The sequence below is a fragment of the Syntrophaceae bacterium genome (genome assembly GCA_013177825.1).
GTDB lineage: Bacteria > Desulfobacterota > Syntrophia > Syntrophales > PHBD01 > PHBD01.
Window position 1 is genome coordinate 344,878 of record JABLXX010000001.1, and the last position, 115,343, is coordinate 460,220.

The window sequence follows — 115,343 nt, forward strand, 5'->3', positions numbered from 1 at the left end:
CTGCCAGAGTTTGCGGTACATGCCGGCCGCCCGGATCTCCTCGAGGAAGATCACGTCACACTTGCGCAGGACGGACAGGCGGCGCTCCGTCACCTCGCCGATGATGCGGATGGCCAGGCCCGGGCCCGGGAATGGCTGCCGCCAGATCATCTCCTCCGGGAGGCCCAGTTCCTTCCCCAGGAGACGCACCTCGTCCTTGAAGAGGTGCTTCAGGGGCTCCACGAGCCGGAGCTTCATCCGCTTCGGGAGCCCGCCCACGTTGTGGTGGGATTTGATGACCGCGCTGGGGCCGCCGAAGACCGATCGCGATTCGATCAGGTCCGGGTAGAGAGTACCTTGGGCGAGGAACTCGGCGCCCTTGATCTTGACCGCTTCCCGGTTGAAGACGTCGATGAAGGTGCGGCCGATGATTTTCCTTTTCCGCTCCGGGTCTTCTACCCCTTTGAGCTTCTTCAGGAATTCCCTTCCCGCCCGGACGAAGCGGAGTTTCACGCGGTAGTGGCTCCGGAAGACTTCCTGGACCCTTTCTGCCTCCCCGTGCCGGAGAACGCCGTTGTCCACGAAGACGCAGGTGAGCTGTTCGCCGATGGCCTGGTGCAGGAGGATCGCGGCCACCGACGAGTCCACGCCGCCGCTCAGTCCCAGGATGACCTTCCGGTCTCCGACCTCCTCCCGGATCTCCGCGATGGTGTCCCGGGCGAAGTTTTTCATGGTCCAGGAGCGCTTGCAGCGGCAGACTTCGAAGAGGAAATTGCCCAGCATCCGCTTGCCTTCCGGGGTGTGGACGACCTCGGGGTGGAACTGGAGGCCGTAGAGGCGCCGTTTCGGGTCCTCCGCCGCGGCCACCCGGGTGCTGGGTGTTGTGGCGGTGATGCGGAAGCCCTTCGGGAGCCGGCCGATGGAATCGCCGTGGCTCATCCAGCAGCGGGAATCCTGATGAACGCCCGCGAAGATTCCTTCCGGTTTCAGGATGCGAAGCTCGGCAAATCCGTACTCCCGCTTGTTCGCCGGGATGACCTCGCCTCCGAGAGCGTCCGCCATGAAGTGAAGGCCGTAGCAGATGCCCAGGACGGGAATTCCCAACTTGAAAATCCCCGGGTCCGCCTTGGGGCTGCCTGACTCGTAGATGCTGGCGGGGCCCCCCGAAAGGATGATCCCCTCGGGATTCAGGGCCCGGATCTTTTCCAGCGGAAGGTCCGGCGGCTCGATCTGGCAGTAGACATGGTGTTCCCGGACGCGCCGGGCGATGAGCTGGTTATACTGGGATCCGAAATCGACGATGAGGATCATGGGGCCTTTCTCCTGGCGGTCATGGTTTCCAAAAACCGGTCAAACAGGTAGGCCGCGTCGTGGGGCCCGGGCGCGGCCTCCGGATGGTACTGGACGCTGAAGGCCTGCCGGTTTTCATAGAAGATGCCTTCCGAGGTCGTGTCGTTAAGGTTGTCGTGGGTCGCCTCCCGGGCTCCCGTCAGGGAGTCGGGAACCACGATGAAGCCGTGATTCTGCGACGTGATTTCGATCCGTCCCGTACGGTGGTTCTTGACGGGCTGGTTGATGCCGTGGTGCCCGAACTTCAGCTTGGCCGTCCTTCCCCCTGCCGCCTGCCCGAGGATCTGGTGGCCCAGGCAGATGCCGAAGACGGGCACCCGTCCGAGGACAAGCCGGGCGGCGTCGACGATATAGGGAAGAGCCGCCGGGTCGCCGGGGCCGTTGGAGAAGAGGATGCCGTCAGGGTTCCAGGCGAGGATCTCCTCGCCCGTCGACGCGGCCGGAACGACGAGGACCTGGCAGCCTCTCGCCTCCAGGTGCCGGAGAATGTTGTATTTCACGCCGCAGTCCACGACAACGACCCGGAAGCGCTGCGGGTCCGCCGGCAGGTCCGGAGGAAGTCCCTGCGGGCGTCCGTCCAGCCACAGGTAGGCCTCGCTGCAGCTCACTTCCCGCACCAGGTCCCGTCCCACGAGGCCGGGGTGGGCTTTCACGCGCTCCAGAAGCAGGGCTGTGTCGGAGGTCTCCGTCGTGAGGATGCCCTTCATGGAGCCGTCCAGGCGGAGGCGCCGAGTCAGTGCCCGGGTGTCGATCCCCTCCACGCCGAGCTTGCCGCTCGCCTCGAGAAACGTCTTGAGGGACCGGTCGGCCCGCCAGTTGCTGGGCCGCTCCTGGTACTCCCGGACGATGAAGCCTTCCAGGTGGATCCCCGCGGATTCCATGTCCTCCGGGTTGATGCCGGTGTTACCTACGAGGGGATAGGTCATGGAGACGATCTGCCCCTTGTAGGAGGGGTCTGTGAGGACCTCCTGGTAGCCTGTCATGCCCGTGTTGAAGACGACCTCACCCATGACCTCGCCCCTGCCGGCAAAGGCATGGCCTGGGAAGACGCTTCCGTCTTCAAGGACGAGAATGGCTGATGTCCGCTGCCGCATGAGCGACATAAAAACACCTCAACTTCTGAAAGAATCGCCTCCGGGGGCAGATTTGAAATCTGTCACCCGCACTGCTGACTGCCGGCCGTGAGAAACCAGGAAGGCGGGAAGGCGAAAGCACAAACGGTGCCCTTCGCATTTCCCGCCCCTCATACGGGATCCGGGGTGAATGGTCCACCTTCCGGATTCCGTAGGCGTCCTTATCTCATCTTGCCTGCCAGTGCAACGCGCAACTGGGGACAGGTTTACGGAACAGGGGGACGGGTTGAAACCTGTCCCCCTGTTCGATCAGCTGATGAAGAGCATCTCCCAGAATTTCGGCAGCGGCCACAGCTCGTCGTCCACCAGCATCTCCAGTTCGTCGACATACCCGCGCAACTCGTTCATTTTGGTTTTGACCCTGTCGCAGAGCATTTCCGCCTTTTTCTGCTCGTCGTGAACGGCCGAGGCCTTTTCGACCCCGGTCTGGATGGCCTGGTTGGTAGCGTAGACCTGGTTCACCAGCACCGCCAACTTTTTCAGCAGGTCCAGCTGGGCGCTGAGATCCGCGGACTTGCCCAGGGCCTCCCGCGTGCCCAGGATCGCCTCCGAGAGCCGATTCTGGTAGCTTGTTGCGGCGGGGAGGATCTGGCTCAGGCAGATGTTCTGCAGGCACTTTGCCTCGATGCTCAGGTCCTTGATGTATCTCTCGATATGGATCAGGTAGCGCGACTTGAGCTCCACGTGGGAGAGAACCTTATATTTTTCAAATAGATCCAAAGCCTTGGGAGTGATCAGGGCCTTCAGGGCCACCGGCGTGGTCTTGTGGTTCGGCAGGCCCCGTTTCGCCGCTTCCTTTTCCCATTCCCGGCTGTAGTTGTCGCCGTTGAAGAGCACCGGCTTGATGTCCTTCAGCTCTTCCCGGATCACGGCCAGGACGCACTGGTTGACATTCCCGCTCTTGTCGCACCGTCCCTTGATTTTCTCGGCCAGGTAATCGAGGCTTTCCGCAACGATCGTGTTAAGGACCGTCGCCGGGAAAGAGATCGACTGGGCGGAGCCGACAGCCCGGAACTCGAACTTGTTGCCCGTGAAGGCGAAGGGCGATGTCCGGTTCCGGTCGGTGCTGTCCTTGCTCACGATGGGCAGCGAGGAGATGCCGAGGTTGATGATCTCCTTGTCGGAGGCCTTCGACACCTTGCCGGCCTCAATGTCCCCGAGAATCCGGGTGAGCTGGTCACCGAGGAAGACGGAGATGATCGCCGGCGGCGCTTCGTTTGCCCCCAGGCGATGATCGTTGGCGTAGGACCCCACGGAGGCCCTGATGATGTCTGCGTGCTTGTAGACGGCGCGGATGACGGCGATCAGGAAGACCAGGAAGTGGATATTGTCCTCCGGCGTCTGCCCGGGATTCAGGAGGTTGTTCCCCTTGTTGTCGGAAAGCGACCAGTTCAGGTGCTTGCCCGAGCCGTTGATCCCCGCGAAGGGCTTCTCGTGGAGCAGGCAGGCCAGGCGATGCTTCTTCGCCACCTGCTGCATCGTGTCCATGACGATCTGGTTGTGGTCGACCGCCAGGTTGGCCTCCTCGAAGACCGGCGCCAGCTCGAACTGGCTGGGTGCCACCTCGTTGTGCCGGGTCTTGGCGGGAACGCCCAGCTTGAAGAGCTCTTCCTCCATGTCGTGCATGTATGAGGAAACGCGCTCCTTGATGCTGCCGAAATACTGGTCCTCCAGTTCCTGTCCCTTGGGCGGCGGGGCACCGACGATGGCCCGCCCTCCCATGACGAGATCGGGGCGCTTGTAGTAGTAGTCCGCGTCGATCAGGAAGTACTCCTGCTCCGGTCCCAGGGTCGCGAAAACGCCCCTCACGTCTTTGCTTCCGAGGAGCTTCAGGATGTTCAGGGCACTCTTGCTGACCGCCCGGTTCGACCGCAGGAGGGGGGTTTTCTTGTCGAGGGCCTGGCCGGTGAAGGAGATGAAGGCTGTCGGGATGCACAGGGTCGTCGAGATGCCGTTTCGCCGGATGAAGGCGGGGGAGGACATGTCCCAGGCCGTGTAGCCCCGGGCCTCGAAGGTCGCCCGGATGCCGCCGCTGGGGAAGCTCGAGGCGTCCGGCTCCCCCTGGACCAGCTGCTTGCCGGAGAAGCGCTCGATAACCGAGCTGGGCCCGGTTACATCGATGAACGCATCGTGCTTTTCCGCCGTGATCCCCGTCATGGGCTGGAACCAGTGGGCGAAATGCGTCGCACCCTTCTCGATGGCCCACTTCGCCATGGCGTGGGCCACCGTGTTGGCGGTCTCGAGATCGAGAATGGTGTTTTCGTGGATGGCGTCGATGATCTTGTTGTAGGTGTCCCCGGGCAGCTTGTTCTTCATGACCCGGATGTTGAAGGTGTCCTCGCCGTAGTATTCCGATACGGGGCCGGACTTCTCCTTCGCCACCGGGTAACTCCTTTCGGCTGCGGTGATCGGGCATGTCTTTTTCATAATTCCTCCATATCTCTCTTGATTATGGTTATTATTCGATAGGGGCGTTCTCTGCAAGCTCCCAGATGCCGCAGGGACAGGCGTCGGCGCAGAACCCGCAGCCGATACAGCGGTCCCCGTCCACAACATATTCGTAGGAGTCTCCCTCGAGGCTACGCCTTGAAATCGCCTGGCCCGGACAGAGGGTTTCACAGAGGCCGCAGTCCCGGCAGGCGCCGCAGGAAGCACACGCGGTGGAACAGCTGCCCAGGTCTCCCGCCGTCGGGATCAGCGGGTCGTAGTACTCCAGGTGCACCCGCGAGGTTGAAATGGCGGGTAAACGGTCATAGGTGTCCTGCCGGCCCTGGAGCAGGTCGTCGATGGCCCGGGCGGCGATCCTGCCGGCCCCGATGGCCTCCGTCAGGAGGCCGGGCCGCACCGCGTCTCCGATGGCGAAGACCTGGGGATCGGAGCTCTGGTACCGCTCGTTGACGGCCACGAAACCCTTCTCCAGGACGATGTCCTCGGGAAGGAACCCGAGGTCCGGCGCGTCGCCGACGGCCATAATGACGGTGTCCGCCGGTAAGACTTCGCCGTCGGCCAGCTCCACACCCTTCTCCGTGACGGCCTTCGTCATTCGCGGCCAGAGAAAGCGCGCCCCCGCGGCCTCGGCCTCCCGGCGTTCGGGCCCGAAGGATGCCGGCTCCTGAATGTCCACCAGGGTGATTTCCCGGGCTCCGAGCCGGCTGGCCTCCGCCGCGGCGTCACACCCCACGTTGCCGGCGCCGATGATCACCACGCGCTCGCCCACGGAGGCTTGCCCTTCCTTGCTGTCTTTGAGAAAATCCAGTGCCGCCAGGGCCCGTTCCTTGCCCGGCACGGGGATTTTCCTGGCTTTCTGGGCCCCAGGCGCGATGACCACGATGTCGTGCTTGCCCTTGAGGGTCCGGAACGCCTCCTTTGTGAGAGGCTTTTTCAGGTGGGTCGTTGGGATCTGTTCCTGGACCCGCTGGAGTTCGTGGATCACTACATCGTCGGGGATTCTCGTCCGGGGGATGGTGGCGGTGATCTTCCCTCCCAGCCGCTTCTCCCTCTCGTAGATGACCGGCGAATGTCCCATCATCCAGAGCTGCCAGGCCGCGGATAGCCCCGCCGGCCCGCCGCCGATGACGGCGACGGTCTTTCCGGTCGAAGGGGCGGGAGACGGCGTCTTTGCCTCCAGGGAAGCCTTCCCCAGCAGAGCCACGTCCAGTGCCGGAAGGCGGGCCGCTTGCCGGGTGCATCCCTGGATGCACAGGTTGGGGCAGAGGTGACCGCAGACGGTGGCAGGGAAGGGTGTGTAGGTCAGCGCCAGGTCCACGGCCTCCGCCATCCGGCCCTTTCGGATCAGGGCCCACCGCTTCTGTACGGGGATTCCCGTCGGGCAGGAGGCCTGGCACGGGGGGAGATGTTTTTCGTTTTCCCAGTGGGGCACGTAGCGGCGCAGGTCGCCGGTGGCGATGACGTCGATCATCGAACGGGGGATGTCCGTCAGGTCGCCGATCAGGCCGCCTTTTCCAAGTTCCCCGTCCCAGCTTTCCCGGACGAACCGTGTCATCGTCCGAGCCGTGCTTCCCGTCTTTTCAAAAGGCTTGCGGGCCACAAGGAGGTGCCATTCCGAGCGGTCCGATATCAGGACCGGATAGAGCTCCGTGCGGCCGATGTTCTTCAGAAAGGTGAGAAGGTTGTCGAGAAGCCACTGCCAATCCTCGTCGTCGGGTTCGGTAAGCCGGGCATCCTGCTCGCTGAATCCCCGATGGGGCCCACGGAAAAAGATCCGGCCGCTCACCATTCCGACGCAGGGGCGGTAGCCGAGGGTGTTCTCGATCCTCGTCGTGCCGTGACCGCAGACCACGGCGGTTCCCCCGGCCATGAACTCCGCGAAGGAGTCTCCCGCGCTGCCCAGGACCCACAACTCGGGGGGGGCAAAGCGGGGGTTGTGCTTCGTCATGGTCATGCCCCGGGCGCCGATGTCGCCGGCGACGTAAATCCTGCCCTGGGCCATGGCGTTGCCCGCCCCGTTGGTGGCATGGCCCCGGACGAGGATGGTCGCGCCCGCGTTCAGCCAGCCGACATCGTCGGAAACGGGGCCGAAGACATCGATCGTGGTGTTGGGAAAGCCCATGGACCCCACCCGCTGGCCGGACGAGCCGAGGATGCGGATCATGATCTCGTCTCCGCCGCCCTTCCAGAGGCGACCGCCGATGCCGTGCTGGCCGTATGCGTGGACCTCGATGCAGCGGTGTCCGTTCTGGACGGCCTTTTGCAGGTTCGCCTCCAGATCCCTGGAATCCACCCGGACGCCCTGGATCACGCCGGGGAGGACGATCGTCGGTTTATACAGCATGGATGCTCCCTCTCGCTATATGACGTGGCTGATCCGGAGCCGCTCGGCCGCTGCCGCATCGGCGATGCCCAAGGCGTCGGACATGCCGATCGGCAAGGATGTCGAGCGGCCCAGGGGGGCCACAATCTTTTTCAGTTCCGTGTCGAAGCTCAGAAACGTGTCCACGACCCGCTGGGCGACCTGCTCCGGGTCCAGGCGACGGTAAAGGCGAGGATCCTGTGAGGTGATGCCCTTGGGACAGAGGCCGACGTTGCATATGTTGCAGCGGTCCGTCTCGGAGCCGAGACAACCCGCTGCGGCCTGCATGATGTATTTGCCGATCTGGACCCCGCTGGCCCCCAGCATGATGAGGGCGGCGGCGTTGGCGGCGAGGTTTCCGTTCTTGCCGATGCCACCGCCGGCGAAGAGGGGAATTTCATTCTGTTTCCCGACTTTTACCAGGTTCAGGTAGGCGTCCCGGATGTTGCTGGCGATCGGATGGCCCATCGTGTTCATGGATACGTTGTAAGCGGCCCCGGTGCCGCCGTCCTCCCCGTCCATGGCGAGGCCTGCCGCGTAGGGATTCCGGGTCAGGTTGTTCAGAACGGCCAGGGTGGTGCTCGTGGCGGAGATCTTGGGATACACGGGGACCCGGAACCCCCAGGCCATGGCCATGGACTGGGTCATCTTCGCCACGGATTCCTCGATGGAGTATTTCGTCTGGTGCGTCGGGGGGCTGGGCAGGCTCACTCCCGTGGGGACGCCCCGGATGGCGGCAATCAGCCTGTTCACCTTGTACCACATCAGGAGGCCGCCGTCGCCGGGCTTCGCCCCCTGGCCGTACTTGATCTCGATGGCACAGGGGTCTTCCTTCATCTCCGGCAGGGCATGGACGATCTCGTCCCACCCGAAGTAGCCGCTGGCGATCTGCAGGATGACGTATTTGAGGAACCGGGAGCGCAGAAGCCTTGGGGGGCAGCCCCCTTCGCCCGTGCACATGCGGACGGGCATGCCCATCTCCTCGTTCAGGTAGGCCACCCCCATCTGGAGTCCTTCCCACATATTCGGCGAGAGGGCCCCGAAGGACATGCTGCCGATGATGAGCGGGTAGATCTCCCGCACGGGGGGAATCCAGCCGTTGTTCTCGATGGTTCTGACCAGTTCCTCCGGGGGCAGGATCCGGCCCAGGAGGGTGCGTAGCTCGAAGTCGTGACGGCCGGCGTCCAGTGCCGGGTCCGTGAGCATGGAGATGCGGATGAACTTGATCTCGTCGAGCAGGCTCCGTGGATCGTTGCGCCTCCCGCCGCGCCGGCGTGGAACTCCGCCTGTGTTGTTATGGAAGCGGAGCTTGTCGGGTTCGCCGCTCCGGACGGGCCGGATGGCCCCGTTGGGGCAGACGAGGTCGCACATGCCGCAGCCGATGCAGGCGAAGGCCGGATCGGTCTTCTGACGGATGCCGTGATAGACGCCGAAGACGTTTCCCGGTTTTTCCGCAAGGCCCAGGTCGACTTTGACAACCCGCTTCCGGTGCACTCCCAGCTCGACGGCACGAACGGGGCAGACGGCCGTGCACCGGCCGCAGAGCGTGCATTTTTCCCTGCTCCAGGCAATCTGCCAGGGCAGATCGGTCCGGCTCAGGGTGGAGGGTGTCAGCGTTCCCATTGATTCCATCGAATCACCTCCTCCCGACCGGGCGGGATCATGACCGTGTCGTATTTCATGGGTTGAATGTCGATGCTCTTGTTCCGGGCAGGGATCGCTGCGTCGAGGCCGCAGACCTCCGAGGAGAAGGCGAACAGGCCCGGGCTGCCGCCCACGATGCCGGGACGAAGCTTTTTGCTGTCCTGGACCATGAAGACGGTCTTATCGGGAAGGCAGCCGATCACGCAGTTCGGGCCGTCGATGATGAGAGGACGGCAGGCCTGCTTGATCTGTTTCAATTTTGTACCATTCGGATGGTGCCCGAGTTCCCCGTCCTTCAGGGGTGTGATGATGTGCTTGTACAGGTCGAGCCCGAGCCCGAGATTCTTCTGGGTATAGTGCAGGATATGGGTGAACACCTCCGAATCGGACTGGTATCCTGTGTATCCCGCGTAATTCCGGGAGGTCAGGAACTCCCGGATGGGCACGAAGGCCGTGTTCTCGCCGTTGGTCATGGTCGCGAAGCCCTGGATGAAGAAAGGGTGGCAAGCGTAGATGTTGATGGCGTAATTGGTGTTCTGCCGTCCCTGGGCCAGGATCACCCGGGCCTGTAGCTCTTCGTGGTCGAGCCCCAGGTAATCGGCCAGCTCCATGGGATCCCCGACCTCCTTGATCATGATCACATCGGGCCAGAAGCTGAAGACCAGCATGGAACCGTCGGCCTCTCCCATCTGGCGGAGGCGGAGACGGGTCAGCATCAGGCGATGCTCCCTCTCTTCCTGCGTCAGGGTGAGCCAGTCCGGCGGGTAGTCATAGGCGCGAATTACATAATTGTCCCGTTTCGGCGTTCCGGTTGGCGGAATCTGGGCCGGCCGGATGGAGAGCTTGTACTTGACGGTGAAGTCCAGGTCCATCAGGTACCGGTCCAGGGTGCGAAGCCCTTCGTTGGAAAAGATGCCCGAGAGAATGGGAGAGCCCCGGAAACGCTCGAAGCTGCCCCCGAGGTCCGTCAGGAACAGGCCCATTCCGGAGCCGTCGTGCCCTTCCTTCATGACGTTCAGGGCATGGACGGCCGTCATGGGGGAGAGGGGCTCCCGGCTGGTTATGGCAAACAGACGGCACATAATGGATCCTTTCAATAATGATTCACCCCGCCAGGGAGCGAACGGTTCCTGGTAGATAGCGAAAATTGTGCCACCATAAGCAGCGGACGAAGACATCAGCGGGTAAGGGACTCGCTGGTGATGGACCCCTGCGGGCTTCGCGCACCATGGCACAAAAATGTTTTTTTCGAAGGCTCGAAAATACAAAATTGTTGCTCACGGCCCCTTTCCCCCTTCTTCAGACCCCGTCCCGGATGCCCTCGCCCGATCCGTCGGCTCTGCGCCCCTTCTGCCGGTATTTCCGGGGATCGATGCCCAGTTTCTGGATCTTGTACTGGATGATCCGCTTCGTCGTTCCCAGGAGCCTCGCCGCCTGGCTCTGGTTACCGCTGGTCTCCTTGAGGGCGTCGACGATCAGTGTCCGTTCCTGGGCCTCGACGACGGAACTGAGCCGTCCCGAGTCCTTCTTCTCGCCGTCCCGGGTTTTGGTCTGCAAGGAGGGAGGAAGATGCATGATTTCAATGGAATCCGCCTCCGCGAGCAGGACGGCCCGCTCAATGCAGTTTTCCAGTTCCCGGACGTTGCCCGGCCAGGGATGGGCCAGGAAGGCCTCGACGACGGCCGTGGAGATCCGTTTCACCGGTTTTCCCAGTTCCTGCGAATACTTCAGTACGAAGTGATCCGCCAGGAGGATGATGTCATTGCCCCGCTCCCGGAGTGGCGGCAGGTAGATCGGGAAGACGCTCAACCGGTAGTAGAGGTCGGACCGGAACTGGCCGCCGGCGATGCATTCCTCCAGGCGGCGGTTGGTGGCTGCGACGACCCGGGCGTTCGTGTGGATCAGCCGGGACGAGCCCAGGGGCTGGAACTGCTTTTCCTGGAGAACCCGCAGCAGTTTGGCCTGGGCGGCGGCGGAGAGTTCCGATACCTCGTCGAGGAAAATGGTGCCGTTGTTGGCCTCCTCGAAGCGGCCCCGGCGCTGGCGAAGCGCCCCCGTAAAGGCGCCCTTCTCGTGACCGAAAAGCTCGCTTTCCATGAGGGTATCGGGAATCGCGGCGCAGTTCACCTGGACCAGGGGGCCCTTGCCGTGGGGGCTGTTCATGTGGATCGCCCGGGCCACCAGCTCCTTCCCGGTTCCCGTCTCCCCCAGGATCAGGACCGTTGTGCCCGAGTCGGCCACATGGCTGACGAGCCCGAAGACCTCCTGCATCCCCTTGGAATGCCCAATGAAATCAACGGAAGGAGACCGCCCCTGGTTGATGATCCGGCGAAGCCGCCGGTTTTCTTCTTCCAGCGCCAGGATGTGCACCGCCTTGGCAATCAACTCCGCCACGGCTGTAAGCATGGCAAGTTCACGATCCAGATCGATCACGGAACCGGCGCCCTTGTCGGCAGACAGGATGCCAACGACCCGGTTGTCGTACATGATGGGGACGCACAGGAACGCCAGCTCTTCGCGGTTCAGATAACGCCGGGCCCCCGTCCGGTCGAGAAACAGGGCCTCCCTGCCCAGGTTGGGGATCGCCATGGGACGGCCCGTTTGGGCCACCTTGCCGGTGATCCCCTCCCCCACACGGTAGGTGATCTCCAGGCCGTCGAGGTTGACGCCATGGGCGACGTCCAGCCACGCCTCTCCGGTGTCACGGTCGAGGAGCGAAATCATGCCGCGTTCCATCCCCAGCCGGACATTCATCTCGTTGAGGACGCGTTCGAGCTGATCCCGCAAATCCCAAGGCTGGGCCAGGATCTTGGCGATGGCATGGAGGGCCGCCAGTTCTTCGAAACTATGGATGCTCACAAGGTTCCTCCAGGTTGTTTCGGACCCGCTGTTGCGGATTCTGATGGACAAAAATGAACAAAAAGTGTGCCAACGGTTCCCTTCTATACATTTTCGTTAAAAATGGCAATGGGAGAAAATGTTCGTTTCTGGTATGAAACTTGATATAAAAAACGTCGGTTATTCCTCAAAGGGGGTTTCTATCCATGGTAACTTTTTCCCGGGTAAGCACCGGTATCGAGGGGCTGGACAACATCCTCAACTATCTGCAGACGGGTGACAATGTCGTGCTCCAGGTGGATGACATTGAGGACTACCGTTCCTTCGTCCTTCCTTTCGTCAAAACGGCCCTGGAGAATAAAGAACGGGTCGTCTACATGCGCTTCGCCCGCCATGCGCCGCTCCTGGAGGCCACCGGCCAGGTGACCATCTACAAGCTCAACGCCGACATGGGGTTCGAGTCTTTCTCCACGCAGGTCCATAACATCATTCGCCAGGAGGGGCAGGACGTCTTCTACGTTTTCGACTGTCTTTCGGATCTCCTCCATGCCTGGGCAACCGACCTCATGATCGGGAATTTCTTCGTTATTACATGTCCTTATCTCTTCGAGCTGAATACCGTTGCTTATTTCGCCATTCTCCGGAGCCGCCATTCCTTCAAGACGATCGCCCGGATCCGGGAGACCACCCAGGTGCTTCTGGACATCTATAACTACAAGGGAAAGCTCTGCGTTCACCCCCTCAAGGCCTGGCATCGCTATTCGCCGACCATGTTCCTTCCCCATATCCAGACCAACGGCCGCTTTACGCCGATCATGAACAGCGTGGACGCCACGAACCTGTTCTCTTTTCTGGCCCACAAGGGATCCACCGGTGCCGAGCGGAACCTGGATTACTGGGACCGCATCTTTTTGCAGGCCCGGGAACTTGCCCAGGATCCCAAGGCAGGGGGCGCAAAGAGCAGCATGGTAGAGCAGTTGTCCCGGGTCCTTATCGGCCGGGAAAAGCGGATGCTGACCCTGGCAAAGGACTTCTTCAACCTGGAGGATCTGCTGGAGATCGAGGAGCGCCTCATCGGCACGGGGTTCATCGGCGGAAAATCCGTCGGCATGCTTCTGGCCCGGAACATCCTCCGCCATGACCGGTCCTTCGACTGGAACGCCAAGCTGGAGCGTCACGACTCCTTCTATATCGGTTCCGATGTCTTTTATTCCTATATCGTCCAGAACGGCTGGTGGAAGCTCCTGATGGCCCAGAAGACCAAGGAAGGCTACTTCGAGAGCGCCGGGGAACTGAGAAATGTCATGCTCCGGGGCGTTTTTCCTGATGAAGTCCGGGAGCAGTTCCAGCTAATGCTCGAGTACTTCGGACAGTCTCCCATCATCGTCCGCTCCAGCAGCCTCCTGGAGGACGCCTTCGGGAACGCCTTTGCCGGCAAGTATGAAAGCTATTTCTGCGCCAACCAGGGAACGCCGGAGCAGCGTTACGAGCACTTCGAGGAGGCGGTGCGCCGAATCTTCGCCAGCACCATGAACGTTGACGCCTTGACCTACCGGTTTCAGCGGGGCCTGGACCAGCAGGATGAGCAGATGGCCCTCCTGGTTCAGCGGGTGTCCGGATCATACAGGAAACACTATTTTTTCCCGGAACTGGCCGGTGTCGGGCTTTCCCACAACACCTTCGTCTGGAAACAGGGCCTGGATCCCAAGGCGGGGATGCTCCGGCTGGTCCTGGGGCTGGGAACCCGGGCGGTCAACCGGGTGGAAAACGATTATCCGCGTATCGTGGCCCTGGACGATCCCCTGCTGAAAGCCCATTCGGGCTCTGGTGACGCCCGGCGATTCTCCCAGCATGATGTGGATGCCCTCAACCTGGAGGAGAACCGCTTCCAGTCGCTGCCGCTGGAACAGGTGGTCCGGGAGGATCTCGACGCACGGCTGGATCTGGTGGGCACCCGGGACATGGAGGCCGCGGACCGTCTGCGGGCCCTGGGAAGGCCGGAAACGGACAGCTGGATCCTGACCTTCGACGAACTCCTCTCGACGACGGACTTTTCCGATACCATGTCACGGATGCTCAAGACCCTGGAGCAAGTCTACGCGTATCCGGTGGACATCGAGTTCACGGCCAACTTCAGCGCCCAGGGAAACCTGCAGGTCAACCTGCTTCAGTGCCGTCCGTTTCAGACGCGGGGCCAAACGGTCCAGGTGGACATCCCGGCGCGGATCCGGAAGGACCGGGTGCTCCTCCGCCAGGAAGGCAACTTCATGGGAGGAAGCGTCTCACAGCCCATTTCCCGTGTAATTTACATCGATCCCCAAGGGTATACAAAATTGTCCCTCTCGGAAAAGTACGACGTGGCCCGCCTCATCGGCCGTCTCAACAAGCTGGTGGAGAACCGCGAGGAAACGCCCACGGCCCTCCTGGGACCGGGTCGCTGGGGAACGACGACGCCGGCCATGGGGGTTCCCGTGACCTTCTCGGAGATCAACAACATCACCGTCATTGCCGAGATCGCCTACCGGGACGGGAGCCTGATTCCCGACCTCTCCTTTGGAACACATTTCTTCCAGGATCTCGTGGAGATGGAGATCTTCTACATGGCTATCTATCCTGAAAAGGAGAAAGTCTTCTTCAACACGGCCTGGATGGAGACCTTTCCGAACCGCCTGAAGGACCTGTCCCCCCGGGACGGTGCCTACGAAGAGGTGGTCCGGGTGTATGAAGTGCAGGAGCGCCATCTGAGGCTCATGTCGAATGTCGTGACACAGCAGTTGATCGTTTACGCCCGGGAATGAGTCGGGTCGGCGATCGCGGTGAGCAGACCGGCGGGATGAGATAAAATAAGGACAGCCGCAAAAATCTGCGGCTGTCCTTTTCAATTCGGGAATCTGTGATATTTTTACACAACGCCGAAGGCCAGCATGGCCCGGGCTACTTTGGTGAATCCCGCGATGTTGGCGCCCGTCACATAATCGCCCTTTCGGCCGTAGGCCTCGGCGGTCTCCACGCAGGCCTTGTGAATGCTCTTCATGATGATGAGGAGGCGGTTGTCCACCTCTTCCCGGGTCCAGGAGAGCTTCAGGCTGTTCTGGCTCATCTCCAGCCCCGACGTGGCCACGCCACCGGCGTTGGCGGCCTTGCCGGGCCCGTAGAGGATGTTGTTTTCCTGGAAGATCTTCACGGCGTCCGGTGTGGAGGGCATGTTGGCGCCCTCGGCCACGCAGATGCATCCATTCTTCACCAGGGCGGCGGCGTGGGAGGCATCCAGCTCGTTCTGGGTGGCACAGGGCAGGGCGATGTCCACCTTGATCCCCTGGTCCCGGATCACGTCCCAGACATTGGACCCCTCGACACAGCAGGTGTTGTACTTGTCGGCGTATTCCTTGATCCGGCCGCGCTTGACGTTCTTGAGCTCCATGACGAAATCGCATTTGTTCTGGTCGATTCCCGCCTCATCGATGATCGTGGCGCTGGAGTCGCAGAGGCTGATGACCTTGCCGCCCAGCTGGTTGACCTTCTCGATGGCGTACTGGGCGACGTTCCCGGCGCCGCTGATGGCGACGGTCTTGCCCTTGAAGTCCAGGCCGCGAGTGGCCAGCATTTCCGCCGCGAAGTACGTCGTTCCGTATCCGGTGGCCTCGGGACGGACCAGGCTGCCGCCGTACTCCAGGGCCTTGCCGGTGAGCACGCCGGTGTGCTCGTTCCGGATCTTCTTGTAGTATCCGAAGAGGTAGCCGATCTCCCGGCCGCCGACGCCGATGTCGCCGGCGGGGACGTCCGTCTCAGCGCCAACGTGACGGAAGAGTTCCCGCATGAAGGCCTGGCAGAATCGCATGACCTCGCCGTCCGACTTGCCCTTGGGGTCGAAGTCGGAGCCGCCCTTGCCGCCGCCCATGGGCAGCGTCGTCAGGGAGTTCTTGAAGATCTGCTCGAAACCGAGGAACTTGATGATTCCCAGGTTGACCGAGGGATGGAAGCGGAGGCCGCCCTTGAACGGGCCGATGGCGTTGTTGAACTGGACCCGGAAGCCCCGGTTCACCCTGACATTTCCCTTGTCGTCCACCCAGGGGACCCGGAACATCATCGTCCGCTCGGGCTCGACGATGCGTTCGTAGATGTTCGCCTTCACAAATTCCGGATGGCGCTTTGTCGTCGGCTCCAGGGTCTCCATGACCTCCGCTACGGCCTGGTGGAACTCGGGCTGGTCGGGGTCGAGCTGCTTTACCTTGGCAAGGACATCTGAAATAACGGACATGACTAATACCCCTTTCTCTTAATGTTCTTGATTTTGTTTTCTACCCGGCGTTCCTTCCCGGGAGCGCCGCGGTTCTGCTTTTTTTCTGTTGGTCGGCCGGCCCTGGTGACGCTTCAGGATCTGGTCGAATGGTTCCATCTCCCCATACTCCATGACCGCGGACATGGCGCGGTTATCCACGTCCAGACCCGCTTCCCCGACGCAGGCCACCGGATTGAGGCCACCGATGAGAACGATTCCGACCCGGTTCATCTCCACGGGAGTCTGGCAGACGGGCTCGCTGATATCACCCTTCACGAGGATCCCGCCGATGTCCGCCCGGGCCAGCCCGGCCAGCCGCCTCTCCATCAGGGGCAGGCAGGGTGCCGGGATCTCCCGGAAATTGGCCAGGATCATTCCTTCACCCTCGTCGACGACGCTCCGGACGGAGGTCATCTTCCCCCGGATGAAGACCTCCGAGGGGTCCAGGGACGACCCGGAGTAATGAATCAGCTCCACAAACCGGAGAGGGTGGCGGTTTTTCACCTGCAGGATGCCGCCGAATTTGGAGTCCATGGGAATGCCGTTCTTCAGGAGAACGCCGTTGACCACGATGCTGCACACCGTGGCCAGCCCTACGCGCCCCTCGGGGACAAGGAGTCCGGCGAGGCGCTGTCCCGGCCCGGCCACGGCCACGCGCCGGCTGACCGTGTAACCCGCGTTGAACACCGGTTCCATGATCCGGAGTGCGTCGGGAAATGTCTCCTCCGACAGGAGCGAGATGTTCACCGGCAGGAGCCCCCGGCCGGTTTCCGGCTCGAACGTGGTCTGGAAGGCCAGAATCTCGATGCGGGAATTGGCCAGCCCCACCTTGTCACGGACCCGGGCTCTGCCGATCTCTTCGATGCCCTTGTCCGTAATGACTCGCCCATCCCGTTTGCCGATCAGCCTTGTCAGCCCCCGCTCGTCCATGAGCTTGAAGTGATAACGGACGGCCCGCTCGCTCGAGGGGAGACCGCGATCCTGCATCCGCCGCGAGATGAGACGCGAACCCACAGGCTGACCCGCCTCGTGAAGGATGCGGAGAATCATCAGGGTCTTGCGCTCGACATCGGCAGGTGTGGTGAACGGTGAAACCATCGGCAATCGGCCATCCTTTGCCGATGCACCTACACGGGATGCGACAATCTTGTCAACACAAAATTGGACCTTTTCGTTTGGCCCTGTGTCTTCTTCATCCATGGGAACCCACCGTCCGGACGGCGCGTCCGACAGGACATCGTCCGCTCCATCCGGGGCCCGGCCGGCGAACCCGGCCGGGTCTTAAGGCCGCGCATCCCGGGTGAAGGAAGGGCAACCCGAAAACGGGATCGTCCGGATTGCGAAACCCCTTTGCTTCTGCTACGCTGGCGCGGATTTTCGAGGGTAAGATTGCCGCAGCGAGGGGCAAAAGATCTTTTATGTCTCCGGCGTCAACGGATGCCGCATAACCGGAAAACCCGGACTGCAGGGCGGGTTTTCCCCTGTAAGGAGAGAAGGAAAATGCTGACGGATGTCCAGTTGGAGCGGTATGCAGATGTCCTTCTGTGGGGGCTGGAAACCGCCCGGAAGGAGAAATTCCGGAAGGGAGACATCGTCCTGATCCAGTATGACGCACCGGCATTGCCTCTGGCGGAGCTTTTGTACGCCCGCATCCTGGAGCGGGGGATGTTCCCCGTGCAGCGGATGGGCCTGACGTTTCGCATGGAGCGGATGTTCTACGAGAAATCGTCCGGACGCCAGCTGTCCTTTATCGCTCCGGGGGAGCGGGAGCTCCTGGAGCGGGTCAACGGCCGGATTTTCCTGCGGGCTCCCGAATCGCTGACGCACCTGAAGGAGATCGATCCCCTCCGGATCGGCAAGGTCCTCGTGGCCCGCAAATCCCTGAAGGATATTTTGGACCGCCGGGAGGAGGAAGGGCATTACAGCTGGACCCTCTGCACGTATCCCACAAAGGAACTGGCGATCCAGGCGAAGACGGCGCCGAAGACCTATGAGAAGGAGATCGTCCGGGCCTGCTGGCTCGATGAGGAAGAGCCCGCCCGGAAATGGGACTGGATTCACCGGGAGATCGGCCACATCAAGACGTGGCTGGGCGGCCTGCCCGTGAAATCGTTCCGCATCGAGTCGGCAAGCATGGATCTGACCGTCACGCCGGGGGAGCAGCGGAAATGGGTGGGCATCTCGGGGCATAACATCCCAAGCTATGAGATCTTTATTTCCCCGGACTGGCATGGAACCGAGGGGACGTACTACGCCAACCTGCCATCCTACCGCAGCGGAAACTACGTGGAGGGCGTGCGTCTAACTTTCCGGAAGGGCGTTGCCGTCGGCATTCAGGCCGATTCAGGAGAGGAATTCGCCCGGAAGCAGCTGGCCATGGACCGGGGAGCGAGCCGGGTGGGCGAGTTCTCCCTGACGGATCGCCGGTTTTCCCGGATCGGCCGCTTCATGGCGGATACGCTCTTCGACGAGAACCACGGAGGGGCCTTCGGAAACTGCCATGTGGCTGTCGGTTCGTCCTATTCGGACACCTATTCGGGAAATCCGGCGGAACTGACGAAGGAGAAGAAGAAGGACCTGGGGCTGAACGACTCGGCCCTCCACTGGGACCTGGTGAACACGGAGGACAAAACCGTAACGGCGAGGCTGAAGACGGGGAAGTCTCTGGTTGTTTACGAGGGGGGGGTCTTCAAGGTCTGACGATGCTTCAAGGCCCGGCCGGAATGGGGCCTGTACGGGCCCCATTCCGGTTCCGGAAGCGAGAGGTCCTTCCGTCCGCCTGGCTGCATGCGGGGATGCCGTCTCAGTCGGAGAGCGGCATGGCTCCGTCGAAGCACTTCAGGCACAGGTCCGCCCGGGGCAATCCCAGAGCGGCGACAAAGGCGGCGGTGCTGTTGTACTTGACCGAATCGGCGCCGATCTCGTCGGCCACCCACTGTTCCAGCTCCCGCAGCTTGTCGAGCGAGTCGATGTCTCCCGACCGGAAGAAATGGCGCGCCGCCAGTTCCTCGGAGGAACGCGTGGAGATGCCGAAGTCGCAGGGGTACATCAGGGGCGGGCAGGCAATCCGCACGTGGACCTCCCTGGCCCCGGCCTCCTTCAGATCCATCACTTTATAGAGGATCTGGGTTCCCCGGACGATGGAGTCGTCGCAGATGATGATCCGCTTTCCCGCCACGGCATACCGCAGGACGGAGAGCTTGCGCTTGGCCATTTTCTTCCGCGCGTCCTGGGTGGATTGGGTGTAGCTCCGGTCGGCATAGCGGTTGTAGAGGAACACCTCCTGATAGGGGAGGCCGGATTCCTGGTGATATCCGACGGCGTGTCCGATGCCGGACATGGGAACGGGGGCGACGAGGTCCGCCTCCAGTCCGCCCTCTTCGCGGTCTCGCCGGGCGAGGCTGCGGCCGAGATTGTTCCGGGCCTCCTGGACATAAAGCCCGTCCATGACGGAATCGATGCTGGCCGTATAGGCCCATTCGAAGGCGCAGTAAGCCTTCCGGGGGGAGGGAAGCTGCTTGAGGCTCTGGACGACGCCCTGGTTGTCGATCAGAACGATCTCCCCGGGCTTCACATCCCGGATGATGTCCATCTCCAGGTTCACGACGGCCCGCGATTCGGAGCAGACGACGGTTCGTCCCTCGTCCTTGCCGAGCATGAGGGGCCGAAAGCCGTAGACGTCCCGGGTGGCATAGATCCCCTCCGCCGACAGGATGACCAGGGCGTACGCGCCCCGGATTCTCTCCGCCAGGTTGCAGAGGCCCGACAGAATATCGTCGGACTCCATGATGATCTTGGCGATCACCTCGATGTTGTAGCTTCGATAGAAGGAGTGACCCTGCCGCTTCAGCTCGCCGATGAGTTCATCGGCATTGATGACATTGCCGCTGAATGCCAGGGAGATGTCGCCCACCCGGGACTGCCAGCTCATGGGCTGCCGCTCCCAGAGGCTGACGTGGCCGATCCCCCGGTTGCCCTTCAGGTATTCCAGGTCCTGCGCGGTGAAGGAAACCCCGGCCTTGCCATGGTGGGTGACCTGGTGGATCTTCCCGTCGTGCGTGGCAATGCCGCAGTATTCCTGGCCCCGGTGCTGGATGAAATCCAGGCCGTTGAAGATATCATATACGCAGGGTCCCCGGGATACGATCCCGAACACGCCGCAATTGTCGCGAATTTCGTCTTCCATGAAGCTTTCCTCTCGCCGCCGGGGATGCCGGCACTGCAGGATGCGATCCCGCCTACTGAATATCCTTGTGATAGCTCTGCAGCGACCTGGCCCGTCCATGGCCCTTCCGGAAAGCCATGATGCCCTTGACCGCCGCTGCCGCCGCCGCCGTGGTGGTAATGTAGGGAATCTTGTACTTGATGGCGGCTTTCCGGATGTATGAATCGTCGTGAGCGCTCATTTTCCCGCTGGGTGTGTTGATGATGAGCTGAATCTCCCCGTTCTTGACAGCGTCCACTATGTTGGGCCGCCCTTCGTGCATCTTCAGGATCGGTTCCGTGGCGATCCCCTGTCGGGACAGGAACTCATGAGTTCCCTTCGTGGCGAAGATCTTGAATCCAAGCTCCTGGAACGTCCTGGCCGTCTGGAGAATGCCCCCCTTGTCCTGGGCTTCCACCGTGATCAGGACGCTGCCGGCGTTGGGAAGGACCTGCTGGGCCGCCTCCTCGGCCTTGTAGAAGGCCAGGCCGAAGGAATCCGCCAGCCCCAGAACCTCTCCGGTGGAGCGCATCTCGGGTCCAAGGACGGGATCCACCTCCTGGAACATGTTGAAGGGGAACACGGCCTCTTTGACGCCGAAATGAGGAAACCGCCGGGTCGTCAGGTTCAGGTCGGACAGCTTCTTGCCCAGCATGACCTGGGTCGCCAGGCGGGCCATCGAGACACCGCAGACTTTCGACACGAGGGGGACCGTCCGGGAGGCCCGGGGATTCGCCTCGAGGACATAGACCGTGTCCCCGGCAATGGCGTACTGGATGTTCATGAGGCCCACCACGTTGAATTCCACCGCGATTTTCCGCGTGTATTCCTCAATGGTGTCCAGGTGCCGGGCGGGGATGCTGATGGGCGGGATGACGCAGGCCGAGTCGCCGGAATGAATTCCCGCCAGCTCGATGTGTTCCATCACGGCCGGGACGTATGCATCGGTTCCGTCGGAGATGGCGTCGGCCTCGGCCTCGATGGCGTTCTCCAGGAACTTGTCGATGAGGATGGGACGCTCCGGTGTGACCCCGACTGCGGCGGAGACATATCTCCGGAGCATTTCCTCGTCGTGGACGATCTCCATGCCGCGCCCGCCCAGGACGTAGGAAGGCCGGACCATCAGGGGGTAGCCGATGCGATCCGCCACGACCAGGGCCTCCTCGATCGTGCTGGCCATGCCGGACTCGGGCATGGGAATGCCCAGTTTGACCATCATCTGGCGGAACCGGTCCCGGTCCTCCGCCAGGTCGATCGTCTCCGGCGACGTCCCGAGGATCTTCACGCCCGCCTTCGCCAGCTCGCCGGCGATGTTCAGGGGCGTCTGGCCGCCGAACTGGACGATGACCCCCTCAGGCTTCTCCTTTTCGTAGATGGACAGGACGTCCTCGACCGTCAGAGGCTCGAAGTAGAGCTTGTCGGACGTGTCGTAGTCCGTAGAGACCGTCTCGGGGTTGCAGTTCACCATGATGGATTCGAATCCTTCATCCCGGAGGGTGAAGGCGGTGTGGACGCAGCAGTAATCGAACTCGATCCCCTGGCCGATCCGGTTCGGTCCTCCTCCGAGGACCATGATCTTCCTGCGATTGCTGACAGGGACCTCATCGGAGGCGTTGTAGGTCGAGTAATAGTAGGCGGCGTTTTCTACGCCGCTCACGGGAACGGCGTGCCAGGCCTCGGCCATGCCGATTCCGATCCGCTGCCGGCGGATGTCCGCCTCGGGAACACCGAGGATCTGGGCCAGGTAGCGGTCGGCGAAGCCGTCTTTCTTGGCCTGCTTCAGGATCTCATCCGGCAGGGGCCCGCCCCTGTATTTCAGGATCTTCTCCTCCAGGTCGACCAGTTCCTTCATCTGGGACAGGAACCAGGGCTTGATGTAGGTTTTTCGGAACAGGGTTTCCACGGGGGCTCCCTTCCGCAGGGCCTCGTAGAGAATGAACTGGCGTTCGCTGGAAGGCTCCGCCAGAAGCTCCATCAGCTCGTCGAGGGATTTCCGGTTGAAGTCCTTTACGAAACCCAGCCCGTAGCGGCCTTTTTCCAGGGACCGGATGGCCTTCTGGAAGGCCTCCTTGTAATTCTTCCCGATGCTCATGACCTCTCCCACGGCCCGCATCTGGGTCCCCAGCCGGTCGACGGACCCCTTGAATTTCTCGAAGTCCCAGCGGGCGAACTTGACGACCACGTAGTCCCCCCATGGGGTGTACTTGTCCAGGGTCCCCTCCCGCCAGTAGGGGATCTCGTCGAGAGTCAGGCCTCCCGCCAGAAGCGAGGATACGAAGGCGATGGGAAAGCCTGTGGCCTTGGAGGCCAGGGCGGAGGAGCGGGACGTCCGGGGGTTGATCTCGATGACCACGACCCGCCCCGTCTCGGGGTTATGAGCGAATTGGATGTTCGTGCCGCCGATGACCTGGATGGCCTCGACGATGTCGTAGCTGTGCTTCTGGAGCCTTGCCTGGAGCTCGGGAGAGATGGTGAGCATGGGGGCCGTGCAGTAGGAGTCTCCCGTATGCACGCCCATGGCATCCACGTTTTCGATGAAGCAGACGGTGATCATCCGGTTCTTGGCGTCCCTCACCACCTCCAGTTCCAGTTCCTCCCAACCCACAACGGATTCCTCGATAAGGATCTGACCCACCAGGCTGGCGGCGATGCCGCGACCGGCCACGACGCGGAGCTCCTCCAGGTTGTAAACGAGGCCGCCGCCGGTGCCGCCCATGGTATAGGCCGGGCGGATGACGACGGGATAACCGAGTTGGGCCGCGATCTTTTCCGCTTCTTCGACGGTGTAGGCCGGTTCGCTTCTGGGCATGTCGATGCCGAGCCGGTTCATCGTTTCCTTGAAGGCGATCCGGTCCTCTCCCCGCTCGATGGCGTCCACCTGGACCCCGATTACCTTGACGCCGTATTTGTCGAGGACTCCCCGGCGGGCCAGTTCGGAAGTCAGGTTCAGCCCGGTCTGTCCGCCCAGGTTGGGCAGGATCGCGTCGGGCCGCTCGTTTTCTATGATTTCGATCATGGACTCGGGATTCAGCGGCTCGATGTACGTGACATCGGCCATTCCCGGATCGGTCATGATGGTGGCTGGGTTGGAGTTTACCAGAACGATCTCGTAGCCGAGCCCCCGGAGGGCCTTGCATGCCTGGGTGCCGGAATAGTCGAACTCGCAGGCCTGGCCGATGATGATGGGGCCGGAGCCGATGATCATTATTTTCTGGATGTCGCTTCTCTTCGGCATGTTTTCCTCTTGTCTTTCCGCCGCGCCCGGTTCCGGACGGCTTGCTGTTGGGATGGTCCGTCGACGATAACGTACAGATTTCCGGGAGGATTGCTGTGGAGATCGGTCAACCGGTTGGCGATATATAGGGGAGAGCCCATTGGTTGTCAAGGCAGAAATAAGTACTTGATAATATACATATATATTTCGCGCGACCTGCGTGTGCTTCCCGGGGGGGAGCGGCTTGCCGAGTTCCCCCGGCGGCGCACCCGGTCGGCGGTGGTTCCCGGATTTCACGCCTTGTCAGGCCTGTTGTGGCTGTGTTAGATGCCTCGATCGGGAAGCGGGCAAGCGAACCTGCCGGGAGGCCATATGGTCAGGGATGACGGTCCACAGTCGGCCAGGGAAAGAGGGGAAGGGAAGAACGACGCCACACCCGTCCCCGGCGCCATCGTCGATTTCCATGTCCACCTTTTCCCGGACCGCCTGTTCGATGCCATCTGGGAGCGCTTCGTTACCGACTACGGATGGCCCGTCCTTCACAGGATCTACTGGAGGGAGGCGGTGGATCATCTCCGCCGGCGGGGCGTCGGGCCCATCGTCTTCTCCAATTACGCACACCGGCCTGGGGTAGCCCGGGGCCTCAACGACTGGAACCGAAGCGTCCTCGATGAAGATCCTGATCTTTACTGCTTCGCGCCGTTCCATCCGGGCGACGACAACGCCCTGACCATGGCTTCGGACATCCTGAGCCACCCGAGAGTCCTTGGATTCAAGCTCCAGCTTCTCGTCCAGCGTTTCCATCCCCATGACGAACGCCTTTTCCCCCTGTATGAGCTCGTGATGGAGCGGGGGAAGCACCTGCTCCTGCACGTGGGGAACGGGCCCGTAGGCAACGAGTTCGTCGGCCTGGAAGGGTTTGTGAAGGTTCTCCGGCGGTACCCGGACCTTCCCGCTACGGTGGCCCACATGGGGGCGCTGGAATACGGCGGATTCGCCTCTCTCCTGGAGGACCATCCGGGACTGCTCATGGATACGGCCTTTGCCTTCCTCCCGCGCCTGGGCTCCATGTGCGATATCGAAAAGGAGCGCCTGGAGGGTCTGCGGAAGCGAGTCCTTTACGGATCGGATTTCCCGAACCTGCTTTTCCCGCGGGAGGACGAGATCGGGCAGCTTCGGTCGCTGGGGCTTTCGGAGGCGTTTTACGAGGGAATCTTCCGGGAGAACGGGCTGGATCTGATCCGGCGTACCTGCCCGGATGAATTGCCGGAACGCGAAGGGGACCGTTAAATTAGAGGATCCCGACCAGGCGAAGGCCTGTAAGGACGGTCAATAAGGCCGCGGCCAGGGCGAGTCGTCCGCTCCAGCGGTGAACCATCCGGAGCCGGGCGGCGTGAGCGCGGATTCGGAATGCCAGAATGCCGACGATCGGGGCGGTGAAGGAGAGAACGAGCACGGCGGCGCCCAGCCAGGTGTGCGGTTCCTGGAGATGGACCCCGGTGGATGCCTCCACGAGGAAGTACGCCGCCGCCGCACCCGGGACCAGCATCACGGCCCCGGCGATGCCCAAGGCTCGGTGTCCCTTCAGCCACCAGCGCTTCCGCTTCAGGAAACGGGACACGATGCCGGCCAAGGTCATGAGCCCGAATCCCGTTCCCATGAGCAGACCGTGGATCAGCAGAGGATTCATCGGGAGTGGATGCCTCCGACGAAGGAAAGGATCAGGTTTTTCCCCGCTGCTTCGGACAAACGGGATGCCTGGAGACGGATTCCCGGTCCTGTCCGCGCACGGCTTTTTGTCGTTCTACGTTCCACACGCATGTTCCGGGAATGCGTTCGTCCGCCGCCCTTATTTTGCTGCCGGTTTTGCCGCCGGGACGGTGAATTTCACGGCTTTCGAACCCCAGAGGTTGCAGGTCACCTTCACGTCCAGGACGTCTCCGGGAAAGGCCTGGATGCGGTAACTGTAAGAAAAGGCCGGGGCGTCCGGCTGGCTCTTGTAGTTCTGGGAGAGAAGAACCTTGTTCTCCTTCTTGATTTCCACGTTTTTGATGTAATGGGACGTCGGGAAAGGAGAGGGATGGGTAATGGTCACCTGGAGCGTCTGGGTCGCTGCCTCGTAGCTGAACTTGAGATCGCTGGGTGAATGGGCCTGGGCCACTCCGCAGGGAAGAATCCAAATCCAGGCCAGGATCAGCCAGAATACCGCCGGCGGGAGCAGGCTGCCCCCGGTTTTTTTTGCGTTCCGTTTCATGGTTGGTCTCCTTCCTGTTGAAGTGTGTCGCTGCCGCCGGCGGTGGATCGACCGGCGCTCCTTGGATGGACGGGGATGAAGGAATCTAAACCTTGATTTCCATGTTCTGGTGAAGGGCGAAGCAGTCCATCTCTTGACCCTCCCGTTTGACGAAACGCCGGCAGTCCTGCACGATGGCGTCCACCTGGTCGTCGGACCGTTCCTGATTGTGGTGGAACAGGCCGAGCCGCTGCACACCGGCCTCCAGGGCCAGCCTCAGGGCGTCCGTATAGACAGAGTGGCCCCAGGCCCGCGTGCGGAGGTAATCCGTTTCCGTGTATTCGGCATCATGGATCAGGAGGTCCGCCCCCCGGGAAAAAGCGAGATAGTCTTCAAAGTCGCACCCGCCGGGATGCTTGTACAGGAGTTCGTTGTCCGTGAGGAAGACAAAGGTTTTGCCGTCCTCCTCGAACTTGAAGCCCTCTCCCTGGTTCGGGTGGCTGATTGGAATGGTCTTGATGGTGATGGAGTCGATCCGGAACTCGTCCATGCAGGCCTCATGATAGAGGATCTCCGCCCGGATGTCTCCGAAATTGACCGGAAAATGGGGAGGCTCCATGACCCGGGAGATGATTTCCTGAAGGGAGGACTGGGCATAGGAGCACCCGTACATGGCAATGGAGGTTTTCCGGAAGTAGATCGGCTTGAAGAAAGGGAATCCCATGAGATGGTCCCAGTGGGCGTGGGTGAAGATCATGGTGAAGGAACTCACGCCTTCGGCCATGAGCTGGTTGCCCAGCCGCCGGATGCCCGAACCGGCGTCGATGATGATGACGTCGTTGTTCTTCGTCCGGATCTCGATGCACGTTGTATCACCGCCGTACTTGAGATACTCGCTTCCGGACACGGGGATCGATCCCCGTGCCCCCCAGCACCGGATGATCATTGGTTCCCTCCACCCTCCCTTTCCGGGACCGGCCCGAAAAGGCTGCCGTTCCTGCAGGGCAGTACATTAAGAAGAGTAAATAATGGTTATCAGAGGGGTTGTCAAGCTTTGATCCCGCCGGGTCCCGGATTCTCTCCTTTCCCGGCGTTCGGTGTCAGGAAGAACTGGATATCTCCGCATCTGTCTTCGTCGGCAACACCATGGCGGGCGGAGTTTGAAGATCCGGGCGGGCCGCGGGCGCAATAGGTGATTCCTGATGGATTCCAATGAGATCCAAATTCGGGGGGCTGATTTTGTACTTGTCAAAAACAGCGTTCATTGCTACAAGATGAATATTTGAAAGGAAGCGAGGTGAACAACGAATGGCAGAGGGCATTTCGGACTACACGAAATTCGTAGTGGATCTGCGACGTCATATGTGGCTTGCCGGCGTGGAAACGGAGTTGCGGAGGCTGATCTGGCAGATCGCCGTGACCGGGAAATACATCTCGGCGAAAATTCATGAATCCAACCGCAAACTGGCGGGACTCAGGAACGTATACGGAGAGGAGCAGCTCGCTCTGGACCGGAGCGCCGACGAGATTCTCAAAAACCAGCTTCACCATTCCGGGTTTGTCCGTCAGTACGCCTCGGAGGAGCAGGAGGCCATCGTCGAGATCGGTGAGGGCAATGGAAAATATTTCGTGACGGCGGATCCCCTGGACGGATCCTCCCTTGTGGACACAAATCTTTCCATCGGTACGATCATCGGCATTCACCGGGAGACGTTTCTGACGGAAGGAGCACGTTCCATGGTGGCGGCCCTCTACATCACCTACGGCCCCCTGATCACCATGGTCTATTCCGCCGGCAAGGGCACCCATGAGTTTGTCCTGAATCGGGAAGGGGAATACGTCCTTTCCCAGGAGAACATCCGGCTCAACGAGCAGGGGTCGATCTACAGCCTGGGCGGACTGCGCAAGGACTGGACGGACGGGCACCTGCGGTTCGTGGAGTTCCTGGAGGAGAGAGGGTACAAGCTTCGCTACAGCGGAGGCTTCGTTCCCGACATCAATCAGGTGCTCATCAAGAAGGGCGGCGTCTTCACGTATCCCGCCCTGAGAAAGAACCCCCACGGGAAGTTGAGGCTTCTGTTCGAACTGCAGCCCATGGCGTTCATCGCTACCCAGGCCGGCGGCATGGCGACCGACGGCCATCGGGACATCCTCTCGATTCCGGTGGAGGAACTGGACCAGTGTTCTCCCATTTATATCGGGAGCTCCTTCGAGATTCGAAAGGCGGCGGAATTCCTGGAACAGGGGTCCTGAAGCAGGCCAATCCCCACGAAAATCCGGAAGCGGCGGATCATCCCCCATATCGTGCAGCCGCTTCTCAGAAAGGAGATGTTTCATGCCCGTGATTTTTGAACAGATGGACTCGTTGCGCGCCGCCTTGAAGGGGATCCTCTCCATCGAGGATGACGTCCGGGTTCTCGATGAGCAGAACCTGAGGAACCGCCTCGTGGACGACCTGGTTTATTCCGCCGTCTTCAGCGGCGACGAGGGTGTCCGGGAGGCCTGCCGCTGGCTGATCCGTCGCGCCGGCTGGGCCCTCGGGATCCATTCCTCCTCCATCCAGCCGCTGTACGAGGCCATGGGAAGGAGAGAGGTCTCCGGTTTCACCGTGCCGGCCATCAACATCCGCACCCTCACCTTCCACACCGCCCAGGCCATCCTCCGGGCCGCCGCCAAGGGAAAGACGGGGTTCGTCATCTTCGAGATCGCCCGTTCCGAAATCGACTACACGAAACAGCGCCCCGCCGAGTACACGGCGGCCGTCGTTGCAGCGGCCATCAGGACGGGATGGAAAGGCCCCCTCTTTCTCCAGGGCGACCATTTTCAGGTGAACGCGGGCCGATATGCCAAGGATCCCGATAAGGAAGTTCGGGCCGTGAAAGATCTGATCTGGGAGGCCATCGAAGGAGGTTTCTACAACATCGATATCGACACCTCCACGCTGGTGGACCTGTCCAAGACGACCGTCCGGGAGCAGCAGTACCTCAATTACAGCCTTGCTGCGGAGCTCACGACCATGATCCGCGACCTGGAGCCGGCGGGGATCACCATCTCCGTGGGAGGCGAGATCGGCGAGGTCGGCGGTAAGAACAGCACGGTGGAGGAACTGAACGCCTACATGGAGGGTTTCCTGGAGATTCTGAAAAAACAGGGGGAGGACCTCAAGGGGATCAGCAAGATGAGCGTCCAGACGGGAACGACCCACGGCGGCGTGCCCCTTCCCGATGGAACGGTGGCCCAGGTGAAGCTGGATTTCGAGACCCTGGCGCGGCTGTCCGAAGAAGCTCGGGCCCGCTGGGGCCTTTCCGGGGCCGTGCAGCACGGCGCCTCGACCCTTCCCAACGAGGCCTTTGACCGCTTCCCTGCCACGGGAACGGCGGAGATCCACCTTGCCACGGGATTCCAGAACATCGTCTACGACAGTGCGGCCTTCCCGGTTCCGCTCAAGGAGAAGATCTACGGATACCTGAAAGCGGAAATGGCGGGGGAGCGGAAAGCCAGCGATACGGAGGAGCAGTTCCTCTACAAGACCCGCAAGAAAGGATTCGGTCCTTTCAAGCGGGAGCTGTGGGGGCTGCCGGATGAGACCCTGTCGGCGCTTGGCCGGGAGTTGGAGAACCAGTTCGCCTTTTTCTTCGGCAAGCTGAATATGCACGACACGGAGCACTTCGTGGCCCGCTACATCCGGCCCGTGGATGCCGCCATGAAGAAACCGGCCGGACTCTGAGGCTAGCCGGCCGACTGTGAACAACAGCATGAAAGGGGGAGCGGATTTCGAATCCGCTCCTCCTCCTCCTCCTTTCTTTCCCTTTCCTGCCAAGCCGGGCCCCCTTTCCCTTTGCATTCATCGCATCGGCGCGGGGGCTGCCACGGGGGCTTCCGCCGTCGCGGACGTTTTTTCCCGCGATCCGTCGTCGACGGTCCGTCAGGCTGGAGGGATGGGAAAAAAGTCCTAATTGCTCCTCTGGAAACCCCCGGTCGCGCCCCCGCGAACGTCGGTCGGGGAGGGTGGGCTTCCCGGAGCGCGAATAGCGGCTTTTTCGGGGTACCCTGCCGTCGCAGCGAAGCGCCCGCAAAGTCATCTGTCTGAGCACCGTCCGGTGCGAGTTATGACTTTGCAGCGGAGCGAGACGTTGCAGGGTCGAAAAAACGCTTCTGAGCGCGAGGGAAGCCCTTCTCCCACATGCCAGCCTCCCATCCGCGCCAGATTTCTGTAAAAAAAAGGAAAAAATAAAGGGGGAGCGGATTCGAAATCCGCTCCCCCCTCTGCTTTGTATGCCGGGGTGCCGCACATCCCCCGGGTTCAGCCCAGGACGATGTCCTCCAGGCGGCGCTTGGGGACGTGGTGAACGCGGTTTCCGTCGCGCCAGTACTTCACGTCCCCGTCCGGTCCGATGGGATCCATGACGACGGTCTCCACGGGCTTGCCCAGGGCGATGACGAGAAGGATCTCGTAGCGTTCCGGGATGGCCAGGGCCTTCCGCAGGCCGGCCCGGCTCACCGAAGCGATCATGCAGCCCCCCAGTCCCTTTTCCACGGCTCCCAGGAGGATGGTCTGGGCGGCGATGCCGTGGTCGTAGGCCACTTCCGGGGCCGTTTCCTTGTCTCCCAGCATGATGACGTAGCCCGTGGGGCGTTCCCCCGCCTCCGGTCCCGGCCAGTCCGGCAGGTAGCCCGCCCAGGCGAGATGGCTGAAGACGACGGCGTTGCGCGGCGCGTCCGAGGACAGGATGTAGCGGAGGGGCTGCTTGTTGGCCGCCGAGGCCGTCTGGCGGGCCAGGTCCACCAGTTCCAGGAGCGTATCCCTGCTGATGGCATGGGATTCGTCGAATCTCCGGTAACTCCTGTTTCTCGATACAAGATCCTTGAACATGGTCTAGCCTCCTCCTTCCAGAATTGAAAAATACCGGTCCCGGCAGGCGTTTTCGATCTCCAGGAGACGCCCGACGGGGCCGTTGAAATCCGTCTCTCCGGCGGTGAACAGGCCGTGGCCGTAAACAAGGGCGGCCCCGGAAGCCGACACGGCGGGGGGAACCGTCCGCTCCAGCCCCCATTCCCCTCCGCCGGCGTCGCCGGTCACGACAGGAACCCCTCCGATGGACCAGGGATGGGGACAGCGGCGGTGGCAGTCTCCCCGCTCCCGGCAATCGCGCCGGGGACAGTCCAGGGAGAGGATGACGGCGAACTTCGGATGGCCGTGGAGCACCGCCCGGTAGCGCGTTTCACTCACGATGCGCCGGTGGGAGGGCAGTTCCGTGGAGGCGCCGGCGTCTTCCCCCGAGGGGGTGCCGGCGGCCACCGACGCGATCTTTCCAGCCAGCTCGTCCAGGGGGGCTCCCCGGCGGCTGATGTAGAGCCGGTCGCCGAGGCGGTACGATATGTTGCCGAAGTTCGCGTCCACGAGTCCCATGCGCACCGTCGCCGCCCCCGCTTCCGCCAGGGCTTCCATGATATCCGCCTCCGTCGTGAAAGGTCCCCGGCGGAGCGGCTCCGACAAGGACGGCGGTGGTGCCAGGAGTTTCGATATTTCCCCGAGACGGCGGTGGTCGTCCCCGTCCAGGGACCCGTCCCGCATCCGGGTGAGCAGGGTGGAGAAGTACGTCACGAAGCCGGCGAAACAGGCGGCGCTGAATCCAAGAAAGGCCCCTTCCGGTGAAGACCTGGCTGTTGCCAGGACCGCCCCGCCCCGCAAAAGGATACAGCGGCGGCTCTGCAGGGCCGTTCCCAGGGATTGCACGTCGGGGTCCCGGGCGACGGGAAGGTCCGTCAGGAAGATCCGCGTCTCGAAATCTCCCGGTTTCACCACCCCCGCCTCCGTTTCGGCCAGACGGGCCAGGATCGAGCGATACGGCTCCGACGGCTCGCAGTAGAGGGCCGCCCGGCGGCCCAGTGCGTCGAGGACTTTCTCCAGCCTCGGAATCAGGGCATGGGGACCGCTCCATTGCCACTCGTCCCCCCGGAGTCCCAGGAGGGAAGCCCCCGGTTCCGCAAGGCCTGATTTTACGAACTTGCTCAAATCGTTCGAGAACATTCGGTATTCCTCGGCATGCCGGCCGGGGGCGATGCATCCCTTGGCGGAGAGGTGCCTTCAGCGATGGGGTTCGATGACGACTTTCAGGGACGGGCCGCCTTCGGCGACGAGCCGGAACCCCTCCTGGATGTCCCGGAGCGGGAGCCGGTGGGTGATCATCTCCTCGACGGGTACGCGTCCCAGGCGGATGAGGTCGATGGCGATCCGGGCGTCCAGGGGGCTGTTTCCGTAGGAGGGCAGAATCCGGATCTCGTTCCGCCAGAAGTCGTTGAGGGGCACGGGAAGCAGATAATCCGGCTCCGTGGTGGCGAAGCAGAGAACGACACCTCCCCGGTCCACGCACCGGAGCGCCTGCTCGAAGGCGGAGGGCGCGCCGGCGCAGACAATGACCGTGTCGGCCAGGCAGCCGTCGTTGAGCCGGCGGACCCAGTCCGGGAGGTCTTCCCGGGCGTCCATGACGGCCTCGGCGCCGAATCGGAGCGCCGCCTCGCACCGGTAATCGTGAACGTCCGTCGCCAGGATCCGGCCCGCCCCAAGGGCCCGGGCCAGCATGATGTGGAGGATTCCCGAGATGCCGCTGCCCAGGACCAGGACCGACTGGCCGGGCTGAAGGCCGGCGAGGCGCTGGCCCCGGATGACGCACGCCAGCGGCTCGATCATGACGCCGGCGGCGAAGCTCATCTCTTCCGGCAGGAGAAAAACGCCCCGGTCCACGTTCAGGCGGGGCACCCGGAGATACTCGGCGAAGCCGCCCGGGTCGTAGTTCGTGGTGTGGAGGGTCTCGCAGGCCGTGTGAAAGCCCCGGAGGCACAAGCGGCAGGTGTTGCAGGGGATGTGGTGGGAAACGAAGACGCGGTCGCCCCGTTTCCAGCCCGTTACGCCGGGGCCGGTTTCCTCGATGGTCCCGGCGATTTCGTGACCCAGGACGAGGGGCGCCTTGCGGAGGCGGTACCACTCCATGACATCGCTTCCACAGATGCCGCTCGCCATGACCTTGACGAGGATCTCGCCGGGTCCGACGGCCGGCACCGGCCGTTCTTCGATCCGGACGTCCCGGTTTCTGTAGTAGACGGCGACGCGCATGGCCGGGTCCCGGGAAGGTTTACGGGAGACGGGCTTCCCGCCCGTTCAGGAGGATCACTTCTTCCGCGCTTTCGTTCCGGCCGCTTTCCGGCCGCCGGAGACCAGTTCCCGGTAGAGCCCATGGGCCTCCCGGGGCGTGACGTTATCGTGGATAATGGCCCGGAGCGACCGCATCATGGCCACCGGATGGGGATGCTGCCAGACGTTCCGCCCCAGGTTGAGGCCGATGGCGCCCTTCCGGATGCCGTCATGGACGAATTCCAGCACCTCCAGCTCGGTCTCGCACTTCGGGCCGCCGGCCATGACCACCGGGACGGGGCATCCTCCCGTCACCCGGTCGAAGTCCTCGCACCAGTAGGTTTTGACCACCCGGGCGCCCAATTCGGCGGCGATGCGGGAGGCCAGGGCCAGGTAACGGGCGTCCCGTTTCTCCAGCTCCTTGCCCACGGCGGTGACGGCCATGACGGGTATCCCGTAGTCCTCGCAGAGATTGACCATTTCCGAAAGGTTCAGGAGGGACTCCCGCTCGTATTCGCTCCCCACGAAGATGGAAACGCCCACGGCGGCCACGTTCAGGCGGAGGATCTCCTCCATCGAAGTGGTGATGGACTCGTTGGCCAGGTCGGCGCCGATGACACTGGTACCCCCGGAGACCCGGAGAATGATGGGGGTCGTGATGGACGGATCCACGGCGGCCCGAAGGACTCCACGGGTGACGAACAGGGCGTCGCAGTACGGCAGGAGCGGCGCGATGGTTTCACCGGGCTTCTCCAGGCAGGACGTGGGTCCCTGGAAATAGCCGTGATCGATGGGCAGAAAGAAGCATCGTCCATCCGGCTGGATCAGTCGGGAGAGGCGGTTTTTCATGCCCCAGTCCATAGGTGTTCCTCCCTTTCGTTTCTTTGCCGGAAGAGGCCGGCGGTATCGTGAAAAGCGGCGGAGGATTTTCATCCCGCCTGCCCCGGCTACAGTTCCTTCATGTCCTTCTTGATTTTCAGCCGGCCGTCCTTCTCCATGGCCGTCTTGATTCCCTCGATCCAGGTTCGGATGATGGTTTGACGTTTCATCTGCAGGAGGGCGTTCCGGAGAGCCTCCTTCCGGGAGGCGAACTCGGTCATATCAAGGGGGCTCCTGCCCTTGAGCGCCACCAGGATGAGCCGGTCGTTCACCTGGAAGGCCTGCTCCAGGTAGGGCTTCTTGGCGGAAAGCGCCCAGAGGGCATCCGTCAGTTCCCTGGATTCTCCGATTTTCGGGATCGCCCGGGCAGGGGCGAAGAAGCCCGTCTCCTCGATCTTCAAACCCTTCTCCCGGGCTGCCTGTTCGAGGGTCGCTCCGGCCTTGAGCCGGCCTGCCAGAGTCTCCGCTTCCTTGGCAGCCTGCCGGCGGGCCTCCTCCTGGAGAAATCCGGCCCGGACTTCCTTTTCAACTTCCTTGAGCGGAGGGACGTAAGCGGGTTTGCGCTCCGCCACCTGGACGAGGAAATATCCCCGGTCGTTCGAGAGGACGGGACTAACCTCGTTGGGCTTCAGGGAGAAGACATTTTTTTCGAAATCCTTGACCCCGCGAAACTCCGCCGGCGGATCGGAGACGGAAAAGAAACCCGTCGTCTGGACGGTCAGGCCGTTCTGGGCGGCGTAACCGTCGAACTTTTCATCCTGGTAGATCGCGTCGTGGGCCTTTTTGGCCCGGTCCGAGGCGGCATACATCCCCTCGACGCGCTTCAGCTCCCCGACGATCCGGTCCCTTACCTGCGCCAGGGGCTGCTCCCGACCGTCCTTGCGAAACTCGGATTTATGCCGGTCGTAATAGTCGCGGACGTCCTCGTCGGAAGGCTTCACTGCGTCCGCATAGTCCTTCCCGGGGAAGGCCAGCACCTTCAGCCTGATCCGCTCGGCTACGCGGAAGCGGTCTCCGTGCTCCTTCAGATAACCCTCCAGGTCCTTCTCCGAGGGTGAAATGCGGCCCACGAAGTCACGGGGCGAGATCTCGACGAAGGCCAGGTTCATCTTTTCGTTCTGGAGGCGATAGAGATCCGAGACCTCGCGGTCCGAGACCTTGACCGATCCCTGGACGAGGTCTTCCATCTTGGCGATGGTCATGGCCCGCTTCTGAATGCCCTCGAACTCCTCCGCCGTGATCTTGTTGTACCGGAGGGCCTGCTTGTAGAGACGGTCGTCGAAGACGCCGTTCCGCTGGAAGGCGGGAACGGACACGATGAAGTTCCGCATCTCGTCTTCGGACACCTGGATGTTCATCTCCGCCGCCTGCTTCAGGAGAATCGTCTGGTAGACGAGGTTGTCCAGGGCCATTTCCTTCAGCCGGCCTCCCTTGAGCAGCTCCTCGGTCACCTTGTCGCCGAGCCGCTGGCGGTATGCATCCACCAGATTGTTGTATTCCCGCTGGTAGTCGGCATAGGTGAGGTTCTTGCCGTCCACCGTGGCGACGGTTTCCGTCTGCTGGAGGCCGCCGAGGGAGCCGAAGTAGAAAATGAAGACGATGATGATGATTCCCAGGAGGACCTTCATGATCCAGTTCCTGGCATGTTTTCTCATCAGTTCCAGCATGGTTGTCCTGCTCCGGTCAGGCGGATTTTCCCGTCATGGACTGAGGGTCGGGAAGGGCCGTTTTGGTAGTACAAACGCGGTGGAATTGCAAATTCTTTTTCATTACTTCCGGTTCAGGAAGAACCAGAGAAGGCTCAGGACCAGGCTGACCAGGAGGCTGGTTGCCAGGGGAAAGTAAATGTGTACGTTCCGGCCCCGCCAGGTGAAGTCTCCGGGCAGGCGCCCAACCCAGGAGAGGAATCCCTTTCCCCCCAGCACAAAGAGGAGACCGATTCCCGCGAGGATCAGGCCGAAGACGATGAGCATTTTCCCGATGCCTGAAAAAACCGCCATTCCCCGCTCCCGTTGCGATGGTTCCCGGGCTGTGCATAGCCGGCCGGCCGATTCCGGCCCTTCAGCCGCCGTCCGCCGTCCAGCGGAACGGTTCGTCCCGCCGGAAATCCGGGACGATCTCCCGCTCGTCAACGGCCTGAACATAGATTTCTTCAAAACCCAGGTCAAGGGCGTAATCCACCACGGCTTTGTATTCCTTCTCCGTCATCCGTCGGTTCAGGTCCGGATTCTCCCGGACAGGCGCCACGGGGGTGTACTGGGCCATCAGGCTGAGAGGGACGGCCGGGCCGAGACGATTCCGGATGAGATCGAGGACCGTCCTGCTGTTGCCGGGATTCCCGGGGAGGACCAGGTGCCGGACGATCAGTCCCCTCCGCGCCAGGGAGCCGTCCGTCTCCAGGGTGTCTCCGACCTGGCGGATCATCTCTCCGATAGCCCGGACGGCCGTTTCCGGGTAATCGGGAACACCGGTGTAATTCAGGCCCAGGGCGGGATCGCCGAACTTGAAGTCGGGCAGGTACACGTCCACCATCCCTTCGAGGAGCCGGAGGACCTCCGGGGCCTCGTATCCCCCGCAGTTATAAACCAGCGGAACCGACAGCCCGTCCCGGCGGGCGATCATCCAGGCCTCCAGGAGGCCCGCCGCGTGCGGCGTCGGCGTCACCGGCTCGATGTTGTGGCACCCCGCCTCCTGAAGGCGGATCATGGTTCGGGCCAGCTCCGCGGCCGTCTCCTCCCGTCCCTCCGTTCCGTGGCTGATCTGATGGTTCTGGCAGAACGCGCAGCGCAGGTTGCAGGAGGACAGGAAGATCGTCCCGGCGCCCCTCCGTCCCGAAATGGGCGGTTCCTCGCCGTGGTGGGGCAGAGATCGGGCGACGACGGGACGGTCCGCCAGTCCGCAGAACCCCCGTCCTCCACCTGTGCGGTCGACGGCGCAGTGCCGGGGGCAGAGGGTGCATCGTTTCAGGATTTCCTTCAGCTGCCGGAGTCGTTTTTCCATGGAAGGCGGACGGGATCGGGTTTGTCGGGAGTATCCGGGAAGAACGGCCGCCGTCAGGTGATCGGCTCGACCACGTGGCGGATCCGTCCGCTCTCGACGAGCTCCAGGAATTCCTCCCCGAAGTGAGCGGACTGCTTCACGGCCTGCCACCAGTTGCGGATGCGGGTCTCGGGATCGTCGATCAGGGCGGTGATGTCGTCCCGGTCGGGCACCTTGCCGTTCGGAAGCCCCTGGACGAACGTCTCGGATGGATAAACCATCAGAACGTTGTCGAGGATTTCCTCGGAAGGTTTTCGTTTCAGGCGCTTCTTGTCCATCCAGCCCGGGATGATGCGCTCCTGGTGATTGAAGAACAGGGTCACTTCGTCGTCCCGCTCGGTATAGCGGTGGGTCAGGTGGTAGTCGAAGAAGCCTCCGTCCCGGTAGACCCCCGTGGGCGCCCCGTAGATGTCCCGAACGCCGGCGACAACGACGGGGATGGCGCCGGAGGCGAGGATGGCAGCCCGGAAGTTTGTGGCGCTCAACCGGATGTAGGATCCCTTGAAATCGCTTCGCAGGCAGAAGGAGGGAGGCTTGGGTCCGTTATAAAAGATGACCCGTTCGCCGAAGGCGTGCAGGGTTGCCGGACTGGCCATGTTCATAAGGTAGCTGAACATGAAGCCGGTCTGCTGGACCCAGGGCCGCTCCGATGCGGTCAGCGGACGGCACCGCATCGTGGCGATGGCGATGCGGTATTTCTTGCTGGCCAGGGCGAAGGGGACGGCGTCCCGCTCCAGGTAGGTGTTGACGATGCCGCCCAGGGTTTTGAGGATCTGCTGCGGCGAGTCCTTCCGGCTGTAGGGTGCCGTGATGTAGGACTCCATGAGGGTGCTGTAGCTTTTCTCCGGCTCGGGCTGAAGCCAGGCCGCGAAGCGCCAGGCCCCGGCGGATGATCCCGCCAGAAGGACCGGCTTGCTGTTTCCCAGGAGTCCCGAGGAGAAAAGCGTCCGGTCAAATCCCGATACGATGAGCCAGCGCGGACCCGAGGCGGGGCCGTAGTAGGACCGGACGGCATCCAGGGAAAACCCGCCGTCCCGGATCAGGGCAATGGCGGAACGGCCGGCACGGATCTGGAGAGAACTCATGGGGATGCCTGCAGGGTGGGCATGTACGGTTCCGGTGCCTTATCGGCCGGCCGGCTCATGCCGGTTTGCCCGCTCCGGGTTCCGGACCTGTTCATAGATATTTCCTGATATAATGATATCGTTCTTGACACGGTCCGGTACGTTTTGTAAGTTGATCCTGCCGTTTGGCCCCTTCGGGCCCATCCGGCAGATATGGAGATGGTTGGGCTGGCAGTCGGTTCATACAAAATCTCCTGAGGTCTTGTCAACATTTCCCTGACCGGCATTGAGGCGGAAAGGGAACCCTTCCTGGAAATTCTCTTCGGGAGCGCGGGGTTGGATATAAGGCAAAGTATTCTCGAAACGGCGATGAAGGCGCGGGAGGCAGCTTCTGCCCTCGGACGGGTCCCGGCGGATCGCAAGGACCGCGCGCTTCTGGCCATGGCAGAGGCCTTGCGGGAGCACGAGGCGCTCCTGCTGGAGGCCAATGCCGGAGATGTTGCAAAGGCCCGGGAGCGGGGTTTGTCCAAGGCCATGATCGACCGTCTGACCCTGACCCCGGCGACCATCCGGGGGATGGCCCAAGGGCTGGAGGAAGTGGCGGCGCTGCCGGATCCGGTGGGCCGCATCACCGGCATGTGGCGGCGTCCCAACGGCCTGCTGGTCGGGCGGATGCGGATTCCCTTGGGCGTCATCGGCATCATCTACGAGGCGCGCCCCAACGTGACCGTCGATGCGGCGGCCCTGTGCCTGAAATCGGGCAACGCGGTGATCCTGCGGGGAGGGTCGGAGGCCATCGGCTCCAACCTGGCCATCGCCCGTGTCCTTCAGGAAGTGCTGGAAACGTCGGGTCTGCCGCCGGCGGCGGTTCAGGTCGTCGGCGTCACGGACCGCCAGGCGGTCTATGAGATGCTTCAGCTCGAGGAGTATATCGATCTGATCATCCCCCGGGGAGGAGAGGACCTGATCCGGGCGGTCGTTCGGGACTCGAAGATCCCCGTCATCAAGCACTACAAGGGTGTCTGCCACATCTTCGTCGACGCCGGCGCGGATATCGACGCGGCGGTCCGGATCTGCATGAACGCCAAGACCCAGAGGCCGGGAGTCTGCAATGCCATGGAAACCCTCCTGGTCCATGAGGCAATCGCCGAGGTGTTTCTTCCCGAGGCGGCGCGGGCCTTGCAGGATGCCGGCGTGTCTCTCCGCGGGTGTCCCCGCACCCGGAAGATCCTTCCCATGGTCGGAGAGGCAAGCGAAGATGACTGGCACACCGAGTACCTGGACCTGATCCTGGCCGTGCGTGTCGTGGACGGGATCGACGAGGCGATGGCCCACATCGAGCGATACGGCTCCCTGCACACGGAGGCGATCCTGACGAAGGATTACGCCAACGCCCAGCGCTTTCTCCGGGAGGTTTCCTCCTCGACGGTACTGGTGAATGCCTCGACCCGCTTCAGCGACGGGTTCGAGCTGGGTCTCGGGGCCGAGATCGGCATCAGCACGACGAAACTGCACGCCTTCGGGCCCATGGGGCTTGAGGAGCTGACGACGACGAAATTCATCATCTATGGAGACGGACAGGTGAGGACATGAAGTGGGGACTGTTGGGAGGTACCTTCGATCCGATTCACATGGGCCATCTGCGCTGCGCAGAAGAGATCCTGGAGATGTTCGATCTGAACAGGATCATTTTTGTTCCTGCTTCCCGTCCTCCGCACAAGCTGGAGGCGGAGATCACGTCCTTCTTTCACCGGGAGCAGATGGTCAAGCTCGCCATCGAGGACAATCCTTCCTTTTCCTTCTCCGACATCGAAAACAAGCGGGAAGGGAAATCCTATTCAGTAGAAACCATTGAATATTTCCTGAACCGCTACCTCAAGGACCTGGAACTTTACTTCATTCTCGGCCAGGACGCGTTTCACGCCATTCAGACGTGGCGGGAGTGGGACAAGCTCCTCCTCCTGTGCCACATGGTCGTCATGACGCGGCCCGGCTATGAAAACCGTGGCCTGGCCGGGATCCTTCCGGATGATTTCGCATCCCGGTTTGCCTATGAAGAGGCTCTGGACGGCTACCGGGGGCCGACGGGGCACTTGATCTACTTCCGGGAGGTAACCTTCCTCGATATCGCATCCAGCAATATCCGTCAGCGGGCAAAATCTTCGAAATCCGTCGCCTACCTCGTCCCCGACGGCGTGCGCCGCTACATCGTCAAGAACGAGCTGTACAAATCCAGGACACGATAACCGGGGAAGCACGAACCGGATACCCTTTTCTTTCGGGTCGTTACGTCATCAACAAATCCGTCATGCCGGCGATAGGCCGTCAATCCGGCTTCCCGGAGGGAACGTCTCGAATGGCGGTATGGGAGGAGCTATGGAAAGCGCGAAGAAGACCAGGGAAGAACTGCTGCAGGAAGTGACGGCGCTGCGGAAGAAAGTGCAGAATCTCGAGCGGGACGGCCAGGCCGTCCAGGCCTGGGAAACACGCTACCGGGAGCTGGCGGAGTGCCTGCCGCAGATCGTCTTCGAGCTGGACAAGAAGGGCCGGTTCACCTTCTTCAATCGCCATATCACCACGTTCCTCGGCTATGATCAGGAAGATTTCAGCAAGGGGCTGACCGCCTGGGATGCCGTGATCCCCGAAGACCGGGAGCGAATGAAACGGGAAATCGACCTGGTGCTCAAGGGAAAATCCAAGGCCAAGGGCACCGAGACGGCCCTCGTCAGAAAAGACGGGACCTCCTTTCCCGTTACCCTTTTTGCTTCCCCTATCGTTTCGGCCGGGGGAATCACCGGGCTCCGTGGTGTGGGCGTCGACATCTCCCACCAGAAGAAGGCGGAGATCCAGCTCCGGGAGAGCGAGGAGCGCTATCGCTCCATCGTGGAGCACACCCATGACGGGATCTGTGTCATCGACGAGAACGCCCGGATTGTTTACGGGAACGACGAACTGTCCCGCATGACGGGCTACAGCCGGGAGGAGAACCTCGGAAAGGAATTCATTGATTTTATCGTACCGGAAGACCGCGCCCTCGCCATGGAACGCTATTCCAGGCGCCGGCGCGGAGAGAACGTGGTCAACCAGTACGAGGCAAGGCTCGTCTGCAAGGACGGCCGGCAGATCATCGTGGAGGCGAAGATCTCCGTCCTGAAAGATTCGGGAGGGAAGCAGCGCTCCGTCGTCAAGCTTCTGGACATTACGGACCGGAAAAAAGTGGAGGACAACCTTCGCCAGTCGGAGAACCTGTACCGCACGATCTTTGAAAACACGGGAACCGTCATGATGATTGCCGACGAGGACCGAAACATCATCCTGCTGAATGGTGAATTCGAGAGGGTCGCGGGCATCAAGCGGGAAGATGTCGTCGGGAAGATCCGGGGCGACGACCTGATCGAGAGCGCCGACCTGGAGCGCCTGATCGATCTCCAGCGCGAGCTTCTGGCGGATCCGGCCAAAGGGCCCTTTCACACGGAATTCGCCCTGAAGGACAGGACAGGCAGGATGCGGGACGTTTTTCTCGTCATTTCCGCCATTCCCGAAACCCGGCTCGTCGTCTGCTCCATTCTGGACATTACCGAGCGAAAGCAGGCGGTCAACGCGCTCCTGGAGAGGGAGAAAGCACTGCAGGACACGACCATGCGCCTGGAAGAGGTCAACGAGGCCCTGCGGGTCCTCCTGAAGCACAAACAGGAAAGCCAGGGAGAGGTGGAATCGAAGGTGCTCGCCAACGTCCGGGAACTGGTGCTTCCCTATGTAAAGAAGCTGCAGATCACGTCCCTGGACGGGCCGCAAAAGGCGTATGTGGACATCATCGAGACGAACCTGGAAGACATCATGTCGCCCTTCCTCCGGACCCTGACCTCTCAATACCTGAATTTTACCCCGAAGGAAATCCAGGTGGCGAATTATATCCGCAGCGGAAAAACAACCAAGGAAATCGCCAGAATCATGAGTGTCTCCCGGAGCGCCATCGACCTTCATCGGAACCATATCCGGGCAAAGCTGGGCCTGAACAAGAAGAAGGCCAACCTGCGCACCCATCTCGCCAGCTTGGCGTGACGGGGAACGGTCCCGGACGGACCGGTTTCCCGCGCATCATCGGGAATGCCTGCCGCCCGGGGCCGCTTCCCGCTCTGTTCCGCAGGTGTCCGATTGGAGGAATTCCGGCCGCATGTTCAAGAAACGGATTCCGGACAAGCCCCGGAGCTATGCCATTGCCGTGGAAGGGACACCCGGGGAGGCCTGCACCCTTTTCCTGTCGGGGCGGCTCGCGCTGGAAAACCTGGAGCCGCTTCTCGCGGGTGCGGAGACGTTTCTGGAGACCCACCGGCCGTCGTCCATTCGGGTGGACCTATCCAAAGTCGGTTATATGGACAGTGCCGGAGCCCTCTTCATCGGAAGGCTCCGGACGCTCGCCGCGGCCCGCTCCGCTCCACTGGAGCTTTCCGGTTTGGGGGAGGACGCCCGGCGGATCCTGTCCCTCGTGGAGGGCAAGTCCGCCCCTGCCGTGGCGGCGAAAGTGGAAAGGCCGGAGGGGTTCTTTCCGAAGGTTGCGGAGACGGCCGAGTCCCTGCTTTTGGGTTTCGCGGCTCTCATGACGTTTGTCGGGGAGGTCGTCCTGGCCCTGATCCACTCCCTGCTCCATCCCCGCACGGTGCGCTGGAACGCCGTCCTGTTCTTCATGAGACGGGCCGGCGTGGAGGGCCTGCCCGTGGTCGGGCTCATCAGCCTGCTTCTCGGCCTGATCATGGCCTTCATGGCGTCCCTTCAGCTGCGCCAGTTCGGTGCCAACATTTACGTGGCATCCCTGGTGTCGATTGCCATCGTGCGCGAGCTGGGGCCGATCATGACGGCCATTCTCGTGGCCGGCCGCTCCGGTTCGGCCTTCGCGGCGGAAATCGGCACCATGATGGTCAACGAGGAAGTGGATGCCCTGACGACCATGGGATTCGATCCGATCAAGTTCCTGGTGATCCCGAAGGTGATCGCCGCCCTCGTGGTCGTTCCCGTTCTGACCCTCTATGCGGACCTGCTGGGGGTGCTGGGCGGGATGATCGTCGGCGTGACGGGACTCGACATCACGGTCAACGCCTACATGACCCAGACGCTCAAGAGCATCCGGATCTTCGACATGAACGCCAGCATGTTCAAAGCCATGTGTTTTGCACTCCTGATTTCGGGCATCGTCTGCTACCGGGGCTTTCAGGTCCGGGGAGGGGCGGAGGCGGTCGGAGCGGCGGCGACGTCCGCCGTCGTGTCGGCCATTTTCCTGATTATCGTGGCGGATTCGGCCTTCGCGATCATGCTTCACTACATCAATCCGTAGGGGATGTGGAGACGGTTGACATGAACGATCCATCCACGGTACCCGTGAACGGGACCGAACCCGTCATCGAGGTCGAGGACCTGAAGGCCGCCTACGGGGATCACGTCGTCCTGGAGAACATCCGTTTCCGGGTGCAGGCCGGAGAGATCTTCGTCATCGTCGGGGGGAGCGGCTGCGGGAAATCGACCCTGCTGAAATACCTCATCGGACTTTATCAACCCGCGGCCGGCCGGGTCCGGGTCAACGGCGTAGACATTGCCCGAGCCGACGAGCGTACCATGAAGGAATTCAAGCGGCAGATCGGCGTTCTCTTCCAGTCGAGCGCCCTCATCGGCTCCATGACCCTGGCGGAGAACGTCGCCCTGCCGCTCCAGGAGCATACGGAACTGCCGCCGTCACTCATCGACGAGGTCGTGCGGATGAAGCTCTCCATGGTGAATCTGTCGGGTTACGAAGACTATCTGCCGGCGGAGCTGTCGGGGGGCATGAGAAAGCGGGCGGGCCTGGCCCGGGCCATGGCGCTGGACCCGACGATCCTGTTTTTCGACGAGATGTCAGCCGGCCTGGATCCCGTCACGGCGGTGGAACTGGACATGATGGTCAAAAGCATCAACGAAGGCATGGGAACGACCATGGTGGTCGTCACCCACGAGTTGGAATCGATCTTCAACATCGCGTCCCGGGCAATCATGCTCGACAAGGCCACCCGCGGAATCATCGCGGAGGGGCGCCCCCGGGATCTGCAGAAGGATAGATCCGACCCGCGGGTTTACAATTTCTTCAATCGCCTGAGCGGTTCTTCATAGGGAGGCAATCCATTCATGGCCAGAAGCAAGACTCCCAAGTTCCTGATCGGTCTGTTCATCACCCTGGGCGTGTCCATCGGCGTCGCCACGGTCATCTGGATCGGGGCGTCCAAGATCCTCCAGAAGGGGGATCTTTACGTGACGTATTTCGACGAGTCGGTCCAGGGGCTTTCGCCGGACTCCATGGTGAAGTACCGCGGCGTCGATGTCGGGCGGATCGACGACATCAACGTGGCCCCCGACCGGCGCCTCATCGAAGTGGTCATGAAGGTGGACCTGAAGCCCGCGGACGCAAAGGACACCGTGGCCCAGCTTAAATCCGCGGGGCTTACGGGCATTGTTTTCGTGGATCTCGATCGGGTGCCCGAGGGTGAACGGGTCGATACGCCGCGGATCAACTTCACGCCTCCCTATCCCCTCATCCCTTCCCAGGCCTCGGCGCAGAAACTGATCATGTCCGGCCTGGAGATGACCATCGCCAAAGTCAAGGAGATCGACCTGGCGGGCATCTCGAACGAGCTGAAGAGAGTGGAGCGGTCCATCAGCGAATTCTTCAGCGGATCCACGACCCACCGCATTCTCGAGAACCTGGAATCCACGTCGGCGCACATGAATCACACGCTGGACAAGGTGGACCAGCTCGTTGCCGAGGGTCACCTGGAGGGGGTTCTGGATGACGCGAAAACGTTGTTTCAGGAGACCAAGGACGCCATTGTGGAGGCGCGCGGCATGATTGAAGACGTGCGGGGAGAGCTCAAGGCGATGAAACTTGCGGAAACGGCCCGGCGGACCGAGGGCATGGTGACAGACCTGGACCGCAAGACCCGGCAGATCACGACGGACCTGACCCTGGCCGGAGAAAACATCCGTCAGGCCTCGGAAAACCTCGATGCTCTGCTCCAAAGGCTGGAAGCCAATCCGTCGGAGCTGCTCTTCGGGGAGCCGCCTCCGCCCCGGCGATACCGGTGAGGGAGGGATCGGAAGATGATGAACAGGATCAAGATGAGGCCGGGTGCCGGGAAGCCGGGAAAGGTTCGCGGAAAATGGACGGTCGCCCTGGCGGTCCTGCTCGCGGCGGGGCTCGTGGCGGGCTGCACCGGAGCGAAACCGGCCCTCCTGGTGGATCACTATTCACTCGAGTACGCCCCGCCGGCCTTCGAGGGGATGGCGCCCCTGGAGGAGGTCCTCAAGCTGGACCGTTTTTCAACCACGGAGGCCCTTCGGAGTCCTCTGATGATTTCCCGGCTGGAGCCCTACGTTTATTACGCGGATCCCTACCACCGCTGGCGGGTCAATCCCGCCGACCTGGCTACGGATTTCCTGGTCCGGGACCTTCGCAACGCGGGACTTTTCAAGGCCGTCTTCACCTGGCGGGATCCCGTGGATGCGAGATTTGAGATCAGAGGCGCCGTGGAGGAGTTTTCCGAGACCGGCGGCGCCGAGGGACGCCGGTCGCTCCTGGTGCTCCGGGTCACGCTGATGGACATGAGCAGGAGCGACATCCAGAACCGGGTCGTGTACCAGAAGAAGTACGAGGCGTCCCTTCCCGTGGAAGGCAGAGGCGCCGGAAGCCTGGCGGCCTCGATGAGCCGCTCCATGGCCCTCCTGTCCCGGCAGATCATCTCGGATGCCTATGTGGCGGTCCGAAAGAGTGCCGGAACCGGGATGCCTACGGATAAAATGCCCGCTGGCGAATGATACTGTTTCTTGTCATTTACTTCCTCGTTTACGGGGGAGTCCACGTCTATATTTTCCTGAAGCTGGTGCGGGCCTTCGCGCTGCCGGCGCCGGGGCAGTGGGTGCTCGGCGCTTTCCTGGCCGCCATGGTTCTGATTCCAATCGCGGTTCACTTTCTCGAAAGGATCGGGCAGGAAAGGGCGGCATGCCTCGCGGCATGGAGCGGCTATCTCTGGATGGGGGCGCTCTTCTTTGCCTTCTGCCTGTTTCTGACCATCGATGTCTGGAACGGGGCGGTACGGATTGGAGCGGCCGCAACGGGTGCGGATGGATCGGCCTGGAGGATCGGGGCCCGCCCTGCCGCCCTGCTGGCCCTGGGAGGGGCTGTTCTGCTCTCCGGCTACAGTGCCTGGGAGGCGACCCGTTTCCGGACCGAGCGGATCACGCTCGCCAGTGCCAGGATTTCCACTCCGGTCCGGATCGTCCAGATCTCGGATGTCCACGTCGGATTCATCATCGACACGGATTGCATCGGCCGCATCGTCGCGGCCGTCGAGGCGGAGCGGCCGGATCTCGTGGTGTCCACGGGTGACCTGGTGGACGGACAGATCGACAGCCTGGCGGGTCCCATGCAGCGGCTCCGGGATCTCAAGCCCCGCCTGGGCAAGTATGCCGTCACGGGAAACCATGAATATTACGCGGGCCTCGAACAGGCCCTGGCCTTTACGGAGGGGGCCGGTTTCACGGTCCTCCGGGGGGAGGGACGGGCCGCAGGAGGGGTCCTGAATCTGGCCGGCGTGGACGATGCAACGGGAATCCAGGCCGGTCTCGCACCGGCGGTCGACGAGCGGGCAATCCTGTCCGGTCTCGACAACCGGCTTTTCACCATCCTGCTCCGGCATCGCCCGGATGTGCGGTCCGAGACGGCCGGCCTGTTCGATCTGCAGTTATCGGGGCACACTCACAAGGGGCAGATCTTCCCCTTCAGCCTGCTTGTTAGAATGGTTTTTCCCCATCTCGCAGGGGACTACCGGCTGACCGGCGGAGGCCTTCTCCATGTGAGCCGGGGAACCGGGACCTGGGGTCCTCCCATGCGCTTTCTGGCCCCTCCGGAAATCACGGTCATCGATCTCGTGCCCCAGTCCGGGCAGGGAGGAACGCAGTGAACGAGCGTCCCGACCCGGCGGCGATCCAGAGCGTTTTCGGGGACATCCCGGGCCATCGCGCCATCGCCGGAATCATCCGCAGCCACTCGACAAACAGCCGGGACGTGCGGCACTATGCGCTGGAGGGGCTCGACCTGTCGAAATGCGGCGATATCCTCGAATTGGGGTGCGCTTTCGGCCCTTTCACCGAGACCCTGCAAGGCCGTGTTTCGCCGGCCGGCGTCGTCGTGGGTGTGGACATCGTGGAGGCCTACGATGAACCGTTCCTGGATGCCTGCCGCCGGGCGGGTCTCCGTGGACGGTTTCTCGCGGAGGGGGTCCCGGTGGTACGAAGCTTCCCTGAGGCGTCCTTCGATCTGGTCCTGTGTTCCTTCGCCCTGTACTTCTTCCCCGAGGTCATCCCCGAGGTGGCCCGGATCCTGCGGCCGGGCGGCCTGTTTGTCGTGATCACCCACGACCGGAACAATATGGGAGAACTGGCGGACCTGATTCGGGAGATCCTGGCGCGGGAGGGAGATCTCCCGGAAGGGCGGCTTCCCGTGGAGGCGATCGTCGCCCGGTTTTCCGCTGAAAACGGCGAGGCCCTCCTGGCCCCCTGGTTCGGGCGGATCGATGCGCTGGACTACCGGAACACCCTGGTTTTCCCTTCGTCGGACATCCCACAGATTCTCCGGTACATCCGTTTCAAGAGTCCCTTTCTCCTGACCGGGACGTCCCGCACCGTTCCCGATCTGATCCTCCTGCTGGAGCGGGAACTTCACCAGTGGATCCGGAACGCCGGGAGCATCCGCCTGTCCAAGAACGACCGGATCTTCCGCTGCCGCCTGCCGCAGCCCCGAAAGGACGGAGCATGAACAAGCCGCGAAGGCATTACTGCCATGTCTGCGGGGGAGGAATCGTCCGCGAGAAGGACGACGAGGGAAACGACAGGGATTTCTGCCGTCCCTGCGGCCGTTTTTTCTATGAGAACCCGCTTCCCGTCGTCTCGGCCATTGTAACGATGGACCGCTGGATCCTCTTTGTCCGGAGGGGAAAGCGTCCCTACCGGGGAATGTGGTGTCTTCCCACGGGATTCGCCGAATCGGGGGAGAGCATCGAGGAAGCGGTCCTCCGGGAGCTGGAGGAAGAAGCGGGGATCAAAGGGAGAATCGCGGGGCTGATCGACGTGGATTCCTATCGGAGCCGCTTTTACGGGGATCTTCTGTTCCTGACGTTCGAGGTGGAGCAGACGGGCGGCATCCTGCGGCCCGGCAGCGATACGACGGCGGTACGCTACTATCATCCGGGCGAACTGCCGCGGATCGCCTTCCCTTCGAACCGCAAGGCCATCAGAGCCTTTGTCCGGAGCAAGGCGGACTACTGGGCCATCGTCGATTCCTTCCGCCAGTCCGTCGGGGAGGAGCCGGTGGAGGGCCGCAGGAACCTGCTTTCCGACCGGCTCGTCGAGGTCATCGAAGAGAACGCCGAGTCGATCGCCCGCATCTGGATGAAGGAGGCCCTGACCAGCCGGTCCACTGCGGGGTATCATCTCTTCGGCCGGGAACGGCTTTTCGGAGACGTTCTCAATATCCTGTCCCGGTTCAGCGCCTGGCTGGGAGGAGCCCGCGGAGACACCGATGTGAAAGATTTCTTCTCGGCCCTGGGACGGCAGAGCAGGGGGGAGGGCGTGCCGCTCAGCCACGTCCTGAGCGCCCTCAGCCTCGTAAAGAAACACCTCTGGGAATTCGCCCTGTCGCGGGGGATGTGGCAGAAGACGCTGGATATCTACATGGCCCTGGAGCTGGACAGGCGGATCGTGATCTTCTTCGACCGCGCCGTGTTTTATGCGACGCAAGGGTACGAGGCGGGAGAGGACTAGTAGTCCCCGCTCTCGTGCCGTCGCCGCTCCTCTTCCAGCTCCTTTTCCTTACGCTCCGCCATGCAGGCGGCGCACCAGCGGGTGTACCCGCACCGGCCCTTGCAGTTCCAGAAGTCGTCTTCCGGTTCCGGGGCGGCGGCGGGTTCGGGAGGAGCCACTGGTTTGTCCGGATCGGGTGTATCCATAAGATGTCGCATCCCCTTCGGGCGGTTCTCCTTGGCGCACGGGCTCGCCCCGTGACGCGGCCTTCCCGGCGGATCCTCAGCCTTCCCGGTACAGCGCCTCAATGGCGTCCATGTGCTTCTTAAGGACCACCCGGCGCTTGAGCTTCATCGTCTGGGTGAGCATCCCGTTCTCCAGCGTGAAGTTTTCCGCCAGCAGAAGGAATTTTTTCGGGATCTCGTACCCTCCGTATTTACCCTTCAGGGCGCCGGTGATTTCGGCGGCGATGAAGGCCTTTGCCTCGGCACTCTCCGTGAGGCTTTTCCCGTCCGCCGGCAGCCCTTTCTGTTCCGCCCAGCGCTGCAGGGCCGGCAATTCCGGCACCACGAGGCAAACGTTGTAGGGCCGGTTTTCGCCGTAGATGACGCAGTTGGCCACCCAGGGCACCAGGCAGATGTCCTCCTCCAGGGCCGCGGGGAAGACGAATTTTCCGTTTTCCAGTTTGTACTGCTCCTTGATGCGCCCGGTGATGTAGAGGAAGCCGTCCTTGTCCAGGCGTCCGCGGTCGCCCGTCCGCAGTCCCCCGTCGGGCATCAGCACCTCCCGGGTGGCATCGGGCTTGTTGTGGTAGCCCTTCATGATGTTGGGCCCGTAGGCGATGATCTCGCCGTCCGTGGCCCCCGGCTCTACCACAGAGGAGTCGATGACGACCTTCACTTTGTTCACGGGCTGGCCCACGCTCCCGAAGCGGAAGGCGTAGGAGGCGTTCATGGTGATCGCCGGGGAGGTCTCCGTCATGCCGTAGCAGTCGTAGACGGGGATGCCGATGTCGTAGAAGAAGAAGGCGATTTCGACGTTCATGGCGGCGCTGGCGGTCATGGAGCCCTTCAGGCGGCCGCCCATCTTCTCGCGGATCTTGGAGAAGACGATCCTGTCGGCGATGGCGAACTTCAGGTTCGTCAGGAAGTCGGACTTGCCCTGCGCCGCCAGTTCGCGCTTTTTCTTCGCCGAGGACACACCCATGTCGAAAAGGGTCTTCGCGAGGCCGCCCTCCTCCCGCATCTTCGCCGTGATGCCGTCGTAGATGCGGTTGAAAACACGGGGAACCGCAACGAGCCAGGTCGGCTTCACCGTGGCAATGTCCTGGGCGATGGTGGCCGGGCTCTCCGCCAGGCCCATGCAGGCCCCCAGGTGGATCATGGCGTAGAGTTCCCCCGTCTGGCCGTAGGAGTGGGCCCAAGGGAGGATGGCCAGCGTCACATCCTTTTCGCCCAACTCGGGATACTTGGCGATGCCCGCCAGGACGTTACTGGTGAAGTTCCCGTGGGTCAGGAGGACCCCTTTCGGGTCCCCCGTCGTTCCGGAGGTGTAGATCAGGACGGCCACGTCTTCCGGTTTGGGCCGGACGGACGGAACGGGATTCTTTTCGCCGGCCCGCTCCAGGGCCTCCATGGTCCCCTCGCCTGTGCCCTCGATGAGATAGATGCTCTGCAGGGTCGAGATCTCGTTCGGGAAATTTCTGATCTTCTCGTAGATCTCGGGCTTGGATACGAACAGGACCTTCACCTGGCTGTCGGCGATGATGTACTTCCAGATGTGAATGAGCTCCGCCTCGTACATGGGAATGAAACGCCCTTCCAGGCCGTACGTCGCAAAGGCCGCCACGAACCACTCGACCCGGTTGTTGGCGATGAGCCCGACGGCGTCCCCCTTACCGATGCCGGCTTGGGCGAGGCCTCCCCGCAGGTTTTCCACCCGGCGGGCCACTTCGGCGTAGGTTACCCACTCATAGACCCCGTTTTTGTTTTTGGTCCCGAACATGCGGTTTCCCGCATGCTTCCCGATGCTCTCCTCAAAAAGCTCCACGAGGTTGTCCGGCTTGTCGTACTGATCCATGTCCCTCTCCTTGCATCCGTTATAATTGGTGATTGCGCTTCTCCCCCCGTCGCTCCGCATCACCTGTTCGGCTGTGAAACCGGTTTTTCGGGATCCTCTCCGAGAATACCACCGCCCCGGCTTCCGCCTTTTAACCGTTTCCCGCCGTTTTGACAATAAATTGTTCGTTCGGTAAAGAGCCTGTGATTTCAATCGGATACTGTTTTTGCCGCAGACTCTCCGGCCACGTATCCCGTGGAGAAGGCGGCCTGGAGGTTGTACCCTCCCGTGTCGGCGTCCAGGTCCAGGATCTCGCCGCAGAAGAAAAGTCCCTCCACGAGCCGGGAGGCCATGGTGCGGGGGTCCACTTCCTTAAGCGAGACCCCGCCGGCGGTGACAATGGCGGAGGCCATGGGAAGGGGAGTGCGGATGTTGAAGCGGAATGATTTCAGGAGACCGAGCAGCGCTTCCCGCTCGACGGCGGAGACCTGGTTCGCCCTTTTGTCCGGCTCGATCGCCCATCGCCGGAGAAAGGCCCCGGTTGCCTTCTGCGGCAGGAGTCCTTCCAGGATGCGCGCCGCCGTCCGTTTCCCGTGGCTGTCCAGGTCGCGCTGAAGGCGGTCCCGGAGCTGCTCCCGGGTCAGGGCGGGCTTGAAGTCGATGGAAACGGAGACGGGCCCCCGTTTCAGGGCGTCCACGACGGCCAGGCTCATGAGAAGGGTAACGGGTCCGCCGATCCCGAAGTGGGTCAGCATCATCTCTCCCATGCGGCTCTCGATGACCCGCCCGGCGGGCCTTTTCCCCGGGATGCCCCGCCCGACGTCCCGGACCGGATCCCGGTCTTCCCGGATTTCTTCGGACCGGCAGGCGTAAGCGGTGAGGCGGACGTTCCGGAGACTCACCCCCTGCATAGACCGGGCGATGTCGAGTTCCTCCACGACGAGGGGTACCAGGGAGGGGCGGAGCGGGACGATGGTGTGGCCGGTGGACTCGGCCAGGGAATACCCGTCGCCGGTGGATCCCGTGGCGGGCCAGGTGGACCCGCCGGTCGCCAGGATGACGGCCCGGGCGGGGATGAATCCTTCCGCCGTTTCGACCCCGGCCATGCGGCCTTCCCGAACGTTGAGCCCAACGACGCGCGTGCGAATCCGGACCGGCGCGCCTCCCGCGATCAGGTAACGCCGGAATGCCTCCAGCACGTCGGCGGCCTGATCGGAGGCGGGAAAGATTCTTCCCCCCCGCTCCACTTTCGTTGTGAGGCCGTGGCGCTGCAGGAGCTCCAGCAGCTCTTCCCGGAAGAAGCGCCGGAAGACGCCGTGGAGAAAGGAGCCATTCGGCCCGAACATGGCGAGAAAGTCCCCCAGATCCTTCGTGTTTGACAGGTTGCAGCGGCCCTTGCCGGTGACCTGGATCTTTCTTCCCGGCCGGTCCGTCTTTTCCAGGAGCAGAACCGGGACTCCGCATTCGGCCGCCCGGCCCGCCGCCATCATGCCGGCCGCCCCGGCTCCGACAACGACGACCCGGCGGTCTTCCGGAGGGAGTTCCTGTTCCTTTTGCCTTTTCATGATCACCCGGCCTTTCTCCACGCCTACCTATCATTCCCGACAGGTCCGGTCAACGATGCCGCCGGTGAGCTATCTACTTGAAACTCTTTGCAAGAACTTTTCTTGTACTCATGATAGAAAGGTTATATACACCGCTCAACGAAAAACCGAAAGGAACCGGCCCATGCCGCAGAATCTGCGAGAAGCACTGAAAACGATTGAAGAATATAAGCAAACGAATCCCCATTACGAGGAGCTTCTGGACATCCTCGGAGACATCCTCATCCTCCGGGAAAAGCATCTCCAGCAACTGGAAGAGGGTACCTTTTCCCTGGACGAACGGCTTGTCGAATCCAAGATCGAGGGAGGATTCCCCCTGGTGGACGTGATCGGTGGCTCCTATGATCTTTCCCGGCCCAAGGAGTATTTCCTCGAGCTCCTCGAGATCGCCGAGCGGCGGGTTCCAGGAGAGACAGGAGACGTGGCCCGGAAGATCCGGGACGGCGAGATCGATTTCGAGGAGCTGATTCGCCGCTCCTTTGCTTCGGCCATGGATGAGGATGACGATGACGAAGGAAGCGAGGACGAGGCCGACCAGGAGACCTTCGACCTGATCGACCTGTTCCTGGAGGAAAGCCTCCGTCCCGCCCTGTCCCGACTGGTCGCCCGTTACGGGAGCCGGATCGCCGCCGCCGACTGGTCCGAGGGCTATTGCCCCATCTGCGGCAAGGAGCCCAAGATCGGAGAGATCCGGCAGGAGGAGGGATTTCGCTACCTTTTCTGCAGCCAGTGCGGATACGATTGGAATTACCGCCGTATCAAGTGCCCCTTCTGCGGCAACGAGGAGCATGACAGTCTTGCCTACTTCACTGTCGAGGGAGAGGAGCGGTACCGGGTCGACGTCTGCAACGTCTGCAAGCGCTACATCAAGATGGTGGATTTCCGGGAACTGAAAAGGGAAGCCAACCTGGACGTGGAGGATATTGCGACGCTGCATCTCGATATACTGGCCAACGAAGAGGGCTACGAGTAGCGACCCTGGAAAATGCACGGATGCTGCGTTGCGCATCGTCTCTCGTCAGTGCGGCGTACCAAGGGGTACGCCTCCCTCCTCGCGACTCGCGCGCCTTGCCTGCGTGCATTTTGCAGGGTCGCCCCGGGTGAGGAGTAGCGGCCTTGGAAATTGGCCGGATGCTTCGTTGTGTCGGATCCCTCGTCGGTGCAGCGTACCGAGGGGTACGCCTCCCTCCTCGCGACTCGCGCGCCTTGCCTGCGTGCATTTTGCAGGGTCGCCCCGGGTGAAGAGTAGCGGCCTTGGAAATTGGCCGGATGCTTCGTTGCACTTCATCCCTCTTGGGGGATACGCTTCTCACGCCGAAAAGAAGAAAAGGGGGCAGATTTGAAATCTGCCCCCTTTTCTGGAGATAGAGGTCTCCCGTGAACGATCGGGCCATTACGAAAATCCTCAACATTCTCGAGAAGCACCTGCCCGAATGGGACATGCCCATCGTGTCGGCCCTGGCCGACGATCGGGCCGATCCCTTCCTGCTGTTGATCTCCACCCTCCTCAGCCTCCGCACGAAGGACGAAGTGACCGCCGAGGCCTCCGAACGCCTTTTCCGCCTGGCCAATACGCCCGCGACGATGCTTGCCATTCCCGAAGAAACCATTGCCCGGACCGTCTTTCCGGTCGGGTTTTACCGGACGAAGGCCCGGACGATCCATTCCGTCTGCCGCGACCTGATCGACCGCTTCGGGGGGCGGGTCCCCGATACCATGGAGGACCTCCTCGGCCTCAAGGGCGTGGGCCGGAAGACCGCCAACCTGGTGCTGTCTCTGGGATACGGGAAAGACGGCATCTGCGTGGACACCCACGTCCACCGGATCTCGAACCGGTTCGGATATGTGCGGACGAAGACGCCGGAAGAGACGGAGCAGGCGCTCCGGGCGAAGCTCCCCGTCCGCTGGTGGATCCGCTACAACACGCTGATGGTCGCCTTCGGCAGGACCGTCTGCAAGCCCGTCTCGCCTCTCTGCAGCCAGTGTCCCGTCGGTCCCTTCTGCGATCGGATCGGCGTATCGAGAAGCCGCTGACGGCCGGAAGGCCGGTGCGGCAACAACTCCCGGAGAAAAGATGAAAGAGCGGCGGTTGGCATGAGCTTCTGGATCGGCCTGGTTTCCGGGGCCTTCGGCGGCATGGTGGGGATGGGAGGCGGCGTCCTGATGATCCCGCTGATGGGCCGCTTCCTGAAACTGCCCCAGCACGTCTGCCACGGGACCAGCCTCGTGGCGGTCGTCTTCACCGGAATCGCCGGGGCGATCACCTACGCCTTTTTCGGCCACGTGGACTGGACGGCGGCCATGCTCCTGGCGGCGGGGGCGTTCTGGCCCGTCCGCGCGGGAGCCCGGCTGTGCACGACGATGCCGGAGCGGAATCTCCGGCAGGCCTTCGGGTATTTCCTGATCTTCGCTTCTCTGCTCCTTCTTGCCAGGCCCTGGCTTTTCACCCTGACGGCGGCTACGGCGAGGGACTGGATGTGGGTCGCCGTTCTCCTTGCCGGGGGCGCCGTCACGGGTTTCCTGTCGGGGCTGATGGGCGTGGGCGGCGGGCCGATCATGATCGCCTTCATGGTTCTCCTGGCCGGCTTCGAGCAGCAGCCGGCCCAGGGCAGCTCGCTTCTCGCCATGGTTCCGGTCAGCGCCATGGGAACCTGGGCCCACTGGCGCCTCGGAAGCATCGAGAAAACCGTTCTCCCGGGACTCATACCGGGGATCCTGGCCGGGACGGTGGCAGGCGGGGTGGTGGCCGCCTTTCTGCCGGAGCACATCCTCCGAATGGTCTTTGCCACCGTCCTCATCGTGACAGGGATCCAATACTGCCGGAAATCCGCTCCCGCCTGCCCGGAAGATTGACGAATCGGCTGCAGGATATACCTGTAAAATTCACTAACTGACCGGTTACAAAAAGAGGGGGCGCGGCTGTTCCAGGACTGGCGAGGGTTTTGAAAATTTAATTGACAGGTTCTCCGGATTTGAGATACCAAATCGCCTGTTTTCAAAGGGGGGGTGGGCCGCACCCCTGACGGGATCAGCGGCGAAGGCATCCACGAGAGGATAATCCACGAGGGAGAAAGAGCACATGTTGGAAATTCGATGGCATGGAAGGGGGGGCCAGGGAGCGGTGACGTCCGTGGAGCTCCTGGCCATGGCGGCAATCGACGAAGGCAAGTTCGCCCAGGGCTTCCCGAGCTTCGGCCCCGAACGACGAGGGGCGCCGGTGGAGGCGTTCAACCGGGTGGACACAAAGCAGATCAAAATCCGATCCCGCATTTACAATCCAGATGTATCGGTGGTTCTCGACGAGAGCCAGGTCGGTCCGGCCGTTGTAGCCGGTTTGAAGCCGAGCGGGACCCTGATCGTAAATACGGCGAAAAAGGCCGGCGAGGTACGGGACCTCCTGAAGAAAAAGAATGCCGACTTTGCCGGAAAGATCGCCACGGTGGATGCCACGGGGATCGCCTGGCACGAGCTGGGAGTACCCATCACGAACACCACCATGCTGGGAGCGCTCCTGAAGGTGACGAACGTCGTCAAGCTGGATGCCCTCAAGGAACCGGTGGAGCACCGGTTCGGCCGGATCGCCCAGAAGAATCTGAAGGCCCTCCGGCGCGCCTATGATGAGGTCAAGCTCAGCTGATCCGTTGACGAAAGAAACAAAGCCCGCTTCCCCGGGAAGCGCGACGAGAGAGGTTGCTATCATGAAGAAGTGGCCGGAAACATGGAAAGAATATAACACGGGCGGCATTATCTTTGACGTGGGCAATGCCCGGTCCTTCAAGACAGGACCGTGGCGCTCCCTTCGACCCGTGTGGGACAACAGTAAGTGTATCAAATGCGGGGTCTGCTATCTCTTCTGTCCCGAAGGATGTGTCCAGGAGGGACCCGACGGCTTTTTTGCAGCCGACCTGGATTACTGCAAGGGCTGCGGCATCTGCGCCCACGAATGCTGGCCGTCCGCCATCAGCATGATCGAGGAGGGTCACGAGTCATGACGAAACCCGTTGGAATGGAAGTGGCGGTCGCCGCAGCGGAAGCGGTCGCTCTCTGCAATATCGACGTGGCCGCCTGTTATCCCATCACCCCGAACACGCACATCGCCGAGCACCTGGCCGACATCATCGCGGACGGGAGGATCGATGCGGAGTACATCACCGTCGAGTCGGAGCACTCGGCCCTGAGCGCCGTCATGGGCGCCTCCGGAACGGGAGCCCGGACCTTCACGGCCACCAGTTCCCAGGGCCTGATGTACATGCACGAGATCCTGCCCATCACCCCGGCCATGCGGCTGCCCGTCGTCATGGGCCTCGGCAACCGGGCCGTATCCGGTCCCATCAACATCTGGAACGACCACAGCGACATCATGCTCCAGCGCGATTCCGGATGGATGTCCATCTTCGCCGACAACGGCCAGGAAGCGGTGGACATGTTCATCCAGGCCTTCAAGATCGCCGAGCACCCCGATGTACTGATGCCCATCAACGTCAACATGGACGGTTTCCAGCTCACCCACGTGGTGGAGCCCATCGTCTTCCCCACCCAGGCGCAGGTCAACAAGTTCCTGCCGCCCTACAAGCCCTTCGCCTCCCTGCACCCGGACCATCCGGTGTCCATGGGGACCCTGGGACTTCCCGAGATCTACACGGAGGCCGTGAAGGCCCGGGACGTGGTCCTGGTGAACGCGAAGAAGGTCATCCTCGAGGTGTGGAAGGAGTGGGAGAAGATGTTCGGCCGGAAGTACGAGCCGGTCGCATCCTACAAGACCGCCGGTGCGGAGATCCTGCTCCTGACCATGGGCTCCATGGGCGAGACGGCGGAGATGGCCGTCGATGCCCTGCGCAAGAAGGGCGTGAAGGTCGGGCTCCTGAAGCTGAAGCTCTGGCGGCCCTTCCCCTACGACGAGATCCGCAAGGCCGTCCGGGGGGCGAAGACGCTGGTCGTAACCGACCGGGCCGTGTCCTACGGCGGTCCCGGCGGCCCCGTCTGCTCGGAGATCCGCGCCGCCCTGTACGATCAGCCGAACCGGCCTGAGATCGTCAACTACATCATCGGCCTCGGCGGAAGGGACGTCCGCGTGGAGGACTTCATGAAGATGGTCGAGGGAGCCCCCAAGGCCAAGAAGTCCGGCGATGACTACCAAATCTACGGTGTGAGGGAGTAAGATGAGCACCTTGACGGTTACACCCAATTACGCGACGGGAGTGGTTTCGAACTTCGACCTGTTCGCCGGGAAACTGGTGGACCGGGAAGAATATTTCAGCTGCGGCCACCGGGCCTGTCAGGGCTGCGGCGAGGCCCTGGCGATCCGCCTGATGTGCAAGGCCCTCGGGAAGGAAACGGTCATCGCCAACGCCACGGGCTGCATGGAGGTCATCTCAACCCTCTATCCCACCACGGCGTGGAAGCTTCCCTGGATTCACGTGGCCTTCCCCAACGCGGCGGCGGTCGGCTCCGGCGTTGAAGCCGGGCTGAAAGTCATGCGCCGGAAGGGACGGATTCCCGACCGCTACGTGAAAACGGTCGCCATCGGCGGCGACGGCGGGACCGTGGACATCGGTCTCCAGGCCCTCTCGGGCGCCATGGAGCGGGGCCACGACATGCTGTACGTCTGCTTCGACAACGAGGCCTACATGAATACGGGCATCCAGCGCTCCAGCGCGACGCCCTTCGGCGCCTCCACGACGACGGCCCCGGCGGGAGCGGCCAGCCCGGGAAACCGGACATGGAAGAAAAACGTGCCCGAGATCATGGTGGCCCACAATGTTCCCTACGTGGCCACGGCCTGCCACAGTTACCCCATCGACTTCATGAACAAGGTCAAGAAGGCCCGGGCCGTCAAAGGCCCCGCCTACATCCACTGCCTCGCCGTATGCCCCACGGGCTGGCGGGCCGAATCGAAGGACTGCATCAAGCTGGGACGCCTGGCGGTGGAAACGGGAATCTTCCCCCTCTACGAAGTGGAGAACGGGAAGTACCGCCTGACCGTGGAAAAGCCGGAAAAGCTCCGGCCCGTCACGGATTACATGAAGATGCAGGGGCGGTTCCGCCACTTGGGCAAGGAAGAGATCGGCTATTTCCAGGAGCGGGTGAACCTGGAGTTCGCCAAGCTCATGAACAAGGTGGAGTGCATCCAGTCCTGGGACGAACTGAAAGGGTAGGAATCGCAGCTTCCTGCCCCGGACGGGGCGAGGGAAGTCAATCATTTCAAAGGTGGCATACATGAAACCGGTTGCATTCAGCAGTTGGAACGGCAAGATCATTGACGGCCGCAAGGGTCAGCCCAAAGGGAAGGCCGGAGCGGCGGACATCGGTTGTCCCGTCCCGAAGGAAGGCCAGAAAATGTCGGCCCTCCTGGGATGGAACGGCCTGGTGGTACTGGACAAGGACGCGGACATTCCCTCCCTGACCCTGGCCTACCTGAAGGAAGCCCGGAAGCTGTCCTGCGGAGAGTGCTCCGTCTGCATGATCGGCATCGACCGGGTGACGGACCTCCTGAAGGACATGGCGGCCGGCAAGGCCGACAAGGGAGCCCTCGGGGAGATCGAGGAGATCGCAAAGGGCGTAGCCAAGAACGGCAAATGCAATTTCGGCCGGGCTACCGCCCTGACGCCGGTACTCGACGCGATCAAACACTATAAGAACGATTTCCTGGCCCTCGCCAAGGGCGGGAAGCTGGAAGAAAAAGCCTGCTCGGTCGCCGTAACGGCTCCCTGCATGCAGGCCTGTCCGGCCACGCTGGACATCCCCGGCTACATCGAGCTGATCCGGAACGGCCGCTTCGCCGACTCCCTCAACCTGATCCGGGAGCGGTGCATCCTGCCCGGGGTCATCGGCCGGGCCTGCACGCATCCCTGCGAGAGCGCCTGCGTCCGGAACGACATCGACGAGCCCCTGGCCATCCGGCTTCTGAAGCGGAGCGCCGCGGATGCGGATCTCCAGTCCGGCGGCTGCGGCCTCGCGGCCCCGAAAGAAGAGAAGAAGCAGAAGGTGGCCGTGGTGGGATCGGGACCCGCGGGCCTGGCGGCGGCTTACCGCCTGCGCGCCCTGGGCTACCCGGTGACGGTGTTCGAGGCCCTGCCCAAGGCCGGCGGCATGGCGGCGGTGGGCATCCCCGATTACCGCCTCCCCAAGGATATCCTCAATCACGAGATCGATCTCATCCGCCGCACCGGGGTGGACGTCCGGCTGAACAGCCCGGTCAGCCCCCTCGACTGGGCGGACCTGCAGAAGAAAGGCTACGGCGCCCTCTACCTGGCCGTCGGCGCCCACGTGGGCACGAAGGTCGGCTGCGGCGGGGAAGACGTAAAGGACGGCGGCTTCATCCAGGGCGCCGAGTTCCTCCGGAACCTGAGCCTGGGCGCAAAAGTAACGCCCCTGAAGAAGGTCGTCATCATCGGCGGCGGCAACGTCGCCCTCGACTGCGCCCGGAGCTGCATCCGCTTCGGATTCAAGGACGTGGAGATCCTCTACCGGCGCTCCCGCAAGGAGATGCCCGCCAGCGCGACGGAGATCGAGGAGGCCATGGAGGAAGGTGTGAAGTTCACCTACCTGGTCGCCCCGGCGAACATCGTCCGGCAGGGCGGCAAGGTAACGGGCGTCGAGTGCCTCAAGATGAAGCTGGGCGAGCCCGACGCGAGCGGCCGGCGGCGCCCGATCCCGGTGAAGGGGTCCGAGTTCGTCGTCAAGACGGACCTGATCATCGCCGCCACGGGCCAGAAGCCCGACACGGCGTTCCTGTCCGGGAAGAGCAAGGTCGGCCTGACCGACTGGGGCACCATCAAGGTAGACGAGGCCACGCTCCAGACGAACGTCCCGGGGGTCTTCTCCGGCGGCGACTGCGTCAGCGGCCCGGCGACCCTGATCGAGGCGCTGGACGCCGGCAACAAGGCGGCCAGGAGCATCGACGCATACCTGGCGGGAAAGGCCGTCGCCCCCGAGCTGTCGCTCAAGGGTCTCGACACGAAGGCCCAGCGGGACAGCGGCTTCACGGCGAAAGCCGGCGCCGCCAAGGCGGCCCTTCTGAACCCGAAGGAGCGCACCGCGGTCTTTGCCGAGGTGGAGGCGGGCCTGTCGGCCGCCGACGCCATGAAGGAAGCGGCGCGCTGCCTGCGCTGCTATCGGCTGATGGTGTGGGAATAACTGGTTCCTTCCCCCTTCGGGCGGGACGGACTTGCTGGAATTCACGAGAATAGAGGTTAGCAAATGGTTGCGATTACGATTGACGGGCGCAAGACAGACGCCAAGGAGAACTCGACGGTTCTTGAGAATGTCCGGAGCCAGGGAATCATCCTGCCCACCCTCTGCCACCACGAGGAAGTGAGCGCCTTCGGGTCATGCCGTCTCTGCACGGTGGAGATCAAGGCCAACGGAAAGTGGCAGCTTGCCACCGCCTGCAATACGCCGGTAGCGAAGGGCCTGGAGGTCCGGACCAACTCGGAGCAGGCCATCGAGGCGCGCGCCTTGGCGGCCCGGCTTCTTTACTCGAAATATCCGAAGACGAAGGCCGTTCGGGACATCGCCCGCCAGGTGGGTGTGGACGTTGCCGACGAAAAGGCCGACGCGAAAGACTGCGTTCTCTGCGGACTTTGTGTCCGGGCCTGCCGGGAAGTGGTGGGCGCCTGCGCGCTGACTTTCGCGGACCGCGGTCTGGGCCGCGACCTGGACGAGCCGAAGATCGACTTCACCACCGACGCCTGCATCGGCTGCGGATCCTGCGCCTTCATCTGCCCCACCGGCTATGTGCGCATGGAGACCACCGGAGACCGCCGGATGATCTGGGACAAGGTCTTCAAGATGGCCACCTGCAAAGTCTGCGGCCGCTACTTTGCACCGGAAGACCAGTTGGCCTTCATCAGCAAGCAGACCGGCGTGCCGATGAGCGCGCTCATGACCTGCGTCAGCTGCCGGTAAACCAAGCGGGAACAGGTATTTCTCCCGATACCGAATCGTCTCTTGACAAGGGACCGCTTTTTTCCTAAAAAGCGGTTCCGTTTTTTTACACCGACGCATTCCCCAGTAGCTCAGTCGGTAGAGCAGATGGCTGTTAACCATCGGGTCTGTGGTTCGAGTCCGCACTGGGGAGCCAATAAAGAAGAGGGGTTAGCCAAGGTCAGGTTAACCCCTTTTTCTCTTTCCAGTCCTTTATCCCTCGATTGTCCCACTTCTATTTGGCTATCACTGCTGCTGGTTCTGAACCCACCCCTTCACCTCTTCAAAGAATTCCTTCCGGAAATCCTCGGGACCGAGGATCGAGATATGGGGAATCCATGAGCGGAGAATGCTCCGGATCGCCTCGTAGCGGCCCACCCGGTAGGTGACGACGAGGGAGCCGTCGGGCCGTTCCTCCCGGATCTCCTGGCTGGGATACATCTTTCGCCGCCGGAAGTAATCGCTGACATCGGCATCCACCTTAACCGTCACTTCCAGGTGCGGGTCCCTGGCGAACCAGATGTTAGAGCTGCTCCGGAGCACATCGTCAATATCCGAAGGTGCCCCGGGGAAGCAGGCCTTCGTGAGCCGGAAATCGGAGATCTTGTCCAGGGCATAGCGTTTCATGACCCCCGATTCGTTGTCCTTTCCCACGAGGTACCAGAAGCCGCCGAACCAGGCCACCCGGTAGGGATCGAGGGTGACCGGGTGGGGTGACGCGGCATTGTACTGGAACCCCACCTTCTTCTTTTCCCGGATGGCCCGGACGGCCCGGTTCAGGAGACGGTTGTCCAGGACCACCGGGTCGTCGATCTTCACGAAGACCGGCATGGTGGTGACGCAGTCCCAGAGCCGGTCGAGGACTCCGTCGGCTGCCTTCTGGAAGGGGTCGCCCAGTTGCCCCACCAGGTTCTTCAGGGCCACCACCAGCGCCAGCTCCGTGTCATCGAAGACCTCCAGGTTCTTCACCAGGTCCTTGTTCATCTCGTAGAGCCCCTTCCGGACCTCGTGGAGGGGAAACCCCGATTCCTTCAGGAGCAGGACGTCCCGTTGGATCGTGCGCGGGGTGGTCTTGAGCTGCTTGCTCAGCGAACTCGTGTGGATCCGGTCGTGCTCCATGAAGAGCCGAAGAATCCGCCCCAGTCGGATCAGCCTCGTCTCGGAACCCTTCTGTGTTCCCATCGCCGCCTCCCGGAAAGAATATGCGACACACCCTCGTCGTCTGACCGTGGAATTATCAGCAGCCTGTAGGTATGGTCAAACACAAAAACGAGGGACACTTCCCCAATAAATAGAAGGGGGAGGTTGTTCTCCTATTTCTATTCAAAGGAGGCACCATGGAAACGATCATTGCGCAAAGGCTGAAAGACCTCCGCCTGGGAGAACCACAGTCGCACAGGAACGTCACGATCATTCCCGTCATGGGTCCCGAAAGCGGCCCGGACTACCTCACCCTGAAGGAGGCCATGGACACCGGGTCCCTTGTCGTCGTGGAGGTCAGCGAAGGCGGTGCCGTCCCGGAATTGAAGGTCGTCAACAAGGGTGTGAAGCCCGTTCTCCTCCTGGATGGCGAGGAGCTATCGGGGGCCAAGCAGAACCGTGTCCTCAACACGACGATCCTCATCAGAATCAACTCGGAGACCATCATCCCCGTGAGCTGCACCGAGCATGGCCGCTGGTCCTACCGGACCGCCGCCTTCGAGGACTCGGGCATCATGATGTCCTCTCACCTCCGGCGGGTGAAGAACGAGTCGGTGGCCCGCTCCCTGAAAGAGCGCCAGCACTTCCGGTCGGATCAGCATGCCGTCTGGGACGGCATCGAAGAGCAGGCCAAGCGGGCCGGCGTCCGCTCCTCCACCGGCGCCATGAAGGACATTCACGAGTCCCGCACGGAGGACCTTGACTCCTTCCTTGCCCACTTTGCCCTGGTAGAAGGCCAGCAGGGCCTCATCGTCCTGGTGAACGGACAGGTGGCGGGGATGGACCTGGTCTCTATGCCAAAGGCATACGGTGTCCTGCACACAAAGCTTCTCAAGAGCTACGTCATGGACGCCCTCCTGCACCCGACATCCAACGGGAACGGTGCAAAGGCCGCCCCCGAAACCGCCCGTGCCTTCCTGGGAGAGATCTGCCTTACCAGGGAGGAAAGGTTTGTCTCCGTCGGCTGCGGCTGGGACTACCGCTACGAGAGCCCCGGAATCGTCGGATCCGCCCTGGTCCACGAGAAGGCAGTGATCCACCTGGCCTTCTTCCGGACCGTCGGCAGTGCGAGCAAAACCGGTCCCATGGCCACGGCCTCCCACCGGAGACAGTACCGAACAATAAGACAGTGATTTGTCCGCAAGGATTGCCATATCGCTATGACTGTGCTATCGAACACACCGAAGTTGCTATTGGAACGCTACGATGTCCTGAAACGGAAGGTAGTCTCCCGACAGGAACCATTCCAACGGTTCCTGCAGTTCCTGGAGCGGGAGACCACTTGGCTTATGTCGCCGGCGAGCACCCGTTATCACTTGGCTGTGGAACGGGGTCTCCTGGCGCACAGTGTCGGCGTGGCGGACACACTGCTTCACATCTCCAGGTTCCTTGCGCCGGCTATACCGGAAGAGAGCTGCGTCATTACCGGGCTATTCCACGATGTGGGCAAGCTCGGATCGACGGGCCGGCCGCTCTACATTCCCAACGAGAACGAGTGGCAGGTCAAAAACAGGGGAATTTGCTATCGGGTCAACCCGGAGGTTACGGCCATGGGCCTCGCTGTCCGCAGCCTTTACCTGGTAGCCCGGTTCATCCCCCTTTCAGATGAGGAAGCCCAAGCCATCGCTTACCACGACGGCCAATACATCGAGGAGAACCGCGTCGTTGCGCACAAGGAGGCACCTCTTACCTTGCTCCTTCACTGGGCGGACTACTGGACCGCCCATATTTATGAGGAAGGCCGTCATCCTCTGATTTCAGAACCGGAGGTATCATAAGAATTGAAAATCATCGGGTATGGCGAGGACGGACTGACACTCTGGGCGCTCCAGTGGAAACTGGGCCATATTCTTAACCAGTTGAAAGACCAGTCTGATCTGCAAGAGTGTCAGGTTTTCTACCGACCGAGCTTTGGCAGACGAGGCGGTCCCGGCAGTTCACAGTTTGGAGAATTTGATTTTCTTCTTTTAAGCAGAGATCATCTTTATCTGGGTGAGAGCAAGTGGAAGCAATCGTCTGAGGATATAACAGAAGGAGTCATTACCCTGCGAGGAGAGCAGGCGGTCAGAAACCTGGTATTCAGAGCCTATGTGGAGGAATGGTTTGACAAAGGAGACTGGGCAGGTGTTCCGTCGAGATTGAGAATGCTATCCCCTTCGATTGATAAGAAGATTCCCTCTCCAAAAAGTCTGCTTGCCGGAAACCTGAAGTCAATTCTAACGATGATCAAAACACATTTTGGCAACAAAAAGCCAATAATCCGGGACGTGCTTCTTTATTTTTTCCATTCGAAAGAGATGCAAAAGAGGCCGATTCCAAACAAGGTCCAAGTTCTCAAAGGGAATAGAATCGACTTCACAGTTATGGCCCTCGATTATTCAGGGGCCGTAATCGAGGACACGCATTACTTTAAACTGTGAATAATATTAGATAGGTGCACGCTGTTTCAGGGGGCGCACATTCCTTATGTATATCGGTATGACGTTGACTACATGACCAAACCTTTGAATGTTCCTTTTCCAAGGTCCTACTGGGTGGCCCCCGACACATTCCTTGCCGGCTTCTACCCCGGGGACCGGAACCGCCGAGCCATGGAGCAGAGACTAAGTGCTCTCCTGGAATGCGGCATCCGGCACATTGTGAACCTGATGGAGGAGGACGAGACGGATCACGACGGAAAACCATTCAGATCTTACGAGACCCTCGTCCAAGGTATCGCGGACCAGTTCGGTTTTCAGGTAGCCTGTGAGCGGACCCCGATCCGGGATCTCGGCATTCCTGCCAGAGAAACGATGGTGAAGATTCTTGATGGGATCGACAGTGCAATTGCTGCGGATCGTCCCGTTTACGTTCACTGCTGGGGTGGCCGCGGCCGGACAGGCACCGTCGTGGGATGCTGGCTTGTCCGGCATGGCATTGCTAACGGCACTATAGCCCTCAACCATATCCACGAACTCCGGCGATTTGAAGCGACGGCTCATTCACCGTCGCCGGAAACGCAGCCGCAGAGGCAGATGGTTCTGACTTGGAAGCGGGGCGAATAGGAGCCGATCACAGTGAACAAGATAAATGCTTTTGTGGTTATCTGGCAGGGCGCTCTATCGGTGTGGACCTGTGGAAAGCCTTTCGTTCAAGGGACAGGCATTATACGGCTTATCATGAATGGTAGTTGCGATCCCTTCGGCCTGAAACGGGGCGAATGGATTGATAAATTGAGATAACAATCAGGAGTGAAACAGGTGAAAATTTCGACCATTCTCGATCACATCGACGGCGGTCATATGGCATTGCCTGAATTTCAGCGAGGCTACGTCTGGAACCGCGACCAAGTTCGCGGATTTTTTGATTCGCTTTACCGTCGTCATCCCGTGGGGGGGCTCCTGGTGTGGGCCACCGAGTCCAATTCGGCTACCCATCGCGGTGACGGCCGGCTGGCAGCGGGTATCGTAAAACTTCTTCTCGACGGGCAACAGCGTATCACTTCGCTTTATGGAGTTGTCAGAGGAAGACCGCCAGAGTTTTTCGATGGGAATGCGCAGGCTTTTACAGGCCTTCGGTTTCATCTTGAGACTGAGACGTTCGAATTTTACCAACCGCTGAAAATGCAGGATGACCCACTCTGGATTGATGTCACAGAACTTTTGATGAAAGGCACAGCCGGGCTTGGCGAATTTGTTGGTCGCCTGACTTCTCAATCGGCCCTCTCTGACAAAGTCGGCGAATATGTCGGACGCCTTAGTCGCTTGCTCGGAATCATAGATATCGTTCTACATGTGGAAGAAGTTACAGGAACCGACAAGTCGCTGGATGTTGTCGTGGAGATCTTCAACCGGGTTAACAGCGGAGGCACGAAACTCTCGAAGGGTGATCTGGCCCTGGCCAAGATTTGTGCGGATTGGCCTGAGGCCCGTGACACCATGAAGAGTCATCTCAAGGGTTGGGCTAGCGCGGATTACCGTTTCAACCTCGACTGGCTGCTTCGCTCCGTGAACACGGTGTTAACCGGAGAGGCGAAGTTCCAGTTCCTGCATGACAAGAACGCGACGGAGATTCAGGACGGTTTGAAACGGGCCGTCAAGCACATCGACACCTGCCTGAACCTGATCAGCGGAAGACTGGGCCTTGACCATGATCAGGTCTTCTTCGGTCGTTTCGGAGTGCCGGTGATGGTTCGCTATCTCGACCAACGAAGCGGCCTGTTGGACGAGAAGGAACGAGACAGGCTGATGTTCTGGTTCGTTCAAGCAGGCATGTGGGGGCGATTCTCCGGATCGACGGAATCCTACATTGACCAGGACTTGGCAGTGCTGGAAGGAAACAAAGATGGCTTGGATAAGCTGTTAAAACAGTTGCGTCTCTGGCATGGCGGCCTGCAGGTTGAACCAGGACATTTTACTGGCTGGAGCCTGGGTGCCCGTTTCTATCCCGTTCTTTACATGCTGACAAGGATGGGACAGGCACGGGATTGGGGGACAGGACTCCCTCTGAAGGCCAGTTTGCTCGGGAAAATGAGTCATCTTGAAGTGCATCATATCTTCCCGAAAGCGAGGCTATACAAGCACAGCTACAAACGCCCGGAAGTCAATGCCGTGGCCAATTTCTGCTTCCTTACCAAAGACACAAATCTCAGCATCAGCGACCGGCTGCCGGAGGACTATTTCCCAGAAATTGAGAAAGCGCATCCCGGCGCCTTGGCATCCCAGTGGATTCCGACGGATCCTGAGTTGTGGAAGATAGCGAACTTCCGTGATTTTTTAGAAGCTCGAAAAATACTCCTGGCGCAGGAAGTAAACAAGCAAATGGAAGAATTGCTGCACGGTGACACACGCTGGCTTGTAGGTCCTGTAACTGCCGTTCCTGCAGCCCCAGTAATCGTTGGAGGAATTACAAGCGAAGAAGAGGAAGAACAGCTCGAAGCCTTGAACCATTGGATGGAAGATCAGCAGCTTCCTCGTGGAATACTCGCTTATGATTTTTCCGATTCGGACACAGGTCAACAGAGGGCCGTATTCGATCTGGCATGGCCGAATGGCATCCAGGCAGAACTCAGTCAGCCGGTTGCTGTGCTTTTAAATGAAGGAACGGAAGTACTTGCTATAGCGAGCCAAGCCGGATTTCGTTTTTTTACGAATGTGTCTGACTTTCAAAACTACGTAAAGACGGAGATTTTGGGGCTGGATCAACAGCTTGGGGTAGCGTAGGCCGAAACCTCTCTATTCAGAAATTAACAGGCGGCATCATCCGCCTGTCCTGATATCGTGGTTGCATCATCGTCGGAAGGCGAGTACATTCAACACGTTCTTAATCTTCACCCTGTCATTTTTCCAATCATTGAAATGATGATATCCGGCTTTCCGGAATCATAACAAGCCATTACCTCAAGGAAAGCAGAGAAAATCGTGTCACAACTCGAACATATTGAAGCGATTGAAAAAAGGCTCTGGACCGCAGCGGATACCCTGCGGGCTAATTCCAATTACGCCAGCAACGAATACTTCCTGCCTGTCATGGGGCTCGTCTTTCTGCGCCACGCCTACAGCCGCTATCTGGCCGTGAAAGACACCATCGAAGCGAACCTTCCCACACGCGGCGGCAAGACAAGGCCGGTCACCAAAGCAGACTTCTCGCAAAAGAGCGCCATCTTTCTCCAACCCAAGGCCCAGTTCGATCATCTGGTCGCGCTGACCGACAGCGACGACCGGGCCACGGCCATCATCGATGCAATGAAGTCCATCGAGGAGGACTATCAAAACCTAAAGGACATACTACCGAAGGGTGAATATAAGGAGCTCGACAACGCTGTCCTCGGCCAGCTCTTGCGCACCCTCAATCCGGAAGAACTCAAACAGGTCTCGGGCGACGTGTTCGGCCGCATCTATGAATACTTTCTCACCCAGTTCGCCGACCAGAAGGCTCATGACGGCGGCGAGTTCTTCACCCCCGTCTCGCTGGTATCGCTCATCGCCAACGTACTTGCGCCGGAGGGTGGCATCGTGCTGGATCCGGCCTGCGGCTCGGGCGGCATGTTCGTCCAGAGCGCCCGCTTCGTCGAGCGCCGCCACGAAAACCCGGTGGACAGGCTCACCTTCTTCGGCCTGGAGAAGAACGCCACCACCATCCGCCTGGCCAAGATGAACCTCGCGGTCCACGGCCTGGAAGGCAACATCCAGAAGGCCATCACCTACTACGAAGACCCCCACGAGTTGCTGGGCAAGGCCGATTTCGTCATGGCCAATCCGCCCTTCAACGTGGACGAGATCGACGCCGACAAAGTCAAGAGCGACCCGCGCCTGCCCTTCGGCCTGCCCGGCGTCAACAAGAAGGGCAAGGTCCAAAACGGCAACTATATCTGGATAAGCTACTTCTACAGCTACCTCAACGACCATGGCCGGGCGGGATTTGTCATGTCCAGCCAGGCCTCCAGCGCCGGGCGGGATGAAGCCAAGGTCCGCCAGCAACTGGTCGAGACCGGCGACTTGGATATCATGATCGCCATCCGTTCCAACTTCTTCTACACCCGCACTGTTCCCTGCGAGCTCTGGTTCCTCAACCGCGCCAAGCCCGAAACGCACCGCGACAAGGTGCTGATGATGGACGCCCGCAACATCTACCGCAAGGTCACCCGCAAGATCTACGACTTCAGCCCGGAGCAGGAGCAGAATATCCTGGCCATCGTCTGGCTCTATCGGGGCCAGACCGAGCGCTATCTCGACCTCGTGGCGCGCTATTGCTGGCGCATGCTGATCGAGGGCGCAGCTTGCTTCACCGCCCAAGATGATGACGGCGGTTCAATCGAACTACTGCCGGATTTTATTGCATCGCTGGCAAAACTGCGCAGTGCCATCGAGCCGTTCCTCAAGAACCTGGACAAGGACGCGCCCCATGTCGAGGCGCTCAAGGAACTGGACGACGCCATCCCGATGTTCAAGGCGGACATGGAGGTGTTTCGGAAGGCCCTTACCGAACAGCAGGCGGCATGGGCGAAGCAAAAGACGACCAATGGTGAATTAAAGAAAGCCGTGGATCGTCTGGCGCCGCTCGCCGAAAGCAGTCGCGATCTGGTCAAGCAAACGGACATGATCTACAAGCTTGCCTGCCGCCTGATTGATACTTGCGAGAACGAATGCGCCGCCAAGGGCAGCGAAGACTGGGCCAATCGTGAGATCAACCGCGCCCGCAAGGCCGCCGATGAGGCCCGCGCCCTGGCGGTGGAACAACTCAAGCAGGTCCGCTACTTCTGGCGTCAGGCCCACTGGCTCACCGAACGCTTCCCCGAGGCCGAGCTTCGCGATGTCGAAGGGCTGGTCAAATTGGTGGATCGGGCCGAGATCGAGGCCAAAGACTGGAGTCTCACCCCGGGCCGCTATGTCGGCGTCGCTCCTGAAGAAGAGGACGAGAATTTCGACTTTGAGGAGACATTGCGCGATATCCATGTTGAACTGGAGGATCTGAACGCCGAGGCGGTACAACTGGCTGCGACGATTAAGAAGAATTTCGAGGAGCTGGGGGTATGAAAGGCGCCTCAAAAAAAACTTTAGACGACGTATGTGAATTCATTATTGACTGCTTACATGCTACGGCACCTGTGCAAGACGAGGGCTATCCTCTCATACGTACGCCAAATATTGGACGCGGACGTCTCCAGCTTGACGGCGTCTATCGTGTTTCGGAAGATACCTACACAAAGTGGACACGTCGTGCTACGCCGATGGCAAATGACCTGATCCTTGCCCGTGAAGCACCAGCAGGTAACGTGGCCATCGTCAAAAATGGGCAAACTGTCTGCTTGGGGCAAAGAACTGTTCACCTTAGGCCAGATCCTCAGATGGTTGATCCTGACTTCCTCTGCTACTTTCTGCTTGCGCCGCCACAACAGGGACTTCTTCTCGCTGGCGAGACAGGAGCGACTGCCAAGCACGTCAACATGAAGGATATTCGCCAGTTATCATTGAGACATATGCCTAGATTGGAAGAGCAGCGGCGCTCTGGGCGAATATTGGCCGCCTATGATGACCTGATCGAGAACAACCGACGGAGGATTCAATTGCTGGAGCAGGCAGCGCGGCTGCTCTACAAGGAATGGTTCGTCCACCTCCGCTTCCCCGGCCATGAACACACCAAAATCACTGACGGTGTGCCGGAGGGGTGGGAGAAGATCACTATTGGAGAATCGGCCTCTTTTTTAAGTCGAGGTATAACTCCAAAATATGACGACAATGCACCAGGGCTTGTTATCAACCAGAAGTGTATAAGGAATCGAATGGTAAGCCTTGATCTAGCCCGTCGACATTCTAATCAAGTGCCTTCAACAAAGATTGTTCAATTCGGAGATATGTTGATCAATTCTACAGGTGCGGGAACACTTGGTCGGGTTGCTCAGTTCTTGTATGAAGCTGATGGATACACAGTTGACTCACATATCACGATTGTCCGTCCCCGAGAGGACATCCCAGTCCACTACTTCGGTTTGTGCTTAGCGAGTTTAGAATCTTACATTGCGACATTAGGCCGTGGTGCGACTAACCAGACAGAACTTTCAAAAGACGATATTGCCGCGCTTGAGATAATCCGCCCATCATCCGGCCATGCACAAATGTTCGAAAAAAAAGTGGCACTATTTTTTCGTCAAATTTATATTTTATTGGGACAGGTTAAAAAGCTAAGCCAAGCCCGCGATCTACTTCTCCCGCGCCTCATGAACGGCGACTATGCGGTATGATACCTAAAATATTTGAAAGGAGGCAATCATGGCGACTGCTGAACAGATAAAATCCCTGATTCGCTCCTATCTCGGAGATGACCCCGAGCGTTTCTACTCGATCGCTTTGCAGATGGCTGCTCACGAGGCCAAACAGGGCCATATAGCCTTGGCTCATGATATACGCGACATCGTGGACAAGGCCAGGAAGGCCAAAGGGGCAGTAATCCTGCAGTTTCCAAAGGACATGTTGGGTCTGGTGCTCTCCGAGAGGCCAGATATTGCCAAGTCTGCCCTAGTGATTCCCACAGCCCTCGAAGAACGCATTGCACGGATCATTAACGAATATAGGCAACAGAACAAACTCAAGGCCTATGGTTTGACACATCGCCGGAAAGTGCTGCTGATCGGCCCGCCTGGCACGGGCAAAACCATGACTGCTAGGGTGTTGGCGCATGAACTGCACTTGCCGTTGTACACAATCCAGGTAGACCGTCTAGTCACCAAGTTCATGGGAGAAACTGGCGCCAAGCTGCGCCAGATATTTGACCTCATTAAGAGTGAAGAAGGTGTGTATCTTTTTGATGAATTTGATGCCATTGGTGGAGAGCGATCCTTTGAAAACGACGTGGGCGAGATGCGCCGCGTCCTGAATTCCTTTTTACAATTTATCGAACAGGATTCGTCCGACAGTCTAGTAGTAGCCGCAACCAACAGCCCAAGACTTCTGGACCGAGCACTTTTCAGGCGATTTGATGACGTACTGTACTACGAACAGCCGACCGATAAAGAACGTAAGCGTTTGATAGAAAATATTTTAGGAACCTATTTGGCCTCTCGCTTTACTTGGAAGCAGGTGATTGATGACAGCAGCAATCTGAGCCATGCTGAGATCGACCAAGCATGCCGCGATGCCATTAAGAATGCCATTTTGATGGAACGAAAAAAGGTGAATGCGTCCGAATTGCTCGACAGACTAAATGAGCGCAGGGACGCACGCAAAGGGCTGCGGGAGTAATATTTAATGGCGGGGAATCGGCTTTCACACATTGTTCTTCGGGATAGGCCTGAAAACACTGACTTTATCAGCGCCCGATCCAGTGGTGGGGGAAGGAGCATCCCGTCGCGTCAGCGCGACTCACATAGCGCCTATTTAAAAAGTAGATTGGAACAGGCGTGGCGATCAGTTGAAGACGAACGCGCGGTTGCTCACATCGAACGTGATGGCGTGTACATTGAATTCAAAAGCGATCCTGGTGCTGATCTGGTGACCAAAAGCCTCGAGGATATGAAGTCCAAGAAGGTACGTTTGCTTAATATCAGGACCGAGAAGGAGACAATTACTGACGATAAAACAAATCAACCGAAAGAAGTGGTCACTACTTACGCGACGGTTTTTATTGCCAATGAAAAGAAAGAGCACTTCTTAAAAAAGATAGAGGAATATGCTGAACAGGACACTCCGAAGGGCCATTGGAAGAACGCCGATCTAATTAACAGTATTGCGGATATTAGAAAAGCACTGGCGATTGATTCATTCTGGCAGGACGATAAATCATTGATCCCTGGTGACACGCCCAACTGGTGCGAGATTTGGTTGAGTAACGATACGGAGGAAGTCATATCCCGTTTCAATAATCTTTTAAACCGGTTGGAGATCCCATCAAAGAATGGCATTATCCGGTTTCCAGAACGGGCTGTTAAGGTTGTGTTGACTAATCGAGCGCAGTTGGAGCAGCTTTCGGCGTTGTCCGATGACATCGCTGAATATCGTCTGGGCAAAAGTACAGCCGAATTCTGGACTGGGTTGCGAAACAAGGACCAGGCCGAATGGGTACAAAATCTGCTGAAAAGAACAAGATATGAGCAGTCACCGGGTGTTTCCGTGTGTCTCCTTGATACCGGTGTGAACCATGGTCATCCACTCATTTCGCCGGTATTAAGCGATGGCGACTGCCAGGCTGTAGATTCGGCTTGGGGATCCCACGATCACGATAAACACGGTACCCTTATGGCAGGGGTTGCCGCCTACGGCGATTTGGTCAAAGCCCTGTCGGGCAGTGGACCTATCTATCTCAGGCACTGCCTTGAATCGGTCAAGATCCTTCCTCCGGTCGGTTCGAATCCAACCGAATTATGGGGATACGTCACATCGCAAGGTGTCAGCCTGTCTGAAATCGAGGCGCCTGATCGAAAGCGTGTCCATTGTATGGCTGTGGCTGCCGATGACACCCGTGACCGAGGTCGTCCAAGTTCCTGGTCCGGGCAACTGGATCAGATCATAGCTGGTACAGATGATGATATAAGAAGACTAATGATCGTGAGCGCTGGCAATACAGACCCGTCCGGCTGGGCACAATATCCAGCTGCCCAACTAACCGACTCAATTCACGATCCGGGCCAATCGTGGAATGCATTGACGGTTGGCGCCTACACGAAGATGGATACGATTCTGGACCCATCGCTTCAAGGCTATAGCCCAGTCGCTCCCCAAAGTGGGCTTTCTCCCTTTTCAACAACATCTTTCTGCTGGGAAGACAATAAGTGGCCGATCAAACCGGAAATCGTTTTGGAAGGTGGTAATGCGGCGCGCGATACGAGCGGCTTCACAACAGAGTGCGATGATCTATCACTGCTCTCCACATATTACAATCCTCTGACAAGCCATTTTCATCCATTTAATATGACAAGCGCTGCCACTGCTCAGGCCGCCTGGATGGCTGCTCAGATTCAGATACAGTACCCGGATCTCTGGCCGGAAACGATTCGTGCCCTTGTCGTGCACTCAGCCAATTGGCCGGACGGCCTTTGGAATCAGTTTTCTGGTGATGGATCCAAGACCGCTATAAAGAAACTGCTTAGCACTTGCGGCTATGGTGTACCGAACCTGGAGCGAGCACTGTTCAGTGCTTCGAATTTTCTGACCTTGATTGCACAGGCTGAGCTTAATCCGTTTGACAAGAAAAGAGATGATACAGGTAATGCGAAATCTGGTTACCGAACCAAGGACATGCACCTATATGAGTTGCCTTGGCCCAAGGAAGTGTTGCGCAGCATGCCAGATCATATAGAAGTGGAGATGAGGGTCACGCTCTCTTATTTTATTGAGCCTGGTCCGGGCGAAATCGGCTGGCAGGACCGTTATCGCTATGCATCCCACGCATTGCGTTTTGATTTGAAATCTCCCACTGAAACCAAAGAACAGTTTGTCAAGCGCATCAATAAAGCAGCCAGGGAAGAAGAAGAGGGACATCCTGGTACACAGAGCGCTTCTGACCACTGGAAAATTGGCCAAGCGCGAAACAGGGGTTCCATTCATTCAGATATTTGGCAAGGGACAGCATCCGAATTGGCGGAATCCAATATTATCGCCATTGCCCCTCGCATTGGCTGGTGGCGCGAGCGCGCTCATCTGGGGCGATGGAACCGCAGGGCAAGGTATTCCCTGGTGGTTTCAATCATGACACCGGAAGAACGCATCGATGTGTACACACCCGTTGCCAATCAAGTCGGAATCAGCGTGCCGATTGAAGTCACCACGTGAATGGGCGAAGATATTGAGCAACTTTACAGAAGATACCCTTGTTCAACAAACCACGGCAGAATACCTGGAGCAGAAGCTCGGTTGGCAGTCCGTCTATGCATACAACAACGAGGACTTCGGGCCTGATAGCCTTCTAGGGCGGGCATCGGACCGTGAGGTGGTGCTCACGCGGTCGTTACGCAAGAAGCTGACGGAACTCAACCCCGGCATGCCCGACGAGGCTTATGACGATGCCGTGCGGCAGATCGTGGCGATGACGGCGATGCAATCGCTCATTGCCACAAACCGCGATAAATACAACCTCATCCGCGACGGCGTGCAGGTAGCCTTCCGGAACGGCAAGGGCGAACTGGTGAAAGAACGCCTGCGAGTGTTGGATTTCAAATATCCGCTCAACAACGACTTTCTATGCGTTCGGGAACTGTGGGTGCGGGGCGATCTTTACCGCCGTCGGGCCGACATCGTGGGGTTTGTTAATGGGCTTCCACTCTTGTTCATGGAGCTCAAGACGGTTGGCAAGGATGTCCGTGTCGCCTATGAGAAGAATTTCAAGGATTACAAGGATACCGTGCCGCACCTTTTCCACCACAACGCGATTGTGGCACTGGCTAACGGTGTGGAAGCAAAAATCGGCTCGGTGACCAGCCGGTTTGAGCACTTCCATGAATGGAAGCGCCTGGCTGAGGATGAACCGGGCGTGGTGGACATGGAAACGCTGCTCAAGGGTGTTTGCAGCAAAGCAAATCTCATTGATATCGTAGAGAATTTTATCCTCTTTGACGACTCGACAGGTGAAACCAAGAAGATCCTGGCCCGCAATCACCAGTTCCTCGGCGTGAACCGGGCCATCGAAGCGGTGCGCGACAGGACAAATCGCAACGGAAAACTGGGCGTTTTCTGGCACACCCAAGGGGCGGGCAAGAGCTACTCGATGGTTCTGTTTACTCGAAAGGTACACCGCAAACTGGGTGGCAATTTCACCTTCCTGGTGCTGACCGATCGTGATGATCTGGACACACAGATTTACAAGACCTTTGCCGGCTGCGGAGTCGTGGATAACGACCGCGAGCCCTGCCGGGCATCCAGCGGGGAGCACTTAGCCCGTCTTCTTTCAGAGCACAAGACGCATATCTTTTCCCTGATCCAGAAGTTCAACCGGGACGTAGAACCAAACCAGCCTTATTCTCCGCGAGACGATATTATCGTCATTACAGACGAGGCGCACCGCACCCAGTATGGGACGCTGGCCCTGAACATGCGCAACGCCCTGCCGAACGCCTCCTGCATTGGCTTCACCGGCACGCCGCTTTTCAGTGACGACGAAATCACCAAGAGGGTCTTTGGCGATTACGTTTCGACCTATGACTTCCAGCGGGCGGTGGAGGACAAGGCCACCGTGCCGCTCTACTACGATGCCCGCGGCGACAAGCTTGGCGTCTCGGTGGGCGACCTCAACGAACGCATCGCCGCCAAACTGGAGGAACTGGAAACCGCCGACATCGACGTGGCTCAGCGGCTCGAAAAGGAGCTTAAGCGCGATTACCACGTCATCACCGCTGACAAACGGCTGGATCAGGTGGCCCGCGATTTCGTGGATAACTACTCCAAAGCCTGGGAAACCGGCAAGGCCATGCTGGTATGCATCGACAAGATTACCTGCGTGAAGATGTATAACCGCATTGCCCGATATTGGGAGGAACGGATCGCTGAACTCACGGCTGAACTGGCAGCGATCAAAGACGAGCAGGAAGAGCAGTATCGCAAGCGGCAGATTGCCTGGATGCGCGAGACCAGAATGGCGGTGGTGGTCAGCGAAGAGCAGGGCGAGGTGGAGAAGTTCCGCAAGTGGGATCTGGACATTACACCGCATCGCCGCCTGCTCAAAGACGGAATGGAGCTGCCTGAGGCGATGCGTCAGAAGCCGCAGTTCCGGTCCATGCAGCGGATGGATGTGGATGAGGCCTTCAAGGAAGAAGAGCATCCGTTTCGCATTGCCATAGTCTGCGCCATGTGGTTGACGGGTTTCGACGTGCCGTCGCTTTCGACGCTGTATCTGGACAAACCGCTCAAGGCGCACACGCTGATGCAGGCCATCGCCCGCGCCAACCGTGTGAACGAAGGCAAGAACAACGGCATGATTGTGGATTATTGCGGCATCCTCAAGAACCTGCGAAAGGCATTAGCCACCTTTGGCGGGACAGGCGACACAGGACGCCCAGGCGAAGGCGGAGAGAACGAACCGGCCAAACCGGATGATGAACTGCTGGCCGACCTGGCAGAGGCCATCGCATTTGTCAGAGCGTTTCTGACTGAGCGGAGCGCGTCACTGGACGACATCATTCTTAAGAAGGGCTTTGAACGCAACGCTGCCATTATCGCCGCAAAGGAAGCGGCCAATGAAAACGACGAGACACGGAAACGATTCGAAGTAATGTGCCGAGCAGTCTTCTCGAAATTCAGGGCCTGCCTCACGGTGGCGGGCGTCAACGACTACCGCCGGGATTACGAGGCGATCAATGTCGTTTACAGAAGCCTGCAGGAGGACCGCGAAAAAGCGAATATAAGCGATATCATTCAACAACTCCATAAGGTGGTGGACGAGGCGATCGAGACCAAGGGGTATGTTGTTAGCGCAGAAGAACGCGCCCCCTATGACATCAGCAAGATCGATTTTGACAAGCTGCGAACGGAATTCGAACGGAGCCGGACCAAGCGCACAACGGTTCAGAACCTCAAGACGGCCATCGAATCGCGACTCCAGCGGCTGCTTGAGCAGAACCCTTTGCGAACGGACTTTCAGCACCACTATGAACAGATCGTGGCCGAGTATAACCGCGAGAAAGATAGGGTAACCATCGAGAAGACCTTTGAGGCACTTCTGGTGTTCATAGACGGTATGAGCGAGGAAGAGCGTCGTGCCGTTCGCGAAGGACTTGATGAGGAATCCCTTGCGGTCTTTGACCTTCTGAAAAAAACGGACCTCTCGGCGGACGAGATTAAGCGCATCAAGACGGTTGCGGTCGATTTGCTCAATACGCTCAAGGCCGAGAAACTGCGCGTCACTCGCTGGCAGGACAAAGAAGCCACCCGAGATGGCGTCCGACAGGCCATTTTGGATTTCCTGTGGAACGAATCAACCGGCCTGCCAGTGGACAACTACACGGAAGACGATGTGAAAGACAGGGCCGACGACGTCTATCGTCATGTGTATCGTGTGTACCCAACGCTCCCGTCGCCATATTACCAGTCCTCAGCGGCAGCGTGAGGTGGGACGGTTAAAAGATGATCACCATCCCTTTGGAGGCTGCTTAAGCTGGCACCTGTAGACTGGCTGACAGTTAGGGAGGTCACTAACTTTTACAGATTTAGCTTATAAAAAGCTCGAATAAAACGGCAACATTATGGATGTAAATAGAAACATGCTTTGTAATATTGACGACTTGTGGTTCCTTCTAAGGAAGCATCTCGAGGGATCGGTCTTCTTGGACTCATATCCAACAGAATCAGCCTTTGAGAGTGATGTCTGGGAGAGCGTTGTCAAGGTAGCCGAACATATTGGGCTGAATAAAGAGGTTGCGTGCTTGACGTCGCATCGGACGAATCCCGACCGATCGCCTGTATACTGGAAAGAGTTCTGTAAACAAGAAAAAGGTCCTGACGTCAATGTCTTAGGATCGAATAACCGTTTGGATATTGTTTTCAAGCATCCGGAGTACGGCTCAATTGGCATCGAGGTAAAGTGCCTTGGAACAAAAGGGCATGCTGCGAAGTTGACGCAGGGTATCGGGCAAATGTTTTTGGCCTTGGCTCACCGCGACCGGACAATCCTCGTTATTCATTGTGGAACCGTTAGCTCTGCAGAAAAACAGCGATTACGAGAGGTTGCTGAAGAAATATGCAAAGAGACAAGAACGGCAGTTATTGTTGTTCCAACGAAATAGGCGGAAGCACCTTTCCCTCCAGAGGCCTCTTGCCATCAATCCTGGGGCTGAATCTTGGATGACTGTCGGTGGCGCCCCGCTGTCTTTAACTTTCAATTGGACGGACAGAAAGTTGCAATCAGCCGGACGAACTTTTCGGTGAAGACAATGGAGTTCAATGCCATGATCGGCCCTCAGGATTTGCGCCGCTTAGGTGAGCCGTCCCCCTTTCCCGGCCTGGCCGGCCGTGCCAGGTATTTCCGTACGTTTTCCATCTTCCACAGGATCGCCGGATGAGCGCCGATGCGCTCTGCCTCCTTGGGATCATCCGGAAAGAGAAGCTCGGATCGCAGCTCTCCCTTCTGGACGGCGGTGATGAATTCTTCTTCATGGGGCTGCAGGATCAGAAACCCGCTCAGAGCAGCCCAGGCGCGCTCACTCAGCTCTTTCCTGTCCGGCGAGACACCCGCCAGAAGGGGGGCAAGCCGCTCCTCCGCATCCCGGTCGGTCATGCCTGCCTCAAGACGGTCTCGGGTATAGGTCGTCAGCGGGTGTTCAAGAATGGATGCCAGGGCGACGAACCAGCGCCGAAAGAGGATCGATTGGAATACCTCTGTTGACGGCGGCGGAGGATAAGCCACATCCCAGACGTCGCGCACCGCTCCGCGATCGAGCAGGGCCAGAAGCTTGCCGATGAGGATCTCCCCCAGGCCGGCCACCCGAATGGAAGGGCGATCCAATTCACCGGGCTGCCAGAGCTCGCGCACCTCGGTTCCGGCGATCGGCATCCGGAAGAGGAAATTCAGATCCACCTCGATCCTCTCCTCCGGCCCAAGAACCGAGCGGTAGAGAAGATAGAACTTGCGTCCGGCATAGGCATCGGCCGACTGCTGCACGCGATACCCTTGACGCCGGGCCAGATCGAAAACGGCCTGCTCCACCACCGGTCGTGCCTCCAGCATGGCCGTCCGGTCGAGCTGCCCCACATAATTGTAATCGAGATCCACGGAGAGCCGTTTGGGCGGGCCGAAACAGAGGTTGAAGGCCGTGCCGCCTTTCAGGGCAAGCACCGCCCCGAGAAGCGGGTGCCGCCTGATATCAGCCGCCATCTCTCCGAGACGGACCACCTTTTCCAGCGGTTCGATCCGATACCCGGTCTCATTGGCGCAGCGCCTCAGGTATTCCAGGCTAACGTTCATCAGGCTCCCCCGACGATAATAGCACCTTGGGAAGGATCAGGTTCCAGCGCCCGACAAGGAGACCGCCCCTCTGTCCCCGTTCGACGTAGGCCCGTGAACGCGGTCGGTGTTGCTCCATGCGGGCGAGAAGCGCATCAGGCACATGGAAGCTCTTCTGAAACGTCTCCAGGAACCACCCTGTCGCCGCCCAGAGCTTTGCCATGTCATACCGGCGCAGGATCTCCTCCAGGAGTTCAAGATCGAGGGTCGTGAATCCGGCGGCAGAATGGACCAGTTCCTCCAGTCCTCCGGCCAGCGACGGTCGGCTGAACCCCTCGACCAAGGTGCGCTCGGGGCCTGTGACTTCCAGCAGTTTTCCCAGGCGCTCTATCCGCCGTGTGCCGAGCTGTTTGCCGGAGTCGCCCTTCATCGAAAGGGGAAGATCCAGGAAGCGGAGAGTTGCGTCTTCCAGTACCAGCGGCCGACGGCGCCTGGCGACATAAAGGGTGCACTGATTCCAAAGCGAATGTGCGGCTCCGAGCAGCTCCAGGGCGCTGTGATGAGAGAAGACGGCATCAGGATACATGGCACTTGCCACCAGAAAAGGATCGGGATGAAAATCTTTCGGGGACAGGGTCGGCGGCACAACGGCGTATATCTCGCGGGTGACGCGTTTCAGGCGGCCGGTCCTGAGGTGGTGCTTGAGCCGTTCGACGACGCGCAACCGCTTTCCCTCCGGCATCAATGCCGCGGCAGCCTCATCAAGGGAGAATACCGGATGGGTGGCAAAGAAATCAGTGGTCTTTAGTTTTTGATCCGTGCTCATATAGGTAACAAAATTCCCCGTATCAGTCCGAAACGTCAACTATGCAGTGGATTTGTCAGTTGGCAATACGTTTCACTATGGGTAGTTCTTTTACCTGTTCGGCCACAATATGCAAGCAAAACTTTTTAGTGCAGAAGCAGCCTGAAGAAAAAGGATCCCTTTGTGGCTCGCGTCATGGAAGAGCCCATCACCATGCTGATTAGAGGCGAGGGTGAGCTGCGAAGAACTGCTTGATAAAAGACTGCTCAAACCTTTCAAGGCCAAACCCCGGCAGATCCGTGGGGGTTCTGGGACGTTTCTGTGGTATAGAGCGAGTCACCACAGGAGGGAATTCCATGAACAAGTGGCTGAAGATCGGAATCGGCGTCGTTGTCGTGATCGCGTTGGGAATCGCGGCGGTCTTTTACTTTACGTCGGGGATGGTGGACACCGCGGATTCCTTCTTCAAGGCCGTCAAGGCCCGGGATATTGCGAAGGCACGGGACTATCTCGCGGAAGATTTCAAGGCCAGCACAGATGAGAAAGCACTGGCAGACTTCCTGTCCAGAGGCGCCATCCTGGATTTCAAGGAAGCCAGTTGGTCGAACCGGAATATCAGCGGCAGCCGGGGCGAGTTGGATGGCTCGATCACGACGCAGGCGGGTGGAACGATCCCCATCAAGATGATGTTCGTGAAGGAAAAGGGGAACTGGAAAATTTACTCGATCCGGAAACCGACGGCGGGACTTCAATCGGGTGACGCCTCGCCGGCCGCTCCTGCAAAAGCCGACCAGGTCGCCCTGGTGAAGCAGTCAATGCGCGATTTCATCGTTTCCGTGGACGGAAAGAACATGGGGCATTTCCGGAGTACGGTTTCAACGATGTGGCAGAAACAGCATACAACGGAACAGCTCAACGAGGCCTTCAAGGCGCTGATCAACGCGGGTGCCAACTGGTCGGTGCTCAACGATCTCGAGCCGGTCCTGGCCGGTGAATCGACCGTCGACAAGGACGGGGTGCTGGTGGTTTCGGGATACTACCCGACCACGCCGAGAAAGGTTCATTTTGAGCAGAAGTTTATCTACGAAGGCATTACCTGGAAACTGCTCGGCTTAAACATCGAAGTAAAATAGCGTCCGGGGAGGCCGAGAAAACACAAGAATATCATTTTGGATTTCAGCCGCTCTGTTCCCCCCCGGCCACCGTCCTTCGGAAACCAGGGAAGGAAGGCATTCGTCCGCTCCCTGCTGGCTGGGCCTGTTCCCGGGAACCGTGTGGCTGGAGCGGATCGCGACCGCTACACCTACGATTTCTTTTTGGCGCGCCGGACGGGGTGAAGGAACCTCGGAGGAAACAGGCTCCAACACCGCAGTCCGCCTCACCGGGAACGGGGGTCTCTTTCGGGAAGGGCGACTGGAGATGGGTACTTCAGGCCCCGGCAACACAGGATGATGCCAGGGCCTGAAAGAGAAAGGTTGATGCGCGGATTCGAACGCTCCCGACTCCGCCTACATGGCTTCGATGATCACGGAGCGGGCCGGGCCGTTTCCTCCGCAGAGGGTGGCCAGTCCCATGTTCACGCCCCTTCTCCTCATTTCATACATCAGCGTGATGACCAGCCGCGCCCCCGTGGGCCCTCCCGGGTGTCCCAGGGCGATGGCGCCGCCGTTGACGTTGGTGATCTCCCGGTTCAGCCCGAGGAGCCTTTCGACCGTAATGTACTGGACGGCGAACGCCTCGTTCACTTCGACCAGGCCGATGTCGGAGAGTTTGATGCCGGTTCGGGCCAGCAGCTTCTGGGTCGCCGGGACGGGTCCGTAACCCATCAGCTCCGGTTCGACCGCGGCGACGGAACCGGCGATGATTTTGGCCAGGGGCTTCATGCCCAGCTCCTTTGCCTTGTCCAGGGACATCATGAGCACTGCGGAAGCTCCATCGTTCAGGCCGGAGGCGTTCCCGGCGGTCACCGTTCCGCCCTTCTTGAATGCCGGCGGCAGCTTGGTCAGGTCTTCCGGCTTCATGTTGAACCGGACGCGCTCGTCGATTTTATATTCCTCGAACTGACCCCGGCCCCTGGGGACCTTTACGGGAACGATCTCTTCCTGGAACAGGCCGCTTTCGATGGCCCGCTGGGCGCACTGGTGGCTGCGCAGGGCGTATTCGTCCTGCTCCTCGCGGGTGATGCCGTATTTCTCGGCCAGGTTTTCCGCGGTCAGGCCCATGATGATGTTTCCGCCGCCGCTCATGCCTTCCCAGAGGCTGTCGATGAGGACGTCGTTTTGCATTTTCATGCCGGTGCGATGGTTCTTCAGAACATAGGGCATCTGCGTCATGCTGTCCGATCCCGCGGCGATCACGACGTCGTACGTGCCCAGCTTGATATGGGCGGCTGCGATGTCGATGGCTTCCATCGAGGACGGGCAGACCCGGTTGACGGTCATGCCCGGGACGCTCGGGGGAAAACCCGCCTTCAGGGCGGCCACCCGGCCGGCGTTGTTCTGTGCGGAGTCGTAACCGGTGCACCCCAGGATCACGTCGTCGATCAGGCTCGTGTCGAGGCCGACCCGGTCCACCACCTCCTTCAGGCAGATCGCAGCCATATCCGTCGTCGAGATGGCCTTGAGAGACCCCAGCAACTCCCCGATGGCCGTTCGACAGGCCGAAACAATAACCGCCTCTTTCAGGTTCGCCATTTTCTGATTCCTCCTCCTGTTCCTGTAAGAATCATGGAATTTTGCATGCGATATTCACGCAACATTGACACCAAGGTTTATATGTTGCCGATATCATATGAGATAACGAATCCGGACCCCTTGATCTCGGCCCAGTAACGGTGCTTTTCGAACAACATATCGTTACTTGCCGACGGTATGTTGCGCGTCCCTCCTGAAAACCTCGACGGATTTTCCGGAAGAAGGCCGGATTTCTTCAAAAGACCCCTTGCATTCCGTCGTCGTCTGGATTAGGTTCCGCACCGCCCGTTGAAAGCGTACTTCACGGACGCTGACGCCCACACCGCCGGTATAAGCAAGGCGGGCGCAGGATGCCATTTACCGGGTTTCGGCCGTGCTCGAAACGGTTCTGCTGCTGATTCTGTCCAACCTGTTCATGACGTTTGCCTGGTACGGCCATCTCAAGTTCATGAACGGCTGGCCCCTGGTGATGGTGATCCTGCTGAGCTGGGGTATCGCCCTGTTCGAATACATGCTCCAGGTGCCCGCCAACAGGATCGGCTTCCAGCATTACAATCTTGCCCAGCTCAAGGTGATCCAGGAAGTGATCACCATGATCGTCTTTGCCGGGTTCGCTTTTTTTGTCATGAAGCAGCCCCTGAAATGGGACTACATGTGGGCCGCTCTCTGCCTTGTCGGGGCCGTCTATTTCATCTTCCGCGGCGGCATGCCCCACACATAAAGAGTCTGTTCCCGCCTTCAACGCTGCATGACGGAAATTCCCACGTCCCCCGTCGGCGTCCTTGCTCCGACAAGAAAAGGCCGGCCTTTCGGCCGGCCCTTTCGATACCGCTCCTTTCTGCAACCCTCGGGCGAAAAGAGGGTCTCCCTGGCCTTGACGGCTATCCTTATTTCCAGAAGAAACGCGGGCCATTTTTCTGGAATTACATACAGGGTTTTCCGGCAAGGAGACGATTTTTTTGTCAGGTACGTCAATCCCTTGACAGAAAACTATCGAATGGATCGAGCAGCACCGGTCATCACGGGTGCCCTCTCTTTCTATATATGATTCAATAACTCCTACAATATCAACTTGATGCCAATCTCGGTCTTGCAATTACCTTTCACTGGCATGCTTTATGAAGAAGGGAACACTGAAAGCTCTTCGTCGAACGATGGTGATCAAGGAGTGGAAACATGAACTTCTTTACAGGAACAACTGGTGCCGCATTTTTTATCTTCTTTGGAGTTGTAGCGGTTGCTTTCGCCCTCAGGCACATCTACGGGATTATAACCGTTGCTTTTACCTTCCGGCGTATCTACGGGAACAATCTCACCTATAAACTTTTTGCCTGGACCTTGCCGGGCCTGCTCATGATTCTTTCCATTGCCTTTATCTGGGTCAAACTCGACAATTTCAATAATCTTCTGATCATTGCTTTTGCTCTTCCTGTTGGATCGGCATTGCTATTCGTTCAATTATATTGCTGCAGCAAAGTTTCCGATCACGAAGTTGAAAAAATTGGCAAAGCTGCCAATCCCGCCGAGAGAAAGGGCATAAGATTCGAGCCGCGACAACGACAGTAATTTCTTTTCGTTGTACGTCTCGTGTGAATCAACACGCAAAAATGCCCCACTCTCGATCTTAATCAGCGTCCAAGACTATCCCATCTGAATCACTCCTTTCCATGCCGTCGATCCCCGGGTCCATGATCATGTCCAGCACCACAAGGTCCACCTTCCGGCCTCGAAAGAAGGCTAACCGCGGCCTCCCCTCCCCGCCGGCGACGGCCTCGATGTGATACCCCGGCCTTCCCGGCATGCTGATGGCGAGTTCGCGCTGTTCCTCAACTGGGCGAAGATTGTTTTTCCGGAATGCGTTGACGGCTTCCTCCCGCAGTGATGGCGGAGACGGACACAGCCGGAGGGATTTTTTGAATCGATAAATGGCATTATTCGTCAGAAACGGTTTTCAATTAAAAGGTTAGGTCATCCAAAAAAACAAAGGTTGGGACAGCAGCGAGAACAAACCATAAAATATGGTAATATTTACATGATGTTACGCTTTACAAGGGACGACTATTCAAAATGTGAACACGGCATAAAATCGTCGGGATTCTTTACAGCTTGAATTGTGGTAAGTGTTTGTATTGTTGGCATTATTATAATCATGTGAATTTTTCTTTTTAATTTTTGTCGGGATTGCTTACAAATTGATTCGCTGCCGCACCCATATACAGCGCATACATGTTTTATATCAATTGGTTGCGATAAGGAGCACTATTTGCATAAAGCGGGCATCATCTCAAAAATACGGTAAAGGAAGGGAAGCATAAAATGGGGAAAGACGATCTTCTGCAGGCAATAGTGACTCGTATACGCCATACGGCTTTGACCGCTCTTCTGATCTTGGCCCTTGCCACGCCGGCTTCGGCCTCCAATTACAACTTCATAGTTGACTACAGCGGCGGCGATTCGGCGGTCTTGGCTACAGGCAGTGATGATCTTCTGGCGACCACACTTCAGTCGGGTGATAGCTTTTCCTACACCCTTCAAGCGGTTGGCAACGGAGAGTGGTCGACAATCGCATCCGGCGACATCTTCCCGTTGTTTGCCTTGTCTTTGACAGAAGATGGTACACGCACCGGTAACTTCACGTTTAACCTGTTGAACAACGGTTCGTCCATCTTCTCATACTCCGATACCGTGTCTAACGCATTTATCCACCTCGGCACGAACAGTGTCAGCCTGGAGCAGGGCCTGGTGTTCGATGCATTCCAGATAGACTACTTGATCACGTCGGCTACTGTCGGCAGTACGCCGAATTCGCTACTGCCTTGGCCGGACACAGCACCTGAGCTATATGAGCCTGGCATCATCTCATTCAACACGAATGCCGTTCCTGAGCCCGCAACGATGTTGCTTCTTGGTTTTGGACTGATGGGATTGGCAGGCGTCAGGCGGAGGATGAAGTAAGACAAAAGATACAGTTTCTTGTATTGAAAGGCGGGGTCGATTGGCCCTGCCTTTTTTTTTCGATGGTTTCATCAGGATTGTTGCTTGTAATCTTCGACTCTAAAGAATAAACGTCCCAAGTGAGCATATTTTTCTTTGCCGCTATGAAGATCCGGTGCACTGACGATTCGTCTTGCATATCAACGGATTAATGAAATCCACGTCGGATTCGTTAGGCTTTGCTCGACTCAATCGGCGACGCACATATTTATGGCCTTGTCAGATATCTTTTTATTGAATATCAATGGTTGCCTTACGGCTGTAAAATATATTGACACTATTGCGGCGAACTCAGAATTGTTTAGAATATAATTCAATAACATCAATTTGTTACGCATACGGCATGAATATTTCATATTCAATGAGTACCTGATATTGTAGCTATGTCCAAGGTAATGCTGGATACGTGAAGAACTCACAATTGTTGATTACGAGCTTGGCAGCATAGAATGTGAATCAGGAATAGGGTTTAAGGAGAGTCTCTCATGAAAAAGCATATTTTATGGATGATTCTTGTTGCATGTTGCTGCACCTTTGCCGGTGAATTGTGGGTAGCCCCATCTACCGCCAGCGGGAACACATATGAAGTGTTTTCTGCAGAAGGTATTACGTGGGCGGATGCACGTACCGCTGCAGAAGCAGCGGGTGGTTGGTTGGCAACCATTACGAGCCAGGCCGAGCAGGATGAAATCGCAGCACTTGTTTACGGAGAGGGGTTTGAGTTCTGGATTGGAGGATATACGGAAGATTTCCAGAATTGGAAATGGGTGACGGGCGAAACGTGGGGATATACCAATTGGTGGAGCGGATACGGAGAATTTGAGCCCAATAACGAGGAAGGGGTGGAATATTGGCTGGCAATGTACGGAGTAGCGGAAGATGGTTATCCCGGTACCTGGAATGATGAACACAGCCTGTTTATCATCTATGGTTATGTGGTTGAATATGCCGCCGTTCCCGAACCTGCCACGATGCTCCTTCTCGGACTGGGTCTGATGGGGTTGGCAGGAGCCAGGAGAAAGTTCAGGAGCTAGATCCGATTTGATCTTCAGAGCGAAAGGCAGGGCCAGTTTGGCTCTGCCTTTTTTTATTGGCCGGGGCGATCCGGGCGCATTGCGGCATCCGTGAAGGCGGATCGCATCGGCGCACGCGCCGTCGGCTACTTCCGGTCCAGCTCCGTCCGGACCGCGAGACCGATCTTCTCGAGGATGTAGGGCTTCTGGACGAATGCGCCGGCGCCCATTTCCAGGGTTTGCCGGACCCGGTCCGTTTCCGAATAGCCGCTGGCGAGGATCGCCTTCTGCCGGGGGTGGATTTCGAGAATCCTGCGGTACGTCTCCATGCCGTCGATCCCCGGATCCATGATCATGTCCAGCACCACCAGGTCCACCTTCCGGCTTCGAAGGAAGGCAACCGCCGCCTCCCCGCCGGTGACGGCCTCGACCTGATACCCCAGCCTTTCCAGCATGCTGATGGCCAGTTCGCGCTGCTCCTTCACGTCGTCCACCACCAGGATGGACTCCCCCCCGCCCTGGCAGGAAACGGGGGAGACGGCGCTGTCATCCCTGTCGCTCTTTTCTCTCGTGACGGGGAAATAGAGCGTGAAGGTGCTTCCCTCGCCCTCGGTGCTCTGCACGTCGATGTAGCCGCTGTGGTCCTTGACGGTTCCCCAGACGACGGCCAGTCCCAGGCCGGTCCCGCTTCGTCCCATCACTTTCTTCGTGTAGAAGGGCTCGAAGATTTTGCCCAGATCCTCCGCGGAGATCCCGCCGCCCGTGTCGGAAACCGTCAGGACGACGTAGTCCCCCTCCTGAACGTCGTCGTACCCCCGGATGGGCTGGTCCAGGTAGCGGTTTTCGGTTCGGAGCGCAACCTTCCCCCGGCCGGCGATGGACTCGAAGGCGTTGGACACGAGATTCATGACGGTCTTGACCAGGTGGATGGGTGATCCCTTGATGTTCAAAAGACCGTCCGTGAGCTCCGCCGTGAAGGCGACCTGCGGGTGGTGATCTCTCAGTTCTTTGAACTCCTGCGTTCCGAGGTAATCGGAGATGATCCCGCCCAGATCGACCACGTCCGAAACGCTGACGCCCCTCCGGGCCAGGGTCAGGAGGTCCTGGATGATCGCCGCTCCCCGGATGCTGGCTTGAAGGATGTTGTCCGCATGCCGCCTTGTGGGACTGCCTTCGGGCAGCTTTTCCGCCAGCAGCTCCGAATAGCCGACCATGACGCCGAGGATGTTGTTGAGGTCATGCGCGACGCCGCCCGCCAGAAGCCCGAGCGCCTCCATCTTCTCCGCTCTCCGCAACTGCTCCTCCAGTTCACGGCGCTCTTCCACGGCCCGCTTGCGCTCGGTGATGTCGCGGATGAAACCGCCGACTCCGGTTTTGCCGCTCTGCAGCGGCACGTGAAACTTGGTTGTCTCGAATACGCGCTCCCCGACGGCCTCCTCCGTACTGACGACGGAGCCCATGATGACGGCCTCCCGGTCCGAGGCACGGCAGCTTCGCGCCGCCTCTTCGGGCATCAGGTCGAAATCGGACAGGCCGATGACTTCCTCGGGCGGCCGCCCGTAAAAGTCGGCCAGCGCTTTGTTTGCCACGATGTGCCGGAACCGGTCGTCCTTCAGGAAGACAAAGTCCGACGTGCTGCTGATGAAGGTGCTGTAGCGCGTTTCACTCTCCCGCAACGCCTCCTCCGCCTGCTTGCGGTCGGTGACGTCCAGGACCAGGCCTTCCAGGTAGAGCAGGCGATCCTGGGCGTCAAAGACGCCCCGTCCCTGCTCCCAGACCCAACGCTCCTCACCGGTTGCCCTTTGCAGTCGGTAATTCAGCACGAACGGCTGCCGCCGTTCCAGGGAGGACTGAACATGACTCCAGATGGCTTCCCGGTCCTCGGGGTGAACCAGGTCGGAATACGACACCGTTCTGTTTTCCAGCAGGTCGGCGGCGGGATAGCCGGTCAATGCCTGCGCACCGTCGCTGATGAATACCATGGTCCAGTTCGGGTCGTTTTGGCAGCGATAGGCCATGCCCGGCAGGTTGCTCATGAGGGTGGCCAGCTGCCGTTCGCTCTCCCGCAGCTCTTGTTCCGCCCGTTTGCGCTCGGTGATGTCGCGGAAGAACCACACCCGGCCGAAATACTGGTTGTCGGCCCCCATCAGGGGTGAGGAGTAGCGTTCGATGATCCTTCCGTCGTTCAGCGGAATTTCATCCCGGCTGGATTCCTGCTGATGATCGTAGAGGTACTTCACCTTTTCCAGAAAGGCCTCCGGATCGACAAGCCACTGCCGGACCGATTGCAGCAACAATTCATCGGATTGCGTGGCAACGACGTCGGGAGGAACCTTCCATATTTCCGTAAAGCGCTTGTTGTGCAGAATGATCTTCCCCTTGCTGTCCACGGCCAGGATGCCGTCAATGGACGCTTCCTGCTGGGCGGACAGAAGGGCGTTCCGGAAAGCTCTCTCCGTCTCCATCTGCTTGCGCTCGGTGATGTCCTGAACCCTTCCCTCGTAATGGACAATGTCGCCGTTAGCATTGCACACCGTTCTGGCGTTGGCGGATACCCAGAGCGTGCTTCCGTCCTTGCGCCGCACCGGGTATTCGAAATGGTCGATTTTCCCCTGTTCATCGAGAAGCCTTTTGTATCGGCGGCGATCTTCGGAATCGGCGTAATACTGCGTTTCAATGTCGGTCACGGTCGCGACCATCTCCTCCGGCGAGGCATATCCGCATAGGCGCGCCATGGCCGGGTTGACGCTGATGTAGCGACCTTCGGGAGTGCTCTGGTAGATGCCCTCGATGGCGTTCTCGTAAATGCTTCGGTAGCGCTCCTCGCTTTCCCGCAACTCCTCCTCTGCCCGCTTGCGCTCCGTGATGTCGTGCGAATTGATGATGATGCCCGTGAGATTCCCCGAGGCATCGTAAAAGGTGCGGCCCGACGAGCGGAGCCATACGTAGTGACCGTCGGCGTGCCGATAACGATACTCCGCATCGCGGTCCCTTTTTGTGCGAATGCCATCCATGTATTCGGCCGCGACCCGTCCGCGGTCTTCGGGATGGATGCGATCGAAGGAGGACCGGCCGATGACTTCTTCCGGACTGTCTCCCAGCAGGGTCCGGTGGGAAGGGCTGGTGTATAGAATGATCCCTCCGGCGTCCGTTTCGGTCACGATATCCCTCATGTTTTCCGTGATGTGACGGTATCTGTTTTCACTCTCGCTGAGCGCTTCCTCCGCCCGCTTGCGTTCCGAGATGTCGATGAGGAATCCCTGGAAATGCAGAATCCGCCCTTCGTCGTCCCGCACGGCCCGGACGCAGTAGGATACCCAGAAAACGGTCCCGTCCCTGCGGACGATGCGGCACTCGAAATTCAGGACTTCTCCGTGCTTCAGGAGGAGGTGTTTGACCCTGTTCCTGACCTCCGGGTCGGCATAGAGCTGGGCCCCGATGTCCGTCACGGAATCCATCAGCTCCTCCGGTGTCTTGTAACCCAGCATCCGGGCCAGGTCCGGATTCGCGTCGAGAAACCGGCCGCCCGGCGTGGTGATGAAGATTCCGATGGGGGCGTTATGGAAAAAATCCCGATAGCTGCGGTCCGTAGGCCGGACGTGTTTTTTCTGCGGCATGGCGAACTCCTTGTTCAGCGGCGATTGGCCCGATTCGTGAAAAGCCCCTTGAGGCCCGCGGGCCCTCACTGTGTCCATTGACTGAACGGTGCCATATCATTTCCATCATTTCCAGAAGAAACGCGGGACATCCGGATTCATGGAGGAGAACGGCGCTTCGGGAAGTCGCCCGGGATCCGGCGCACAATGGTCCGCCGCCCCGGCTGCACCCGCGGCCGGCCGGGTCCGTCCGAAAAAACTTTACATCCGATGTAAAAAACGTCACATCATCGTGCGGACGGTCGATCGGCCGGACGGACGAAAACGGGTGAAGCGCCCGGATTGAGACGGATCGGGGAGGCGGTCATGCGCGTCACGGTGTTGAACGGCAGTCCCAAGGGTGACGTCAGCGTCACCATGCAGTACGTGCACTACATCGCCGGAAAATTCCCCGGGCACGAGCTGCAAATCATCAACATCGCCCAGCAGATCCGGGCCATCGAGAAAAAGGAAGACCGCTTTCAGGCCGTCGCGGCCGAAATGGCTGCGTCCGACCTGATCCTCTGGGCGTTTCCCGTGTATGTCTGCCTCGTTCCCTCGCAGTACAAGCGGTTCATCGAGCTTCTGTTCGAGCGGAGGGCGGAATTGGCGGGCAAGTACAGCGCCGCCCTCACGACGTCGGTCCATTTTTTCGACCACACCGCCCATCAGTACATCCAGGGCGTCAGTGAAGACTTGGGGATGCGCCACATCGGCGGCTACTCCGCCGACATGTATGAACTGGTGAAGCCTGAAAACCGGCGCAGGATCTCCCTGTTTGCGGACCATGTGTTCCGCACCGTGGAGAGGCGGGATCCCGTGGACCGGCTCTTCTCCCCCCTTCCGGCTTCCGATTTCGTTTACGAGCCCGGCCCTGCGAGGGAGCAGGTCTCCGCGGAAGGGAAGAGGGTCCTGGTCCTGACGGATGCCGTTCCCGGGCAGAACAACCTGCTCGGGATGATCGAGCGCTTCCGGCAGTCCTTCTCCGGGCCGGTGGAAGTGGTCAACCTGCACGAGGTGGACATCAAGGGGGGATGCCTGGGCTGCTGCGAGTGCGGCTATGACAACACGTGCGTCTATGCCGGGAAGGACGGCTTCGGCGACTTCTACCGGGACCGGGTCGGGGGCGCGGACATCGTCGTCATCGCCGGGGCGATCCGGGACCGTTACCTGTCTTCGACCTGGAAATGCTATTTCGACCGCGTCTTCTTCAACACGCATATTCCCACCCTGTGGGGCAAGCAGCTGGGCTTCATCTTCTCCGGCCCCCTTCGCCACCTTCAGAGTTTCCGCCAGATCTTCGAGGGCTATGCCGAGTGGCAGCAGGCCAACCTGGCGGGCATGGTGACGGATGAGAGCGAAAGCGCGGAGGAGATCGACGCCGGCCTGCAGGCGCTGGCGGAGCGGTCGGTGCGATTCGCCCGCGAGGGGTATGTAAAGCCGCCGGGCTTCCTCGGCGTCGCCGGCATAAAGCTGTTCCGGGATGAAATCTGGGGGCGCCTGCGGTTCGTCTTCCAGGCCGACCACCGTTTCTACGCCTCGCATGGTCTCTACGATTTTCCCCAAAAGGACCTGAAAATGCAGGGCGCCAACTTCGTGATGGGCGCCCTGTTGAAAATCCCGGCGTTCCGGAAAGAATTCAGGAAGCGCATCAAGGGCGAGATGATCAAGCCGCTGCAGAAGGCGCTCCGCAGCGAACAGGGCAAATCGGGGGCGTGATGCGAAGAGCGGGAGAGGGCGGGTGCGTGCAGCGCACGGAAGGAGCGGGAAGAAGCGCCGGGATGAACCCGCTGCGGCTTTTATCGCTGCTGCTTATGGCGGTGGCCGTGCTGAACGGCTGCGCCCTCTTCACCCTCCGGAAAGACAACACCTTTTCCCAGGATTCCTGCCTGATCACGGGAGAGGTCTACGCCGGCGAGGCCGTGAAAAGACCCATCCTCGTCGTCGCCTTCGAGAAGGTTGACGGCAGGGTTGAAATCGCCCATTACGCGATGCTCCACGAGCCGGGTCCCTATGAACTCCTGGTGCGGAAAGGCAGATACCATGTCTTTGCCTTCGAGGACGCCGACCGGAACCGCAAGCTCGATCCGGGAGAACTGGCGGGGATTGTCCTGGGCGACGGCCCCGGCCTGTCCATCGACGCGCCGGCCGGCGGGCTCGTGCCGGACATGGCCGTCGTTCTCTCCAGGGACCCGGAGATTCGCCGCCAGGTGCCCGCCGACATCCTGGCCCGAAGCGCCGCGGGCGGTTTCGGGCGGCACAGCACGCAGGCGGGGGCGCCCATCGACCTGAACGATCCCGCCTTCTCCGCTGAAGAGGGCGTCCGGGGATTCTGGTCCCCCCTGGAATTCTTCCGGGAGCACGGCGCCAACATCTATTTCCTGGAGCCCTACGATCCGCGGAAGATTCCCATTCTCCTGGTCCACGGGGCGGCAGGATCGCCCCAGGACTGGCGATACTTCATCGACCACCTCGACCGTTCCCGCTATCAGCCGTGGATCTATTCCTATCCCTCGGGGGCCCGCCTGAAGGGCATGTCCGAGCTGATGGCCGTCAAGATCCATCACCTCCATCGGAAATACGGGTTCGAGAGGCTCTACATCACGGCCCACAGCATGGGCGGGCATGTCGCCCGGTTCGCGCTGGCGCACGGGGAGATCGGCAAACCCGACATGAAGCTGCTGTTCGTCTCCATCTCTACGCCCTTCGGAGGCGAGGAGCTGGCCGAAACAGGCGTCTCCCAGTCGCCCGCCGTCATCCCGAGCTGGAAGGACATGGTGCCGAACAGCGAATTCATCCGGCTTTCCTTTTCCCGGAAGATGCCGCCCACGATCCCGGATTATCTCTTTTTCGGACACCGGGGCAGCCGGAACCCGCTGCGCCCCAACAACGATAACACGGTGACGCTGGAGAGCATGCTCGACCCGCGGGCCCAGTCGGAAGCGATCAAGGTGTTCGGCTTCAACGAGGACCATGTCGGCATCCTGAACAGTGCGGCTGTTATGGCCCAGTACAAGGCGATCCTCGAAGGCGTCGAGAAGCGGGATGCGGATCCCGGGCGGGCGAATCGAAAGGGCAAGGTCCGGTTCCGCTATGCCGTCGGGGAGGCGAGCGACGCCCCCCCGCTCTGGATGTGGCTGATGTTCATCCCCGCGGACACGAGCAGGGCCGAGTTCACCCTGTCTCCCGATCCCCTGAAGGCGGACCAGGAGATGGGGCCGATCCGGGCGGGAGCCTACGACGTGGGTCTCCTGGCGTGGGGATACAGGGTAAGCCCCGCCGGCGTGAAGGCGGACGTTGCCCCGGGCGGGACGGCGCAGGTCTCCCTGTCGCTCGAACCGCAGGGAATGGTGGGCGGCCGGATTACGACGGGGCTTAAGAAAGACGACCGGTACTGGGGATTTATGCCGTATGTGGCGAACAGCCGGATTACTTCCATCTCCCTGACCGGCGGCGGCGCGCAGCGGAAGATCGTTCCCCGCCCCGCGACCAGGGGTGAGGCCATTCGGAGCGTCATGGACAACCGGGATTTCTTCTGGAAAGATTTTTTCATTTTCTTCGATCTGCCCAAGGGCCGATACGAGCTCAGGATCGAAGCACAGGGATTCCGGCCGTTCGTTCAGGCCGTCACCGTCGATCCGAAGATCATTCACGCCCCCCTGAAAATAGCCCTTTCCCCTCTGGATTGACCGGATCAAAACCGGTCCGGCTTCCCTTCCTGCCGCGCCGCAATCCCCGGGTGCGGGTCCTTTCATGTCGAATGGATATCGATACACCTTGTTGAACCTCCACAGCTTTTTCTTGACAACGTGATATGCCGTGCTATTTTGTAACGCAATGTTACGTGGTGGTGCATTGCGATACACTTCATGAAAGAGATCATCCTGAACGACGTTGTTTATTACGCGGCCGCGGATATCATCAAAGAACTGCAGATATCGCGGCAGACGTTCTGGCGCTGGCGGCATGACCGGAAGATTCCATCCGGCCACCGGTTTCGGGACCGAAGGCTTTTGTATCAACAGGGTGAGTTCGCTGAGATATGTGACTATGCAAACAAGGTTGAGTCCATCCCTGTGAAAAATGATGGCCAGCTCAATCTTTTTAAATAAATGCCGATAATACAGGATGAACAAATAAGAATGCCGGCAACCATATAAGGAGGTTTCGGGATGATAAAGGGAATGGTCGCTCCGGATGCGATGAATTTCAGTATGACGGGTTATGCCATGGCGGACAGGGAAACCCCGGCTGCCATCTCGGGCGAGACCCCGCTGATTCTTGCCTCCATAAAGGAAAAAGCGAAAAGGCTGTATGACGAACTCCATGACTATGATGAGCCGACATATTTTCATTTTTGATCGGTGAATGAAGAGTGATCATGACTTCAGGCAAAACCTGAAGCCGCGATAAAAGGGGGCGGCCGGGAAGGGCTTGCCCCCTTTTGTCTTTCCGGAAGCGGATCTGTCCCCGCTTTGTCCCGCTCTTTCCCGTTGTCTCCGCGGCCGGAACGAACGATCAAGGCCGCCGGCATGGATGCTGTTCAGGACTGCAAGGGCGTGAGCGGGAATATGCCGCGAATTGCGGTCGGCCATCGCCCGGAAAGGAGAAAGCCCGTTATGAAGCTTGCCGGCCAGAAGACAAAAATTGTCGCCACCATCGGACCGGCGTCGGAATCGCGAGAGATCATGGAAGGGATGATCAACGCAGGGATGAATGTTGCCCGGCTCAATTTCGCATACGGTGATCCCGACAGCCATACGCAGGTGATCAACACCCTCCGCACAGCCGCCCGCTCAACGGGACGACGAATCGCAGTCATGGCGGACCTGCCCGGCCCGAAGATCAGGATCGGCCGGCTGGCTCATGAACCTGTCGAATTGCAGCCGGGGTTCCCCTTCACCCTGACCACCCGCGATATTGTCGGAGACGCTGAACGCGTCTCGGTAAGCCTCAGGAGTCTCCCCCAGGTGCTCAAGCCCGGCGATACCCTGTTCTTAAATGACGGTATTATCCAGCTGTTAACCCTGAAAATAGAAGGAGAGGAGGTCCTCTGCCGAGTCGTCATCGGGGGGGAATTGCGCTCCCACAAAGGTCTCAACCTGCCCGGCATAGACCTTGGGATCCGAGCCTTCACCCAGCGCGATCGCGAATGGCTGGAATTTGCATCCGCACGGGGGGTGGACGCGGTCAGCCAGTCCTTTGTCGAGAGCGCTGCGGATATCATCGCCGTACGGGAGGCCGCGGCAGCGATGGGGTACCACCCGTACATCATCGCAAAAATAGAACGCTCGCAGGCCTTGGAACACATAGACGGCATTCTTGAGGCAGCGGACGGCATCATGGTCGCCCGCGGCGACCTCGGGGTGGAGATACCGATTGAGAAGATCGCCCTGGTCCAGAAGCGGCTTATCAATCGGGCGAACAGTCTCGGGAAACCGGTTATCACCGCCACGCAGATGCTGGAGTCCATGACGGATAACCGGCGTCCTACCCGGGCGGAGTCGACTGACGTGGCCAATGCGGTGCTCGACGGAACGGACTGCGTCATGCTATCGGCAGAATCGGCCCTGGGAAGCTATCCTGTGGAGGCTGTGGCCATGCTGGCAAAGATTGCCGCAGCGGCAGAGCCATACCGCGTGCGACACGATCTTATGGAGGCCCTCCGGAATGGCGATAAGAAGGGCTCCGCCACGATCACGGATGTAATCGCGTTAAATGTCGAGACGGCCCTGGAGCGCATATCCCCTGCAGCCATATTCGTTCCAACCCGCAGCGGGCTTATGGCTCGCTCCATCGCTCGCTTCAAGCCCCCGGTGTGGATCGTGGCGGTGAGCTCCAGCGAGGAGACATGTCAGCGGCTGCTCTTCAGCAGCGGGGTCTATCCGGTATATGAACCCGATCACCCTCAAAACTGGAATGCATACGTGAAGGACTGGTTATCACACCATGCGCTGGAAGGTAATTTCGCGATCTTGACGGAAGGGCCTTCCCGAGCGCATCCGGGGGCAAACCACCGTATGGAGATCATCCGGCTTAACCGTGAAGGGAACAAGGAATAATCGATGCACAAAAAGGGAGAGAGATAAAGATGAGTCTCCACGAGCTTGCAGGCAAGCCGGCGCCGCGATCGATCCTGGCGAACATTCCGAGGCTGGTCTCCGCCTACTACACCCATACGCCGGATGCGTCCGATCCCGATCAGCGGGTCGCGTTCGGAACCTCGGGCCACCGGGGCTCCTCGCTGAAAAACAGCTTCAACGAACGGCACATCCTGGCCATCTGCCAGGGCATCATCGAATACCGCAAGTCGAGAGAAATTGGTGGTCCGCTGTTTATGGGCATGGATACTCATGCCCTCTCCGAAGCGGCGTTGGCCACCGCAGTCGAGGTCTTTGCCGCCCAGGGGATTGCGGTGATGGTCCAGCGGGGGCTCCGCTACACCCCCACCCCGGTCATCTCGCATGCAATCCTGACGTACAACCGGGGCAGGAAAAGCGGATTCGCGGACGGCGTGGTCATCACCCCTTCTCATAACCCGCCCGAGGATGGCGGATTCAAGTACAATCCCCCCGAAGGCGGACCGGCGGACACAAAGACGACCAGGAGCATCGAGGCAAGGGCAAACGCCCTGTTGGAGAAGGGACTCACAGACATCCGGCGGATCCCCTTCGAGCGGGCGCTTACATCGGGGTCGGTCCATGAGCATGATTATGTGGCGCCCTATGTGGAGGATCTGAAGAATGTCATCGACATGGAAGCGATTGCCAAAGCAGGTCTCAAAATCGGCGTCGATCCTCTCGGCGGGGCGGCAGTGGACTTCTGGGATCCCATCGCCGACTGTTACGGACTTGACCTTGAGGTGGTGAACCGGGTCGTCGATCCGACGTTTTCTTTCATGACCGTCGACAGGGACGGCAGGATCAGGATGGACTGCTCCTCTCCGTATGCCATGGAAAGCCTGATCCGATTGAAAGACCGTTTCGACATCGCCTTCGGGAACGATACGGACGTCGACCGCCACGGCATCGTCACGCGCGGTGAGGGACTCATGAATCCCAACCATTACCTCTCCGCCGCGGTTCATTATCTCTTCAGGAACCGTCCGGGGTGGAGAAAGGATGCCGCAGTGGGAAAGACGCTGGTCTCCACATCCATGCTGGACCGCATAGCCTTGGACCTCGGGAGGCACCTCTACGAGGTCCCCGTAGGCTTCAAATGGTTCGTGGACGTGCTCCTCGACGGCTCCTGCGGCTTCGGCGGCGAGGAGAGCGCGGGGGCATCCTTCCTCCGCAGGGACGGCACGGTGTGGACGACGGACAAGGACGGCATCATCATGGATCTTCTCGCCTGCGAGCTTACCGCAAAGACCGGCCAGGATCCGGCCGTGCTCTACCACGATCTCGAGGAGCGATTCGGCAGGTGTTTCTATGAACGCCTTGACTCCCCGGCCACACCGGAGCAGAAGGCTGTGCTCGCACGGCTTTCACCGGAGATGATCACCGCCGGGGAGCTCGCCGGAAAGCCCATCCTTGTCTCCGCAACCCGGGCGTCCGGCAACAGCGCCGAAATCGGGGGGGTCAAAGTGATTACCACCCAGGGATGGTTTGCCGCCCGCCCGTCCGGCACGGAAGACATCTACAAGGTCTATGCGGAGAGCTTCCTGAGCGAAGACCATCTGCGGATGATCGAGAAAGACGCGGTTACGATCGTCAACGGTGCATTTGCGGCGGCGGGGCTGTAGGGAGAGCCGATGACCCCGGCGGTTTTCCCGGGTGCCGCACAGGCCGGTCGGCAACTTGCGCCAGGGTGGGACGGCGAATGGCGAGTCACCTGCGAGGTCTTCCGGGATCTTGGCGCAGCCTTTTCCGCAGTCCTGATCATCATTCATATCCTCCGTCGTGATCTGCCTTACAAGATAGAAGGGAAGGTCTCCGTCAGCACGTCCTTTGGCAGCCGCCGCTTCGCATTTTCCAAAGACGGGCGCATTGATTGAAAAAATCATAACGCCCTTCACAAAACGAACCCCTCAATCTTCGCAATCCCGCTCTTCTCCGTTGCCTGCGCTGCAAGAATAAGAAGCGAACGATATGTTTACGTTATCCAAAAACCGGGTCGCTTTATAATCGGCTGGCTCATTTTTTATGATAATCGGTTCTTGAAAGCAGCCGATTTCTTTTTTAATCTGCAGACGTCGTCAAAAAATACCCGGAGCCCGTCATGAGCATCCTGATTCAAATCGACCGTAAGTCTGATACCCCCATCTTCCGGCAGATCGTGGACCGGCTCGCCGCCCTGGCCGATTCCGCCGCCGTCCAGCCGGGCACGCGGCTGCCGTCGACGCGCTCCATGGCGGACATGCTCTCCGTGGACCGGTCCACGGTCTACCGGGCCTATCAGGAGCTCTGGGCCCTGGGTTACGTGGAGAGCAGGCCGGGTTCCTACACGACGATCCGAAGCCGGACCCGCATTGCCAAGGGGCAGGAGCGCGCCGGGAGCCGCCTGATCGACTGGGAGGAAAGGATTTCGCCCAACGCCCGGAGCCTCCGGGCATCCTTCCTCGAGGACGGGGTGCGGTTGAAGAGAGCGGCGGCCCCGGACGTGATCGATTTCATGCCCCTCTCGCCGGACAGCCGGCTGATCCCTTCGGAGCTGTTCAGGAAATGCATGAATGACGTTCTGTGCCGCCGGGGCCCGGAGCTTCTTCAATATGGAAACCCGCTGGGGTACGAACCCTTGCGGACCTTCATCGCCGGGCGGATGCGCGAGCACGGCATCTCTGTCTCCGCCGGGGAGATCATGATTGCCTCGGGCGCCCAGAATGCCCTGGAGCTTCTCCTGAGGATGCTGGCCGGCCCCGGCGATTCCGTCATCGTGGAGAGCCCCACCTATTCCCGGGTCATCGATCTGCTGCGTTTGAGCGGCATCCGCATCGTTGACGTGCCCATGAAGGAAGACGGCATGGATCTCGACGCCCTGGAGGAACGCCTGCGCCGGGAGCGGCCCGCGTTCATCTACACCATGCCCAACTTCCACAATCCCACCGGCATCACCACGGAGCAGGGGCATCGCGAGAGGCTCCTGCGTCTGTGCGAGACCTGCCGGACGCCTCTCGTCGAAGACGGGTTCGAGGAAGAGCTGAAATACTTCGGAAAGGCCGTCCTGCCCGTCAAGTCCATGGACCGCCAGGGAGTCGTGATTTACGTGGGGACCTTTTCCAAGTGTCTCTTTCCCGGGCTCCGCATCGGCTGGATCGCCGCGGACGGAGCCTGCATCGAGCGGCTGGCGCCCATCCAGCGGGCATTGACCATCTCGGGGAATGCCCTGGACCAGGCCGCCGTCCACGGTTTCTGCCGGGCGGGATATTACGACCTGCATATCAAGCGGGTGCACCGGGAGTACCGGAAGCGCATGCGGACCGCCCTGGATGCCATGAAGAGTTGTCTGAACCGGAAGCAGGTCCGGTGGACCCAGCCGGCCGGCGGTTATACGATCTGGCTCCAACTCCTCTCCGGCCGGTGGGACGAAGACGCCGTCGTCGACCTCCTGTTCCGGAATGGCGTCGCGGTATCGCCCGGCCGGCCGCACTTTCCTGGGCCTTCCGAGGGGGCGCACCTGCGCGTTTCCATCGCCCACACCGATGAGGCATCCATCAGGGAGGGCATCCGGAGAATGGGAGCGACCCTGTCGGAGATCCCGTGACACCGCCGAACGCGCCTCGCCCGGAAATATGTCCGGAGCCGGATTCGATCCATGATTCACAGCGCATGCGGAAGCGAGAATTCACAATGCGTTTGCTCCCTTGCCGACGGAAAGGAGACAAAACCATGTCCGATCGACCCCGCCTGATTCACGTGAACGTGAACCAGCCCTCTCTCCAGGCGGTCCGCGGAGAGGGGATTTACCTCTATGATGCCGATGGAAACCGGTATCTGGATGGATGCAGCGGAGCCCTGGTGGCCAATCTCGGCCATGGAGCCGGCGAAATCGCCCGGGCCATGGCCGTCCAGAGCGAGACGCTGCCGTACGTTTTCCGGGTCCACTTCTCCAGCCCCCCGGCCGAGGCCCTGGCGGAGCGCTACTGCAGCCTCACCCGCAACCCCATGGGGGCGGTCCTGTTTGCCAACTCCGGTTCGGAAGCCGTCGAGGCCGCCGTGAAGCTGGCCCGGACGCGCCATCTCTCGGCCGGCGAAACGGAGCGGCATAAAATCATCTCCCGGTGGCAGAGCTACCACGGCATCACCGCCGGGGCCCTGGCCTGGTCGGGCATAGCCGGCCGCCGCAAGGATTTTCTGCCCTATTTCAAGGAGTCTCCCCATATCCCGCCGGCCTATTGCTATCGCTGCTGGTTCGGCAAACGTCCGGATGCCTGCGAACTCCAGTGCGCCCGGGCCCTGGAAACCGCCATCCTGACGGAAGGCCCGGAGACCGTCTCCGCGTTCATCGCCGAACCGGTGGTGGGTTCGGCCCTGGCCGCGGCGGCGGCGCCCGCCGGATATTTTCAATTGATCCGGGAAATCTGCGACCGATACGGCGTCCTCTTCATTGCCGACGAGGTCATGACCGGCGCCGGGAGGACGGGAGGCTCGTTTTTCGCCAGCGACCATTTCCCCGGGGAGCCTCATATCATCGCTTTCGGCAAGGGCGTGGGCGCCGGATACTATCCCCTGGCCGGGGCCCTGGTCCGCCCGGAGATCATCGATGCCATCTCCGCCGGGTCCGGCCTTTATTCCGCGAGCCAGAGCCATTCGGCCCACCCCGTCGGCATGGCCGCGGGCATGGCGGTGCTGGATTACATGGAAGCACACCGGCTTCTACAGCACGCCCGGGAAATGGGCATTCATCTGGGAAACCGCCTGGACGAGCTGAGGTCCCATGCCCTGGTGGGTGATGTCCGGGGGATGGGTCTGATGTGGGGACTGGAGCTGGTGAGAGACAAGGAGAGCAGGGAGCCTTTCCCGGCGGATCGGAATCTGTACATGGACTTCTATGAGTGCGCCCGGGGGAAGGGGATGGTTCTCCTGCCGTCCAGCGGCTGCAATCGGGGGAAAAACGGAGACATGGCGCTGATCGCGCCTCCGCTGATCATCACGCGGCCCCAGGTCGATGAACTGGTGGACGCTCTCCACGGGGCGCTCGCGGATCTTGCCGGGCGTCTTTGCGCCTGACCGACGGCGTCGCGCCCTTTTTGCGATTTCAAGATGCGAGCGTTCGAAGTTGCCCGGGGAAAGGGACTCCCCTATTCCCGGTCCAGTTCCCGCCGGACGGCGATGCCGATCTTCTCCATGATGTAGGGCTTCCGGACGAAGGTCCCCGCGCCGAGTTCCTGGGCCTCCCGGACCCGCTCCGTCTCCGAGAAGCCGCTGACGATGATCGCCTTCTGCCGGGGATGGTTCTCGCGGATTCTCCGGTATGTCTCGAGGCCGTCGATCCCCGGCTCCATGATCATGTCCAGCACGACGAGGTCCGCCTTCCGGCGGTCGATATAGGAAATCGCCTCTTCCCCGCTGGAGACTGCTTCCACCCGGTACCCGAGCTTGGTCAGCATGCTGATCGCCAGCTCCCGCTGCTCCTTCACGTCGTCCACCACCAGGATGGATTCGCCGTTGCCCGCCAGGGATTCCACCGGCCTGGCGCCTTCCGCTTTTGCAGGCTCGTCGCGGGTCACGGGGAAGTAGAGGGTGAAAGTTGTCCCCACTCCTTCCTTGCTCTTTACGTCGATGTATCCGCCGTGGTCCTTGACGGTTCCCCAGACAATGGCCAGCCCAAGGCCCGTTCCACTCCGCCCCATGACCTTTTTCGAGTAGAAGGGCTCGAAGATTTTGTCGATGTCCTTGGCGGGGATGCCTTTTCCGGTGTCGGAGACCGTCAGGACGACGTAATCCCCTTCCTGCATGTCGTCGTATCCGCTGAGGGGGCGGTCCAGGTAGCGGTTTTCCGTCCGGATCGCCACGACTCCCTGGCCGGAAATGGCCTCGGCGGCGTTCGACACCAGGTTCATGACCGTTTTCGCCAGGTGGATCGGCGAGCCCTTGATGTTCAGCAGGCCGTCCCCAAGCTGGGGCCGTACGATCACCCCCCGGTGGAAGGACAACAGCTTCTCGAATTCCGGCGTCTGGAGATACTCTCTGACCACCCCGTTCAGATCGACCACTTCGGAGACGGCAACCCCCCGCCTGGCCAGTGTCAGGAGGTCCTGGATGATGGCTGCTCCCTTGATGCTGGAGGTCAGGATGTTTTCCGCATACCTTCTGGAAGAACTGTCTTCGGGAAGCTTCTCGACCAGCAGCTCCGAGTATCCGACCAGCACCCCCAGGACATTGTTCAGATCGTGGGCCACGCCCCCGGCCAGCGTGCCCAGGGCCTCCATTTTCTCGGCCCGGGCAAGGCGCTCTTCCATGTGTCTGCGTTCCGTATTGTTGCGGAGGCACTCGATGGCGCCGACGATCTCTCCCCGGGAATTCCTGAGCACGGAGGCCATGGCGGACATGTGGAGGTCGCCGGGGGGGAGGTTCGGCGTGTAGGCCTCCCCGAAGAGGGTGTCTCCCTTCCGCCGGATCGTCGTGTATCTTGCTTCTTCCCCGGGATCCGGATGGAGCGCCAGATCGATCAGGGAGGGTCTCCGGTCCCCGTAGAAGGGGATGGAGTATTCCCGGTCCCCTTTGCCGAGCATGTCTTCCTTCCTGATTCCGGTCATGAGTTCCGCGGCCTGGTTCCAGGCGATGACCTTGCCTTCCCGGTCAACGACCACGGTCGCGTCGGGGAAGAAGTTGATGATGTCCAACAACTGCTGCCGGGACTCCTGAAGCGACTCCAGTGCCCGCTTGTGTTCCGTGATATTGCGCAGCACCCCGTCTTCCCCCAGGCAGTTCCCCTGCTCGTCGAAACGCATGCGGGCATTCGACTCCACCCATACGGACTCACCATCCTTCAGCAGCACCCTGAATTGAAGGCCTCCCGTATGCTCGCGCCGATTCGTTATGGCATCCGTGAATGCGAAGACGACCCTTTCCCGATCCTCCGGATGAATGATGCTGGAAAAGGGCATCCCCACGATCGTTTCCGCCTCGTGGCCGTAGCGGGTGACGGCGTGATCGCTGACTGCAAGCACGTTCCCGTTGCGATCCAGGGAATAGATGATGTCCGGTATGTTGTTGGACAGCGTCCGGTATTTCTCTTCGCTTTCCCGGAGGGACTGCTCCGCCCGTTTCTGTTCGGTGATATCGAAAGCTGATGCTATCGTTGTATTTTTGCTGTAGAATTTGCTCACGGCGGTCGAAAGATCCAGCCACTTCTCCCGGCCGTCCTTGGCGATGATCTTGATTTCATAGCGCGGCGGCTGTTCTTCCCCCTGCAGGCGCTTGAGTCCCCTGGTCTTTACCAATTCGCGATAATCGGGATGGACGATATCCCAGAAATTCATGCCGGCGAATTCATCTGCGCTGTATCCGGTGATCGCCACGAGCGCCGGATTCACATATTGCATTTTCGTTCCCTGAATCAGAAAGATGCCGGCGGACGTGCTTTCCGCGAGGGCGCGGAACTTCATTTCACTGTGCCGCAAGTCGTTTTCTGCTTCTCGTCGCTCGGTGATATCCGTTACCAGGTACAATACGGCCGGGCTCCCGTTCCACGGCATGGGAACCGCCGACAGATAAACCCAGATCAGCGTTCCCTCCCGGTTCACGATACGGAACTCGTAGGTATTCGGGGCCTCCTCCCCTCTGATCCGCGCGCGGTAATTTGCGATCACCTCGTCCCGGTCTTCCTGCCAGACGTAGTCGAAGAAAGGGGTTCCTTCCAGTCCCTCGACCGGCACGCCCAGGTAATCGGACACTTTGCGATTCACGAAGACAAAGATTCCGTCCTGCAGGATAAAAATACCCTCCATGGTCCTGTCCGTTATCGAGCGATATCTCTCCAGATACTGTCTTTCATTCGCGGGGGGGTCTTGAGAGATGGTTTCTGGTGTTCTTCCGGAGGGGGTGAGGCTCTCTTTTTCACGATCGGCTTCTGGAAACAGCGGCAACTGGCTTTCTCGGCTCATCTTCTCTCCCGGCACAGTAAGGAACCCGAGCAGGCGGCACTCGATGTTGATTCCCTGATTCCAAGTCCGGCATATTAGCTTATAGAGAGGGAAATGCAACCGATATTGAGGACAGATGCCGAGCGATCCGTTGTGTGGACGTGGGCATGGATGAATGGTTTGAGGCGCGATTCCCATTGACGCGGCGGGACACCGGGCCTATGCTGCCGTCCGTGAGAAATTCCGTCTGAATGCTTTTCAAGGAGGAATCGCGATGCCGTTCAAGATGCAGTCGGGGAAATTCTACCGAATGCCCGTCGTTTTCGGTCCCAGCCTGGGCCCCCGGCAGCGGGGATCGAGCCACCCGCTCTTCGGCAAGGACGGCCCCAAGGCCACGGTCATCACCGTTCGTTTTCGTACCGATCCCGCGCAGCTGGAGGCCCTGCTTCCGGAAGGCTTCGTGCTGGCGGCGGATCCCGCCGTCTCCGTGCGGGCCACGTACCTGAAGGAAATTCCCTGGCTCGCGGGACGCGGATACAATCACATGGGGCTTTCGTTTCCCGCCGTGTTCCAGGGGAAACACGACTCGGTCCGGGGCGAATTCCTGACGGTGCTCTGGGAGAACCTCTGCGATCCGATCATCACCGGCCGGGAGGAACTGGGTTACTCAAAGATCTACTGCGAGCTGCCGGAGCCCAGCGTATACGCGGGAACGACCCATTGCACCGCTTCCTGGCTGGGCTTTCGGTTCATGGACATGCGCGTCTTCAACCTGAAGGTTCCCACGCCCGAAGAGGCGGCTGCGCTTGTCGATCCCGCTGCCGAGGGCGTTCTTCATTACAAGTACATGCCCCGCACGGGCGACTGGGGAACCGCCGATGCCGCGTACGCCACCCTGACGCCGTATGAAGATCCCAACAAGACCGTAACCGGGCGATGGATCGGGGAGGGGTCGGTCACCTTTCACGAGGCGACCTGGGAGGAGCTGCCCACGCTCTATAACATCGTAAACGTCTTCCACGGGCTGGAAGTCCGGGAATGGCTGGGCGCCAGCATTGTGAAAACCGTCGGGGCCAAGGATTACAGCGACCAGCGCATTCTCGAGTAGCCTGCACGCCGCCGACGGTTGGCCGCGGGCTGTCTGCTGAAAAAATCTCTTTCCCGGGCTGCCTGCAATCCGCCGGGCGTCCGGACAAAGGGGACGGATTTCGGTCAGTCCTCTTTTTCAAATAATCAGCCGCGAGGCAGCGTTTTCCTCATCTTCGCCAATCAAAGGCGAAAGTTTGAATCTGTCTCTTTTCCCTGTTTTTTCCATTCCCTGTACATTTTCGAACATCCCGCTTCAGAAGCTTTTTCAGCAACCTGAAAGACCTTGAGGCGCACTCCATTGTCCGGGGCCGCTCCCGGTCAATTTCCCTTGACAAGCCCTCCTCTGTCTGAGAGTATGAAGTAATAGTTCATAGTGAGCATTTGCGAGAGCGTCCGGATTCGAAAATTATCTTAATGATTACTGGAGAGTAAACATGAAAACACGCATAACGGAGTTGCTTGGTATTCAATATCCGATCATCCTGTCAGGCATGAGCTGGATCAGCGTGCCCAAGATGGTGGCGGCGGTCTCGAATGCCGGAGGACTGGGCATCCTGGCGACGGGTCCGCTGGACAAGGATCAGACGAGGCAGTCGATCCGGGAGATCCGGAAGCTGACGGACAAGCCCTTCGGGGCCAACACGTCCCTGATGTTTCCCGGGGCGATGGAAACGGCCAAGGTGCTCCTGGAGGAGAAGGTCCCGGTCATCAATTTCGCCCTGGGCAAAGGGGACTGGCTGGTCCGGGAGGCCCACAAATACGGCGGCAAGGTGATCGCCACCGTCGTCAAGGAGCAGCACGCCAAGCGCGCCGAAGAATACGGGGTCGATGCGGTGATCGCCACGGGCTACGAGGCCGCGGCCCACGGGGAGGCCGTCACGTCCATGATCCTCATTCCCAGCCTGGCCGAGAAGATCAAGATCCCGATCATCGCCGCGGGCGGGTTCGCCGACGGCAAGGGCCTCGCCGCCGCGCTGGCGCTGGGGGCGGATGGGATCGCCATGGGAACGCGCTTCATGACCACGAAGGAAAGCCCGCTTCACGAGAATTTCAAGAAGCTGTCCCTGGAAAAGGGCGTCTCCGACACGCTCTATTCGAAGCGCATCGACGGCCTCTTCTGCCGGGTCATGGAGACGGAGACGGCGCACAAGGCCGTCCGTCGCGGACTCGACCTGCCGGCCGCCTTCTTCAACGCCCGCGAGATCGCTACGATGCTCCACCTGCCCTTCTTCAAGCTCTTCATCGGCGTTCTCCTGTCGGGATGGAAGAATGCCCGGCAGCTGGCCTACTTCGCGAACGCCGGCAAGGCGTTCCGGCTGGCGACGGAGAACGGCGACATGGTGAAGGGCATTCTCCCGGTCGGGCAGGTGACCGGCCTGATGCACGACATCCCGACGGTCTCCGCCCTGATGGAGCGGACGGTTCAGGAAGCCAACGCCGTGCGCGACCGGTTTGCCGTTCAGTTGTCCTGACGTCCCGGAAAAAAGGGAAGGCGGCGGCATCCTCGCGCTGCAAGCAGGGAAACCGCGCGGGTACGGGCCGGAAACGGTTCCCTGGTGGCCGTTATACCGGCGTCATCGGAAATGGTTCTTTGAAGGAGAATGATACATGCGCCTTCGCATGAACTTGTATAAGGAGGTCGATGATGAGTTATGAAACGATCCAGTTCGTGAGGGAGGGGCCCGTCGGGGTCCTGACCTTCAACCGTCCCGAGGCCATGAATGCCATGAACTACGTCATGATCAGCGAATTCCGGGAGTTCTTCCAGGAGCGGTTCCGCGACCATGACACCCGGGTCATCGTGCTGACCGGGGCCGGAAAGGCGTTCAACGCCGGCATGGACATGAATGATCTTATGAATTTCATTCCCCCGGGCGGGTTCAAGCCCAAGGCCGTCTACGAATTTCAGAAACTTTTTTCCGATTTCATTCTTTTCATGAGGCGCTGTCCCCAGCCGATCATCGCCGCCGTCAACGGCGGGGCGGCGGGGGCGGGGCTGTCCATCGCCGCGGCCTGCGACGTCCGGATCGCCGCCCCGGAGGCGAAATTCATCGCCGCCTACATCAACATCGGGACCGGTGGGGCGGACATGGGTTCCTCCTGGCTGTTTCCCCGCATCGTGGGGGCCGGGAATGCGGCACGATACCTGATGACGGGCGACAAATTCGGCGCCGACGAGGCCTATCGGATCGGATTCGTCCAGGCCATCGTCGGGAAGGACCGCCTGCTGGAGGAGGCCATGAAGATGGCGCAGACCATGGCGGGGAAATCGCCGATCGGGCTGAGATTGACCAAGGAGGCCCTGAACCGGAACACCGGCGGGCTCAGCCTCGAGGACGCGATCATGCTGGAAGACAGGAACCAGGCGATGTGCATGGTCGAGATGACCTCGCAGAACGCCGGGTAATGACGGATACGGATGGGAATGATTTATTCATCTTAGCCCGCGAAAGCGATCCGATGGGAGAGAAAGGATAAAACATGGAAGACAGAATCTGGCACAAGGCTTACGTGGCGGGCGTTTCACCGACGTTGAACATCGAGAGAATAACCATGGGCGCCGTTCTGAAAAGGACGGCGTCGCGTTTTCCGGACCATGTCGCACTCATTCTGATGGGAAAAGAAATCACCTACCGGGAACTGGACGAGAGCGTCGACCGGTTCGCCGCCGCCCTGGACGGCCTGGGCGTGAAGAAGAACGACAAGGTTGCCCTCATTCTGCCCAACATTCCGCAGATGGTCATCGCCACCTATGCCCTGTTCCGCCTGGGGGCCGTGGCGGTGATGAACAACCCCCTCTACACGCCGGCGGAGCTGGAGCACAACCTGAACAACTCCGGTGCGCGCGTGGCCGTTGCGATGGACCTGTTCGTGCCGACGGTGCTGTCCCTGAAAGGCAAGACAAAAGTCGAAAAGGTCGTCGTCTGCCATGCCCGGGACTACCTGCCGGCCGACGCCGGCGACGATCCCCTGGTCAAGGAGGTCGCCGCCCTGCATTTCGATATCCCGCCGGAGAGCGGCGTCTACGAGTTCAGCGCCCTCCTGGCCGGTCCTGTTTCATCGCCCCCGGATACGAAGGTCGACTTCGACGATCCGGCGGCCTTCATCTTCACGGGCGGAACGACGGGCGTCTCCAAGGCCGTCGTCCTCAGCCACGCCAACTCCAGCATCGCCGCCCAGCAGTTCCGGGCCTGGCTGTTCGATACGGAGGACGGGAAGGAGCGGTTGCTGGCCGTCCTGCCTTTCTTCCACGTGGCGGGCTACACCGACATGATGAACAACGCCATCCTTCGCGGCTGGACCAACATCCTGGTTCCCCGGCCCACTCCCGATGTCATCTGCGAGCTGACGCTGCGCTTCAAGCCCACCCTGTTCGGCGGTGTCCCGACGATGTTCGTGGGGCTTCTGAACCACCCGAAATTCACCTCCACGAAGATGGATTTCATCAAGGGCTGCTTTTCCGGGGCCGCTCCGGTCGCCCTGGAGACGATCCACCAGTGGGAAGCCCTCACCGGCTCCTCGATCGTCGAGCTGTACGGGCTCTCGGAGACGTCGGCGCTGGCCACGTTCAACCCCTGGCGGGGGAAGACCAAGCTCGGAAGCGTGGGAATCCCGCTGCCGGAGGTGGACTGCCGCATCGTCGATGTCGAAACGGGAACCAGTGACCTGAAGCTCGGCGAGGCCGGGGAGATCCTGCTCAAGGGGCCCCAGGTGACGAAGGAATACTACAACAATCCCGAGGCGACGGCCGAGGTCATCCGGGACGGATGGCTGTCCACGGGCGACATCGGCTACCTGGACGAGGAGGGGTATCTGTTCATCGTCGACCGGAAAAAGGACGTCATCATCGCCGGCGGGTATAACATTTATCCGCGGGAGGTGGACGAGGTCCTTTACCAGCATCCCAAGGTGCAGGCCGCCTGTGTCGTCGGCATCCCGGACACGTACCGCGGAGAGACGGTGAAGGCCTTTGTGGTCCTGAAGCAGGATGAGACGGCCACGGAGAAGGAGATTGTCGATTTTTGCAAGGCGAAGCTCGCCGCATACAAAGTGCCGAAATACGTCGAATTCCGGCAGGCCCTGCCGCAGACGGCCGTGGGCAAGATCCTGCGCCGGGTGCTCAGGGACGAGGAACTGGCGGCCCGGAAGGCGAAATAGGCGGCCGGCCTCCTCCCGGCGATGCCGGGAATCCTTGATTCGGGAACGGGAAGTCGGCTATGCAGCGGTCCGGAATCCATTCTGAGAAGGGAGAATCGATATGGGATTGAGAATCGGTGAGTTGTCGAAGATGACGGGCGTGCCCATATCCACCATCCGCTATTATGTCGCCAACGGCCTGCTGCCCGCACCCGAAAAGGTCGGCAAGCTGCTTTCCCATTACGACGAGAGCTGTGTCCAGAAACTCCAGACCATCCTGTATCTGCAGGAAAACAGGCACTTTCCCCTGTCGATCATCAAGAACATCTTAAGAAGGATGGACAGCGGCCTGAGCCTGCAGGAGGCCGAATCCGTGGAGGACGTGATCTTCAATCCTCCCGCGAACGCCGTCGACAGCCGGCTGATGAACCGGGCCGAATACCTGTTGCAGACCGGGCTGACGGCGGAAGAACTGAAAACCGCGGAGAAGATGGGACTGATCATGCCCTACATCCAGGACGAGGGCAGGGAACTCTACAACCATGAAGACGTCCTGTGGGGAAAGGACGTCCTGAAACGAATCCTGCAGTTCGAGAACTGCTGGGACGACTTTGTCAAATACCTGAAAATCGGAGGCCGGATGATCGACCAGGAGTTCGCGATCCGGGAGAAAATCGTCCGGGACCGGAGCCTGAAAGAGAACATGGAGATCTCCATCGAGCTGTCCAAGGCGGCGGAATACACGCGCGGTTACCTGTTGAGGAGGCTCTTCCAGAGGAAGATCCAGTCGCACATCAAAATGAGCCTCGAGGACAAGTGACCGGATCGCCGGTAAGCTCCGGAAGACCGTGGCGAGAAAATCATACGGTGCCGTCCGCGGGGAGTTATGGCGGGCGGTGCTTCATTCATGAATGGTGTCGATTGTAGCGGAGGATTGCATGGGACAGAATTTTTACAAGCGGGATGATCGGGACGTGAAATTCGTCCTGAAGGAGCACCTGGGCATCGATCAGCTTCTGGAACTGGAGCCGTATCAGGGATTCACCATGGAGGATTTCGACATGATCCTCGACCAGGCCCAGAAAATCGCGGCCAATGATGTGGCGCCGTCGTTCCAGGACGGGGACCGGCAGGGATGCCGGTTCGACCAGGGCCGGGTCCTGGTGCCGGAATCGTTCAAGCATGCCTGGAAGGTTTTCCGGGAGGGCTCCTGGTTCGCCCTGGCGATGAAGACGGACTTCGGGGGCCAGGGACTGCCCCTGATCGTGGCCGAGGCGGCGATGGAGTTTTTCATCAGCGCCAATTTCTCTTTCGGCTGCTTCGCGGGACTGGGGCCGGGCAACGGGTCCATGATCGAGAGCTTCGGCTCCCCGGAGCAGAAGGATCTCTTCTGTGCAAAGATGTACGACGGCACCTGGGGCGGCAGCATGTGCCTGACGGAGCCGGCGGTTGGATCCGACGCCCACATGGTCGCCGCGAAGGCGATACCCGACGGGAAGTATTACAAAATCCAGGGGACGAAGATCTTCATCACCTCCGGCGAGCACGACCTGACGGAGAACATCGTCCACCTGGTCATCGCCCGGATCGAAGGAGCGCCGGCAGGCGCGAAGGGCGTCTCCCTCTTCGCCGTGCCCAAGATCTGGGTCAATGAGGACGGGAGGCTGGGCGAACCGAACGACGTGGCCTGCATCGGCATCGAGCACAAGATGGGCCTCAACGGCTCGGCCACCTGCGTCCTGAATTTCGGGGAGAACGGGCAGTGCCGGGGGCACCTGATCGGGGAGGCCGGCAAGGGGCTGGCCTACATGTTCCAGATGGTCAACGTGGCCCGGATGGCCGTGGGGCTGGAGTCGGTGGCCTTCGGCGCGAACATCTACGCGAACGTCCTGGAATACGCGAAGGAGCGCGTCCAGGGGACGCGGTTCGCCATGGGCGGCGAGCGGATCCGGATCGTGGAGCACGCCGACATCCGCCGGATGCTCCTGAACCTGAAGTCGCTGACGGAAGGGATGCGGGCGCTCGTCTACAAGACCTACCTCATGGAGGACCTGTCCAGGAACTGCCCCGATCCGGACAAGCGGAGGAGGGCGAAGGGCCGGCTGGAGCTGTTCACGCCGCTCGTCAAGGCCTATTGCTCGGACCGGATCTTCGAGATGGGCCGTGACGGCATCCAGGTCCTCGGGGGCTACGGGTTCACGAAGGAATACCCGGTGGAGCAGTACACACGCGATTGCAAGATCCTCTCCATCTGGGACGGAACGAACTTCATCCAGTCCGCCGACCTGGTCGGGCGGAAGCTCAACATGGGCGGAGGCGCCGTCTTCCAGGCCTGGGCCGAGGAAGTGTCGGCGTTCATCAAGGACCACGAGAAAGACCGGACGTTCGGCAAGGAGCTGGAGATCCTGAAAGAGGCCCTGGAGTCCGTCGTCGGGCTGGTGTTGGACTACGGCCGATACTTCGGGGAAGGGAAGCTCGACCTGATCCCGCTCACCTCGACGCGGTTTCTCGACTGCATGTCCGAGGTGGCCGTTGCCCACCTGCTCCTGGAGCAGGGCATGATCGCCCAGACCAGGCTGGAAGGCGGGGCGGAGGGGCCGGACGCCGACTTTTACCAGGGCAAGGTGGCGACGGTGCAGTATTACTGCCGGAATTTCCTGCCCCAGGTCTTCGGCCGCGCCCGGATCGTCAAGATGGAGGATCTGACCGCCGTCCAGGTTGCGGAGGCGGCATTGTAGAGAACCCCTGTCCGCGCAGGCGGACCGGGATTTCAAGCCTTTGAATTGTTAACATGAATCTGGAAACTCCAGGGAGGGGATCGTCCGGGAAGGCGATCTCCTCCCCATGGAGCGGGGAGATTGAAAATGGCCGGATTTGAATACACACTGGACGGGACGGTTGCCGTTCTCACCATGAACGACGGCGAAAACCGCATCAATTTGTCGTTTATCCAGGAATTTCTCGCGGTCCTGGACGAGATCGAGCAGAAGACGGAGGCGAACGCGCTCATTGTCCGCTCCGCCCATGAAAAGATTTTTTCCAACGGGATCGACATCGAATGGATCATGGGGGTTGTCGGCAGGAACGACCTCCAGACGGCGGCGCAGTTTTTCGTCTCCCTCGATGTTCTCCTGAGGCGCCTTCTTCTCTACCCCATGCCCACGATCGCCGTCATGAACGGCCATGCCTTCGCCGGGGGGGCGATCCTCTGCTGCTGCTTCGATTTCCGGTTCATGCGGTCCGACCGGGGCTTTTTCTGCTTTCCCGAGGTGGATATCGGGATCCCCTTCTGGCCGGGCATGGTGGCCATCATGAAGAAGGCCGTTCCCAGGTACAAGCTGGATGAGATGTATTACCTGGGAAAGAGGCTGACCGCGGCGGAATGCGAGGCGCACCATATCGTCAGCAAGGCCTGTCCGGTCGAGTCGCTGGACGCGGAGGCCCTGAGCTTCGCGAAGGGCCTCAACAAGAAGCGGGCAATCTACGGGGTCATGAAGGCCCGCATGAACGCCGACATCGTCCGGATCATCGACACGGAAGATCAGGAACTCATACAGTCAGGACAATTGCTGGCCTGAAGACGACCCCGGAAAAAGCCCGGATGCTGCGTTGCGCTTCATCCTTCGTCGCTGCGGTGTACCGACAGAGAGTACGCCTCACTCCTCAGGATTTGCACTTTTTGCCTGCGAGTTATTTGCGAGGCTGTCTGGGTACCAAGGAAAAGGGGACGGATTTTAAAATCCGTCCCCTTCAGCAGTCCGTTGACTACGAGCGGATCTGCTTCTCTTTGAGCAGCTTCCACGTCTTCTCCGAATACCAGATGTCGACGAACTCCAGGAGAGAGGCCCGCTCCCGTTCCCGGATCTTCTCCGCCAGCGGTCCCCGGAGCAGCTTCTTGATGCTCCGGAAGGCGGCGCCGTCCTTGGCGGCGAATTCTTCCGCAATCTTCATCGCCCGCGGCGCCAGGTCTTCCTCCGCGACCGCCTCGTGGACGAGACCGAGCCGGAGAGCCTCCTCGGCGGAGTACAGGGCGCCTGTGTAGACCGCGGTCTCCGCGTTCCTCTGCCCCAGCCACATCTTCATGATCTCGACGCTCCCCGCAAAAAGCGACGAGCCGAAGTTGATCTCGTTGAGGGAGATCCTCGCCTTTCCCGTGACCATGGTCCGGTAGTCGCAGGCGATGGCGATCATGCATCCTCCCGCCATCGTGTGCCCGTTGAGGGCCGCCACGACGGGCTTGGGGTACAGGAACAGCGCTCCGTAGAAATTGGTGAATTTCGTCAGGTAGCGGAGGAAGTCTTCTTTCCCGTATTCCAGGAATTCGGGAATGTCGAATCCGTAAGTGAAGAACTTCCCTCTTCCCGTGAGGATTACGGCCCGGACTGCAGGATCCACAGCCAGATCCCGGATGCAGGCGGTCATTTCGTCGATGACGGCTTCGTTCAGCGCATTCACCTTCCCCCGGCTCAAGGTGACGGTCGCGATTCCCTGCTCCCTGCTGCATTCCAGAAACTGCATGGACATACCTCCTTTCCGTGGATGGATGAGACCATGGCGGTCCGCCATGCGGCGGTCTACACTTCGAAGAGCATCCGGGGCGTCGTGGTCAGGATTTCATTCCGTTTCGCCCGGATGTGAATCATGTCCTCCAGTTTGACCACGCCCAGCGCCTCGTCGAGCATGTGCAGGTCCAGGGCAACGACCTGGCCCTCCTCGAGGGGCGAGGCGTCGTAACCGGACAGGATGGGGGGCTCGTTCAGCTCGAGTCCGATACCGTGCCCGATCAGCCGGGAGATCTTTCCGCCCCCGAAGTGCTGGAACGTCTCCCGGCGCCCCAACTCGCCGGCTTTTTCGACGGCGAGCCGGTAGACCTCGGTGCAGGCGATCCCCGGACGGATGGCGGCGATCAGGTGGTCGGCGATGGAGCGGAGGTCGTCGTACAGGGAGTGGATCTCTTTTCCGGCCTTCCCCAGGCAATAGGTGCGCGTCTGATCGGCGTGGTAGCCGTCGACCAGGGTGGGGATGTCCACGATCACGATGTCGCCCGCCTCGATTTTTCTCCTCGACGGCCCCGCCGGTACGGCGGGACTCAGGCCCACCCCCGTGATGGTGTAGACGACGCCGCTGATGCGGAAGAGATTGGGGCCGGAGCTGATGGGGCCCCGGCTCATGAAGAAGTCGGGCTGGCGGATGAAGAAGATTCCCTCGTGG

89 protein-coding genes and 1 tRNA gene (2 of these 90 only partly in view) are annotated in these 115,343 nt (G+C 60.2%); 57 read left to right on the top strand and 33 right to left on the bottom strand.

Going from position 1 to position 115,343, the window contains the following annotated elements; genetic code table 11:
* The 7 genes from guaA to HPY65_01645 all read right to left on the bottom strand — a co-directional run.
* Positions 1-1,290, bottom strand: partial view of a glutamine-hydrolyzing GMP synthase gene (gene guaA / locus HPY65_01615; protein ID NPU83156.1) — the 5' portion only. The gene continues 240 nt to the left of window position 1, outside the view; the window shows 1,290 of its 1,530 coding nt (coding positions 1-1,290); the start codon lies at positions 1,288-1,290; its stop codon lies beyond the left edge, outside the window.
* The gene (gene carA / locus HPY65_01620; GenBank protein ID NPU83157.1) at positions 1,287-2,423 is read right to left on the bottom strand and encodes a glutamine-hydrolyzing carbamoyl-phosphate synthase small subunit; all 1,137 of its coding nucleotides are present in this window, start codon (positions 2,421-2,423) and stop codon (positions 1,287-1,289) included. The genes guaA and carA overlap by 4 nt, the downstream gene beginning before the upstream one ends.
* A gap of 288 nt (positions 2,424-2,711) precedes the next feature.
* Positions 2,712-4,889, bottom strand: coding sequence for a glutamine synthetase type III (locus HPY65_01625; GenBank protein ID NPU83158.1), 2,178 nt, complete (start codon positions 4,887-4,889; stop codon positions 2,712-2,714).
* Positions 4,890-4,920: 31 nt separating this feature from the next.
* Positions 4,921-7,251: an FAD-dependent oxidoreductase gene (locus HPY65_01630; protein NPU83159.1), complete on the bottom strand. Its 2,331-nt coding sequence runs from the start codon at positions 7,249-7,251 to the stop codon at positions 4,921-4,923.
* 18 nt (positions 7,252-7,269) lie between these two features.
* Positions 7,270-8,904: a 4Fe-4S binding protein gene (locus HPY65_01635; GenBank protein ID NPU83160.1), complete on the bottom strand. Its 1,635-nt coding sequence runs from the start codon at positions 8,902-8,904 to the stop codon at positions 7,270-7,272.
* Positions 8,883-9,998, bottom strand: coding sequence for a glutamate synthase (locus tag HPY65_01640; GenBank protein ID NPU83161.1), 1,116 nt, complete (start codon positions 9,996-9,998; stop codon positions 8,883-8,885). The genes HPY65_01635 and HPY65_01640 overlap by 22 nt, the downstream gene beginning before the upstream one ends.
* Before the next feature lie 217 nt (positions 9,999-10,215).
* A complete protein-coding gene (locus tag HPY65_01645; protein NPU83162.1) occupies positions 10,216-11,775 on the bottom strand; it encodes a sigma 54-interacting transcriptional regulator in 1,560 nt (519 codons plus the stop codon).
* Between the two features lie 185 nt (positions 11,776-11,960).
* On the opposite strand from HPY65_01645, the gene HPY65_01650 reads away from it, so the two are divergent.
* Positions 11,961-14,552, top strand: a complete 2,592-nt coding sequence (locus HPY65_01650) for a phosphoenolpyruvate synthase (protein NPU83163.1) — start codon at positions 11,961-11,963, stop codon at positions 14,550-14,552.
* A 104-nt stretch (positions 14,553-14,656) separates the two neighbouring features.
* Here the strand turns inward: HPY65_01650 and gdhA are convergent, their stop codons facing one another.
* Both gdhA and HPY65_01660 read right to left on the bottom strand, forming a co-directional pair.
* Complete coding sequence (gene gdhA, locus HPY65_01655; protein NPU83164.1) at positions 14,657-16,012, bottom strand: NADP-specific glutamate dehydrogenase; 1,356 nt, start codon at positions 16,010-16,012, stop codon at positions 14,657-14,659.
* An 18-nt stretch (positions 16,013-16,030) separates the two neighbouring features.
* Positions 16,031-17,131 carry a DUF128 domain-containing protein gene (locus HPY65_01660; protein ID NPU83165.1) on the bottom strand — a complete coding sequence of 367 codons (1,101 nt, stop codon included), beginning with the start codon at positions 17,129-17,131 and terminating at the stop codon, positions 16,031-16,033.
* Positions 17,132-17,533: 402 nt separating this feature from the next.
* Here HPY65_01660 and HPY65_01665 point away from each other — a divergent pair, with 402 nt between their 5' ends.
* The gene (locus HPY65_01665; GenBank protein ID NPU83166.1) at positions 17,534-18,733 is read left to right on the top strand and encodes an aminopeptidase; all 1,200 of its coding nucleotides are present in this window, start codon (positions 17,534-17,536) and stop codon (positions 18,731-18,733) included.
* Positions 18,734-18,836: 103 nt separating this feature from the next.
* Here HPY65_01665 and HPY65_01670 read toward each other — a convergent pair whose 3' ends face one another.
* A complete protein-coding gene (locus HPY65_01670) occupies positions 18,837-20,219 on the bottom strand; it encodes an amidophosphoribosyltransferase (protein NPU83167.1) in 1,383 nt (460 codons plus the stop codon).
* 52 nt (positions 20,220-20,271) lie between these two features.
* Positions 20,272-23,472 (bottom strand): carbamoyl-phosphate synthase large subunit, encoded by a 3,201-nt coding sequence (gene carB, locus HPY65_01675; GenBank protein NPU83168.1) that lies wholly within the window; start codon positions 23,470-23,472, stop codon positions 20,272-20,274.
* A 351-nt stretch (positions 23,473-23,823) separates the two neighbouring features.
* On the opposite strand from carB, the gene HPY65_01680 reads away from it, so the two are divergent.
* Entirely contained in the window at positions 23,824-24,741 is a 918-nt protein-coding gene (locus HPY65_01680; GenBank protein ID NPU83169.1) for an amidohydrolase family protein, read from the top strand.
* 1 nt (position 24,742) lies between these two features.
* Here the strand turns inward: HPY65_01680 and HPY65_01685 are convergent, their stop codons facing one another.
* From HPY65_01685 to HPY65_01695, 3 genes are all read right to left on the bottom strand, one after another.
* A complete protein-coding gene (locus tag HPY65_01685; protein NPU83170.1) occupies positions 24,743-25,141 on the bottom strand; it encodes a hypothetical protein in 399 nt (132 codons plus the stop codon).
* 159 nt (positions 25,142-25,300) lie between these two features.
* Complete coding sequence (locus HPY65_01690; GenBank protein NPU83171.1) at positions 25,301-25,705, bottom strand: hypothetical protein; 405 nt, start codon at positions 25,703-25,705, stop codon at positions 25,301-25,303.
* 85 nt (positions 25,706-25,790) lie between these two features.
* Positions 25,791-26,630, bottom strand: a complete 840-nt coding sequence (locus HPY65_01695; GenBank protein NPU83172.1) for an MBL fold metallo-hydrolase — start codon at positions 26,628-26,630, stop codon at positions 25,791-25,793.
* 362 nt (positions 26,631-26,992) lie between these two features.
* Here HPY65_01695 and HPY65_01700 point away from each other — a divergent pair, with 362 nt between their 5' ends.
* Complete coding sequence (locus tag HPY65_01700; GenBank protein NPU83173.1) at positions 26,993-27,937, top strand: fructose-1,6-bisphosphatase; 945 nt, start codon at positions 26,993-26,995, stop codon at positions 27,935-27,937.
* 82 nt (positions 27,938-28,019) lie between these two features.
* A complete protein-coding gene (locus tag HPY65_01705) occupies positions 28,020-29,411 on the top strand; it encodes an aldolase (GenBank protein NPU83174.1) in 1,392 nt (463 codons plus the stop codon).
* Positions 29,412-29,987: 576 nt separating this feature from the next.
* Here HPY65_01705 and HPY65_01710 read toward each other — a convergent pair.
* The 8 genes from HPY65_01710 to HPY65_01745 form a co-directional block, all read right to left on the bottom strand.
* Positions 29,988-30,557 carry a nitroreductase family protein gene (locus tag HPY65_01710; protein NPU83175.1) on the bottom strand — a complete coding sequence of 190 codons (570 nt, stop codon included), beginning with the start codon at positions 30,555-30,557 and terminating at the stop codon, positions 29,988-29,990.
* Positions 30,558-30,560: 3 nt separating this feature from the next.
* Positions 30,561-31,715: an rRNA adenine dimethylase gene (locus tag HPY65_01715; protein NPU83176.1), complete on the bottom strand. Its 1,155-nt coding sequence runs from the start codon at positions 31,713-31,715 to the stop codon at positions 30,561-30,563.
* Positions 31,716-31,772: 57 nt separating this feature from the next.
* Positions 31,773-32,798: an alcohol dehydrogenase catalytic domain-containing protein gene (locus HPY65_01720; protein ID NPU83177.1), complete on the bottom strand. Its 1,026-nt coding sequence runs from the start codon at positions 32,796-32,798 to the stop codon at positions 31,773-31,775.
* Between the two features lie 54 nt (positions 32,799-32,852).
* Positions 32,853-33,677 (bottom strand): 3-hydroxy-5-phosphonooxypentane-2,4-dione thiolase, encoded by an 825-nt coding sequence (lsrF, locus tag HPY65_01725; GenBank protein ID NPU83178.1) that lies wholly within the window; start codon positions 33,675-33,677, stop codon positions 32,853-32,855.
* Between the two features lie 86 nt (positions 33,678-33,763).
* Positions 33,764-35,362 carry a hypothetical protein gene (locus HPY65_01730; GenBank protein ID NPU83179.1) on the bottom strand — a complete coding sequence of 533 codons (1,599 nt, stop codon included), beginning with the start codon at positions 35,360-35,362 and terminating at the stop codon, positions 33,764-33,766.
* 102 nt (positions 35,363-35,464) lie between these two features.
* Positions 35,465-35,695, bottom strand: a complete 231-nt coding sequence (locus tag HPY65_01735; protein NPU83180.1) for a DUF2905 domain-containing protein — start codon at positions 35,693-35,695, stop codon at positions 35,465-35,467.
* Between the two features lie 61 nt (positions 35,696-35,756).
* Positions 35,757-36,695, bottom strand: a complete 939-nt coding sequence (locus tag HPY65_01740; protein NPU83181.1) for a radical SAM protein — start codon at positions 36,693-36,695, stop codon at positions 35,757-35,759.
* Between the two features lie 53 nt (positions 36,696-36,748).
* A complete protein-coding gene (locus HPY65_01745) occupies positions 36,749-37,819 on the bottom strand; it encodes a hypothetical protein (GenBank protein ID NPU83182.1) in 1,071 nt (356 codons plus the stop codon).
* A gap of 315 nt (positions 37,820-38,134) precedes the next feature.
* Here HPY65_01745 and HPY65_01750 point away from each other — a divergent pair, with 315 nt between their 5' ends.
* The 10 genes from HPY65_01750 to HPY65_01795 all read left to right on the top strand — a co-directional run bounded on the left by HPY65_01750 (position 38,135) and on the right by HPY65_01795 (position 48,634).
* A complete protein-coding gene (locus HPY65_01750; protein ID NPU83183.1) occupies positions 38,135-39,391 on the top strand; it encodes a glutamate-5-semialdehyde dehydrogenase in 1,257 nt (418 codons plus the stop codon).
* The gene (locus tag HPY65_01755) at positions 39,388-40,044 is read left to right on the top strand and encodes a nicotinate-nucleotide adenylyltransferase (GenBank protein ID NPU83184.1); all 657 of its coding nucleotides are present in this window, start codon (positions 39,388-39,390) and stop codon (positions 40,042-40,044) included. The genes HPY65_01750 and HPY65_01755 overlap by 4 nt, the downstream gene beginning before the upstream one ends.
* A 130-nt stretch (positions 40,045-40,174) precedes the next feature.
* A complete protein-coding gene (locus HPY65_01760; GenBank protein NPU83185.1) occupies positions 40,175-41,860 on the top strand; it encodes a PAS domain S-box protein in 1,686 nt (561 codons plus the stop codon).
* 112 nt (positions 41,861-41,972) lie between these two features.
* Entirely contained in the window at positions 41,973-43,127 is a 1,155-nt protein-coding gene (locus HPY65_01765) for an STAS domain-containing protein (protein NPU83186.1), read from the top strand.
* A gap of 20 nt (positions 43,128-43,147) precedes the next feature.
* Positions 43,148-43,933 (top strand): ATP-binding cassette domain-containing protein, encoded by a 786-nt coding sequence (locus HPY65_01770; protein ID NPU83187.1) that lies wholly within the window; start codon positions 43,148-43,150, stop codon positions 43,931-43,933.
* Between the two features lie 15 nt (positions 43,934-43,948).
* On the top strand, positions 43,949-44,902 hold the full coding sequence (locus tag HPY65_01775; GenBank protein NPU83188.1) for an MCE family protein: 954 nt from the start codon (positions 43,949-43,951) through the stop codon (positions 44,900-44,902).
* Between the two features lie 15 nt (positions 44,903-44,917).
* Complete coding sequence (locus HPY65_01780; GenBank protein ID NPU83189.1) at positions 44,918-45,631, top strand: hypothetical protein; 714 nt, start codon at positions 44,918-44,920, stop codon at positions 45,629-45,631.
* Entirely contained in the window at positions 45,628-46,776 is a 1,149-nt protein-coding gene (locus HPY65_01785; protein NPU83190.1) for a metallophosphoesterase, read from the top strand. Before HPY65_01780 ends, HPY65_01785 begins: the two co-directional genes overlap by 4 nt.
* On the top strand, positions 46,773-47,630 hold the full coding sequence (locus HPY65_01790) for a methyltransferase domain-containing protein (protein ID NPU83191.1): 858 nt from the start codon (positions 46,773-46,775) through the stop codon (positions 47,628-47,630). Before HPY65_01785 ends, HPY65_01790 begins: the two co-directional genes overlap by 4 nt.
* Entirely contained in the window at positions 47,627-48,634 is a 1,008-nt protein-coding gene (locus tag HPY65_01795; protein ID NPU83192.1) for an NUDIX hydrolase, read from the top strand. The genes HPY65_01790 and HPY65_01795 overlap by 4 nt, the downstream gene beginning before the upstream one ends.
* Here the strand turns inward: HPY65_01795 and HPY65_01800 are convergent.
* From HPY65_01800 to HPY65_01810, 3 genes are all read right to left on the bottom strand, one after another.
* Positions 48,631-48,819 (bottom strand): hypothetical protein, encoded by a 189-nt coding sequence (locus tag HPY65_01800; GenBank protein ID NPU83193.1) that lies wholly within the window; start codon positions 48,817-48,819, stop codon positions 48,631-48,633. The genes HPY65_01795 and HPY65_01800 overlap by 4 nt on opposite strands.
* Positions 48,820-48,895: 76 nt before the next feature.
* Positions 48,896-50,692 (bottom strand): long-chain fatty acid--CoA ligase, encoded by a 1,797-nt coding sequence (locus HPY65_01805; GenBank protein ID NPU83194.1) that lies wholly within the window; start codon positions 50,690-50,692, stop codon positions 48,896-48,898.
* 188 nt (positions 50,693-50,880) lie between these two features.
* A complete protein-coding gene (locus HPY65_01810; GenBank protein NPU83195.1) occupies positions 50,881-52,236 on the bottom strand; it encodes an NAD(P)/FAD-dependent oxidoreductase in 1,356 nt (451 codons plus the stop codon).
* 163 nt (positions 52,237-52,399) lie between these two features.
* Here HPY65_01810 and HPY65_01815 point away from each other — a divergent pair, with 163 nt between their 5' ends.
* From HPY65_01815 to HPY65_01860, 10 genes are all read left to right on the top strand, one after another.
* Entirely contained in the window at positions 52,400-53,248 is an 849-nt protein-coding gene (locus HPY65_01815) for a formate dehydrogenase accessory protein FdhE (GenBank protein ID NPU83196.1), read from the top strand.
* Between the two features lie 467 nt (positions 53,249-53,715).
* Positions 53,716-54,309 carry an endonuclease III gene (locus HPY65_01820; protein ID NPU83197.1) on the top strand — a complete coding sequence of 198 codons (594 nt, stop codon included), beginning with the start codon at positions 53,716-53,718 and terminating at the stop codon, positions 54,307-54,309.
* 60 nt (positions 54,310-54,369) lie between these two features.
* Positions 54,370-55,128 (top strand): sulfite exporter TauE/SafE family protein, encoded by a 759-nt coding sequence (locus tag HPY65_01825; protein ID NPU83198.1) that lies wholly within the window; start codon positions 54,370-54,372, stop codon positions 55,126-55,128.
* A 226-nt stretch (positions 55,129-55,354) separates the two neighbouring features.
* Positions 55,355-55,912: a pyruvate synthase gene (locus tag HPY65_01830; protein NPU83199.1), complete on the top strand. Its 558-nt coding sequence runs from the start codon at positions 55,355-55,357 to the stop codon at positions 55,910-55,912.
* Positions 55,913-55,973: 61 nt separating this feature from the next.
* Positions 55,974-56,267, top strand: a complete 294-nt coding sequence (locus HPY65_01835; protein NPU83200.1) for a 4Fe-4S binding protein — start codon at positions 55,974-55,976, stop codon at positions 56,265-56,267.
* Complete coding sequence (gene porA, locus HPY65_01840) at positions 56,264-57,433, top strand: pyruvate ferredoxin oxidoreductase (protein ID NPU83201.1); 1,170 nt, start codon at positions 56,264-56,266, stop codon at positions 57,431-57,433. The genes HPY65_01835 and porA overlap by 4 nt, the downstream gene beginning before the upstream one ends.
* A gap of 1 nt (position 57,434) precedes the next feature.
* Positions 57,435-58,430: a pyruvate synthase subunit beta gene (locus HPY65_01845; GenBank protein NPU83202.1), complete on the top strand. Its 996-nt coding sequence runs from the start codon at positions 57,435-57,437 to the stop codon at positions 58,428-58,430.
* 61 nt (positions 58,431-58,491) lie between these two features.
* Positions 58,492-60,411 (top strand): FAD-dependent oxidoreductase, encoded by a 1,920-nt coding sequence (locus tag HPY65_01850; GenBank protein ID NPU83203.1) that lies wholly within the window; start codon positions 58,492-58,494, stop codon positions 60,409-60,411.
* Between the two features lie 63 nt (positions 60,412-60,474).
* Positions 60,475-61,182 carry a 2Fe-2S iron-sulfur cluster binding domain-containing protein gene (locus tag HPY65_01855; GenBank protein ID NPU83204.1) on the top strand — a complete coding sequence of 236 codons (708 nt, stop codon included), beginning with the start codon at positions 60,475-60,477 and terminating at the stop codon, positions 61,180-61,182.
* A gap of 99 nt (positions 61,183-61,281) precedes the next feature.
* A tRNA-Asn gene (locus tag HPY65_01860) sits at positions 61,282-61,357 on the top strand.
* 89 nt (positions 61,358-61,446) lie between these two features.
* Here HPY65_01860 and HPY65_01865 read toward each other — a convergent pair.
* Complete coding sequence (locus HPY65_01865) at positions 61,447-62,382, bottom strand: transcriptional regulator (GenBank protein NPU83205.1); 936 nt, start codon at positions 62,380-62,382, stop codon at positions 61,447-61,449.
* A gap of 155 nt (positions 62,383-62,537) precedes the next feature.
* Here HPY65_01865 and HPY65_01870 point away from each other — a divergent pair, with 155 nt between their 5' ends.
* The 11 genes from HPY65_01870 to HPY65_01920 all read left to right on the top strand — a co-directional run bounded on the left by HPY65_01870 (position 62,538) and on the right by HPY65_01920 (position 78,583).
* A complete protein-coding gene (locus HPY65_01870) occupies positions 62,538-63,533 on the top strand; it encodes a hypothetical protein (protein NPU83206.1) in 996 nt (331 codons plus the stop codon).
* Between the two features lie 27 nt (positions 63,534-63,560).
* Positions 63,561-64,178 carry a phosphohydrolase gene (locus HPY65_01875; protein ID NPU83207.1) on the top strand — a complete coding sequence of 206 codons (618 nt, stop codon included), beginning with the start codon at positions 63,561-63,563 and terminating at the stop codon, positions 64,176-64,178.
* 3 nt (positions 64,179-64,181) lie between these two features.
* On the top strand, positions 64,182-64,820 hold the full coding sequence (locus HPY65_01880) for a hypothetical protein (protein ID NPU83208.1): 639 nt from the start codon (positions 64,182-64,184) through the stop codon (positions 64,818-64,820).
* A gap of 72 nt (positions 64,821-64,892) precedes the next feature.
* Positions 64,893-65,444: a protein phosphatase gene (locus HPY65_01885; GenBank protein ID NPU83209.1), complete on the top strand. Its 552-nt coding sequence runs from the start codon at positions 64,893-64,895 to the stop codon at positions 65,442-65,444.
* A 195-nt stretch (positions 65,445-65,639) separates the two neighbouring features.
* A complete protein-coding gene (locus tag HPY65_01890) occupies positions 65,640-67,601 on the top strand; it encodes a DUF262 domain-containing protein (GenBank protein ID NPU83210.1) in 1,962 nt (653 codons plus the stop codon).
* A gap of 198 nt (positions 67,602-67,799) precedes the next feature.
* Positions 67,800-69,914, top strand: coding sequence for an N-6 DNA methylase (locus HPY65_01895; GenBank protein NPU83211.1), 2,115 nt, complete (start codon positions 67,800-67,802; stop codon positions 69,912-69,914).
* The gene (locus HPY65_01900; GenBank protein NPU83212.1) at positions 69,911-71,119 is read left to right on the top strand and encodes a restriction endonuclease subunit S; all 1,209 of its coding nucleotides are present in this window, start codon (positions 69,911-69,913) and stop codon (positions 71,117-71,119) included. The genes HPY65_01895 and HPY65_01900 overlap by 4 nt, the downstream gene beginning before the upstream one ends.
* Positions 71,120-71,147: 28 nt before the next feature.
* Positions 71,148-72,116, top strand: a complete 969-nt coding sequence (locus tag HPY65_01905) for an ATP-binding protein (protein NPU83213.1) — start codon at positions 71,148-71,150, stop codon at positions 72,114-72,116.
* Positions 72,117-72,122: 6 nt separating this feature from the next.
* Positions 72,123-74,642: a S8 family peptidase gene (locus tag HPY65_01910; protein NPU83214.1), complete on the top strand. Its 2,520-nt coding sequence runs from the start codon at positions 72,123-72,125 to the stop codon at positions 74,640-74,642.
* Positions 74,581-77,907, top strand: a complete 3,327-nt coding sequence (locus tag HPY65_01915; GenBank protein NPU83215.1) for a type I restriction endonuclease subunit R — start codon at positions 74,581-74,583, stop codon at positions 77,905-77,907. The genes HPY65_01910 and HPY65_01915 overlap by 62 nt, the downstream gene beginning before the upstream one ends.
* Positions 77,908-78,124: 217 nt before the next feature.
* Positions 78,125-78,583, top strand: a complete 459-nt coding sequence (locus HPY65_01920; GenBank protein NPU83216.1) for a hypothetical protein — start codon at positions 78,125-78,127, stop codon at positions 78,581-78,583.
* A 173-nt stretch (positions 78,584-78,756) separates the two neighbouring features.
* On the opposite strand, the gene HPY65_01925 is transcribed toward HPY65_01920, so the two are convergent.
* Together HPY65_01925 and HPY65_01930 are read right to left on the bottom strand one after the other, a co-directional pair.
* A complete protein-coding gene (locus tag HPY65_01925; protein ID NPU83217.1) occupies positions 78,757-79,761 on the bottom strand; it encodes a nucleotidyl transferase AbiEii/AbiGii toxin family protein in 1,005 nt (334 codons plus the stop codon).
* The gene (locus HPY65_01930) at positions 79,751-80,464 is read right to left on the bottom strand and encodes a hypothetical protein (protein ID NPU83218.1); all 714 of its coding nucleotides are present in this window, start codon (positions 80,462-80,464) and stop codon (positions 79,751-79,753) included. The genes HPY65_01925 and HPY65_01930 overlap by 11 nt, the downstream gene beginning before the upstream one ends.
* Before the next feature lie 437 nt (positions 80,465-80,901).
* Here HPY65_01930 and HPY65_01935 point away from each other — a divergent pair, with 437 nt between their 5' ends.
* On the top strand, positions 80,902-81,678 hold the full coding sequence (locus tag HPY65_01935; GenBank protein ID NPU83219.1) for a hypothetical protein: 777 nt from the start codon (positions 80,902-80,904) through the stop codon (positions 81,676-81,678).
* 375 nt (positions 81,679-82,053) lie between these two features.
* On the opposite strand, the gene HPY65_01940 is transcribed toward HPY65_01935, so the two are convergent.
* Positions 82,054-83,229 (bottom strand): thiolase family protein, encoded by a 1,176-nt coding sequence (locus tag HPY65_01940; protein NPU83220.1) that lies wholly within the window; start codon positions 83,227-83,229, stop codon positions 82,054-82,056.
* 364 nt (positions 83,230-83,593) lie between these two features.
* Here HPY65_01940 and HPY65_01945 point away from each other — a divergent pair, with 364 nt between their 5' ends.
* The 4 genes from HPY65_01945 to HPY65_01960 all read left to right on the top strand — a co-directional run bounded on the left by HPY65_01945 (position 83,594) and on the right by HPY65_01960 (position 87,266).
* The gene (locus tag HPY65_01945) at positions 83,594-83,959 is read left to right on the top strand and encodes a DMT family protein (protein ID NPU83221.1); all 366 of its coding nucleotides are present in this window, start codon (positions 83,594-83,596) and stop codon (positions 83,957-83,959) included.
* A gap of 455 nt (positions 83,960-84,414) precedes the next feature.
* The gene (locus tag HPY65_01950; protein NPU83222.1) at positions 84,415-84,804 is read left to right on the top strand and encodes a hypothetical protein; all 390 of its coding nucleotides are present in this window, start codon (positions 84,415-84,417) and stop codon (positions 84,802-84,804) included.
* 750 nt (positions 84,805-85,554) lie between these two features.
* Positions 85,555-86,193 carry a PEP-CTERM sorting domain-containing protein gene (locus tag HPY65_01955; GenBank protein NPU83223.1) on the top strand — a complete coding sequence of 213 codons (639 nt, stop codon included), beginning with the start codon at positions 85,555-85,557 and terminating at the stop codon, positions 86,191-86,193.
* Between the two features lie 524 nt (positions 86,194-86,717).
* Positions 86,718-87,266, top strand: coding sequence for a PEP-CTERM sorting domain-containing protein (locus HPY65_01960; GenBank protein NPU83224.1), 549 nt, complete (start codon positions 86,718-86,720; stop codon positions 87,264-87,266).
* A 125-nt stretch (positions 87,267-87,391) separates the two neighbouring features.
* Here the strand turns inward: HPY65_01960 and HPY65_01965 are convergent, their stop codons facing one another.
* Entirely contained in the window at positions 87,392-90,862 is a 3,471-nt protein-coding gene (locus HPY65_01965) for a PAS domain S-box protein (protein ID NPU83225.1), read from the bottom strand.
* A 345-nt stretch (positions 90,863-91,207) separates the two neighbouring features.
* On the opposite strand from HPY65_01965, the gene HPY65_01970 reads away from it, so the two are divergent.
* From HPY65_01970 to HPY65_02010, 9 genes are all read left to right on the top strand, one after another.
* On the top strand, positions 91,208-92,599 hold the full coding sequence (locus HPY65_01970; protein NPU83226.1) for a hypothetical protein: 1,392 nt from the start codon (positions 91,208-91,210) through the stop codon (positions 92,597-92,599).
* A gap of 26 nt (positions 92,600-92,625) precedes the next feature.
* Complete coding sequence (locus HPY65_01975; protein ID NPU83227.1) at positions 92,626-94,569, top strand: alpha/beta fold hydrolase; 1,944 nt, start codon at positions 92,626-92,628, stop codon at positions 94,567-94,569.
* A gap of 180 nt (positions 94,570-94,749) precedes the next feature.
* On the top strand, positions 94,750-94,992 hold the full coding sequence (locus HPY65_01980; protein ID NPU83228.1) for a hypothetical protein: 243 nt from the start codon (positions 94,750-94,752) through the stop codon (positions 94,990-94,992).
* Positions 94,993-95,052: 60 nt separating this feature from the next.
* Complete coding sequence (locus HPY65_01985; GenBank protein NPU83229.1) at positions 95,053-95,241, top strand: hypothetical protein; 189 nt, start codon at positions 95,053-95,055, stop codon at positions 95,239-95,241.
* Positions 95,242-95,499: 258 nt separating this feature from the next.
* Positions 95,500-96,942 (top strand): pyruvate kinase, encoded by a 1,443-nt coding sequence (gene pyk, locus HPY65_01990; protein NPU83230.1) that lies wholly within the window; start codon positions 95,500-95,502, stop codon positions 96,940-96,942.
* Positions 96,943-96,971: 29 nt separating this feature from the next.
* Positions 96,972-98,624, top strand: coding sequence for an alpha-D-glucose phosphate-specific phosphoglucomutase (locus HPY65_01995; GenBank protein NPU83231.1), 1,653 nt, complete (start codon positions 96,972-96,974; stop codon positions 98,622-98,624).
* A gap of 9 nt (positions 98,625-98,633) precedes the next feature.
* On the top strand, positions 98,634-98,876 hold the full coding sequence (locus tag HPY65_02000) for a hypothetical protein (protein NPU83232.1): 243 nt from the start codon (positions 98,634-98,636) through the stop codon (positions 98,874-98,876).
* Between the two features lie 224 nt (positions 98,877-99,100).
* Complete coding sequence (locus tag HPY65_02005; GenBank protein NPU83233.1) at positions 99,101-100,582, top strand: PLP-dependent aminotransferase family protein; 1,482 nt, start codon at positions 99,101-99,103, stop codon at positions 100,580-100,582.
* 125 nt (positions 100,583-100,707) lie between these two features.
* Positions 100,708-102,048 carry an aminotransferase class III-fold pyridoxal phosphate-dependent enzyme gene (locus tag HPY65_02010; protein ID NPU83234.1) on the top strand — a complete coding sequence of 447 codons (1,341 nt, stop codon included), beginning with the start codon at positions 100,708-100,710 and terminating at the stop codon, positions 102,046-102,048.
* Positions 102,049-102,119: 71 nt separating this feature from the next.
* Here HPY65_02010 and HPY65_02015 read toward each other — a convergent pair whose 3' ends face one another.
* Positions 102,120-104,771: a PAS domain S-box protein gene (locus HPY65_02015; GenBank protein NPU83235.1), complete on the bottom strand. Its 2,652-nt coding sequence runs from the start codon at positions 104,769-104,771 to the stop codon at positions 102,120-102,122.
* A 409-nt stretch (positions 104,772-105,180) separates the two neighbouring features.
* Here HPY65_02015 and HPY65_02020 point away from each other — a divergent pair, with 409 nt between their 5' ends.
* From HPY65_02020 to HPY65_02050, 7 genes are all read left to right on the top strand, one after another.
* Positions 105,181-106,014, top strand: coding sequence for an acetoacetate decarboxylase family protein (locus HPY65_02020; GenBank protein NPU83236.1), 834 nt, complete (start codon positions 105,181-105,183; stop codon positions 106,012-106,014).
* A 415-nt stretch (positions 106,015-106,429) separates the two neighbouring features.
* Entirely contained in the window at positions 106,430-107,467 is a 1,038-nt protein-coding gene (locus HPY65_02025) for a nitronate monooxygenase (protein NPU83237.1), read from the top strand.
* A 170-nt stretch (positions 107,468-107,637) separates the two neighbouring features.
* Positions 107,638-108,402: an enoyl-CoA hydratase/isomerase family protein gene (locus HPY65_02030; protein NPU83238.1), complete on the top strand. Its 765-nt coding sequence runs from the start codon at positions 107,638-107,640 to the stop codon at positions 108,400-108,402.
* 74 nt (positions 108,403-108,476) lie between these two features.
* A complete protein-coding gene (locus tag HPY65_02035; GenBank protein ID NPU83239.1) occupies positions 108,477-110,153 on the top strand; it encodes a long-chain fatty acid--CoA ligase in 1,677 nt (558 codons plus the stop codon).
* Between the two features lie 100 nt (positions 110,154-110,253).
* The gene (locus HPY65_02040; GenBank protein ID NPU83240.1) at positions 110,254-110,952 is read left to right on the top strand and encodes a MerR family transcriptional regulator; all 699 of its coding nucleotides are present in this window, start codon (positions 110,254-110,256) and stop codon (positions 110,950-110,952) included.
* Positions 110,953-111,070: 118 nt separating this feature from the next.
* Positions 111,071-112,870: an acyl-CoA dehydrogenase gene (locus tag HPY65_02045; GenBank protein NPU83241.1), complete on the top strand. Its 1,800-nt coding sequence runs from the start codon at positions 111,071-111,073 to the stop codon at positions 112,868-112,870.
* A 126-nt stretch (positions 112,871-112,996) separates the two neighbouring features.
* Positions 112,997-113,710 carry an enoyl-CoA hydratase/isomerase family protein gene (locus tag HPY65_02050; GenBank protein ID NPU83242.1) on the top strand — a complete coding sequence of 238 codons (714 nt, stop codon included), beginning with the start codon at positions 112,997-112,999 and terminating at the stop codon, positions 113,708-113,710.
* Positions 113,711-113,897: 187 nt separating this feature from the next.
* Here HPY65_02050 and HPY65_02055 read toward each other — a convergent pair whose 3' ends face one another.
* Positions 113,898-114,650, bottom strand: a complete 753-nt coding sequence (locus tag HPY65_02055) for an enoyl-CoA hydratase/isomerase family protein (protein NPU83243.1) — start codon at positions 114,648-114,650, stop codon at positions 113,898-113,900.
* A gap of 56 nt (positions 114,651-114,706) precedes the next feature.
* Positions 114,707-115,343: the 3' portion of an aminopeptidase P family protein gene (locus tag HPY65_02060; protein ID NPU83244.1), read on the bottom strand. Its footprint extends 539 nt past the window's final position; the window shows 637 of its 1,176 coding nt (coding positions 540-1,176); the start codon falls outside the window, past its right edge; the stop codon is at positions 114,707-114,709.

Bases quoted from the DNA above. Each gene is read 5' to 3' on its own strand.
- carA (NPU83157.1), bottom strand. From the start codon at position 2,423: ATGCGGCAGCGGACATCAGCCATTCTCGTCCTTGAAGACGGAAGCGTC.
- HPY65_01625 (NPU83158.1), bottom strand. From the start codon at position 4,889: ATGAAAAAGACATGCCCGATCACCGCAGCCGAAAGGAGTTACCCGGTG.
- HPY65_01635 (NPU83160.1), bottom strand. From the start codon at position 8,904: ATGGAATCAATGGGAACGCTGACACCCTCCACCCTGAGCCGGACCGAT.
- HPY65_01640 (NPU83161.1), bottom strand. From the start codon at position 9,998: ATGTGCCGTCTGTTTGCCATAACCAGCCGGGAGCCCCTCTCCCCCATG.
- HPY65_01650 (NPU83163.1), top strand. From the start codon at position 11,961: ATGGTAACTTTTTCCCGGGTAAGCACCGGTATCGAGGGGCTGGACAAC.
- gdhA (NPU83164.1), bottom strand. From the start codon at position 16,012: ATGTCCGTTATTTCAGATGTCCTTGCCAAGGTAAAGCAGCTCGACCCC.
- HPY65_01660 (NPU83165.1), bottom strand. From the start codon at position 17,131: ATGGTTTCACCGTTCACCACACCTGCCGATGTCGAGCGCAAGACCCTG.
- HPY65_01665 (NPU83166.1), top strand. From the start codon at position 17,534: ATGCTGACGGATGTCCAGTTGGAGCGGTATGCAGATGTCCTTCTGTGG.
- HPY65_01670 (NPU83167.1), bottom strand. From the start codon at position 20,219: ATGGAAGACGAAATTCGCGACAATTGCGGCGTGTTCGGGATCGTATCC.
- carB (NPU83168.1), bottom strand. From the start codon at position 23,472: ATGCCGAAGAGAAGCGACATCCAGAAAATAATGATCATCGGCTCCGGC.
- HPY65_01680 (NPU83169.1), top strand. From the start codon at position 23,824: ATGGTCAGGGATGACGGTCCACAGTCGGCCAGGGAAAGAGGGGAAGGG.
- HPY65_01685 (NPU83170.1), bottom strand. From the start codon at position 25,141: ATGAATCCTCTGCTGATCCACGGTCTGCTCATGGGAACGGGATTCGGG.
- HPY65_01690 (NPU83171.1), bottom strand. From the start codon at position 25,705: ATGAAACGGAACGCAAAAAAAACCGGGGGCAGCCTGCTCCCGCCGGCG.
- HPY65_01695 (NPU83172.1), bottom strand. From the start codon at position 26,630: ATGATCATCCGGTGCTGGGGGGCACGGGGATCGATCCCCGTGTCCGGA.
- HPY65_01700 (NPU83173.1), top strand. From the start codon at position 26,993: ATGGCAGAGGGCATTTCGGACTACACGAAATTCGTAGTGGATCTGCGA.
- HPY65_01705 (NPU83174.1), top strand. From the start codon at position 28,020: ATGCCCGTGATTTTTGAACAGATGGACTCGTTGCGCGCCGCCTTGAAG.
- HPY65_01710 (NPU83175.1), bottom strand. From the start codon at position 30,557: ATGTTCAAGGATCTTGTATCGAGAAACAGGAGTTACCGGAGATTCGAC.
- HPY65_01715 (NPU83176.1), bottom strand. From the start codon at position 31,715: ATGTTCTCGAACGATTTGAGCAAGTTCGTAAAATCAGGCCTTGCGGAA.
- HPY65_01720 (NPU83177.1), bottom strand. From the start codon at position 32,798: ATGCGCGTCGCCGTCTACTACAGAAACCGGGACGTCCGGATCGAAGAA.
- lsrF (NPU83178.1), bottom strand. From the start codon at position 33,677: ATGGACTGGGGCATGAAAAACCGCCTCTCCCGACTGATCCAGCCGGAT.
- HPY65_01730 (NPU83179.1), bottom strand. From the start codon at position 35,362: ATGCTGGAACTGATGAGAAAACATGCCAGGAACTGGATCATGAAGGTC.
- HPY65_01735 (NPU83180.1), bottom strand. From the start codon at position 35,695: ATGGCGGTTTTTTCAGGCATCGGGAAAATGCTCATCGTCTTCGGCCTG.
- HPY65_01740 (NPU83181.1), bottom strand. From the start codon at position 36,695: ATGGAAAAACGACTCCGGCAGCTGAAGGAAATCCTGAAACGATGCACC.
- HPY65_01745 (NPU83182.1), bottom strand. From the start codon at position 37,819: ATGAGTTCTCTCCAGATCCGTGCCGGCCGTTCCGCCATTGCCCTGATC.
- HPY65_01755 (NPU83184.1), top strand. From the start codon at position 39,388: ATGAAGTGGGGACTGTTGGGAGGTACCTTCGATCCGATTCACATGGGC.
- HPY65_01760 (NPU83185.1), top strand. From the start codon at position 40,175: ATGGAAAGCGCGAAGAAGACCAGGGAAGAACTGCTGCAGGAAGTGACG.
- HPY65_01765 (NPU83186.1), top strand. From the start codon at position 41,973: ATGTTCAAGAAACGGATTCCGGACAAGCCCCGGAGCTATGCCATTGCC.
- HPY65_01770 (NPU83187.1), top strand. From the start codon at position 43,148: ATGAACGATCCATCCACGGTACCCGTGAACGGGACCGAACCCGTCATC.
- HPY65_01775 (NPU83188.1), top strand. From the start codon at position 43,949: ATGGCCAGAAGCAAGACTCCCAAGTTCCTGATCGGTCTGTTCATCACC.
- HPY65_01780 (NPU83189.1), top strand. From the start codon at position 44,918: ATGATGAACAGGATCAAGATGAGGCCGGGTGCCGGGAAGCCGGGAAAG.
- HPY65_01785 (NPU83190.1), top strand. From the start codon at position 45,628: ATGATACTGTTTCTTGTCATTTACTTCCTCGTTTACGGGGGAGTCCAC.
- HPY65_01795 (NPU83192.1), top strand. From the start codon at position 47,627: ATGAACAAGCCGCGAAGGCATTACTGCCATGTCTGCGGGGGAGGAATC.
- HPY65_01800 (NPU83193.1), bottom strand. From the start codon at position 48,819: ATGGATACACCCGATCCGGACAAACCAGTGGCTCCTCCCGAACCCGCC.
- HPY65_01805 (NPU83194.1), bottom strand. From the start codon at position 50,692: ATGGATCAGTACGACAAGCCGGACAACCTCGTGGAGCTTTTTGAGGAG.
- HPY65_01810 (NPU83195.1), bottom strand. From the start codon at position 52,236: ATGAAAAGGCAAAAGGAACAGGAACTCCCTCCGGAAGACCGCCGGGTC.
- HPY65_01815 (NPU83196.1), top strand. From the start codon at position 52,400: ATGCCGCAGAATCTGCGAGAAGCACTGAAAACGATTGAAGAATATAAG.
- HPY65_01820 (NPU83197.1), top strand. From the start codon at position 53,716: ATGCCCATCGTGTCGGCCCTGGCCGACGATCGGGCCGATCCCTTCCTG.
- HPY65_01825 (NPU83198.1), top strand. From the start codon at position 54,370: ATGAGCTTCTGGATCGGCCTGGTTTCCGGGGCCTTCGGCGGCATGGTG.
- HPY65_01830 (NPU83199.1), top strand. From the start codon at position 55,355: ATGTTGGAAATTCGATGGCATGGAAGGGGGGGCCAGGGAGCGGTGACG.
- HPY65_01835 (NPU83200.1), top strand. From the start codon at position 55,974: ATGAAGAAGTGGCCGGAAACATGGAAAGAATATAACACGGGCGGCATT.
- porA (NPU83201.1), top strand. From the start codon at position 56,264: ATGACGAAACCCGTTGGAATGGAAGTGGCGGTCGCCGCAGCGGAAGCG.
- HPY65_01845 (NPU83202.1), top strand. From the start codon at position 57,435: ATGAGCACCTTGACGGTTACACCCAATTACGCGACGGGAGTGGTTTCG.
- HPY65_01850 (NPU83203.1), top strand. From the start codon at position 58,492: ATGAAACCGGTTGCATTCAGCAGTTGGAACGGCAAGATCATTGACGGC.
- HPY65_01855 (NPU83204.1), top strand. From the start codon at position 60,475: ATGGTTGCGATTACGATTGACGGGCGCAAGACAGACGCCAAGGAGAAC.
- HPY65_01865 (NPU83205.1), bottom strand. From the start codon at position 62,382: ATGGGAACACAGAAGGGTTCCGAGACGAGGCTGATCCGACTGGGGCGG.
- HPY65_01870 (NPU83206.1), top strand. From the start codon at position 62,538: ATGGAAACGATCATTGCGCAAAGGCTGAAAGACCTCCGCCTGGGAGAA.
- HPY65_01875 (NPU83207.1), top strand. From the start codon at position 63,561: ATGACTGTGCTATCGAACACACCGAAGTTGCTATTGGAACGCTACGAT.
- HPY65_01885 (NPU83209.1), top strand. From the start codon at position 64,893: ATGACCAAACCTTTGAATGTTCCTTTTCCAAGGTCCTACTGGGTGGCC.
- HPY65_01900 (NPU83212.1), top strand. From the start codon at position 69,911: ATGAAAGGCGCCTCAAAAAAAACTTTAGACGACGTATGTGAATTCATT.
- HPY65_01905 (NPU83213.1), top strand. From the start codon at position 71,148: ATGGCGACTGCTGAACAGATAAAATCCCTGATTCGCTCCTATCTCGGA.
- HPY65_01910 (NPU83214.1), top strand. From the start codon at position 72,123: ATGGCGGGGAATCGGCTTTCACACATTGTTCTTCGGGATAGGCCTGAA.
- HPY65_01915 (NPU83215.1), top strand. From the start codon at position 74,581: ATGTGTACACACCCGTTGCCAATCAAGTCGGAATCAGCGTGCCGATTG.
- HPY65_01925 (NPU83217.1), bottom strand. From the start codon at position 79,761: ATGAACGTTAGCCTGGAATACCTGAGGCGCTGCGCCAATGAGACCGGG.
- HPY65_01935 (NPU83219.1), top strand. From the start codon at position 80,902: ATGAACAAGTGGCTGAAGATCGGAATCGGCGTCGTTGTCGTGATCGCG.
- HPY65_01950 (NPU83222.1), top strand. From the start codon at position 84,415: ATGAACTTCTTTACAGGAACAACTGGTGCCGCATTTTTTATCTTCTTT.
- HPY65_01955 (NPU83223.1), top strand. From the start codon at position 85,555: ATGGGGAAAGACGATCTTCTGCAGGCAATAGTGACTCGTATACGCCAT.
- HPY65_01960 (NPU83224.1), top strand. From the start codon at position 86,718: ATGAAAAAGCATATTTTATGGATGATTCTTGTTGCATGTTGCTGCACC.
- HPY65_01965 (NPU83225.1), bottom strand. From the start codon at position 90,862: ATGCCGCAGAAAAAACACGTCCGGCCTACGGACCGCAGCTATCGGGAT.
- HPY65_01970 (NPU83226.1), top strand. From the start codon at position 91,208: ATGCGCGTCACGGTGTTGAACGGCAGTCCCAAGGGTGACGTCAGCGTC.
- HPY65_01980 (NPU83228.1), top strand. From the start codon at position 94,750: ATGAAAGAGATCATCCTGAACGACGTTGTTTATTACGCGGCCGCGGAT.
- HPY65_01985 (NPU83229.1), top strand. From the start codon at position 95,053: ATGATAAAGGGAATGGTCGCTCCGGATGCGATGAATTTCAGTATGACG.
- pyk (NPU83230.1), top strand. From the start codon at position 95,500: ATGAAGCTTGCCGGCCAGAAGACAAAAATTGTCGCCACCATCGGACCG.
- HPY65_01995 (NPU83231.1), top strand. From the start codon at position 96,972: ATGAGTCTCCACGAGCTTGCAGGCAAGCCGGCGCCGCGATCGATCCTG.
- HPY65_02000 (NPU83232.1), top strand. From the start codon at position 98,634: ATGACCCCGGCGGTTTTCCCGGGTGCCGCACAGGCCGGTCGGCAACTT.
- HPY65_02005 (NPU83233.1), top strand. From the start codon at position 99,101: ATGAGCATCCTGATTCAAATCGACCGTAAGTCTGATACCCCCATCTTC.
- HPY65_02010 (NPU83234.1), top strand. From the start codon at position 100,708: ATGTCCGATCGACCCCGCCTGATTCACGTGAACGTGAACCAGCCCTCT.
- HPY65_02015 (NPU83235.1), bottom strand. From the start codon at position 104,771: ATGGAGGGTATTTTTATCCTGCAGGACGGAATCTTTGTCTTCGTGAAT.
- HPY65_02020 (NPU83236.1), top strand. From the start codon at position 105,181: ATGCCGTTCAAGATGCAGTCGGGGAAATTCTACCGAATGCCCGTCGTT.
- HPY65_02025 (NPU83237.1), top strand. From the start codon at position 106,430: ATGAAAACACGCATAACGGAGTTGCTTGGTATTCAATATCCGATCATC.
- HPY65_02030 (NPU83238.1), top strand. From the start codon at position 107,638: ATGATGAGTTATGAAACGATCCAGTTCGTGAGGGAGGGGCCCGTCGGG.
- HPY65_02035 (NPU83239.1), top strand. From the start codon at position 108,477: ATGGAAGACAGAATCTGGCACAAGGCTTACGTGGCGGGCGTTTCACCG.
- HPY65_02040 (NPU83240.1), top strand. From the start codon at position 110,254: ATGGGATTGAGAATCGGTGAGTTGTCGAAGATGACGGGCGTGCCCATA.
- HPY65_02045 (NPU83241.1), top strand. From the start codon at position 111,071: ATGGGACAGAATTTTTACAAGCGGGATGATCGGGACGTGAAATTCGTC.
- HPY65_02050 (NPU83242.1), top strand. From the start codon at position 112,997: ATGGCCGGATTTGAATACACACTGGACGGGACGGTTGCCGTTCTCACC.
- HPY65_02055 (NPU83243.1), bottom strand. From the start codon at position 114,650: ATGCAGTTTCTGGAATGCAGCAGGGAGCAGGGAATCGCGACCGTCACC.